This window comes from Comamonas sp. lk (assembly GCF_900564145.1).
GTDB lineage: Bacteria > Pseudomonadota > Gammaproteobacteria > Burkholderiales > Burkholderiaceae_C > Comamonas.
The window spans coordinates 2,224,985-2,337,372 of the sequence record NZ_UOOB01000001.1 but is presented as its reverse complement, the minus strand read 5'-3'; the positions used below and the strand labels follow the sequence as shown (position 1 = coordinate 2,337,372).

Sequence of the window (112,388 nt, the reverse complement as noted above, 5' to 3'; positions counted from 1 at the left end):
GGGCGCTTCATCTGGCAGCTGGTCGGGGTGCTGGCCACATAGGGCTCGTAGTACTTCACCGGCGCGAAGGTATAGCCGGTGTTCTCGGCGTCATACGGGAATTTGCCGCCCGCCTTCTGCCACTTGTTGATGTACAGGCCCTGCTGCAGCTGATGGTCGGACTTGCGCATTTCCACCTCGCCGTTGAAGCTCTTGAGCTTCATGCCTTCCAGCGCGGCCGCCACCTTGACGGGATCGGTGGAGCCGGTCTTCACAAAAGCCGCATCGAGCAAGGCAAACACGTGGTAGATGGAGCTTTGCGTCAGGTCGTCGTTGAACTTTTTCTTGAATTCATTCATGGAGGCCTGAATCGGCGCACCCATGTTGTAGTGGCCGTAACCCACCACGTAGACCTTGCCATCGGACGCTGCCCCCATGGCCGTGGGAGCACCGGCACCAAAAGCGTAATAGGTATAGAACTTGACGTTGTTCAGGCCCGCATCGTTGGCGGCCTTGAGCAGCAGGGACAGATCCGAGCCCCAGTTGCCGGTGATCACCGTGTCGGCGCCGGATTGCTTGATCTTGGCGATATAGGGTGCGAAGTCGCGCACCTGGGCCAGCGGCGAGAAGTCATCGCCCACGATTTGTACATCGGGGCGTTTTTTCTTGAGCAGGTCCTTGGCGTACTTGGAGACCTGCTGGCCGTGACCGTAGTTCTGGTTGATCAGATAGACCTTTTTGACATCGGCCTCGTCCTTCATGAAGGTGGTCAGTGCTTCCATCTTCATGGAGGTATCGGCATCCAAGCGGAAGTGCCAGTAGCTGCACTTGCTGTTGGTCAGGTCCGGATCCACCGCCGCGTAATTCATGAAAAGCATTTCCTTGCCCTTGTTGCGGTTGTTGTGCTTTTCCAGCGCATCCATGATGGCTAGCGCCGGGCCCGAGCCGTTACCCTGCGCCACATAGCGCGCGCCCTGATCCATGGCCGAGCGCAGCGCGGCCGTGGTTTCCTGCGGGCTGAGCTTGTTGTCGAGTGCAATGATTTCAAACTTCACGCCAGAGCTGTTCTTGCGATTGAAATCCTCGGCCAGCAATTGAAAGGTCTTGAGCTGATTCGTACCTACCGCGGCCATCAGACCCGAGAGCGGGTCAATCCAGCCGATCTTCACCACCTCGCCTTTCTGAGCCCAGGCGCTGCCGGCACAGACGGTCATGGTGGCTACGGCGAGCGTACGCATCATCAAATTCATCACTTGTCCCCTTTCAAAGGCTTTGGTCTTGGCACTGACTTCAATCTAACGTCAAGCCGACAATTCGCCGCTGGGGTATGCCTTAGAAACTATCGCGCAAGTGACTAGAAAGCAGTCACCGGACACTTAGGCGACACAAGCACACAACTTCATCGCACTTGCCGGCAAAAGTTCCAGGTTTAAACACAAATACGCAAAGCACCGGGCACAAAAAAGGGGGCCTGCGCCCCCAAAGAGAAAACGATGCCGTCCGCCCTCAGGAGGGGCGCTTCATCTGGCAGCTGGTGGGCGTGCTGGCCACATAGGGCTCGAAGTACTTCACAGGGACAAAGGTATAGCCCGTGTTCTCCGAATCCGTGGGGTATTTGCCGCCGGCTTTCTCCCAGCGGGAGATGTACAGGCCTTGCTGCAGCTGGTGGTCGCTCTTGCGCATTTCCACGTCGCCGTTGTAGTTCTGGAACTTCATGCCTTCCATGGTTGCGGCCACCTTCACCGGATCGGTGCTCTTGGCCTTGGCGAAAGCCTGATCGAGCATGTTCAGCCCGGTATAGACGGTGCCGGTATACATGTCCTCGTTGACCTTGGCCTTGAAGCCCTTGACGATCTTGTCCATCACTCCGGGCATGTTCAGGTGGCCGTAGCCGACCATATAGACCTTGCCCGCTGCCGCCGCGCCCATGGCCGTGGGCGCGCCCGTGGCAATGGCGTAGTAGGTGTAGAACTTGACGTTGTTCAGGCCTGCATCGTTGGCGGCCTTGATGAGCAGGGCCAGGTCCGAGCCCCAGTTGCCGGTGATCACCGTGTCGGCCCCCGACTGCTTGATCTTGGCGACATAGGGTGCAAAGTCACGTACCTGGGCCAGGGGCGAGAAGTCATCGCCCACGATTTCCACATCGGGGCGCTTTTTCTTGAGCATGTCCTTGGCGTACTTGGACACCTGCTGACCGTGCGCGTAGTTCTGGTTGATCAGGTAGACCTTTTTGATCTCGGGCATGTCCTTCATGTACGTGGTCAGCGCTTCCATCTTCATGGAGGTGTCGGCATCCAGGCGGAAATGCCAGTAGCTGCACTTGCTGTTGGTGAGGTCGGGGTCCACCGCCGCGTAATTTAGGTAGACCACTTCCTTGCCCTTGTTGCGGGCGTTGTGCTTTTCCAGCGCATCCATGATGGCCAGCGCCGGGCCGGAGCCATTGCCCTGGAACACATAGCGGGCGCCCTGGTCCATGGCCGAGCGCAGAGCCGCCGTGGTTTCCTGGGGGCTGAGCTTGTTGTCTATGCCGATGATCTCGAACTTCACGCCCGAAGCACTGTTTTTGTTGATTTCCTCAGCGGCGTACTGCAAGCTTTTGAGCTGGTTGGAACCCAGCGCGGCCATCAGACCGGACAGCGGGTCCAGCCAGGCCACTTTGATGGTCTCACCCTTTTGGGCCATGGCCGATCCGGCACACGCCAGGATCACCGATGCCGCCACAGCCTTGATTGCAAACTTCATGAAGCGCCTCCGTTGGTGGTTTTCGAGCGAGGCCCAGACTAAAGGCCAATCCCGGATTCACCGATCGGTGAATGCCCTAGCGGCAATCACCTTGGCGACTTCACAAACAGAAAATGCAAAGCTATCAAAAAAGAAGCTGCATGTGCTTATTGGATATTCATTTCAGCCCTGTTTCATTTAAAAACAAACGCATTGCCATGCACTGAGCCCACGCAACGACAACGAGCGATCAGGGCAGTTCAACGCGAGCCAAACATCTGCGCGCAGCGCAAAAAACAAACGGCCACCACCGCAAGGTGATGGCCGCATCGTCAAGCCGCTCTGGATCAGGCCGTGGGCAGCTTGTAATCCTTGAGCTGTTCGCGCAACTTGGTCTTGAGCATCTTGCCCGTGGCTCCTAAGGGAATCGCATCCACAAACACCACATCGTCGGGGATCTGCCATTTGGCCGTCTTGCCCTCGAAGAATTTGAGCAGTTCTTCGCGGCTCACTTCAGCCCCCGGCTTTTTGGCCACGGCCACAATCGGGCGCTCGTCCCACTTGGGGTGGGGCACGCCTATGCAGGCCGCCATGGCCACCGCCGGATGGGCCATGGCAATATTCTCTATGTCGATGGAGCTGATCCACTCGCCACCGGACTTGACCACATCCTTGCTGCGGTCCGTGATCTGCATGAAGCCATCGGCATCAATCGTGGCCACATCGCCCGTGGGAAACCAGCCATCGACCAGGGGATTGCCTTCGCCCTTGTAGTAGCTGTCGATGATCCAGGGCCCTCGCACCAGCAAATCGCCATAGGCCTTGCCGTCCCAGGGCTGCTCCTTGCCTTCGTCGTTGACGATCTTCATCTCCACGCCATAGATCGCACGCCCCTGCTTTTGCAAAATCTTCATCTGCTCATCCTTGGGCAGGCTCAGATGCTTGTTCTTCAAGGTGCACAGCGTGCCCAGCGGGCTCATTTCCGTCATGCCCCAGGCATGCAGCACGCTGACGCCATAGTCATCCTGAAATGCCGAAATCATGGCCGGAGGGCAGGCCGAACCCCCAATCACCGTGCGGTTGAGCTTGGAAAAACGCAGGCCGCCCGGCTTCATATGGCTCAGCAGCATCTGCCATACCGTGGGCACGCCGGCGGCAAAAGTCACGCCTTCGGCTTCTATCAGCTCGTACACCGATTTGCCGTCGAGCGCCAGGCCAGGAAACACCAGCTTGCAGCCCGTAAGCGCGGCCGAATAGGGAATGCCCCAGGCGTTGACGTGGAACATGGGCACCACGGGCAGCACGGAATCGCGGGCCGAGAGATTCATCACATCGGGCAGCGCCGCCGCATAGGCATGCAAGGTACTGGAGCGGTGGCTGTACAGCGCAGCCTTGGGATTGCCCGTGGTGCCGCTGGTGTAGCACATGCTGCAAGCCGTGTTCTCGTCAAGCAACGGCCAGTTGTATTGATCGCTTTGGCCGCCAATCCATGCCTCGTAGCTGATCAGACCCGGAATGCCGCTATCGGCCGGCAGCTTGTCGGCATCGCACAGCGCCACCCATTGCCTGACCTGAGGGCACTTGGCATGCACGGCCTGAATCAGGGGCAGAAAGCTCAGGTCAAAGCACAGGGCCTTGTCTTCGGCATGGTTGACGATCCAGGCAATCTGCTCGGGGTGCAGACGCGGGTTGATGGTGTGCAGCACCCGGCCCGAACCGCTGACGCCAAAATACATCTCCATATGGCGGTAGCCGTTCCAGGCCAGGCTGGCCACGCGTTCGCCCTGGGCCAGGCCCATGCCGTCCAGCGTATTGGCCAGCTGGCGGGCACGCCCGGCCAGATCCTTGTAGGTATAGCGATGAATATCGCCCTCCACACGCCGGGAGACGATTTCGCCGTCTCCATGGTTGCGCGCGGCAAACTCGATCAGGGACGAAATCAGCAGCGGCTGGCTTTGCATCAGACCCAACATTGGCATGTCTCCAAGAAATCGTTGAATTATTGGCAGCGGCACATCCTACCGTGGGCGCTGCCAGCTGCATCTGCGGACTGTCACCAATGTGCGCCCCGGGCGACCTTGCAAGAGACGACTCCCTCTGAAATTCCTCAGCCCGTACAACGGGACCCCCGTGGAAACACCAGGACAGCTCAAGCACCTCACGGCATGCCATTGCAGACCATGAGGCTGAGCCCGGCGCGCGACAATCCAGCCATGAGCATGCAGCCCCGTTCCACCCCGTCCTTCGCTCCGCAATGGTCGCAGCCAGATTCTCTGTCCGGCCGTTTTGAAGCGCTTGGCAGCGCATTTTTCACCTATCTGCAACCCACCCCTCTGCCCAGCCCGCACTGGATAGCCACCAGCGCCAGCACGGCCGAGTGGATGCAGCTGTCGCCCCAATGGCTGACCAGCGACGAAGCGCTGCAGGTGCTGGCGGGCAACGCCGTGGCACAAGGCAGCCGCCCCCTGGCCAGCGTGTACAGCGGCCACCAGTTTGGCGTGTGGGCCGGGCAGTTGGGCGACGGTCGCGCCATCTTGCTGGGCGAAACCGAAGCCGGCGTTGAAGTCCAGCTCAAGGGCGCAGGCCGCACGCCTTACTCGCGCATGGGTGACGGCCGGGCCGTGCTGCGTTCCTCGATTCGGGAATTTCTCTGCAGCGAAGCCATGGCTGCCCTGGGCATTCCCACCACGCGTGCGCTGGCGCTGATAGGTTCGCCCCAGCCGATTGCCCGCGAGACCATGGAGAGCGCCGCCGTCGTCACCCGCGTGGCCGCGAGCTTTGTGCGCTTTGGCCACTTCGAGCACTTTGCCGCCCGCGACATGCAGGCCGAACTCAAGGCCTTGGCCGATCTGGTGATCGACCGTCATTACCCCGAATGCCGCACAGCCACCACGCTGGCGGGCAATGCCTATGCCAATTTTCTGCAGGCCGTGAGCGAGCGCACCGCGCGCCTGCTGGCCCAGTGGCAGGCCGTGGGCTTTTGCCATGGGGTGATGAACACCGACAATATGAGTGTTCTGGGCCTGACGATTGACTATGGCCCCTTCCAATTCCTCGATGCCTTTGACCCCGGCCATATCTGCAACCACAGCGATAACCAGGGCCGCTACGCCTTCAATCGCCAGCCGCAGGTGGCTTACTGGAATCTGTACTGCCTGGGCCAGGCCTTGCTGCCGCTGATCGGCGATGAAGAGCTGACGATTGCAGCGCTGGAGTCGTACAAAAGCGTCTTTCCCGCCGCCTACGCCACGCAAATGCTGCGCAAGCTGGGCCTACCCGAAGATGAAGCGGGCACGCCGGCGGCCGAAGGCAGGTTTGCCCTGCTGGTCAACCCCCTGCTGCAGCTGCTGGCCGACAACCGGGTGGACTACACCATCTTTTTTAGCCGCCTGACCGAGGCCGTGCAGCAGGCTGCTTCTGGCAGTGCTTTGGACTTCGAACCGAACTTCGAACCTTTGCGCGACATCATTCTGGATCGCGCCGGCTTCGACGCCTGGTCGCTCTTGTATTCAGAGCACCTGACGAAGACAGATAAAGCGCAAGCGGCCGATTTGATGCAAAAATCCAATCCACGCTTTGTGCTGCGCAACCACCTGGGCGAGACCGTGATCCGCGCCGCCCAAGGCGGTGATTTTTCCCCTGTGCAGCAAATGCTGGTCGTGCTCCAATCGCCTTATGCGCCCCATCCCGATCATGCAGACTGGGCTGGCTTCCCGCCCGACTGGGCTTCCTCCATTGAAATCAGCTGTTCCTCATGAGCTTTCCTGTACAGAAATCCGATCAAGAGTGGCAAGACCTGTTGCGGGACAAGGGGGCCGAGCCTGCGGCCTTCCAGGTCACCCGCCACGCGGCCACCGAGCGCCCCTTCACCGGCAAGTACGAGCAGTTCTGGGCTGACGGCAGCTACCACTGCGTTTGCTGCGGTGCCAAGCTGTTTGACTCGCACACCAAGTTTGACGCGGGCTGCGGCTGGCCCAGCTTTGACCAGGCGCTGCCCGGCGCCATCACCAACATCGTGGACCGTACCCACGGCATGGTGCGTACCGAGACCGTGTGCAGCGGCTGCGGCGCACACCTGGGCCATGTCTTTCCCGACGGCCCTACCGACACCGGCCTGCGCTACTGCATGAACTCCGCCTCGCTGGATTTTCAGAACCCCGAGACTAAAAAAAATGGAGCTGAAAGCGCTTGATCCATCAGCGCTTTCAGCGGACTCTCTTCTGAGCCGACACCTTGACAGCTGCATCAGCTTTGATAGCAGTTCCCGTCCGTTGCACAAGGCTTTGAAGCCGTACGGATCGCTGCCTTGGTGCATGATGCAAGATTGAAGCGATACCTCCGGTGCCCTAGCGGCCCGCTCGCCCCGCAGAACTACTTAAACTTTCGCGCATGAAGCTGCTGCTCGACTTTTTCCCCATCATCCTGTTTTTCGTGGCTTTCAAGGTCTGGGGCATTTACACCGCCACAGCCGTTGCCATCGTCGCCACCGTGGCGCAGATTGCCTATCTGCGCTTCAAGAACGGCAAGGTCGAACCCATGCAATGGGTGAGCCTGGGCGTCATCGTGCTGTTTGGCGGTGCCACCTTGCTGGCCCACGACGACAACTTCATCAAATGGAAGCCCACGGTGCTGTACTGGCTCATGGGCGGCGCACTGCTGATCGGCCAACTGGTGTTCAGGAAGAACCTGCTGCGCTCCGTCATGGGTGCGCAGCTCCAACTGCCCGATGCCATCTGGCTCAAGCTCAACTGGGCCTGGTCGGCGTTTTTTGCCGCCATGGGCACGCTCAATATCTGGATTGCCTACAACTTCGATACCGATACCTGGGTCAACTTCAAGCTGTTTGGCGGCATGGGACTGATGCTGGTGTTTGTGATTGCCCAGGCCATTTACATGAGCCGCTACCTGCCCCAGGAATCGGCCGACACCAAGGACAAGCAACCATGAGCGCACCACCCCTGCCCGACATCACCGCCCAGAACATGGCCGCCGCACTGCAGCAGCGTCTGTCGCCCACGCAACTGGAAGTGATCGATGAAAGCTACCAGCACGCAGGCCATGCCGGCGCCAACGACAGCGGCGTGGGCACGCATTTTCGCGTGCGCATTGCAGCGGCTGCGTTTGATGGCAAAAGCCGCGTTGCACGCCATCGCCTTGTGTATGATGCACTGCAAGACTTCATTGACCAGGGTGTTCATGCCATCGCCATTGAAGTTCTCTGAGAACGTACTACCGTTATGACCGCAGGCTCCGTTTCACGGAGCCTGTTGCGTATTGGAAGAAACTTTATTCACTTTTCTCAATCAAGATTCGAATGAGCATGAATCAAAAGAAATTGGCCCGCATCGTGGCCGCCGCTGTTCTGGGCGCTGCCGCCCTGTCCGCTTCGGCCCAGAACGTGGCCATCGTCAACGGCAAGGCGGTGCCCGTGGCCCGCGTGAGCGCCTTGAAGGCCCAGATCGAAGCCAGCGGCCAGCCCGTGACGCCCGAAATGGACAAGATGATCAAGGACGAAGTCATCGCCCGCGAAATCTTCATGCAGGAAGCCAACCGCCGCGGTCTGGCGGCTTCGGATGCCTACAAGCAGCAAATGGAAATGGCCCGCCAGACGATACTGATCCGCGCCCTGTTTGAAGACTTCCAGAAAAACAATGCCGTGACCGACGCCGAAGCCAAGGCCGAGTACGACAAGTTCGTGGCTGCCAACAGCGGCAAGGAACTCAAGGCCAGCCACATCCTGGTGGAGTCCGAAGACCGCGCCAAGGCCATCATTGCCGAAGTCAAGGCCGGCAAGAAGTTTGAAGACATCGCCAAGAAAGAATCCAAGGACCCCGGATCGGGTGCTCGCGGCGGCGATCTGGACTGGGCCAACCCCAACAACTACGTGCCCGAGTTCACCGAAGCCCTGGTCAAGCTGAAAAAGGGTGAAATGACTCCAGCGCCCGTCAAGAGCCAATTTGGCTGGCACATCATCCGCCTCGATGACGAACGTCAGGCCGAGCTGCCCAAGTTTGAAGACGTCAAGCCACAGATCAGCCAGCAGCTGCAACAGCAAAAGCTGCAGCAATTCCAGGACGATCTGCGCAAAAAGGCAAAAATCCAGTAACATGGATTCACATCAGCGCTGAAAAGCACTGGTCAGACCATCACCACAGCCCGCCTCGCGCGGGCTTTTTTTTGCCTGCCTGCACCCTGTTTCACCCCTGATTTTGTGAACAAATGCAAACAGGGCTTGCGTTGGATGCTCCTGCTTTTATCAGCGCTGTCGCCGCCTCAAGGCCCTGACTCGGGCTCGTCCGCTTCAGCCTCGTTTGATTTCCCTGGCTCCCTGGTCGGGGTTTTGACCGCCGGCAGACGCGGCCGGCATGCAGGGGCGGAGGATTCTGACCCGGAATTGCCCTTGGAAACTGCGGGTGTTTGAGCAGGTACTTTGGCCGCCATATCTGCCAAGGCAGCGGCGGCCGATGGCGTCACTTTCTCAGCCTGTACAGCGGCAGGCGGTGCTTGCTCTTCAGGGCACAAAGGCAGTTGCGCCTCTTGCCGCGACTGCTTAGCGCTCCTGGTTTCTTTAGCCTCGGGTCGCACCACGCTGGTTGCGGATTGGTCGGCGAGCTGACCGGCCGACTGGGCCAGCGGCGGTGCCGAAGAAGGCTCCGGCGATGCAGGCATGGGAGCGGTCATGCGGCTACGCGCGGCATCTGCTCGGGGCGCTGCTGCCGGTGGAGCATTTTCCGCACTCAAAGCCGCTCCGGCCGCCGGATTGGTGGACTCTTCAGTTGCTGCCCTGGCCGGCTCATGCACAGCCGTACCCGAGCCAAATCCGTCAGCTTCCCGCTTGCCTCCGTCATCCCAGCCCGCCATATGCTGCAACACCAGCCAGCCGACCAGGCCTATGGCGGCCACGCTCGCCACCGCCTGGCGCAGCCAGAACCTATCGTTGGCGGCAGCTTTGACCGAGGTTTGAGAGGCGGTACTGGCGCCTTGCTCGCCACGGCTGCCGGCCCGCCCTGCCCCAGCCCTGGCATGGGCCAGAATGCGCTCGCTGCTTTGTGCACTGGGGCCGACATCGCCCTGCACGGCATCCAGATAGATATCGCGCAGCGCATCGTGCCGGGGGCCGGTTGACGAATTCTCGGTTTTCGGGCTCATGCCAGTTCCTCCAGCGCCTTGCGCAATTTGGCGCGCGCATAGCGCAAGCGGCTCTTGGCCGTTTCTTCGCTCACGCCCGTGGCGCTGGCGATCTCGGCCAGCGACATATCGGCCTCCACCTGCAGCAAGAAGCACTCGCGCTGCTCGGCTGGCAGGCTTGCCAGCGCATCGAGCAAGGCCTGGGCCATGAGCTGGCGACTCAGACGGTGATCCGGCTCAAAGCCCGAAGCGGCAAACAGGCTCTCGGCCAAGCGCTGGGACTCCTCGCTATCGGCCGACAGACTCAGACCCGGCTTTTTCCGGCGCCAATGGTCCACCAGCTTGTGATGGGCCATGGTGAAGAGCCAGGTGGTGAATTTGCTACGAACTTCATAGCTTCCAGCGCAATCCACAAGCGCGAACCACAAGTCCTGACTCAAATCCTCGGCCAGCGCCGCATCGCCGGTGTTGCGATAAAAATAGCGCCATAGCCGCAGACTGTGTCTGCGGTACAGGGGCACAAATGCCGCTGCCTCGCCAGCGGCATAGGCGCGCATCAGTTCCTCGTCGGCAATCGTTGATTGGGGGGGCGGCAATTCGGCCATGCCGCGATTATGCAAATACCGCCGCCCCCAACCCCACCCTCATGCCGGGCAGGCTCCGTCAATAGCGGGGAGGATCGGGCACATAAGCGTCATCGCCGGGAAAAGCGCGCGGCGTGCGGGGCAACACGGGCTGAGGCCGAGGCTGGGGAATCACGCCCTTGGCCACCAGATTGGCATAGCTGTCGTAGCGTATGCGCACCAGCTGTTCGGGCCGGCTGTAGGCACTTTCAAACTCGGTGCTGCCCGCATAAGAGTTCTCCACCGCTCCATGACCCGTGCCCAGCGAAGGAGCGGGAGCTGCAGCACGGGGAGCACGTTTTTCGGCCGCTGAGCTGCGGGCCGAGCCGCTGGCCGAGGCTTCGGGAGCAGCGGCATCAGCGGCCATAGGCGCTTCTGCCGCCGCAGAGGATTGCTGGCTGTCCTCGGCCTGACGCGAGCTGCGGCGAGGATTTTCATAAACGATTTCGGGTGGTTTCTCGCTGAACAGTGCCACGCCTATCACTCCCACGTCGCCGGGGCGACCTGTGCGGCTGGCGTAAGACATATCGCTTTGCGAAAAATAAAATGCGGCGACCTGATCCTGGCTCTTGCGCCAGCCCAGGATGTCGGCCTGCTCGCCAGCGTCGAACACATAGCCGTCCTGAGCGCGGGAGACTGCCGTCTTGCCGGTGAGCACATTGACGCCATCGACGCTGATCACGCCCAGCACGCGACCGCCCGTGCGGTTGCGCACGCGCACGGCGTAGTTGGCACCCGGGCGACCCGCAACCCATAGCTCGCCACCTTGGCGATACACGGGCAGCACACGGCCGCTGGCGCGTTCCACAATGCTGATGTCGGCCAGCGAGCGGGTCTGGGCATGGCTTGTGCCTGCGGTCCCGAACGCCGCCATGGCCGCAGCGGCGCAGGCGGCGCGCAACAAGCTGGCGCGCGAGAGTGGCAAAGGCGAAAGACTGAAGCGCATCGAAGAGGTCTGCATGGTGGTTGGCTCCTGGGTTGATGTCCATGACATCTGCTCAAACGCACCAGCCGCCGCAACGGGGTTAAATCCAGACCTCTGCAATTGCAAGCATTTGCAACTGCAGCGTTTGCCGACATGGCCGCCCTTCTCGCTTCTTCTCGCCCCACCCCAACTCACCACCAACCTCATTGCCACTCTTTATGCACGGCAGTCTCGCCCTGGCAGCCCATGGCAGGACACAGAGCCTGCGCAGCAACTCTGGCAAAATTGCCTGCGTTGCTGCAGATCCACGGGTCTGCAGCACACACGCTAGGGGTGTCCCGGTGGCATCAGCGCCGGGGCTGAGAGAGTCCCTTTGAACCTGACTGCGCAGGCAGGGTCTTCAAGACCCAAGCCTGCCCGAGATCATCCTCGCGCAGGGAAGCTGTTCACGGTATCCAAGGCCAGGCACTTGCCATGCAAGAGCGCCACGCGCCTGCACCGGCCACGGCCCCTGCTTCGTTTTACTGGCGGAGCATTCATGAATTCATCTACTTCCACCCCTGGCAACGAGGCCCTGGCGCCCGTGGCCGAACACCAGCGCGTGTTCCTGTGGCGCGACCACGCCTCGCTGTGGTTCAGTCTGGGCGTAGGCCTTTTGGTCATGCAGATGGGCGCCTATCTGCTGCCCGCACTCAGCCCCGCACAAGCGCTGGGTGCCATCGTCCTGGGCTCCTGCGTGGGCGCGGGCCTGCTGGGCTGGGTGGCCAAACTGGGCTGCGACAGCGGTCTGGCCAGTGCCGGGCTGATGCACAGCGTCTACGGCCGCCGCTTTGCGCAGTTGCCCATTGTGCTGAACATCGTGCAGCTGCTGGGCTGGGGCACGTTCGAGCTGGTGATAATGCGCGATGCCACGCTGGCCCTGGGCCGCCAGAGCGGGGGCATGGCGGCCAGCTACTGGCCTTGGGTGGTCACGCTGCTATGGGGCGGTGTGATCTTGCTGCTCATGAGCGGCTCCATGGTGCAACTGGTGCGCCGCATCATCTCGCGCGTGGCCCTGCCGCTGGTGATTTTGTCTCTGCTGTGGCTGAGCTGGCAGTTTGTGGGCATGGCACAGACCCAAGGCTTTGCCCCGCTGTGGAACCGCGCTGGCGACGGCAGCATGGGCATGCTCTCGGCCGTGGATCTGGTGATTGCCATGCCCATCAGCTGGCTGCCGCTGGTGGCCGACTATGCACGCCATGGCAAGAACGGAAAATCCGCGCTGACCGGCACCTGGACGGGCTTTGCCCTGGCCAATATCTGGTGCTATTCGCTGGGCGTGTTGGTGGCGCTGACCTTGCCCAGCCAGGATCTGGTGACCGCCCTGCTGCTGGCACAAGGCGGGCTGATTGCCCTGTCGCTGGTGCTGATCGACGAGGTGGACAACGCTTATGGCGATGCTTATTCGGCCTCCATGTCGGCCCATAGCGTGCTGCCCCGCTGGAGCATTCGCCGCTGGGGCCTGCTGATTGCCACGGTCTGCACGCTGCTGGCCCTGGTGCTGCCCATGCACAGCCTGGAGCCTTTTCTGCTGATCCTGAGTTCCTGCTTTGTGCCGCTGTTTGGCGTGGTGCTGGGCCGCCTGTCCTTTGGCGCCAACGCCCAGGAGCTGATGCACAAGGCTCCGCCTGTGCGCTGGGACGCCGTCACCCTCTGGCTGCTGGGTATTGCCTGCTACCACCTGATGCCCTATCTGAGCCAGGCCATGGGCTCGGCCCTACCCACACTGATCATCACCTTTGTGCTGGCGGCGCTCACCCGCCAGCGGCAGACGGCTCAGGTGCAAGCCGCTCGCGCATAGGTTTCACTATCAATTAAAGAGCTTTCAGCGCTTACGCATCAAGCGCTGCAAGCTTGTTTCACCTCAAAATCACTTCGCACCTGCCGCCTGCAGCAGTTGCACCACCTCGCGCTGGCCGCGCTGGCGCGCGTGGGCCAAGGCCGTCACGCCCTCCTTGTCCGGCAGATTCAGATCGGCCCCGGCGGCAATCAGCGAGCTGATGATGGCCTGATGGGCGGGCCCGCCATCGGCCAGCACCACGGCTTCCATCAGGCAGGTCCAGCCCAGACGGTTGACGTGATCCACGTTCACACCGGCTGCGATCAAGGCCTGGGCGGTTTCCACATGGCCGCGTTCGCAGGCTGGAATCAGCGCCGTGCCGCCATAGCGGTTCAGGCTTTTGAGATCAGCCCCGTAGGAGAGAGCCATGCGCACAATCTCCAGCCGCCCCTGGGCACCGGCCAGCATATAGGCGCTGTCTTGCTGCTGGTTCTTGAGATTGACATCGGCCCCGTGCAGCAGCAGCGAGCGTGCCACTGCTATATGGTTGCCCGCCGTGGCCCGCAGCAGCGGCGTGCTTCCCTGCGCATCTTGCGCATTCACGGGCGCACCACGCGCCAGCAGATCCCGCACCGCAGCTGCATCCCCTTTGTCGGCCGCGGCCAGCAGCGCTGGACCCAAGGCCTGGTTGCTGCCGTTTTGCCCATCGCCAGCCAAGACCGGTGGCGCCATGGCTTTGGATGCCGTAGCGCTTTGACTGGCCGCCAGCCCCGTAGCCAGCAGTACCGACAGGCCCAGCACAGCAGTGAGGGTGGAACGCATATAAGGCAATGGCATGAAGATTCCTTTCAAGCTGTCAGCTTTCTGCAGGAACTATAGCAACACCCACTGATCTGACGCCAGGTACAACGCATTTTGATACTTTCTTGAAAGGAAACACTGCTCCGTGCTTTGCAATCACCACCGTGCCCCTCGCTGGATAGCCGCTGGCGCCATGGCTTTGGCCGCCCTCACCACCACCTTGGCGCCGGCCGCGGCCCAGGCTCAGGAATTCGTGAGCATCAAAGGCAGTACTGCCAATGTACGTGCCACCCCCAGTACGCGCGCTCCCGTGCGCTGGGAGCTGAGCAAAGGCTATCCGCTGCAGGTCATCAAGCACCAGGGCTCATGGCTGCGGGTCAAGGACAACGAAGCCACGCTGGGCTGGGTCCATCAAGGCATCACCGGCAAAGCCGCACATATGGTGGTCACGGCCCCTACGGCCAATCTGCGGGCCGGCCCAGGCCAGAACCACCGCCGCGTGGCCAGGCTGGAGCAAGGCGATGTGCTGCGCACCCTCAAAAAGCAGGGTGGCTGGGTGCAGGTGCAGCGCAGCAACGGCGCCAGCGGCTGGGTGGCCGGCAATCTGGTCTGGGGCTGGTAACGCCCTCGAGCTAAAAAACCAAGGCCTGCATCTGCAGGCCTTTGGCTTGCTAAGGCCGTTGAGGCTCAAACAATCAGCTGCGCGCGTGGTGCATAGCCATGGTTGAGCGGACCATGGCCGTGGCCGGTGTAGACATCGGCGCCGGCAGCAATCGCGCCCAGAATATAGCGGCGCGCTTCGGTCACGGCCTGCTCCAGAGCCAGGCCCTGGGCCAGGAAGGAGGCAATCGCCGAAGACAGCGTGCAGCCCGTGCCATGGCCGTTATGGGTCGCGATGCGCTGCGATTGCAGGCGCAGATAGTCGCTGGCGGCCTGACCCTGACGGCCCAGCACATCCATGACCAGATCGCCGGGCAGATGGCCGCCCTTGAGCAGCACGGCCGGTGCCCCCATGGCCAGCAGATCGGCCACCGCCGCATCCAGATCGTCGATACCGCCAATGCCCCGGCCCAGCAGCATGGCGGCCTCGTCCAGATTGGGTGTGATGACGCTGGCCAGCGGGAAAATCTCCCTGACCAGCACCTGGGCAGTCTCGGGCGCGATCAGGCGGTCGCCGCTGGTGGCCACCATCACCGGGTCCAGCACCACGTTCTTGATCTGGTGGCGGCGAATGGCATCGGCCACCACGCTCACCACCTCGGGCGTGGCCAGCATGCCGATCTTGACGGCATCCACGCCAATGTCCTGAACCACGGCATCGATCTGGTCACGTACGGTAGCGAGCGGAATGCCGTGAATACCAGTCACGCCCAGCGTGTTTTGCACGGTGATGGCGGTAATTGCCGTCATGCCGTAGCAGCCCAGGGCGCTGCAAGTTTTCAGATCGGCCTGGATGCCGGCACCGCCACCACTGTCCGAACCGGCAATGGAGAGCACGCGCGCATAGCGCTTGCGGCCTGTGGAGGCTTGAGGAGCCGCAGTGGATGGGAAGGTGGATACGGTAGGTTCAGTGTTTGGCGCGGTCATGGGGAAAAATTATCGCCCATGCGCGTGCTCCATGCCCGATGTCGCCGGTTGTGCTTTAATCTGCTCACACGGACGAAACAGGGGTGTCCCACGCGGTCTGCAAACCATTCAAAGTGTTTGCAAACTTGGTGCGGACTGAGAAACACCCTGGGGCCTACACCGGCCCCCTGCACCCGATCCAGGTCATGCTGGCGTGGGGAGTTTCAGAGTCAGCGCGTTCCACATCCGCGTTTTGTCCTGCACATGGTTGCCATGCAGGACTGCCTCATTCCCACCTGCCCCCGCTCCATGTGCGTATCGATTGAAAGAATACGAACCGCACATGTCATTGCTTCAAGCTTCTTCACACGTCGCCATTGTGGGCGGCGGCCTCATGGGCCGGCTGCTGTCCCTGGCGCTGGCTCTGCGCGGCCACCGCATCGATCTGTACGACGCCCACGGCCCCGAAGGCGATGGTGCTGCCGCCCGCGTTGCGGCCGCCATGCTGGCGCCGCTGGCCGAGTCGGCCATTACCGAACCCGGCGTGGTGCGCATGGGCCAACATGCCTTGAAGCGCTGGCCCGAGCTGCTGGCCCGGCTGCAGCAACCGGTGTTCTTTCAGCAAAACGGCACGCTCATCCTCTGGCACCGCCAGGATCAGGCCGATGCAGCCCGCTTTTTTGGCCTGCTGGAGAAAAATCGCCGCATCAACCCCAGCCTGCCGGCCATGGAAGAAAAGACCGGCGCTGCGCTGCAAGACTGCGAACCTGCGCTGCAAAACCGTTTCAGCCAGGCCGTGTACCTGCCCGGCGAAGGACAGCTGGACAATCGCCAGTTGATGGCCGCTCTGCTGCCAACCCTGACCGAGCTGGATGTGAAGCTGCACTGGCATGCGCCGCGCGAGCTGTCGGACTTTGCGCCCGGCACGGCCGGTCAGCCCGATTTTGTCTTTGACTGCCGTGGCCTGGGTGCCCGCTCGCAGTGGAAAGACCTGCGCGGCATACGCGGCGAGGTGGTGCGCATCCACGCGCCAGAGGTGACGCTGCAGCGCCCCACGCGCTTGATTCACCCGCGCTACCCCATCTATATCGCCCCCAAAGAGGACCATCTGTTCGTGATCGGTGCGACCGAGATCGAGTCGGACGATATGTCGCCCGCCAGCGTGCGCTCGACGTTAGAGCTGCTCTCTGCCGCCTACACCGTGCACCCCGGCTTTGCCGAGGGCCGGATTGTGGAGATTGCCACCCAGTGCCGCCCCACCCTGCCCGATAATCTGCCCGCCGTGCGCCTGCTGGCCCCGCGTGTCATGGAAGTCAACGGTCTGTACCGCCACGGCTTCATGATCTCGCCCGCCATGCTGGATGTGGTGCTTGAACTGGTGGACCACAACGATTCACCGCTGGCCCGCGAATTTGAGGTCGCCGTACACCGCAGCTGAACGCCTGTCACACCAGCCCTGACTTTGGTGCACAGCACAAACAACCTGGGCATACACAAGAATTTGAGCCACAAGGCGTAACTTTGCGCCCTGCCTTAGAAAAGAATGCATTGACTCCGATGACCGCCATGAAAATCACCATCAACCAGCATCCCCATGAACTGCCCGCAGCGGCCACCGTGGCCTATGCGCTGGAAAAACTGCAGGCCACACCGCCGTTTGCCGTGGCCGTCAACACCCTTTTTGTGCCCAAGGCCCGCTACGAGGCGCTGGCACTTCATGATGGCGACAAGATGGAAGTCATCTCCCCAGTCACTGGCGGTTGAAAAAAGTTCGCCAGAGTCGCTGCGCTGCAGCGCTTGCCCAGGGCCTCTCACTCAGGCCATGCCTGTGCAGTGGCTTGCAGATCCAAGATAAAGACAAATCATGAATACAAAAACCAACGACGACGCCCTGGTTCTGTACGGCCAGCGTTTTGAAAGCCGATTACTGCTGGGCACTTCGCGTTACCCCTCGCCGGCGATTCTGGAAGCGGCCGTGGCCCGTTCCAAGCCGGCCATGGTCACCGCCTCGCTGCGCCGCCAGGGCAGCAACGCAGCCGAAACCGGTGCCAGCTTCTGGGAGCTGCTGCGCAAACTCAACGTGCCCGTGCTGCCCAACACAGCCGGCTGCATGACGATCCAGGAAGCCGTGACCACGGCCCAGATGGCGCGCGAGGTGTTCGACACCCCCTGGATCAAGCTGGAGCTGATCGGCGACGACTACACGCTGCAGCCCGATACGCTCAATCTGGTCGAAGCAGCCTCCATCCTGATCAAGGACGGTTTCCAGGTTCTGCCCTACACCACCTACGATCTGGTGCTGTGCCAGAAGCTGGTGGACGTGGGCTGCCAGGCCGTCATGCCCTGGGCCGCGCCCATTGGCACGGGCCGTGGCCCTGTCAATCCCTATGCCATGCAGATGCTGCGCGAGCGCCTCAAGGTGCCACTGATTGTGGATGCCGGCCTGGGCCGTCCCTCCCACGCCTGCTCGGTGATGGAATGGGGCTATGACGCCGTGCTGCTCAACACCGCCGTTGCCTTGTCTGAAGACCCCGTGGCCATGGCCGGCGCGTTCTCGGATGCCGTCAATGCCGGTCACGCCGCCTACCGCGCCGGCGCCATGGCCGAGCAGACCGCCGCTCAACCCAGCACGCCGGTGCTGGGCACGCCCTTCTGGCATCAGGAATAAGCATGAACGCCTCCGAAATCAAGGCCATGGCGCAAGGCATCATGGCCCGGCATAGCGAGAGCTTTGGCGCGCGACTGCACCACGATGCCAACTCGGTCGAGCTGACGCCTCAACCCATGCCGGCCGCCCTGCGCCAGGAACCCGCCTACCTGGCGGCTCTGCAAGCCTGCAGCGCGCTGGGCTTTATTGCCGTGGATGCTGAGACATTGGCCCAGGCCTGGCAGCGCCAGGGCGAGCGCAGCGGCCAGTTCGACGCCACGCACTGGCCCGATGATTCGCGCGACTTCGGTCTGTCCGGCGCCGATCCGACCCTGGCCTATGCCAGCTGCCCCCGCGCGCTAGGCCTGTATGGCGTGCTGCCGACTGCCGAATGGGTGGGCCGCATGGCCCGCGCCGGAGTGCCTACGGTACAGCTGCGTTTCAAGTCTGACGACCAGGCCGCCGTGCTGCGCGAAGTGAAAGCCGCCGTTGCAGCCGTGCAGGGCACGGGCGCCTTGCTGTTCATCAACGACCACTGGCAGGCCGCGCTAGAGGCAGGTGCCTACGGCATTCATGTGGGCCAGGAAGACCTGGACATCATTGCCAAGGCCGACCTCGAAACCATTCGCCGCTCGGGCACACGCTTTGGTGTCTCCACCCACGGCTACGCCGAAATGGTGCGTGCCCACGCCGTGCAACCCAGCTATATCGCCCTGGGTGCGGTGTTTCCCACCACACTCAAGAAAATGGCCACGGCTCCGCAAGGCCTGTCGCGCCTGGCCGCCTATGTGCGCCTGATGCAGCAATACCCGCTGGTGGCCATTGGCGGCATTTCGGCCGATCTGTTCCCTGCCGTGCGCGCCACAGGCGTGGGTTCGATCGCCGTGGTGCGGGCGCTGGTCAATGCCCCCGACCCGGAAGCCACGGCACAGCATCTGATGGAGCGCATGCAAGCCACGACCTGAGGCTTCCAACTCCCAAATCAATAGCTGCCGGCGCATATTCCATAAGCGCTAGCAGCTATTTTTTTGTGTAAACCACAAACCATGGCTCGCAAGCCATGCGGATGCCATAAGCTGCACCGCCGTGGCGCTCTCGGCCTGAGCCTGCGGTATCAGACACGCTAGCTCATGAATCGCTCATGAATGCACGCGATATCTGCGGGCTTTTTTCTGGCTTGGAGCACGCATACTGCAGGGCTTACGCATTTTCCGAAGCGACGCAAGCCCTGCTTGCAGCAGGTATGGACGCACAGGTGACAACCCTGAGGCGGACGACCCCATCACAGCCGGTCCCACACGCGACAATGGGCCGGTATTCAGTCACACATAAGACAGGCCATGGACGACCCGATTCTTACTATCGAAGAACGTGAAGCGATCAACTCAGGTCGCTGGTTTTCTTCCCTCTCACCTTCGCTGCGTCACGACATTCTTCGATGCGCCTACGTCAAACGATACAAAGATGGCTCGCTCATCTGCGCACGCGGCGAACCGCCGGAGGAATGGATCGCCTGCGCCAAGGGCGCGGTGCGGGTCAGCTCCACCTCCATCACGGGCAAGCAGATCACGCTGACCTATGTGGAGCCGGGTATCTGGTTTGGCGATGTGGCAATTCTGGATGGCGACAAGCGCACGCACGATGCATATGCACATGGCGAGACCACGCTGCTGTGCGTCTCCAAGCCCGACTTCAAGCGCATTCTGGCGCTGCATGTGGAGTTCTCCGAAGCCATTTTGCGCCTCAATGCTCGCCGCGTACGCCAGCTCTACGGCCTGGTGGAAGATCTCAACACCTTGCCGCTGCGTGCACGCCTGGCCAAGCAATTGCTGCACCTGACTCGCAGCTATGGCGTGACCAGTCTCTCGGACAGCAGCGAGGTGCGCATCGGTCTGCATCTGGCACAGGAAGAGCTGGCACAGCTGCTGGGCGCCTCACGCCAGCGCGTGAACCAGGAACTCAAATCCATGGAACGCGAGGAAGTGATTCGCATCGAGCCGGGCGGTCTGGTGGTGCGCGATCGCGATACCTTGCTGCGCATTGCCGACACGGACAACTGAAATCTTCACCACACCTGCCGTCCGGCAGGCAGCGCCGCAGTCTCACAGCACCGATCTGTGGCGCATCCCTCTTTTCTCTCTCTGACTTGAGCAGCCGGCACCGCCGCTGCACCAAGTCTGTCACCGGCCAGGCGCAGCTGCTCTTTATCGCAGCTCCGCGCCGTCCTCTTTTTCCAAGCAGCCTTCCCGGCGCCCGCTTTGCCAGCGGCCGCGGCTGCCGCATGGCCGAACCACTTCAAAAAACACAGGACTGAATGCCCATGAGCACTTTTGATCATTTTGTCGGCACCCGCCCAGTCACCGAGCAACATACTTTCGATACGGCGGCACTGAGCACCTGGCTGAGCCAGCATGTGGAGGGCTTTGAAGGGCCGCTGCAGGTGGAGATGTTCAATGGCGGGCAATCCAACCCCACCTACAAGCTGATCACGCCCGGCAAGAACTATGTGATGCGCGCCAAGCCGGGCCCCGTCGCCAAGCTGCTGCCCTCGGCCCATGCCATAGAGCGCGAGTACCGGGTAATGAAAGGCCTGGCGGACAGCGATGTGCCCGTGCCCCATATGTATGCGCTGTGCGAGGACGAAGCCATCATCGGCCGCGCCTTCTACATCATGGAGTTCATGCAGGGCCGCGTGCTCTGGGATCAGTCTCTGCCCGGCATGACGCCTGCCGAACGCGCTGCGATCTATGACGAAATGAACCGCGTGATTGCGGCACTGCACAGCGTGAAATTTGCCGAACGCGGCCTAGCCGACTACGGCAAGAGCGGCAATTACTTCGAGCGCCAGATCGGGCGCTGGAGCAAGCAGTATGTGGCCTCCGTCACCCAGCCCATCCCCGAGATGGACAAACTCATGCAATGGCTGCCGGCCCACATGCCTGCCAGCGCCAAGGACGAGAGCCAAGTCTCCATCGTTCACGGCGACTACCGCCTGGACAACCTGATGTTCCACCCTACCGAGCCACGCGTGATTGCCGTACTCGACTGGGAGCTGTCGACCTTGGGCCACCCGCTGGCCGATTTCAGCTACCACTGCATGAGCTGGCACATCCCCACCGCCCTGGGTCGGGGCATTGCCGGCCTGGATATCGCCGCGCTGGGCATTCCCAGCGAGAAGGAATACATACAGCGCTACTGCCAGCGCGCTGGCGTGGCCGATGTGGCGGCGCTGCACCAGGACTGGAATTTCTACCTGGCCTACAACATGTTCCGCATTGCCGCCATCTTGCAAGGCATTGCCAAGCGCGTCGAAGCTGGCACGGCCTCCAGCGCCCAGGCCAAGGCTTCGGGCGACACGGCCCGCCCCATGGCCGAGCTGGCCTGGTCATTTGCACAGCGAAGCTGATTTTTTCCACCACCACGCCACTTCAACCTCCAACAACAAAAGGAGCATTCATGGATTTCGACTACTCACCCAAGACCAAGGATTTGCAGCAACGTCTGCTCAAGTTCATGGATGAGCATATCTATACCTCCGAAAAAGACTACTCGGAGGAGCTGGCGGCCAACACGGCGGCGGGCAAGCGCTGGACTGCGCTGCAGACCATTGAAAAGCTCAAACCTAAAGCCCAGGCTGCCGGTTTGTGGAATCTGTTTTTGCCCGTGGACAGTGCCGAAGCCTCGGGCTATCACGGCGCAGGCCTGACCAATCAGGAATACGCACCGCTGGCAGAAATCATGGGCCGTGTGCCATGGGCCTCAGAGGTTTTCAATTGCTCGGCTCCCGACACCGGGAATATGGAAACCATCGCCCGCTACGGCGATGAAGCCAATAAAGAGCGCTGGCTCAAGCCCTTGCTGGAAGGCAAGATCCGCTCGGCCTTCGCCATGACGGAACCCGACGTCGCCTCCAGCGATGCCACCAACATCGGCACACGCATCGAGCGCCAGGGCGACGAATACGTCATCAACGGCCACAAGTGGTGGATTTCCGGCGCCGCCGATCCACGCTGCTCTGTGTTTGTCACCATGGGCAAGACCGACCCTGAAGCGGCCAAGCACTCGCAGCAAAGCATGGTGCTGGTACCGGCAGACGCCAAGGGCATACGCATCGTGCGCCCCTTGAATGTGTTCGGCTACGACGATGCCCCCCATGGCCACGTAGAGATGTATTTCGACAATGTGCGCGTGCCCGTGTCCAACATCCTGCTGGGCGAGGGACGCGGCTTTGAAATTGCCCAAGGTCGCCTCGGCCCAGGTCGCATCCACCACTGCATGCGCCTGATCGGCTTGGCCGAGCGAGCACTGGAGTTGATGTGCAAGCGCGCCTCCTCGCGCACTGCTTTTGGCAAGACCGTGGCCCAGCAGACGGTGACGCAGGAACGCATTGCCGAAGCCCGCTGCAAGATCGACATGGCCCGCCTGCTGACGCTGAAAGCCGCATGGCTGATGGATGTGGCCGGCAACAAGGTCGCCCGTACCGAAATCGCCATGATCAAGGTGGTCGCCCCCAGCATGGCCTGTCAGGTCATCGACTGGGCCATGCAAGTACATGGCGGCGGCGGCATGTGTGACGACTTCCCTCTGGCCTACGCCTATGCGAACGCCCGTACCTTGCGCTTTGCCGACGGCCCCGATGAAGTGCACCGCAACGCCATCGCCAAGTGGGAGCTGGGCAAGTACGGCAGCTACGGCCAGGACGCCCAAGTACCCGTCACGCGCGGCGGCTGACCCCAGCCGCAGGCGGCAGCATCCTGCTGTCCGTCCAGCATACGTAAAAAGCCTGCTACTTTTTCAGTAGCAGGCTTTTTTGTCCGACGCTGCGGCCAAAGCCACATTCATCAAAACCCGGTCTGGTCAAATTCTGCTGGCTTCTTCGCGTGCTCCTATCATGGGCAGGATAGAAACTTCAATTGCGCCGTCCGCCCATGCTCGCAGCCACACTCACTTGCCTCGTCATCGCCATCTCGGACGGCCGCACTCTGACTGCCCGCTGCGGGGACGCAGGGCAGTATGAGGAGATACAGGTAAGACTGCAGGGCCTTGATACGCCTGAGCGCAATCAGCGGTTCGCCAACCGCGCCCGTGAAGCACTCAGCCAACTCGCCTACATGAAGCAAGCCGAGCTGCGCTGCAACGGCAATCAGCATGAAAATCACCGAATCTGCTCCGTCTGGATCAAGCCGGACGAAGCTCCAGGACCCCAGAAGACGCTGGATATAGGGCTGGCATTGCTCACACAGGGTATGGCCAAGTGGAACCAGGCCGATTCTGACGCGCAAAGCCCTCAGGAGCGTGGTCAGTACGCATTTGCCCAAACTGAAGCCAGGGCGCGCAAAGCCGGGCTATGGCGTGAGCATTGCCAGTAGCGCCTGGTTTCCTTGTACGAACATGACACCGCTACCGCAGCACAGCAATGCCCTGAATTCAAGGCTGCCATTTCAGCCCCATCACAGATGGGTATTGACCCTGCAGCCACCGCAGCTAGAGTGATCCTCCCCTAGCGATGAGGAGTTTCTATGCGGAAAATTTTCATGGTTCCGTTTTTGGCTGCAAGCGCCTTGCTTGCCGGATGCGCCTCGCAGCCGCCAGGCCCCTCAGCGATGCGCACGGAAACCTGCAAAGCGACCAACGAGCAGGAAATCGCGGCACTTTTTGACCGTTGGAATCAATCCCTGCAGACGGGCGATGTGCACAAGGTCGTTGCCAACTACGCACCCAAATCGGTCTTGCTGCCCACTATTTCCAATACGCCGCGCCTTGATGCGGCTCAAAAGGAAGACTATTTCAAGCTGTTTCTGCAGAACCAACCCTTCGGGCGCATTGACTCCAGAACCATACAGATAGGCTGCAACACTGCGGTGGATGTGGGGCTGTATACATTTACCTTCGCCAAGACCGGTGCCGTCGTGAAGGCGCGCTACACCTATACCTATCAGTGGGATGGCAAACAGTGGCTCATCACCAGCCACCATTCTTCGGCCATGCCGGAGAAATAAGCGAGCCGCGACAGCTTTGCATTCACAAAAAAATCATGCCTCGGCAAGAGGTCTGGCCCAGCCATACCTCTGCTTCTGCGTCAGAACGATTTGCTCAAAGCCAGCAAGGTCCGGTACTTGCGCAGACTGAATCGACCAACTTTTTGTAGATAGTTCACAGCCTCCTATTTCCGTTCAAATAGGAGTCCATATGAACGCACAACGCTACCCAGAAGAATTCAGGATTGAGGCCGTCAAGCAAATCTTGGAACACGGCCACAGCGCAGCCGACGTCTCACGCCGTTTAGGCGTGAGCACGCATAGTCTGTATAAGTGGATTCGACTGCAGCAAATCCCCGCAGCTCAGCGGCAGGAGCAAGTCAGTCAAAGCGAAGAATTACGCCGTATCAAAGCAGAACTCAAAAGGGTCACCGAGGAGCGTGACATCCTAAAAAAAGCGGCGGCGTACTTCGCTCGCCAGTGCGACTGAAGTACGCCTTCATTGCCAAGCACCAGTTGATTTACAGCGTTGTGCGCATGTGCCGGGTGCTGCAATTGCACCCCAGTGGTTACTACGCTTGGAGGGTTCGGCCGCTCAGTCAACGTGCGGCCGATGACCAGCGTCTATTGGGCCTTCTAAAGCAGGCATGGCTAGAAAGCGGTGGCGTATATGGCTACCGCAAGTTGACATTGGACATGCGTGACTTAGGCGAGACCTGCAGCAGGCACCGGGTAGCAAGACTGCTGCGCTGTGAGGGATTAAAGGCTCAGCGAGGCTACGGACGACGCCCTCGTGTGCGAGGAGGTGCTCCAGCAGTCGTGGCTCCCAACTTACTATCGCAGCAGTTCACCGTGCATGCTCCGAACAAAGTCTGGGTGACTGATATCACCTATATCAGCACTCATGAGGGGTGGCTGTACCTGGCAACGGTAATTGACCTGTTCTCACGCCAAGTTGTTGGCTGGGCAACAGGTAGCCGCATTGATACCCAGCTGCCCTTGGATGCATTGCATATGGCGCTCTGGCGTAGAAGACCATGCAATACCGTGACCGTGCACTCTGACCAAGGCTGCCAATTTACAAGCCATGAATGGCAGCGCTTCCTTGCTAGCCACAACCTGCAATCGAGTATGAGCAGGCGAGGAAACTGTCACGACAACGCAGTTGCTGAAAGTTTTTTTCAGTTGCTTAAGCGGGAGCGCATCCGCAGAAAAACCTATCCTACGAGGCAAGAGGCGCACAGCGATGTCTTCAGCTACATCGAAATGTTCTACAACCCCATTCGCAGACATTCGTCTGCTGATGGTCTGTCTCCAATAGAGTTTGAGAGACGTAATTCCGTGAGGCTGGCAGCTATCTAAAAAAATCTGGTCGATTCAAGGTGAAACGCGCCGAGCAATTCGTCAGCGGAGCCTGGAACCTAACTGTGGTCAGTGGAGACATGGGTTTTGACGTTCGAGTGGATGCCCATATCGCCCCGCATGGTGGCTTCAATCCGGGTGACTGCCTCCGCCTGGAATACAAAAAAGGCGACCACCCGTTATTTGGCCCCTTCATCAAAGCGCACCTGCTGGATGAATAGGCTCCACCTCATTACCAACGGAATTTCAAAGCAATGGAAGCTGCCAACTCCTCCCAGAAGCCAGCCAGCCCCAACAGCCCAAACGGATGCTGGGATCGCCACGGCTACCGTGTTGAACGCATCGGCCAAGCCATGGGCGCGCCGACACGAAACATCTACGGACCTGACGGCGCCCTGGTGTTGGCCGATACCGACTACGACGAGGAAATGGCCTACTGCCGCGAGCATGACCTGCTTCTGCCATCCCAAGACTGACGGAGATTCTGAAATGTGAGCGAGTAGCCAGCATGCGGCATGCATGTGCCTTCCCCCGCAGGGCTAAGCGGGGCCATCAAGAAAGAGCGCGGCACTGAAAAACTGCAACCGGGCGTGGAGTTTGGTAATCCGAGATACCGCCACCGACAGACCGCAAACCGGGTGATCCGCTCTTTTTCTTGATGGTTTGTGACAGGCAGTCGCCCGCCTGCAAACAGTGAAAGTCTGCCTCGCAACGTAGGTCATCTGTCCTCTTGTTGAGTTGTTGGGAAGCTGGGGGGTACACAGCGATAACCATCACGACTTGCCGGCGTAAGCGGCAGCCATCCGGCGTGACCACTTGAGCGAGTAAGTCTGCACAGGAATAGGCCTTAGCAGACGGTGATTGGGGTCTTCGGCGCGGCTTCCGCGCTGATGGCGAAAGTTGTCACACCAGATGGTGCGCCAGCAATGCTGTCGGCAGGAACCTAACGCCCAGCAAACGCTTTGCTATCGCCAAAAACTGGACTCACACTTTGGAGCAATTCAACGGTCAGGTACTCCAAAGTTACCCCAATTAATTCATCCCCATGTAGCCGGGCCGAGCAGGTGTCTAGACGCGCTCTTGTGAAGGTAGTTTGGATCGTCTTGTGATCGACACCCTTGGTTTTCCAAACCTGGTTGACGTCTCCGGTTTTGGCAAACAGCGTCTCCCCGTTAAGAAACCCACAGGGAGTTTCATAGGTTGAATCCGAGAACTTGCCTTCACCAAACTTAGAGAGCACCTGGGCAGCCAAGGTCGTAATCACTGAGCTCTGCCGTCTTGCAAACACAGTAATGGTGGTAAGCGCGCCATTCTTGAAGACAAGGCTGAGATCAATTGGAGAGGATGAGAACGACGTTCCCAACTTGCTTACGTATCGCTCTACACCCGGAACTTGCTCCGAATTTTTGTTGAACGACCGGAGCAATCGAGATGCCAAATACATCTCTCCAAAATTCTGGGCCTCAACGTCAGCTTTGCTCATCCCAAGTTTTAAAGGGCCAACACCGACGGGACCGGTTTCTTTTTCAACCACATTAGCTCTAGGAATTGCCACCTTTTCGGTAGCACCTGCTAGTGCTTGCCCAGGAGAAACAAGAATTGCGGCTACTGCGACCGCAGATAGCAATGTTTTCATCGCCCCCTCCCAAGGTCACAAAAACAAGCAATCGTCTCAACAAATCTCGTGGTGATTATTTCAGTCTCTTGATCCCAGCATAAATGAGACACAGACACCTGAACTCCAGTGTTTCCTCTTTGCCCATACCGCCACACGTGGTCCCGAAAGGGCACCGGATCTTTATTCACCCCTCTCAGCCCGCACTCACGCGGGCTTTTTTGTTTCTCGGGAGTCTCCAATCCAGCGCCTGGCTCATCGGAGCCCTGATCACCATCGCCGTGGGTGCCATCGCGGCCAAAACAGATGCCAAGCCACATCACGCACCGGCGCCCATGCTTGCCAAGGCCGTTCCCGCAGGCGTCTGCCCTCCAGGCCACTCGGCCATCTGGATCAACGCTTCTACCCACGAATGCCTGCGAGAACTCCCATGAGCACCCTATTCAATCTGCTGGTTGCCTCTGGCATCGCGGCCCTCTCCCTCGCGTGCGCCCTGATCATCAGCGGCGCGCCGCTTTGAACCTCGACCAGCCATGAGCCGCACAAAACTCTCCGAGCTGTCCGAGGACGAATTCAAGGCCCATATCGCAAGCGGCCAAACCATGAAATTGGGCGAAATCAACGCCACCCTGGCCATGCTGCATGTCAATGGCGGCAATCTGATTGATCTTGGCATCGAGTCCCGCAAGGAGCGCGGTGCCATTTACATCGACGCTGCCGACTTCCCGCTGCTCTGCAGCGCCCTGGTCCTGCACCTCCATGCGCTATCAGCTCTCCGCAAAAACGAGCAGCCCCTCAGCAAGCACTGAGCCGCGCTCTTTCCCCACTCACCCGCCCGCTGACAAGCGGGTTTCGCATTTCTGGAGCTCCAATGTTCAAGAGCATGATCATTTACCGCATTGCCGAGAGCTGGCAAGGCGACCTTCAGACGCTGGAAGATGCGCTGCAAAAGACGGTGTTTGCCGAATGTGGCGCCACACAGGAGCGCAGCGTGGGCTGGACATCACCACGCAGCGAGGCCCATGGCCTGCTGGCCGAGTCAGTCGCCGGTCAATGGGTGATGCGCTTCATGAGCGAATCCAAAATGCTGCCGGCCAGCGTGCTCAATCGCAAGGTCAATGAAAAGGCCGCGCACATCGAGGCCACCGAGGGCCGTAAGCCCGGGAAGAAAGAAAAGCGCGAACTCAAGGATGAAGCCAAGCTGGATCTGCTGCCCATGGCCTTCACCAAGCAGAGCAGTATGTGGGTCTGGATCGATCCGCAGGCGCGCACCCTGGTGCTCGATACCAGCGCCCAGGGCCGCGCCGATGAGGTTGTCACGCTGCTGGTGGAAGGCCTGACTGGCTTTAGCCTGGCACTACTGGACACGCAGACCAGCCCACAGGCGGCCATGGCGCACTGGCTGATGACGCAGGAGCCGCCAGCGGGCTTCACCGCAGACCGCGAAACAGAGCTGAAAGCAACCGACGAATCCAAGGCCGTGGTGCGCTACGCCCGACACCCGCTGGATATTGATGAAGTGCGCCAGCACATCGAGCACGGCAAGCTGCCGACCAAGCTGGCAATGACCTGGGACGACCGCGTGAGCTTTGTGCTGACCGAAGGCCTGCAGATCAAGAACATCGCGCTGCTGGATGCGGTCATGGACGGCAACGGCCAGGACGATGGCGGCTTTGATACCGATGTGACCATTGCCACGGGTGAGTTGTCGCGCCTGATTCCTGACCTGATCGAAGCCCTGGGCGGCGAAGGCCGCACCGGCCTGGGCGACCTACCCGCCTCACTAGCTGCCAACGCCAGCACCACCGGATCGAAGGTTGCACCTACCGATACCGTCCCAGGCGAAGACCCGTTTTAAGGCCGCCACCACAACCCCAAGCCCGCAACGCCGCGGGCTTTTTCTTTGGAGTCTCCCATGAGCCTGTCTTACGTGAATGTCCATGGCAAAGCCATTTCACCCAGCCGGATGGCTGCCATGCGCGCCGAAGCCCTGGAGCAGGAGCGCCAAAAGCGCGTGGCCGCAAAGGCTGACCAGGTGTCTGCGCATAAAGGCTGGCGCGTCACTGGAATCCCACCCGAAGCCCTGTCCAAAGCAAAGGAAGAGCATGCGCGATTGCAAGTCATGGCACGCAAAGCAGGCGGCAAACCGGTAGAAGACTTTGACGAGCAGGCCTGGCTGCGCAAAGCAAAGCGCTCAGCCGTGCGCAGTAAGCCTTATAGCCTGCAAGAAGCTGCCCAGCAGTGCAAGGAGCTGGCCATGAAGGCTGGATGGATAGACGTCCAGATCCAAGAAATTAAAAAAGTGGTCTCTTGAATGCCTTGCGTAACGAGCAAATGGGTCGGCACCATCGAAAAGGAATAGCACACTGAAACTGCTTATCACCCCATGCCCATAACAAGGGTCAACCCTTGAATTGCTGAAAATTTACTGTCGACAAGTGGCAAACACCAATGCTCCAAGGGAATATCACGTATTTAATTTTCATACACTTGCATTTAGTTTCTATTGTTAACAACAGTTGAAAGAGGAGCCACAAGCACCGCAAGCCTAGCACTTTAGATTATGAATTACGGCATCCGCTTACAGTTAATGGTAAATATTTCCTACACAAAAATTCATGTCCGAAGTAAAAGACCAAATCTTTGTGTTCGCCCCGTCAATGACCATTTTGCTTTTGGCTGGTCTACTTGCTATCTGTTGGATTTTCCTTCGTCAGCATAAATTTTTACTTTGGCAAAGCTGCTCTTATGCATTTTCTATAATTCCAGTCAGTTTTCAAAGCTACGCGTCGTTTGAGAAACTCAATCGCTACGCGCTACTCACTGGGACGCTGTATCTGCTAGGCGCTTGGTTTCTAACAATGAGTTGGGCTGAGCGATGGAGGGTTTCTACACAACCCAAATCTGCATTGTTAATTTACCTAGTAACAATGGCGGCACTGTTCCACTACAGCCAATCTGAACCAAGCCTCCAAGCACGTTTGCATGTACTCAGCGCAGCAACGGGACTCGTTATGCTGCTACCAATCCTTTCTGCGTTCAGGACTGGGAGTGCCAGAGATTGGCTTGATCGCATATTGCTCGGGCTTGCGGTAATTTTCACATCCTTTACTTTCACAAGACCTTTTCTCATAACCCTCAATCGGAACACAGGAATGGCTGAATACACTCAGTCAGCATATTGGCTGATCTCCTCAATGAGCATTCTGGTTTTCGCAATGATTTTTACTGTTCTGACAGTGGCGATTGCCATGAAGGAAACGGTCAATCAACTGCGCGATGAGCGTGACCATGATGCACTGACGAAAGTCTTGAACCGGCGTGCCTTTCATGAAGTTGCTCAGCGACGTCTTGCGAATAGGCGGCTTTATCCCATGGCTGTTTTGACTGCGGATATCGATCACTTCAAACGCATCAATGACACCTGGGGGCACGACCGCGGCGATGAAGTACTCAAACTAGTCTCCGCGACTTTGCAGCGTAATGTTCGCAACCAAGACTTGGTAGCTCGGTTCGGTGGGGAAGAGTTTGTGCTGCTATTGACAGGAATCAGTCCGCAGAGTGCTACAAACGTAGCTCAGAGAATCCAGCTTGAGCTTCGCTCTGACAACGCGCTTTTGCCCACAGGCCACCCTTTGACCCTTAGCTTTGGCATCGCCTCGATCACAGATTCATCGGAGTTGGAACACTCCTTAAAGAGAGCCGACGAACTTCTCTATAGCGCAAAAAATGCCGGCCGCGATTGCGTACATGTGTCAGGCATAACCTATCCGGATATCCACTTTGAGGACACGCTGCCTATAGGCGAAGCTCTGGCACCACTCACTAGTTAGCGTTCTTCTTCAGGGGCGCCCAGCTCACGCTGCGCAGTCCTATTCAATAACTCGAGCCCGCCACTGAGCGGGCTTTTTGCTTTCTGGAGCCCTATGCTTACCTGGCAAGAACTGAAAAAGTTGCGTGAGGACTTTGAAACTGCCTATGCGCGCCACGCCAAACGCTACGTTGGCTTAGACGGGACCGTCGATGAAATCGCAGAGCTGGTGAGGAAGGACCGCAACGGCCCCCACTATCGCAATGAGAAGTGCGACTACGCCTGGATCGGCTATCAGCTAGCCCCTGTCCTCAAAAAGCCATCCACCCCGGATTTCTTGGTCGACATGGACCGGGGTCAGTTGCGCTGCTGTGTGGAGCTGGCAAACGAGCGCCTGCACAAGTTAGCGCAGGTTGAAAAGGTGCCCGTGTGGCTGCTGATCGTTGACGGCGTTCGCCGCTACACGGCCACCAGCTCAGCCGATGCCATGGATTGGATGGGCCGCTTTGTGGCCGCGTATCAGGCCGCGCCCGACCCCGATCTGCTGGACTCCGAAGACTATCCCGTCGCCATCGAGGCAAAAAGCGTGCATGCCGACGAGCTGTCGGGGATGCTGTCGGTCAACGACAAGCCCGAAGCCTTCGGCAAGTGGTAGCCGAACCCGAATTCAAGCAATCACTCCAGCCCGCCGCCGCGGGCTTTTCTCATTCTGGGAGCCACCCTTATGAAGCAACCTATCAAGATGACCCCTGGCGACGATATTCACCTGTCGCTGCTCATGGCGCCGTTCAGCCTGAACCTTGTCACCGGCCAGGACCGACAGCACCTGCTGAGCTACGGCCGCACGGCATTTAAGGCCGGCCATGCCCTATTGCGCGCATCTACACCTGAAGCAATTGAGGAGCTGATTGAAGAGATCATCGAGCGCATCGGCGATCACGCAGTCAAGGTCATCTCGCATCACGAAGCGCGTAAACAAGGCGACCCCGAGCAGATTGAGTCAGCTCGGCAGGCTGTGTTCCAAGCAGATGACTGGATCAAGCGCGACCTGCGCATCCTCGCTGTCCGAGCCGCACCAAGTAGCCAGTACTTGCACCAGATTCAGGAGCCTACGGAATACCCGTATCTGCCATCATCCACCGCTGAAGTTGTGGACTTCATGAATGGCCGCCTCGAGGTAGATTTTGGCGATCCCGCACCCGCAGGCGGAACAAGCCTTTATTCCGCAGACCAGATGCGCGCCTACGTTGACGCCGACCGCGCCCAGCGCACAGCCCCTGTGCAGGCAGCGCCAGCAGCCGCGCCAGTGCTGCCTGAGCCTGACGCCATGGAGTTTCAAGGCAATGACGGCGAATGGCATGGCTTTGTTGATGCTCGGCACAAGCAAGCAACCGTCGAATCTGGCAAGTGGCCTATTCGCAATCTCTACTCAGAAGGCTCAGTGCGCGCCCTGCTGGCTACTGCTACCGGACTCCCCGCGCAGGCAGCAGAGCAAGCGCCTGTTCTGTATGTCAGCAAAGAGCAGCTCGACCACCACCGTGACCCAGACGGCCCTGACTCTCTCAACGCCGGCCGATACCTGCCCTCCCGAATCACGCCTGCTGGAAAGTTCACCACGCCATTGTTTGCCGTACCCCAGGCGCAGGCAGGCGCGCTGGATGCGGAGCTGCTGGCCTTTCTCCAAGACCAGTGCATTGACCTGCGCTGCTTCACTACCAGCGACGGGGAGGATGTGGGCTGGCGAACAGTGCAGCACCACATGAGCGAGCCGCGTGAGCGCGTGGTTTCGGAGATCTACGGCGATCAACCACGACGGGCGATTCGTGCAGCCATGGCGCGCATCGAGCGCGACCCGTACTGCACGGGGCCGCTGCATTTGGAAGATGACGCCGCTATCGCGGCAGCAAAGGGGGAGTGATGAACAAGACGCACACACCCAAGGTCAACGACATACTGCACCGCGTAGAAGGTCAATACATCGATGACGGCTCGGAAACCTATCAGGGTATGGAGTTGGAATGGCAGCAATGGAAAGTCGTGAAGGCAACACCACGCGGCGCATGGCTGCAGTCCGTCGAGCGGCCTTACCAGAAGCTGCGGTTCGCATTGATCCCCGGTGCGCGTTGGGTAAGCAGCACCAAGGCCGAGGCTCTTGCAGGGCTGATTGCGCGCAAACGTAGGCAGCTTGAAATCATCAGGCAGCAGAACATCACTGCGACCGCGACTCTCAGCCTTGCTCAGGCTGCGTTGGCTGAAATTGCAGAGCGCGCCCAGGCGCAGAAAGGCACCTTGTGTTGCTGAATAAGCTCACTTAACAATATCATCAAATCTATTGTTTAAGCCGTAATCAAGCAATCAAGACTATTGCATCAGCGAAAGATACATGTTTCACTAGTCTGACCACTTGGAGGAATACTGATGCTTTACGACTCGGATGCAGAGGAGTTTTTGGAAATTCTTGAGGAGTTGATTGACGAAGGACTTCTAGTACGTGACTCACCTGCCCATGGGGCAGCCAAGCAGTGTGCAGACAGAGGATTTGAATCCTTGAGTCGTGCTCAAAAGTTCAACTATGAAACAGTCATCACCCCCCTGCTGCGCAAGAAAGCATGCTCTGTGCCGAACTGCGATGAGCGGGTACACCAAGGGTTCAGGCTTTGCTCTTACCACCAGTCTCAACTGGATAAGAACTGATCCCTCACAAAAAACCACCAAACCACGAACCCCGCCACTGAGCGGGGTTCTGCTTTTTTGGAGACCTCATAGCAACCAGCGCCAGCACCGTGGACCTGCCCGAAGACCGGGCCTACCTGCTCCACCACTTCAACTCTCCTAACTGCTGCGCTGCCGGTCTATCCGGGGCATGCAAGCGCGCTGCGCCTGTGGGATCAGTAGCAGCTGGCTACGGCAGCCGCTCGACCCCGCGAGGGGCATTTAATTTGATTGGATGGATATGACAACCTTCCTTACACCAGACGAAATCAAGGAGCTGACCGGCGTTAACACGGGAAAAAATGGAAAAAAGCGCGAAGAACTCCAGGTGTCGGCACTCCGCACAATGAAAATCCCGTTCTATATCAACGCCGTAGGCCGCCCAATCGTTACTCGCTCAACGATTGAAGGCTCTACAAGGAAAAAAGAACAGGCCCCTTCCTGGGAGCCTGCGCTGAGTCATGGTTAATTCAATGCCCTATTTCCGGGCGCGCAAACAAAAGTCCGGGAATGTTCACTATTACTTCGACACGGGTTCTCGACCGCGCAAAGAGATACCACTGGGAAGCGACTACCGAGAGGCAGTAAAGAAATGGATTGAGCTCTCTGCGATGCCCATTGCGACTGCGTCTGAAACTTTCGCTGACCTGGCTGACAGGTACGAGGCTGAGGTAATGCCACTAAAGGCACCAACGACCCAGGCCACCCAACGCGGTGACATGAAAAAGCTGCGCGAATTCTTCTGTCAGCCATCCCCTGCACCGCTGAACTCCATCAAACCCAAGCACATCTATCAAATGCTGCAATGGGCTAAGGGCACGCCGACAACAGCAAACCGACTTAAGCGCCTGTTCTCCCATATGTTCAATACTGCACGTGCATGGGGATGGACTGAATGCGAGAACCCATGTGCAGGCATCGAGGGCCACTCGCTTGGCAAGCGAGAAGTCTACATATCTGATGCCGTTTACAGCGCGGTCTATGAGCACAGCGACGAGCCACTTCAGCACGCCATGGATCTGGCCTATTTGACTGGGCAACGGCCTGGGGATGTCCTATCACTCACGCATGCAGACATTGTCGATGGACTCCTGATCATCAAACAAAGCAAGACTTCAGCACCGCTACGTTTTGAGATTGAGGGACAACTTCAGGCCTTGTTAGCGAAGATCGCCGAGCGAAAAAGTAGCTTTAGGTCAGAGGCTGCCAGTCTTCTGCTCAACCAGCGGGGTCAAGCCATGTCCAAACATATGCTGAAAAACGCATTTACGTCCGCGCGTGAAGCTGCGGCATTAACGGCAACGAAGACTGGCGATGCTGACTTGGCTGCTCAGATTCGCGCATTCTGGTTCTATGACCTCCGGGCCAAGGCCGCTGATGACGTTGCGGATGATCGAGGTGAGCTGGCCGCATCAAGGCAGCTGGGCCACACCTCGGTACAGACCACAAAACGGCATTACTTGCGGCGAGGGGCCCGAGTAAAGGCCACAAAATAGAGAATTCCCGCTCCGCAATGGGCTCAGCGTTTACGTGTTTACGCGCTCAAAAAACTGGTTAAACATCCAGTTTTGCGGAGCGGAGATTTTTCAAGAGCCTCACGTAAGCCCTTGATTTAATTGGCCTGCCCGACAGGGATCGAACCTGTGACCCACAGCTTAGAAGGCTGTTGCTCTATCCAACTGAGCTACGGGCAGATATTTGATTCATTCGGCTGGTGCGATTGCTCGAACACCTGAATCAGGCTCCAGATGCGGAGCGCTCCGCACGAGCCCAAAAACGCACTTTTATGGCGCCCCGACATTATGCACGGCAATACTCGGTACTTTACCGAACAGAGCCTGATTGTGGATGATCTCTCCGAAAAAGCGTCCATTCTTCGATCTGCGTGCCATCAGGCAGATGACAGATTCCCACCTGCCCAGCCGCGTGTGACTCCATCACCGATGTACCGCCCAGCTTTACGCAATACACCGATGCAGGGTTGGCCATGCCAAGTGCAGGCACAGCTGGCTCGGGAGCTGCGCAGGCAGATAGTCCGGCTGCTGCAGCGAGGGTAACGATGGGCTTGATGTGCTTCATGCCGCCATGGTACAGGGGCTGGAAATGTCGCGCCGTGCGCTTGGATGGCCTGTGTTTTTCCTTGCCGAAAGCCTTCATATAAGTGAAGCTGAGCGGCTCGCTCATCCCCTTGGTACTCATACATATTCCCCTGAAAAATAGGAGAACAACCCACCAAGGTCTATGCTGTTCAGTTGCACACTTAGCAACATAAACGGGGGTTGATATGGACCACAATTCTCCACCGACACCGGTCGTCAGCGTCATCTGGTTTCGCGAGACAGAATTCGAAGCCATGAAGCGTTTGATGGTCGACGGCAAGACCGCTTTTGGCTCGTATGAGGAGTGGCTGCAATCGGCCCGACTTGGAGAGCAGCATCAGCGCCGAGCCGGGCACAAGCTGATACGCGCAACCATCCACCCCAAAGAGTTCAAAAGCTGGTGCCAATCTCGCAACCTGAGCTTTGATGCAAACTCGCGAAAATTATTCGCTGACTGGTATGCACAGGAAGAACTCTTGAGTACGAGGACATAGCGCGTTCACATTGAACACCGTCCGAAAGACACGCAGCGTCAGATCAAACCTGACACTGCTTCTCTATCCATGGACTTATATTGGCACGACTTTCACAACTGCCCGCGCAGCACAAGGTACACCAGCAGCCACCATTCTCAGTCGGTCGTTTTACATCCAGCCTTGAACGAGGAGTTAGTACGATGAGCAAGCCAACGGTCATATTGGTACATGGATTTTGGGGTGGTGCCGCCCATTGGGGCAAAGTCATTCTTGAACTCAAACGTCTGGGCTATGAAGACATACGCGCGGTAGAAAACCCATTGACCTCGCTGGCTGACGATGCCGAACGAACCCGCAAGATGATTGCGCAGGTCAGCGGCCCGGTGGTCTTGGTCGGGCACTCGTATGGTGGAGCCGTCATCAGCGAAGCGGGCAATCTGCCCAATGTGGCAGCACTGGTCTTCATTGCCGCTTTTGCACCTGATGCAGGTGAGAGCCCTGGCGCTATCACGCAGCAGCACCTGCCCATTGCCGCGCCCAATTTAGTTCCGGACAGCGATGGTTACCTGTGGCTGAAAGTAGATAAATTTCACGAGAGTTTTTGCCAGGATCTGACGACGGACGAGGCCTTCGTCATGGCGGCATGCCAGAAAGCGCCATTGGCAAGCACCTTCGGCGATACGGTCAGCGATCCTGCATGGAAACACAAGCCGTCCTGGTATCAGATCTCCAGTCAGGACCGCATGATTTCACCGGAAAATCAGACTCGCATGTCCTCACGCCTGAACGCGCGCAAGGTTGTCACACTGGACGCAAGCCACGCATCTCTTGCATCGCACCCGGCCGAGGTAGCCAAGGTGATTCATGAGGCAGCCACCACAAGTGCGGCCTGAAAAACCACAAACTGACTTTCTGCCGAAAAAGAGCCCGCCGAGCAGGCTCTTTTTATTGGGGAGCAGGTAATAACTCGCTACTCTGCGCGAGCCCCTGCCATAAATAGGTCTGCAATCGTGCCCCTCAAAGCAGCACCCGCGATGCGCCCGCGCCGCTCGCAATCCGTCAATCCAATGATGAGCCAGACAAGCGTGTCGTTCAGCGCTGAGGCACTGATGTCGATACGAAACACCCCGGCACGCTGGCCACGCAAAAAGAAAGCATCAATGGCTTCTTCATTGCGCTTCCAGTCTGCCGCCATTTCAGGATCCAGCTCTGAGTCGGCCTGCCAGTACTGGGTGATGAAGCTGACCAACTCCTTGTGCTTGAGGTGAGACTCAATCAGACGATCAAGCCCTTGCTTGGGCTCTCCTGCCTCAAGCTGTGCGTCTTCCAAGCCATCCGTCAAACGCCTTGAGCTATGCCGAAGCAGACGCAGTATGAGCTCTTCGCGCGTACGACAAAACCTGTAGAGCGTGGCGCGACTCACGCCTACAGCCGCGGCCAGATCCTGGTAGGTACCGCGAGGGTTTTGAACCATGGCAACAGCCAATGCCGCCAAGGCCTTGTCATCTTCGAGAGTCATCTGAGGAGTTATGAATTTCTTATGGGCTCCATTGTGCCTGCAAGACATAGCTGGAGACCACAAAGCACCAAATGACATTTTAAAATATCAAATGAGACTAAAATGTATCATTGACACGCTTTTTTGTGAATACCAAAGGGATGCGGCTTAGCGCCCAGCCTTTGCGCACGAAACTGTGCGGGCGCTATGGTGCGGCCGCACCACCTCTGTTCCAGTCCGTACCAATGTCGCGCTTCTTCATCAGTCGACCCAAGTTTGCCTGGGTCATTGCCATCTTTATCTGCCTCGCAGGCTTGCTGGCCATACCCAATCTCTCGGTTTCGCAGTTCCCCAATGTGGCCCCGCCTCAGATCTCCATCATGGCGTCGTACCCGGGAGCCTCGGCCCAGACCATTGCCGAGACGGTCACCAGCGTTATCGAGGAAGAACTGTCCGGTGCCAAGAACCTTCTGTACTTTGGTTCTTCAAGCTCCAGTGGCACGGCAGAGCTGACCGTTACCTTCAAGCCCGGTACCGATCCCAACCTCGCACAGGTCGATGTGCAAAACCGCCTGAAGAACGCCGAAGTCAGAATGCCTGCTGCCGTTCGGCAACTGGGTCTGCAAGTCGAGCAAGCCAACGCAGGCTTTCTGCTGATCTATGCGCTCACGTTCAAAGACAAAGACTCCACCAAGGACGTTGTTGAACTCGCCGACTACGCGACCCGCTATGTGAACAAGGAAATCCGTCGCCTGCCAGGCGTTGGCAAGGTGCAGTTCTTCAGCGCGGAACCTTCGATGCGAGTATGGGTCGATTCAACCAAATTGCTCGGATACGGCCTGTCCATCGCCGATGTGAGCGCCGCCATTCAGGCCCAAAACATCCAAGTGCCTGCTGGCAGCTTCGGCAGCCGCCCCAGTGCGACCGATCAGATGTTGACGGCAACGCTGACCATGCAAGGCACCAAGCGCAGCCCCGAGGAGTTTGGACACATTATTCTGCGCGCCAACGCCGACGGCTCCTCTGTTCGCCTGGCCGATGTTGCGCGCATGGAAAGCAATCTTCAGGATTTCAGCTTTGAGTCACGCCTGGATGGCAAACGCGCCGTAGCCGGTGCCGTGTTGCTGGCCCCGGGCGCCAATGCGATCGCCACAGCGTCGGCAGTGAAGCAAAAGCTGCAGGAATTGAGTGCCAATTTTCCGCAGGACGTCACTTTCGCGATTCCTTACGATACCTCGCTGTTCGTGGAAGTAGCGATCAAGAAAGTAGTTGCCACCTTGCTGGAAGCAATTGTTCTGGTGTTCCTGGTGATGTGGCTGTTTTTGCAAAATATTCGCTACACGCTCATACCGACGATTGTGGTGCCCGTGTGCTTGATGGGCACCTTTGCCGTGATGTATGGCTTGGGCTTCTCGGTCAACATGATGACCATGTTTGGCATGGTGCTGGCCATCGGCATTCTGGTGGATGACGCCATCGTGGTCGTCGAGAACGTGGAGCGCCTGATGGTTGAGGAAGGGCTCTCGCCGCGCGATGCGACGGTCAAGGCCATGCAGCAGGTGTCTGGCGCCATCGTGGGCATCACGCTGGTGCTTATCGCCGTATTCCTTCCCCTGGGCTTTATGTCCGGGTCGGTGGGGATCATTTATCAACAGTTCGCCCTGGCTTTGGCGGTATCCATTCTTTTTTCCGGATTCCTGGCACTGACACTCACCCCCGCCTTGTGCGCGACCTTGCTCAAGCCCATTCCCAAAGGCCACCACGAAGAAAAGCGTGGATTTTTCGGATGGTTCAATCGCTTCTTTGCTCGTCTGACCCAGCGATTTGATGCTTTGAACCAGAAAATGGTGCGCAAAACTGGACGCTATATGGCGGTATATGCCGCACTCGTTGCCATTCTGGCGGCCTCCTATCTGCAACTGCCTGAAGCCTTTGTACCCAACGAGGACCAGGGCTATGCCATTGTCGACGTGCAACTCCCTTCTAACGCGACGTACAGCCGTACCGAAGCTGTGGTGTCGGAGCTAGAGAGCTACCTGGCATCGCGAGATGCCGTGGAGCAGACCATCACCATCGTGGGATGGAGTTTTGCGGGCAGCGGAGAAAATGCGGCGATATCGTTTCCAACGCTCAAGGACTGGTCTCAACGCGGGCCGGATCAAGCCGTTGATGTCGAAACAGCTTTGCTGAACGAAACCCTGGGCTCACACAATGGCGCGCAGGTCATGGCAATCAACCCACCGCCCATCGAAGGCCTTGGCAACGCCGGAGGCTTTGCTCTGCGACTGCAAGACCGTGGCGGAGTGGGCCTTGCCACCTTGAGCGAGGCACGCGACAAGCTTCTGGCCCAGCTGAAAGAATCCCCATCCATTGCTTACGCCATGGTGGAAGGGCTGCCCAACTCGTCACAGCTCAACATCCAGATAGACCGCGACAAGGCCGAGGCGCAAGGCGTGCGCTTTGATGCCATCAGCAATGCGATCTCGACCTCCTACGGGTCGGCCATCGTCGGCGACTACGTCAACAAAGGCCGCTTGGAGCGCGTCGTGGTGCAATCGCAGCCCATGGACCGATCCAACCCTGATGACCTGCTTGCCATGCGTGTGCCCAATGCTTCAGGAGAACAAGTGCCGTTGAGTGCATTTGCCACGGTGCGCTGGGTAGATGGGCCATCCCAGATTTCTCGCTACAACGGTTATCTGTCCTTCAGCATCAGCGGCGACGTCAACCCTGGATACAGCAGCGGCCAAGCGATGGAAACCATAGAGGCAATCATCAAGGAGTTGCCGCGCGGCGTGGGATACGAATGGACCGGACTGTCCTACCAGCAACGCCAGGCAGGCGCACAGGCTCCCCTGCTGTTTGCGCTGGCCATTCTGACCGTGTTTCTGGTGCTGGTTGCGCTCTATGAAAGCTGGACTGTTCCAATTTCCGTGATGCTCATCGTGCCAATCGGTGCCCTGGGCTCTGTGGCGGCCATGCTGGCAGTCAACTTGCTGCCCTTGAGCTCCTCGATGGCGAACGATGTCTACTTCAAGGTGGGGTTGATTGCCATTGTCGGTCTGGCGGCGAAAAATGCCATTTTGATTGTGGAGTTTGCCAAAAACCTCAGAGAGTCAGGCGCAAGCTTGATAGAGGCCGCGACCGAAGCTGCAAAGCTTCGCTTCCGCCCGATTGTGATGACCTCTCTGGCCTTTATTCTGGGTGTTGTTCCACTGGTTCTGGCCTCAGGTGCTGGCGCTGCCAGCCAGCGCTCGCTAGGCACCGGCGTCATCGGGGGCATGCTGGCGGCCACGGTGGTCGGCGTGATCTTTGTGCCGGTTTTCTACGTCGCAGTCATTTCTCTTTGGGAGCGCAAAGTGCGCATAGCCAAGCCCAACAATGGGCAGGCCGATCAATAAGAAAGCCAATTAGGTACAGCAAGCCTGCCACTGCGCAGGCTTGCTCTTTTGGTAATGCCAGCTACTTCAGCGGGCCCGGACTTGGCACCGGATTGGCAGGCGCTGGTTCCGCACTCGGCACTTGCGACCCGGGCACCGGATGCTGCATCTCAACACCACTGCTCGCTGGCGCTGAGGACTGCATCTTGGGCTTTGGCGTCCTGTCATCGCACGCGCCCAAAGCTACGGCGACGGTGAGCAGTACAAGGATGGACAACGATTTCATGATGTTCTCCTTCGTGAAAACACTTCATGTTAGAGCGGGCAGACCCACAATTTCACCGGGCTGCTGCGGTATTCCTATCTGGTTTCGTTTTCATACACAGGCATGAGACCGCTGCCAGGGAAGGTGCAATTTCTCTATCGAGTTCCAGAACTCAATTGCATGAGTTGAAAATACCGTGACTCTTTGTGAGGGATACCAAAAGTTCCATATCAAGCGTAATCAAACTGCTACGTCGTGAGCAGTTGCATCACAAAATTCAGTCTTGCACCTCCCTCTCCTACACAGAGGACTTTCAGAACTGGGGGACTATGGATTCACAGCAAGTCATCCAGGCTTGCTGTTCACCCAACTGAAGGAGTAGTAGCTATGCAGCAACAAAACAACCCACAGAACCAAGTGAACCAGCAAGGCCAGAACCCTGCAAAACAGCCAGGTCAGCAGCACCAGCAGCAAAACCCAAACACCCAACAGCCCGGCCAGAAGCCGCAACCGGGCCAACAACCACAGCAGCAAAAGTAAGCGACCACCCAGTGTTTGATGCGGCTCACCCAACTGAACATCCGCTGTCACAGCGACAGTACCGCAGCTTGCATTGGCCACTCCAGATGGGGCAAGCCATCAAGAGTCCCAACTTTGAACAACAGCAGTGCAAGTGCAATAAGCGGCAATTAGGGGAAGAGATGAAGCCCCTGCCAAGCGCTCAAATGCATTGACTGATTGAGTCCCAGGAATTCGTTGATACGTCTCATATATGGCCCGCCTTGTGCGGGCCCTTTTTTGTGAAACGGTCACATTCAGCCATCTATTCAAAAAACTAAGGCATCTCGCGGAAAACTCAAACCATAGCCCTTCTACTCATTCATCAGACATCAGCCTGCAAGCAACCGTCGAATAGACAGCGAAGATATCCAGCTGAAACCAGAATGAGTTCTCCCGCTGATTACTTGGCAGGCGGAGCATTACGATCCGATACCCACTCCTGGAAAGCCGAGCCATCCCGCAAGACGCAGGTACGAAATTCGCCGCCCTGCCCCTTCTCGGTACGCAATTTTCCGCCTTGCTTGCTGCAATGATTCTCAGCCGGATTGCCCATGCTGAACGTGACGGACTGAGAACAGCCGTTGAGACTCAGCGCAGCAATCGCGACCCCTGCGGCTCCTAGTGCTTTTTTCATGCACTCAATGTATCAAAGCCACGCTCGCCACGGAGCAGGCTTTTTCTTTCTGGCGTACTTAGCTAGCACCTGAACTGAAGATCGCTTCAAGGCTTGGTCGCCAATGCCACCAGGTTTCTACCCCGACCTTTTGCCGCATACAAAGCCATGTCGACACGACGCAGCAGATCGACCGGTGTCTCGCCAAGATTCCAGGCACCTACACCCGATGACATGGTGACGCTCCCCACGCCAGGAAAGACTTGCGTGGCAATTGCGCTGCGGATGCGCTCTGCCAGTTGCTGCGCCGACGCTAGGCCAGCTCCGGGCAGAATAAGCAGGAATTCCTCACCGCCCCAGCGGACGACATGATCGGTTGCACGAACACTGAGGCGCAAAGCCTGTGCGACTTGTTGCAGTACATGGTCGCCTACTTCATGGCCATGTTGATCGTTCACCTGCTTAAACAAGTCAATGTCGCACATGATCACAGCATAGGAAGCGCCATGGCGCTCGGCGCTGGTCTGGCAGCCATCCAGCTCGTACTTTCCAGCACTGCGATTGAGCAGCCCGGTCAAACCGTCGCGATAAGCCTGCTCACGCAACTCTTGCTCGCGTTGTACCAAGTCGCTGATGTCCTTGGATATGCTCACGTAATGCGTGATTCGGTGCGTGGGATCCCGAAGGGCCGAGATGCTTTGAGCTGCATGGTAGAGGCCGCCGTCCTTGCGCCGATTAACAAAGGTTCGGCTGAAATTTTCTCCTTGCACCAGCGCGTCACGCAACTCGGCATAAAACTGAGGCGTATGCACACCTGAACGCAGTATCGCCGGCGTGTGACCCAAGACCTCGGATGCCGCATATCCGGTTTGGTGTTCGAAAGCACGATTCACAAACACCATCCGCCCGCTGCGGTCGGTAATCAGCACTGGAGCATTGGCAATGTTGAGCGCCTGGGCCATCAAATCCCGCTCTCTCTCAGCCATCACCTGATGGGTGACATCCTGCTGTACAGAAACAAAATGCGTGATCTCGTCGCCTTCATCACGTACCGCAGAAATATTCCACGAGACATGATAGGGAGTCCCACCTTTTCGGTAATTGACCGCACTGCCCTGAAAAAAGCGGCCATCAATGAGGCATTGCCTCAGACGCTCTATCACCTTGGCATCGGTATCCGGCCCTTGAAGGACTCGCGGTGAAAGCCCTAGCAGCTCCTCACGGCTGTAACCGGTCATGGAGCAAAACGCTGGGTTGCAATAGGTGATCACTGGGCCACCGCCCTGCATCTCTGCATTGGTAATCACTACGGCATTAAACGACTGTGCAACGGCAGCCTCCAGCAACTGCGCACTGGTGTCATCACGAACGGCTGAGCAATTAGGGAGACTCATCAGCGTATCTTCTCCATGTCCGGCGCGCACGTTGATCGAATGCCAAGGCGCAATGACACATTTTGATACCAACAGGTACATCTTCGGAAATAAATACAAAAATTTCCCCTGAACCCAATGAGCCACGCTTTTGCTTAGAGCAAGCTGTCTGTCACCAAGCCCGCCTCGGTGTGCTTTCTGATTGGCACAGCTGTGCTGTACACATATCGAATATGATGTGCCGACACATGTCTAGGATGTGTTCGCAAGCTTTTTCTGCTCCGAAGCCCTGCCAATCAAGAAAATCAATTGGATCGACCTGGGACAAGTTATGAGATGCCAACGTCAACAAGCATCGACTCGCACTACAGGCGAATTCCGGCGCCAAAGCCAAGGGCGTGGCTAAATCCAAGATCGCAAACTGGAGATCACTCAAGTGCTGAATATCTGCAAGCGCGAGAATAATAATGAAAAAGCACTACAGCAGTTATAGCTGTAGCGCTTGAATTCTTGGGCGGCGCTGTTGCATAAATCAGTATCAGGCCAGACACTTGCGATCCTCGCCATCTTTGCTTGGTTGGCGCAGGTGTAGCGATGGCAAGCGCCCCTGAAGCAGGGGTGTATTAAATTTAGCGTTTGCCGTGACTATGTCCACCATCTGGCCTATTTGATCCATGTGACCGATGACCGCCTTGATGCGGACGGTGCCCACCGTGTGCCCCATGCCCATGTGGCGGGCGATGAGCATGTGGGCGCTGAACATGGTGGGGTCGATGGACACGATAAGAAGGTGCGTAGTACACGTTGCCATACGACTGATAGATGTAAGGATCACTATAGCCGTAACCGGGGGTGGTCGCGTAACAGCCTGACAAAAGCAAAACGAGTGCAGAGACTCCTAGTAGTTTTTTCATGCTTGGAGTCTATGAGAGTCGGTGACTTACGGGTATTCAATATGTAAACCCGCTCAGGCCTGCTGCAGCGCCGTCCAACTGCTAGCAATAACGACCAGGAGCACAATCGCGGGAATCCCATCGACCATCACGATCCGGGCGTCGATCTGAGCCAGACCTGTCAGGTCTCGGGCCGCGATCGTTGTCATATCGATCACCACGGTCATGCTCATATCGGCCACCGTGATCGTGACCTCTGTATCCATCAGGCGGCGGCAAAATACAGCCCCCTAAAGTCATTGCAATTTCTGCAAGTGCAACTATCTTTTTTATAGCAAATCTTTCTAAGTGGTCGCTCTCAGTCTAGTCCTTATGTAGCAATTCCAGCTGTAAACCAACGTCCCTTTGACTCGCAAAAACAGGCTCTTTTTGTTTCCGGGGTTCCATAACTAGAACAATCGGCTTGCTGCTGCCCCTGGCCTATTGCTAGCTGCACAGCACAGACCCAAACAGAATAATTTGTTGTCCTAGCGCCTACCAAGCTCTCAACGCGCGATGCCATGGCCTGCCCTCTCGTCCATTCACCGGCACTCTGACCGCGTGTGTCAGACACCACCATGTGCTTTTAGATGCGCAATAGTTTTAGCCCTGAGATAAGCGAGAAATGATCCGAGCGGCTTGAGTGAAAAAAATCACTCTTCTCATGCGGCAAACAGTTGATTCACAACGACTTGGTCGCGCCCTGATTGCTTGGCTTTATACAGTTGCTTGTCGGCTGTGTTTACGACTTCACGGACATCTGCACCATACGCAAGTGCCGCAATGCCAACGCTCATGGTGATACGCTGCCCCTGCGGCAAAACATATCCCCCCTCGCTGACCTTTGCACGGATTCGTTGAGCTACTCGTTCGGCATCTTCAAGATTCGAATTAGTCAGCAGCAGAACAAACTCCTCGCCACCAAAGCGCGTTACCAGATCAGTGTTGCGCACACACTCCAGCATCGTGGCGGAAACGGCCTTAAGCACTAGGTCGCCATAAGCATGCCCCCACGTATCATTCACGCGCTTGAAATGATCAATATCGCCCACCAAAATCGAGACAGGTTGCAATCTACGATCGATAGCATGCTTTTCTGCAAGCTCCCAAAAAGCGCGTCTATTTAATAGGCCTGTGAGCACATCATGGTTACGTTCCTCCCTCAAAACAGCTATGCCATCTCGCATGGCGACGACGAGCAAAAGACCAGACAGAATCAAACTGAAAAGTAGTGAACCCAGCATCGTTGCCACCCAGTAGATGGAGGCGGTCATATCCTTGATCTCTGTGAAGCCCAGTATCAGCAACATAACCGGGCGCAGCATGGTGTAGATAGCAAATACGGCATATGACCAGTACAGCAGAGTCTCCAACCGATCTTTGTTTGAGTTCTTGAAAAAGATCGCTGGAAATGGCAAAAAATGGATGATGCCCAGCCCAATGTTCAGCCAGAGCGCTCTGACGGCAATGTTGTCCTGAACAACGCTATTTTGGTAAAGAATGGCCAGCACCACTAGCCCGACAGCAGCTGCATTTTTTGGGTAAGAGGGGACAAAAAATTTTTGCGCGATGCCCAAAGTGCAAAGCCAAGCCCCTATCAAGTAAAGAGGGCCAGTGAAAATGGCCCACTTGGACAGATCCGTCTTTGGAAGCACGCTCTGCCAGCCCATTGCAAATCCAGTCAGCACCAATCCGCATGCTGTCGATAGCAGAAAAAGCGAGCGACGCTGAAAAATCCAGCACAACCCTAGCAAGCAACCTATAGCAGCTATGCAAACAGGTGCTATCAACAAATAGAGCTGACTACTGCTAGGCATTCGGATTTTTTATCAGTGATGGCCTGCTGACGCCGATGGCAAAACACTCCAAGCGAATGCTTTTCGTGACAAAAAATGGAGACTGCTGGAAACGAACAGAAATTTCGTGAATATGTTAACCACCGTTGCAATGGAAAATTCATTTCCCTGAGATTTCTTCTGCCATTTGAAACATATGCTCTATCAGAAACACCAGAGATATAGGCACACAGCGCACGCCCCGATTTCATATTTCAGCTTTGCTGGTCGGCCAGAAACAGCACGGATGCTGTCTGCAGCGAACCAGGCCAACTCCTAGAACCGCCTGATCGCCAACACCCCCGCACCGCACCGCACCGCAGCTTTACTCATGCTGGAAGAGAGGCTGCAAGACCAGATTGATGGCTAGGCAACATCCGGCGCAACGCCCCAGACGACCGAATTCGGGTTCACAGAAGCACACACTGGACCACCGTCTCCCATTGTCCCGTGAACGCGGGCCTCAATCATCCCCCCAGAGTGCAGCACTGTCTCAACGACTTCCGGGGGAATAAACGCGAGCTTCAGCTTGGCACGACGCGTCCAGGGTGAGCCAGACTGACCAGCAAGGGTGCCAGAGTTGATGTAAACAAATCGCTCTGAGGGTGAGCCCTGCGCGAATTCGCCCAGGAAGTTGACTGAGCCCGTCGAAAGCGGCAGCCCTAGACGAAGTGAGAACTCGAATCGAAGTGGCTCATGCTGACCATTCAAAGGCTCGAGCAGATCCGATCTGCCCCGCTGTACTGCGAACCGAACTCCAGGCGGAGCATCTACTACCAGGATTCGAATTCGGACGGATTGTGCGGAGTTTGCTTGGCTCATGTGAACAACCAGTTGTCTAATGTCGAACTTCAGTGGCCGCCGAAGGCCCTTCGATGAAAAGAATGGAAGAAAGCGCCTCTCCGGGCAACGACACAAAGCGCCAAGAGTGGTGGTCGTCAAAGTCATCAATCTACAGCCATGCAGAAAAAGGATATCTTTAAACCAGAATCATGAGCTCGCTCTTCTTTCAAACTTGATGAATATTGCCATCGAACATGCTGGCATCCATGCCAATTCATGCAGACTCATCAAGTAAAACTCCGAGCGCCCCCGGACAGAAGTGCCGGACCCACACGAACTCAGTGCATTTCTGGACTGGCTTTTCAGGTTAGGGCTGTAAAGCAGAACTCTGGCACTCATGGCCGAATTTGTCGCTCTTGTTGGCTCCAGACGGGTCGAATTCTTGGATCTGCAGATGCCACTGATCGGCATGGAGGCCAAGGTCACGCTCGATAGGCGTTGTTGCATAAACACCGAGCCTGTGCTCTGTAGGCTCGGTGTATGAGCCAGCCCACACCCAAGAAACGTTATCGCACCACCAATTGGAAGCAGTACAACTCGTCCCTAAAGGCTCGTGGCTCCCTGACGATTTGGTTGGATAAGAAGATGTCTTGGTTTGCCGCAGCAAGCGGCAAACGCGGGCGTAGCCCGAAGTTCTCGGATGCTGCCATCCAGTTTTGCTTGACGCTCAAGAATCTGTTTGGCTTGGCCCTACGGCAGAGCACGGGACTGGTGCAGTCCGTGCTGCAATTGTCGGGGCTTGCTTGGCCTGCCCCTGACTTCAGTACTTTGTGCAGACGCCAATTAGGGCTGAACGTTCAGGTGCCGTACACACGCAGCCAAGGCGGGTTGCACCTGCTGGTGGATTCGACAGGAATCAAGTTCCTGGGCGAAGGCGAGTGGAAGTGCAAAAAGCATGGGCCTGAGCGTCGCCGCCAGTGGCGCAAGCTGCACATTGGCATTGATGCCCAGACATTGCAGATCAGGGCCATCTGCGTGACGTCCAACAATGTCAGCGATGCTGCGGTGTTGCCTGACTTGCTGCAGCAGTTACCGGAGGATGAAGCGCTTGAGAGCCTGACGGGCGATGGAGCGTATGACACACAGCCCGTGTATGAGGCGGTGATTCAGCGGGGTGCCGTCCCCATCATTCCTCCGAGAAAGAACGCCCGGATACGCAAAGGCGATGCGTTCGCGTGTCGCAATGCGGCGCTCGTTGCATGCAGACGTTTGGGTCGAAGGATATGGAGAGTGTGGAGTGGTTATCACCGGCAAAGCCTGGTGGAAACCAAGATGAACTGTATTAAACGACTGGGCGAAAGGGTCATGTCCAGAACCTTTGAACGCCAAGTGAATGAGCTGCATATCCGTGCAGCGATATTGGATCGATTTACAGAACTGGGCCGTCCTCAGACGGCAGCCGTGGCATAGCCACGGCTGGGGTTTGGGGTGGTTCGCCTCAAGTTGGAGTTATGCAACAGCGCCGCAAACGACCAAAGGCCGGCATTTGCCAGCAGGTGGCCCAGACGATCCCTGCCAGTACGCACCAATCGACCAGATTCCAGATGACGGGCTTCATGTGCTTTCCTTCCTAGAAATGAAAAAACCCACTCAGCGGTTGCTAGTGGGCTTGGGTTGAAAAGAAGTGAGGCCTGCCGGCATTCCATGAGGCATCATGGGTAGCTCAACTTATCGAAATGAAGCCTTATGCGCACTTCTGTCACTTTGATTGCAATCGCTTTTTCAGCGTTGGCCGCCCACTCTGCACTGGCGCAACCCGTGCATGCCACTTGTGAAAGCAAGCGAGCAGAGATCTCGCGCGACTTAGAGCATGCCAAGGCCAAGGGCCAGGTGAGCCGTGTACGTGGACTGGAGAAGGCTCTGCGCGAAAACGAGGCTCATTGCAGTGACGCAAAACTCGAGCAAGAGCATGCAGCACGAATTGCCGAGCAAGAGAAGAAAGTGGAGAGGCGGCAGCGTGATCTCGACGATGCGCGAGCCACAGGCAAGGCTAGCAAGATCGCAGACCGTGAAGCCAAGCTAGCCAAGGAAAAGACTGAGTTGGAAAAACTGCGTAGTTGAGCGCTCTGAGCTTGAGGCAAGCCGCCGGCATCTGCCGTTCTTGAGATATCGCCGCGGATGTCGGTTTTTGGCCGAAAGCATCGATAGGACGAGATCCAAAGTTGTTATTCAGCACGTGTTGTTGCTCAAACCTAGAGCCAGCGCCGCACCTGATGACGATAGGTCTCAAACGAAGCTCCAAATCGCGCCCGCAAGGCATCTTCCTCTGGTCGTATCTGGAAGCGCTGCAAATACGCCATGAATAGCGGCACGAGGAGCATTGCTGACATCTTTCCCAGCCACACTGCGAAGGCCAAGAGTAAAAATGCGAAGCCCAAATACATGGGGTTGCGTGTCAGACGATAAACCCCATGCACGACCAGCGCTGTCGAGGTCTCAGGATTGACTGGGTTGACCGTGGTTTTTGCGTGCCGAAATGCCAGAACGCCAGCAATGCAGAAGGCCCCGCCCACCGTAGCCAGCATGGTTGCCACCACCCATTCGCCTGGAATCTGGACTGTTAAGACACTGGGCAGAAACCACATTGCGGCGGCAAATAACGCGGAAAGCGCCACTGGGGGCACTCGCAAAAACAGCCAAGGAAAACTATTCCGCGATGGTGGTTGGGTAGGCATGTGAGGGCAAATACAGAATGTTGTGCCACACACCTTAAAGCTTGAAGTAACTTTAGTGTCAACGGGCCCAATGGCATGACTATTGCAGCCGCTCAATCAGCGCCCTCTGTACAACAACCGGCCCTTTCAATGCGCTTACCTAGGCGTCTCGCTTTTTTAGTTGAATCGACCAACTTTTTGTAGATAGTTCACAGCCTCCTATTTCCGTTCAAATAGGAGTCCATATGAACGCACAACGCTACCCAGAAGAATTCAGGATTGAGGCCGTCAAGCAAATCTTGGAACACGGCCACAGCGCAGCCGACGTCTCACGCCGTTTAGGCGTGAGCACGCATAGTCTGTATAAGTGGATTCGACTGCAGCAAATCCCCGCAGCTCAGCGGCAGGAGCAAGTCAGTCAAAGCGAAGAATTACGCCGTATCAAAGCAGAACTCAAAAGGGTCACCGAGGAGCGTGACATCCTAAAAAAAGCGGCGGCGTACTTCGCTCGCCAGTGCGACTGAAGTACGCCTTCATTGCCAAGCACCAGTTGATTTACAGCGTTGTGCGCATGTGCCGGGTGCTGCAATTGCACCCCAGTGGTTACTACGCTTGGAGGGTTCGGCCGCTCAGTCAACGTGCGGCCGATGACCAGCGTCTATTGGGCCTTCTAAAGCAGGCATGGCTAGAAAGCGGTGGCGTATATGGCTACCGCAAGTTGACATTGGACATGCGTGACTTAGGCGAGACCTGCAGCAGGCACCGGGTAGCAAGACTGCTGCACTGTGAGGGATTAAAGGCTCAGCGAGGCTACGGACGACGCCCTCGTGTGCGAGGAGGTGCTCCAGCAGTCGTGGCTCCCAACTTACTATCGCAGCAGTTCACCGTGCATGCTCCGAACAAAGTCTGGGTGACTGATATCACCTATATCAGCACTCATGAGGGGTGGCTGTACCTGGCAACGGTAATTGACCTGTTCTCACGCCAAGTTGTTGGCTGGGCAACAGGTAGCCGCATTGATACCCAGCTGCCCTTGGATGCATTGCATATGGCGCTCTGGCGTAGAAGACCATGCAATACCGTGACCGTGCACTCTGACCAAGGCTGCCAATTTACAAGCCATGAATGGCAGCGCTTCCTTGCTAGCCACAACCTGCAATCGAGTATGAGCAGGCGAGGAAACTGTCACGACAACGCAGTTGCTGAAAGTTTTTTTCAGTTGCTTAAGCGGGAGCGCATCCGCAGAAAAACCTATCCTACGAGGCAAGAGGCGCACAGCGATGTCTTCAGCTACATCGAAATGTTCTACAACCCCATTCGCAGACATTCGTCTGCTGATGGTCTGTCTCCAATAGAGTTTGAGAGACGTAATTCCGTGAGGCTGGCAGCTATCTAAAAAAATCTGGTCGATTCAATTTCTTCGCAGGTGTCGGCGTCTGGTCCTATGCACTTCGCCGCGCCGGCTGGCCAGATGATCGACCTGTTTGGACCGGTTCCTGCCCTTGCCAACCTTTCAGCCAGGCAGGCGAAGGAGCTGGGTTTGATGACAAGCGGCACCTATGGCCGCACTTCTTCCACCTTATTAGCCAGCTCCGCCCTCCAACTATCTTTGGAGAGCAGGTTGCGAGCCGCGACGCAGATCCTTGGATCGACCTTGTACAAGATGACCTGGAAGGCGTGGAATACCGGGTCGGGGCGGTCCCGTTTCCGTCTGCGAGCGTCGGTGCACCGCACATCCGTGACCGGCTCTACTGGATGGCCTACACCCACGGCGGCCTTGGCAGACAAGGGCGTGCGAACCTTCGAGGGCGGACTGCTGGAAGCAATGCGGAATCATGGGCCGGACTTGGCGGCGGCAGCATGCTTGACCGGCTGGGGCACACCGACCGCCAGCACTCCGGGAGGCTCACCGGAGCAAGCGATAAGGCGCAAGGAGAAGCATGCTTGCGGAGCGGTTGCGACCTGCCTAGCGCATCAGGTGCAGATGGCCACATGGGCGACTCCCAGCGCGCGGGACTGGCATTCAGCCAGCGCATCGCCAGAATTCCTTGCGGAGCGAGCGGAGCAGACGCGGGGCAAGCCATTGAGCGAGCAGGCATTCACCCTCCTGCCGGGCCCGGCCCGGTTAACGGCCACTGGTCAGCTGCTGACTGGCTCCTGTGCCGGGATCGAAAGTGGCGGCCAGTTGAACCCGGCACATTCCCGCTGGCTCATGGGGCTCCCGCCAGAGTGGGACGACTGCGCGCCTATGGCAATGCCATCAACGCGGAAGCCGCGCGCGTCTTCATCGAAGCAGCAATGAGCTGCATGCCCTGACCACAAACACCCCAGCCCGCCGCCGCGGGCTTTTCTCATTCTGGGAGCCCTCAATATGAACACTACGCCCTGCGTCCTCGATGCCTGCTGCGGCAGCCGAATGATGTGGTTCAACAAGCAAGACTCGCGTGCGGTGTTCGTGGATCAGCGCCGCGAAACACTGACCGTCACAGATCGAACCCACCGCGAAGACGGGACCCGCACTCTTGTTATTGAGCCAGACTTCCTGATGGATTTCCGCGCGCTGCCATTCCCGAATGAGTCTTTCTGGCATGTCGCATTCGACCCACCACACCTTGAACGAGCCGGCCCCAAAAGCTGGCTGGCAGCCAAGTACGGAAAGCTGGGTCAGGACTGGCGCGAAGACCTACGTGCTGGCTTCTCGGAATGCTTTCGGGTTTTGCGGCCACATGGAACGCTGGTATTTAAGTGGAATGAAACCCAGGTGAAAGTCAAAGAGGTTCTGGCGCTGACGCCGGAGAAGCCTCTCTATGGACAAGTCAGTGGTCGCTCTGGAATGACCCACTGGCTTGTGTTCATGAAAGCAGCTGCCAAGGAAGGAGCGCATCAGGAATGACTGAAGCAATAGAAGTGACAGTACGCGACAGGACTGAAAAAGGCTGGTGGGTTGATCAGTCCCATTGGTATCAGCAGAAGCTGTTTTCAAAGACTGGCGTTGCTGAGATCGTCAAACTCAAGGACGGCACCGTGACTCGTGGTCTTTTGCTGTACGGATACGACGGCTGGTTTGACTGCGGATACCGCCCCATTGAAGTCACCCAATGGCTGAAGCCTGTGCGTTGGTTTGAATCTCCGGATGACATGGCCGGCAAGGAAAAAGAGTACGCGACTTACCGATATGAGCGCCTGTACAGCAGGCCATCTGTCTTTCGGGGTGACCAGGCGCAGAAAGGCCAAACATGAGTCGCCGAGCCCGAGACCGAGGCGACAAGCGCGACAGATGGCGCGAACCAATCAACCACCCCGAGCCCCGCTGATGCGGGGTTCTTCTTTTGGAGACCTAGATGCTTGATGCAAAAGCTGTTGCCGGGATGCTCGGACTCAGCGAGCGGACCGTCTATGAACTCGCAAAATCCGGGCGTCTGAACTGCTACCGATTTGGTAGCTCAGTTCGCTTTGAAGAATCCGACATAGAGGAATACAAAAAATCATGCCGATCCGTTTCGACTCCCGCAACCAGCGTTGGCGCTTTGAGTTCGACCAGGTTATTGCGGGCCAGCGGCAGCGGGCTAGCCGCCTTCTTCCAAAAGGCTACACCAAAGCCGAAGCCCAAAAGTTCGACCTCGAAGAGACCAAGCGACTCCACTCAATTGCGACTGGTGTCAGCAAGCCCGAGCCACTGATTGAAGATGCGGTTCTGCTCTACCTGAAATACCACGCACCGGCGCTCAAGAGCTATGAGAACATCGTGCGCGAACTCAAGGCCTGCCACAGCGCCTATGCCGGCAAGCCATTCTCAGCTCTGCCGGCCATTGCCATCAGCTACCGGCCAGTCGGTGACGACAAGAAAATGATGTCTGCCGCGACGGTTCGCAATCGACTCTCCTACCTTCGGGCGGCGTGCCGGTATGCGTGGAAGCACCATGGCCTAGGAGACCGGAACCCCGCCGAGCGCATCAGCATGCCGAAGGTGCGCAACGAGCGCCATGTCTACCTTGGCCGGGCGGAGTTCCTGAAAATCTGCTCGAAGATCAGGCCGGGCAAGGAGAGGGCTGCCATCCGCATTGCGTTCTATAGCGGAATGCGGGCGGCCGAAGTTGGCCTGGCACAGGTGACATATGGGGGTGATGTTTTTGAGCTGAGCGGCCAGTACACCAAGAACGGGCAACCCCGTGCCGTACCGATTCACCCTCGCGTCACCCACATCGTGCGCAATCCGACTTTGTGGCCAGTTAAGCCAACGAAGTGGACGGTCAGGCTGGTGCCCGGGCTGCTGGATTTGGCCATGCCAGGCAGCACGACTTACGTCACAGTACGGCCAGCGAGATGATCAATGCAGGAGTTGACCTCTACACGGTCGGAGGAGTTCTTGGGCACAAGTCGGCAGTGAGCACGAAGCGCTACAGTCACTTAGCCACTAAGACTCTGCAAAGTGCTGTTGCGTTGGTTGGCAAAAAAGTCCGCACAACGGCCAAGAAAAAAGCAGCTTGAATTTCATTTTTGCTGCTTCTTTGATAGCAAAGAAAAAAGCCACTGTATTGCTACAGTGGCTTGTATTCTTTGGTGGGTCCTGCGAGATTCGAACTCGCGACCAACGGATTAAAAGTCCGCTGCTCTACCGACTGAGCTAAAGACCCTACCTTTGCCGAAAAGCAGTTGTTGCTTATTCTGCGGTATGACGTTATTGTAATAGGTTTTTCAGGCCTTCAAAGAAAGTTTTCGACTAATTTCGTCGATCACCCAACCTGCAGCACATTGACCGAAGGTTGCAGTGACCGCAACCACCGAGCCATAGCCATGGCAATTGAGGCTTCCATCGCCTTCGATGGCACATGAGGCGTCGGGCGAAGCCACTGCCTCGCGACTGAAAACACAGGTCACGCCCATGCGCTTGCCGTCCTTGGGAGCGCCGAACTGCTTGCGCAGACGATAACGCAGCTGCGCCAGCAAGGGGTCATGCGTGGTGGCGCTCAAATCGGCGATATCCACCAGATGCGCCAGACGTTTTCCGCCCGCAGCCCCTACCGAAATAAAGCACTGCTTGGTTTTGCGCGCATGCGCGGCCATGGCGGTCTTGGCTTTGACCTGATCACAGGCGTCCACCACGGCATCCGCATCCGCAGGCAGCAGCTGCAGCCAGTTGTCGGGGTCCACAAACTCGTCAATGCAATGCACCTGGCACGCCGGGTTGATCTGGGCGATGCGGTCACGCATGGCTTCGATCTTGGCCTGCCCCACCGTCTCGGTCAGTGCATGAATCTGGCGATTGATGTTGGACTCGGCCACATGATCCATATCAATGAGCGTAAGCCGGGCCACACCGCTGCGCGCCAATGCTTCGGCCGTCCAGGAACCCACGCCACCAATACCGACCACGACCACATGTGCTGCTCGGATGCGGGCTGCACCCTGCACGCCATACAGCCGCTCAAGCCCGCCAAAGCGGCGCTGCATATCCGCATCGTTAGGAGAAAAAACAGCGCCTGTTTCGGGCGCTGTTGCTGTGCTTTGAGACAGAATTTCCGACATCACTTCAGCGTAGCCAGCTTTGATTTGGCATTGGCCGCCGCCTCGGTGTTGGGATAGGACTTGATCAGACTCTCCAGCGTGGCGCGAGCTGCCTTGGTGTCCTTGAGTTCCACCTGACAGTTGGCAATGGACAGCGCAGCTTCCGGTGCACGGGCATGCAGGGGTGCATTGGTCAGCACGGAGCGGAAGTTCGCAATGGCGTTCTTGTAGTCACGCGTGGCGTACTGAGAGTTGCCCAGCCAGAAACGCACGGACGGCGTGTAACCGCTCTTGGGCCATTGGCGCAAGAAGGCTGCAAACGCCTGACCGGACTCAGGGAACTTGCCGGCACGGAACAGGCCCAGTGCATCGTCAAATTCCTTTTTTTCATTGGGGTCCGCAGCAAACTCCTGTCCGTCCACATTCACCATGGTCGGCTCGAACTGGCGCAGGCGGTCATCCATGCCCTTGGCCAAATCCTTTTGACCACGCTGTAGCTCCACCACGTCACGAAGCAGCTGCTCGTTTTGTCCACGCAGCTTTGCCTGGTCGGCCTTGAGCGCTTCGATCTGGGATTGCAACTCCAGCAGACTGCGGCGCGTTTGCGAGTTGTCCTCGCCCATGCGCTGCGAAGATTGCTGCAGGCTGTCAACGCGCTGGCGCAGTTCGATGATGGCGCGGCGCGCCTCGTCATCACCAAACAAGGCTGCTTGCGAGCTGACGGCATAGCCAGCCAAAAGGCTGGCTACCAGCAGCGGGCGCAGCGATACGGAACGGAGAGTCAACTGAGCCTGCATCATCATTAACGGTAGGAGATTTCAACGCGGCGGTTTTGGGCGTAAGCGTCTTCGCTATGGCCTTCTGAGGCAGGCTTTTCCTTGCCGTAGCTCACGGCTTCCATCTGGGAGTCATTGACACCCATCAGGCCCAGCGAACGGCGCACGGCTTCGGCGCGCTTTTGGCCCAGAGCCAGGTTGTATTCACGGCCACCGCGCTCGTCGGTATGGCCTTCCAGCTGTACCTTGGCATTGGGATTGCCCTTGATGAACTTGGCATGTGCTTCGATCTGAGGCTGTGCTTCGGCCTTGACGCTGTAGCTGTCAAAGTCAAAGTACACGATGCGGCTGACGCCTTGAGGGCCGGCCTTGGCAGCGGCGGAACCGGTCAGGTCCACGCCGGACACGCCGCTTTGGCTGCTGCCCGAAGTATTACCGCCGCCCTGGCTGGTCAGGGAGCCGTCGGTGACGGGCTTGTCATCGAGCTTCACGCCGGAGCTGCAACCGGCAACCAGAGCGGTCACGGCCAGAGCCAGGGAAAGACGTTTAATGGTAATCATGGAATTTCTCCGATAGGTCCTCACGGACTTTTTTACTGTTAGAGGAAAAAACAAACTGGCAATCACTGTTTCTGGAACGGGCCCCAATCGGGTTCCCGTATGTCCCCGCCCTTGCCTGCCAGACGCGCCTTGATCTTCCCATCGAGCGTGGTGGTCATGAGTGCTTCACGACCACCTTGAATGGTCGCATAGACGAGCAGGCGGCTGTTAGGCGCAAAACTCGGACTCTCGTCAGCCGTGGTCTCGGTGACAGAGTTGACCGTGCCGGTGGACAGGTCCATGACCTGCAGCTTGAAGCCGCCACCGATACGGGAGATATAAGCCAGCCATTTGCCATCGGGGCTGATGGCGGGCGAGATGTTGTAGTTGCCGTTGAAGGTCACGCGCTCGGCACCGCCGCCCGTGGCGGCCACTTTGTAGATCTGCGGCGCACCGCCACGATCGCTGACAAAGTAGATGGTGCGGCCGTCGCTGGAGAAGCAGGGCTCGGTGTCGATGCCGCTGCTTTGCATCAAACGACGCGGCTCGCCGCCTTGGGCGCTGATCAAGTACAGCTGCGAGCCGCCATCGCGGCTCAAGGTCACGGCCAAGCGACTGCCATCGGGCGACCAGGCCGGTGCGCTGTTGGAGCCGCGGAAATTGGCCACCAGACGGCGCTGGCCGCTGGCCACATCGTGCACATAGACCACGGGCTTGCGCGACTCGAACGACACATAGGCCAGCTGCGTGCCGTTGGGAGCCCAGGCCGGGGAGATGATGGGTTCGGGGCTGGACAGCGCCGACTGGGCGTTCTCACCATCCGCATCGGCAATCCACAGCCGGTAGTTGGCGCCGGCCTTGGTCACATAGGCGATGCGCGTAGAGAACACGCCTTTTTCGCCGGTGAGCTTTTCGTAGATGTAGTCGGCAATGCGGTGAGCCACCAGGCGCAGATCGCCGGTGGTCACGGCAAAGCCCTGGCCTCCCAGATCCTGGCCGCGCACCACGTCCCACAAGCGGAAACGCACGTCATAGCGGCCATCGGCCAAACGGGTCACGCTGCCCGAGGCCAGAGAATCCGCGCCTTTGGAGCGCCACAGAGTCACGTCGGGGCGCGAGGATTCATCCAGCGCCACGCCCGAAGCATCCACCGCGCGGAACAAGCCGCTGCGCTCAAGATCGGCCTGAATAATGGCCGAGATTTTCTGGGGCGACGCACCCTCTCCCTTGAACGGTGCAATGGCAATCGGCAACTGCGTCAGGCCAACGCCTGTCACTTCCACCCGAAACTGGGCCAGAGCGGGAATTGCTGAAGAAGAAGCTAAAGCGGCGAGCACGGTGCGGCGCGAAGCACCAAAACCTGCAGAAAAAGAGGAAAGGGATGGTAGTCGGTCAATAGTCATTGGCAGCCATCAAAATTTCCGGGCCATGCCCGGCACGAACACAAGCGCGAATGTTACACACACTGCATGCGTCATGATGTAAGAACGTGCTTAGTAGGGTGATCAAACGCAAGCCCGACGCACAAGGAAAAATGAGAGCATGCCAGAGTCTGATTACATACGCTAGCCACAGGTATGCATGGCAGAACTCATGGCCCGGGCCTGAAATCTGGCCTTTCATAGCCTCTAAAATCACGCGCTTATGCAAGCCACACCGCCCACACCGCCAAACGAGGCAGACACCGCACCGGCATCTGCCGGCACGCCTGCCGCAGCACCTGCGTCGGAGTCTGTTTCTGCCCTTCCCGTCGATGCACAGGCCGCAGCGGCGGCCGAGTTGCCACTGATGCAGCGCTTGAAGCGCCTGACGCCCTATTTTTCGGGCCAGCGCTGGGCCTGGGGGCTGGCAATCCTGGCCACCTTGATTGGCGCGGCCACTGAAGCGGCCCTGCCCGCCCTGCTAAAACCCTTGCTGGACAGCGGCTTCACCCAGGGCACGCTGGCCCTGTGGACGGTGCCGGTCTTTCTGATCGGCATCTTCGTCGTGCGCGGTCTGGCCCAGTTTGCCGGCCAGTATGCGCTGGCGCGCATCACCAACGACGGCATGCTGGGGCTGCGCAAAAGCCTATTCGAGCGGCTGCTGGCAGCGGACATGAGCCTGTTTTCGCGCCAGTCTGCCTCCTCGCTGTCCAACACCGTGGTGTATGAGGTGCAAACCGGCGCCCAGCAGCTGGTGCAGGCCATGATGAGCATCTCGCGCGACGGCTTCACCCTGATTGCCCTGCTGGGTTATCTGATCTATCTGAACTGGCAGCTCACGCTGATCGTGGCGTTCATGGTGCCTGGCGTGGCCTGGATCATGAAGGTGCTGTCCAAGCGTCTGTACCGCATCACCAAGTCCAGCCAGCAGTCGACAGATCAACTGGCCTATGTGGTGGAAGAGAATGTGCTGGCCCATCGCATGGTGCGCCTGCATGGCGCCCAAGCCGCCCAGCAGTCGCGCTTCAATGCCCTGAGCCGCCAGTTGCGCAACCTCAACACCAAGGCCACGATTGCCTCGGCCGCCATGACGCCGCTCACGCAGGTACTGGCTTCGGTGGCGCTGTCGGTCATTTTGTGCATTGCGCTGTGGCAAAGCCGCGATGCAGCGGCCGCCGCATCCAGCGTGCAGGATGTGACCGTGGGCAGTTTTGCTGCCTTCATCTCGGCCATGCTGATGCTGATTGCGCCGATTCGCCGCATGGCCGACGTTGCCAACCCGATTACCCGCGGCGTGGCGGCTCTGGAGCGCGGCCTGCATCTGCTGGAAGGCTCGGTCAACGAGCAAGGCGGCAGCTACCGGCCCAGCGCTCCCGTCACCGGCGCCATAGAGTACAAGGGCGTGAATGTGCAGTTCGGCGAGGACAAGGCCGCAGCGCTTTCCCACCTCAACCTCAAGGTCGGTGCCGGCGAAGTCGTGGCCCTGGTCGGGCCCTCGGGTGCGGGCAAGACCACGTTGGTCAATCTGCTGCCCCGCTTTCTATCGCCCACCAGCGGTCAGATCACGCTGGACGGCGTAAAGCTGCCCGACTGGGATCTGAACGCGCTGCGCCATCAGTTCGCCATGGTCAGCCAGGACGTGGTCATGCTCAACGACAGCGTGGCCGTGAACGTGGCACTGGGCGGCGATATTGAAGAGGCCCGCATCTGGTCGGCGCTGGAAGCGGCCAATCTGGGCGACTTTGTGCGCCGTTTGCCCCAGGGAATCCATACCAGCGTGGGCCATAACGCCAGCCAGCTTTCGGGCGGCCAACGCCAGCGCCTGGCCATTGCGCGGGCCCTGTACAAGAACGCGCCGATTCTGATTCTGGACGAAGCCACCTCGGCGCTGGACAACGAATCCGAGCGCCTGGTGCAGCAAGCCTTGACCCGCCTGATGCAGGGCCGCACCACGCTGGTGATTGCCCACCGCCTGTCCACCATCGAGCATGCCGACCGCGTGGTGGTGATGGAGCGCGGCCAGATTGCCGAGCAAGGCACGCATGCCGAGCTGATGGAGCTGGACGGCCTCTACGCCCGCCTGCATTCGCAGGTGCGCAGCACAACAGCCAAAGCTGCGCCTGCGCAAAAATAAGAGCATCTAGCGCACCAATCAAAAGGACTTCAGGACTGATAGGCCTTGAAGTCCTTTTTTCATCAGCGCCACCCGCTATCAAATCAACAGTCTGAAGCGCTTACCAGCTGCCTCTAGAGGGCTGGCTTTTGCGCTCGGTCCTCAGCGCCTGGCTCAGGTGATCGGCCATGTACTGGCGATCCACCAGCTTGGCAAAGTCCACGGCGGTAAAGCCGCGCTGGTTGCGCAAGCTTAAGTCTGCCCCCTCCTTGAGCAGCAGACTGACCACCACCTCGCTGCTGTACTGGGCAGCCAGCATCAGCGGCGTCGTGCCATTGGGCGAGGCGGCATCGATGTAAGCGCTTTCCTCGAGCAGCAGCTTGATGATATCCAGCGTCTGCGGCGTATCGGCCGAAGCCGCGTAGTGCAGCGGCGTCCAGCCTTCGCGATTCACATCGGCACCGCGCTGTATGAGCTGCCTGGCCAGGTCCAGATGACCTTTGATGCAAGCCATCATCAGCGCCGTCTCGTTTTGCCGGGAAGCCAGATTGACCTTGACGCCCGGCGATTTGAGCAGCACGTCGAACACCTTGAGCGCATCCTGGTGCAAGGCCGAAACCAGTCCGGGTCGGCCGCGCGAGTCCAGCGTATTCGGATCGAACCCCTTGAAGATCAGATTGATCATGACACTGGCGTTGTCGCTGACCAGCGCCCGCGAATAGTCATCGAAATCACCGGCCTGGACCCGAACCGCCACCAGGCCTGCCAGGGCAGCGCCCATCTGCCCCAGTCGCAACAGGGATTGGCGACGGCTCACACGGGTGGGGACAAACAGGCTCATGGGTTCTTCTCCAGGACTTACTGCGTCACGCCCTTGAACAGGCGATCGAAATTGGCGCTGGTGGCCTCGGCCACCTCTTCCACCGAAATACCGCGCACCTCGGCAATTTGCTTGGCCACAAACGGCACGTAAGACGGATTATTGATCTTGCCGCGATAAGGCACGGGCGCAAGATAAGGGCTGTCGGTCTCGATCAGCAGCCGGTCCAGCGGCACAAAGGCCGCCACATCGCGCAGATGCTGGGCGCTTTTGAAGGTGACTATGCCCGACAGAGAGATGTAGTAGCCCATGTCCAGCCCGGCACGCGCCACTTCGGCCGTCTCGGTAAAACAGTGAAAGACGCCGCCGGCCTGGGTGGCGCTATCGGCCTCGCCGCACTCGCGCAGTATGGCCAGGGTGTCGTCCGAGCTGCTGCGGGTGTGAATCACCAGCGGCTTCTGGGCAATCTGCCCGGCGCGGATATGGGTGCGAAAACGCTGGCGCTGCCATTCCAGATCGGCAATCGTGCGCCCGCCCTTGCGGTCTTCCATGCCGTAGTAATCCAGCCCCGTCTCGCCCACCGCCACCACGCGCGGCAAGGCGGCGCGCTGCACCAGATCGTCAACCGTGGGCTCGGTCATGTCTTCGGTATCGGGGTGCACGCCCACCGTGGCCCAGAAGTTGTCATAGTCCAGCGCCAGCTGGTGCACATCGCCAAACTCTTCCATGGTGGTGCAGATGCACAGGGCGCGCGTGACGCGGGCCTGCTCCATGGCGGCGCGGATCTGGGCCAGATTGCCGTGCAGCTCGGGAAAGTTCAGATGGCAGTGCGAATCGGTAAACATGAAAAAAACCTGTCAAAAACAACCATGCCGACCCTCCGATCTAACGCCCTGGCAAGAGCGAAATCAGCAGGTCGGCATGCAAGGCGAAAACTCGGCCAACAAGCCTGGCTCAAATGGTTTGCGTGGGCTTTTCCGAACTCAGTGCCGTGCCCAGAATGCCTTCGATCTTGGCCCTGAGCTCGGCAGACTTGGCATCCTTGGGAAATTGCAGCCCCACGCCCTGCGTGCGGTTGCCGGGCGCGCGCTCCGGCGTCACCCAGGCCACGCGGCCCGCAATCGGGTAGCGCTGAGGATCTTCGGGCAGCGTCAGCAGCACATAGACATCATCGCCCAAACGGTAATCACGCTGAGTGGGCACGAAAATCCCCCCCTCGGCGAACAACGGAATATAGGCGGCGTACAGCGCAGCCTTTTCCTTGATCGCCAGTTGCATCACGCTGGGCCGGGGAGTGGAAGGAGCATTCATAGGTGCTGAAATTTCATCCGACAGGGCGGCCCAAGGCTCGCCCTCTCAACATTTTTTCAAAGCCTGTAGGTTAACAGCCTACAAGGCTCATGGTCAAAATCCCGGCAAATCACCTGTCGCCGGGGCCTCGCCCGGACCCAGTACCGCGCACCCTGCCGGCATTGCCTGACAGCAGCACACTGCGCGCCCTGGCAGCCAGCGACTCCATCATCAGCCCGCTGTTGAAGGGATGATCGGCCGTGCGGGCCGCCGCCACCAGCTCACGCGACCAGTCCGACAGCAAGGCCATGGACAGGGGCTTGGACGGCAGATCCGCCGGCGAGAAGTAGCGCGGCGCACCGCCACCGGTCAAGGCCATCAGGTCATGGCAAATCTTTTGCAGGGCGCTGACCGCATCGACCGGGGAGAACACCGACAGCGCGGCCACATCGCCCTTGGCCAGCTGGCGCGGCAGCTGCGACCAGGCCGCAGCGCCCTTGCCCTCCTTGGCCAGTGCCAGCGCATCGCCGGGGCGGCCGCCGGCGGCCTGCAAGGCAGCGTCTGCCTCGGCTGCATCCACCCCCTGGCCTAGCAGCCAGGTGCTGGCCGATTGCGCATCCGGCCAGGTCATGGTGTGACCCAGACAGCGGCTGCGTATGGTGGGCAGCAGCTGATGGGCCGCCTCGCTGGCCAGCACAAAGCGTGCATCGCCAGGCGGCTCTTCCAGCGTCTTGAGCAAGGCATTGGCCGTGATGGCATTCATCTGCTCGGCCGGATAGATCAACAGCGCCTTGCCACGGCCGCGTGCGCTGGTGCGCTGGCAGAACTCCACGGCATCGCGCATGGCTTCCACGCGGATTTCCTTGCTGGGCTTGCGTTTCTTGTCGTCGATATCGGCCTGGGCCTTCTCGGGCAAAGGCCAGCCCAGCGCCAGCATCTGCACCTCGGGCATGAGCACGCACAGGTCGGCATGGGCGCGCACATCGATGGCGTGGCAACTCGCGCATTGGCCGCAAGCACCCTCGGCGCCAGGCCGCTCGCACAGCCAGGCCCGCACCAGGGACAGACCCAGGGCGTACTGCCCCAGACCGGACGGCCCTTGCAGCAGCCAGGCATGGCCGCGCTGGGCCAGCAGTTGCCGACGCTGGGCGGTAATCCAGGGTGCAGATGTTTCTACCGGCTGCACGCTTTGCACCTCGCTCATGCCGCACCTTCGGACAAAGGCTTGTTGGCCACCATGATGGCCAGCCAGCCCCGGCGCACCACGGCCTGGGTGACCTGCTGCCAGACCGCATGGCGGCTGGTATTGGCATCGATGCGGGCAAAACGCTGAGGAGCGGCCTTGGCGCGGTCCGCATAGCCCTGGGCCACGCGGGCAAAAAATTCGCCGGGCTGGGCTTCGAAACGATCGGGTACGCGGGCCGTGACCAGACGCTCGGCAGCCACTTCGGCCGGCAGGTCAAACCAGATGGTCATATCGGGTTCGCGCAGAAAATTCTCAGCCAAATCGGCCTGTAGCGAAGTACCGGTCTGCGCCATACGCTCCAAAATCAATAGCTTATTCCAGTCAAAGCCCCGGCCTGCACCCTGGTAGGCAAAGGTGGCGTCGGTAAAGCGGTCACTGATCACTACCTCGCCGCGCGCCAGAGCGGGCTCGATCACCTGCACCAGATGATCGCGTCTGGCGGCAAAGGCAATCAGCGCCTCGGTCAAAGGGTCCATGGCGTCGTGCAGCATCAGGGTGCGCAGCTTCTCGGCCAGGGGCGTGCCGCCGGGCTCGCGCGTCAGCGTCACCACCCGGCCCTGGTCTCTGAAGGCCTGGGCCAGGCCTTCGATATGCGAAGACTTGCCGGCACCGTCAATGCCTTCAAAACTGATAAACAAGCCTTTGGGGGAAGCGGTAGTCACGGGGGGATCTTTCCTTCAAAAGCACCGACAGCGCTGTGAGGCCGTGGTGCTTTTTCTGATTCTTCAAAACGGGTGAGGCAGCAAGGCCGCTCACCACAATGCTTACTGGCCGCGCTGATAGCGGTTGACGGCTCTATTGTGCTCGTCCAGCGAGGCACTGAAATGGCTGGTGCCGTCGCCCTTGGCCACGAAATACAGGGCCCGGGTCTGCTCGGGCTGCACCGCCGCCATCAGCGCGGCCTTGCCGGGCATGGAGATGGGGGTGATGGGCAGGCCGGGACGGGTATAGGTATTCCAGGGCGTGTCGGTCTGCAGATCGCGCTTGCGCAGATTGCCGTCAAACGCGGCGCCCAGACCATAGATCACGGTAGGGTCGGTCTGCAGCAGCATGCCTATGCGCAAACGATTGCTGAAGACGCCGGCAATCTGGGCCCGGTCCGAGGCACGGCCGGTTTCCTTTTCCACAATGCTGGCCAGGATCAAAGCCTCGTCTGGCGATTTGAGCGGAGTGTTGGCCGCACGCAGGGCCCAGGCATCGGCCAGACGCCGATCCATGGCATGCAGGGCACGACGCAGCACGGCGATATCGGAGCTGCCCTTGGAGAAGGTATAGGTATCCGGGAAGAAGCGACCCTCGGGTGCCACGCCTTCACGGCCCAGCAATTTCATCAGCTCCTCATCCGAGAGCTGGCTGCTGTCCTGCTTCAAGGTGGCTTCACGCTGCAGCGCCTGGCGCACCTGGCGCCAGTTCCAGCCTTCCACCAGCGTCACCGCACTCTGGCTGGCCTCGCCGCGCGCCAGCTTTTGCAGCAGCACATAAGGTGTCAGCCCCTGCTCGAGTTCATAGTTGCCGGCCTTGATGGCCCGGTCCTGGCCCGAGAGGCGAAACCAGAGATACAGCAGCTGCGGGTTGACCTGCACGCCGGCATCGGCCACCCGCTGCGCCACGGCGCGCGGACGCGTGCCGGGCTCGATCTCCAGCTCCAGCGTCTTGGCCGTCATGGTCATGGGCTGATACAGCCACCACCATGCGGCACCGCCGGCCAACACGGCCAGCAGCAGCAAAACCATCAGTGCACGAAAAACAGCACGCACAACCTTGATCCATTCATGAGTTAGGAGCGCCGATCATAATTCAGCCATGACCCTGCCATCGACGCCGTCCCTGAACGGCATTACCGCCATTTCCCATCTGGGTGTCATCCGCGCCGTAGGCGAAGACGCAGCCAGTTTCCTGCACGGCCAGCTGACCAACGACTTTGCCCTGCTGGATATGCAGCACGCGCGCCTGGCCGCTTTTTGCACCGCCAAGGGCCGCATGCTGGCCAGTTTTGTGGGCTTCAAGCGCAGCCAGGAAGAAATCCTGCTGGTTTGCGACCGCAGCCTGCTGGCGCCCACGCTCAAGCGCCTGTCCATGTTTGTGCTGCGCGCCAAATGCAAGCTCAGCGATGCCACGGGCGAATTCTCGCTCTACGGCCTCTCGGGCACGGCCGCCGAGGCCCTCCTGCCCAGCGCCCGCCCCTGGGATCGCAAGGACGCAGGCCCGGCCTCGGTGATCGCTTTGTACCCCGCAGCCGGCCAGGCCCGCGCACTGTGGCTGGCCCCTGCAGGCACGCCAGCCCCCGAAGGCGAGACGCTGGCCGAGGGCCTGTGGCTGTGGGGCACGGTGCAAAGCGCCGTGGCCACGCTCTCGGCCCCGGTGGTCGACGCCTTTGTGCCCCAGATGCTCAATTACGAGTCGGTAGGCGGCGTGAACTTCAAGAAAGGCTGCTACCCCGGCCAGGAAATCGTGGCCCGCAGCCAGTTTCGCGGCACGCTCAAGCGCCGCGCCTACCTGGTCCATGCCGATACCGCACTGAGCGTGGGCCAGGAGGTTTTCTCGCCCGAAGATCTGGAGCAAGCCACGGGCACCGTGGTCCAGGCAGCAGCCTCCCCTCTGGGCGGCTGGGATGCGATTGTCTCCATGCAGATTGCCTCGGCCTCGCGCCAGGACCTGTTTGCCCACGCGGCCCTCAACGAAGGCCATGCGGCCGATGCCACGGCTGGCGCTGCGCTGCAAGTTCTGCCTCTGCCCTACGAGCTGCTGGCGGATATCTAAAACCGCCCTCTCATCCGCCCCGGTTTGGCATGGCGCTCCTTAGGGAGCGTTTTGCTTTGCAGAGGACGGCTTTGGGCTTTGTACACTGCGGCCATGCCAGTCCCCCGGATTTTTGTTAGCTCCTCCAAGCCTTGGCTGCTGCTGGCCTGGCTGCTGATATTTTTGCTGGCCTCCGGCTTTCAGTGGTGGCAGGAGCGTACGGAGCAGCAACGCCAGCAGTTGCAGCTGACCGAAGCCGTGCAGCGCCAGATGCTGGAAAAAATCGCTCAGCACAAGGCTCACCTGACGGCGCTCGCCACGCTTGCAGCGCTCAAGGACGCCAGTGGCCAGCCGGCGGCCATGCGGCAGGTGGCACGCTCCATAGCGCTGATGTACCCGCGCATAGAGCAGATTGAGCTGGTGACTCCCCCCCATACGGCAAGCGGTGATGCGCTGGATCAATCTTCGGGCGATTGCCGCAGCCCGGCAGCGGCCCGCACCGTGGCGCCGCTGCGTCCCGGAGAAAGCGACAGCCTGCCGGACAGTGCGCATCGCGGGCGCTATCTGCTACTCAAAAAGATAGCAGAACCCGCAGGCTGGTTGTGCATGCGCATTGATTCCGCCCATTTGCTAGAGGCCGACACCCTGCCGCCCCATACCGGCTTGCGCATCGACCTCGACGGACAGCCTTTGCTGCAACCCCAAGGTCAGACCGCCGACCCCAACACTTACCAGCCCATAGGCCGATTTACCTTGCAAGGCTATGGCCAGCCCCTGCAGGTGCAGCTGCTGACCCAGGCCCAGCCTCTGCTGGGCTGGCCGCGCCTGCTGCTAAGCGCCGCACTCAGCCTACTGCTGGTATGGCTAGCCGCCCTGGTCTGGAAAAGCCGCCAGCAGGCGCGCCGTCACCAGCAGCGCGCCCAGTTGCTGGCCAATGAGGCACAGCTGGCCCACGCCTCCCGCGTCAACGGCATGGGCGAGATGGCTTCAGGCATTGCCCATGAGCTGGCCCAGCCCGTGACCGCTCTGCTCAGCCAGAGCCAGGCCGCGCTGCGCGCCCAGGAGCTGGGCAAGAGCGAGCTGCTGACCAGCGCCCTGCAGGCCAATGTGCGCGAGGCCCGCCGCGCCGGAGCCATTCTGGACCGCATGCGCAGCTACATCAGCAACACGCCCAGTCAGGCCCAGCGCCTGGATCTGGCCCAGGCTGTGGCCCAGACTCTTTTGCTGCTGGAAGGCCCGGCCAAAGAGGCCGGTGTCCAGCTGCTATGGGAGCCGGCGCCGGCAGATTGCAGCGTTTGGGCCGACCCCGTGGCACTGGAGCAGGTGCTGCACAATCTGGTGCGCAATGCGCTGGAAGCGCTGTCGCAGAGCTCGGTGGCTGAGCCGGCCATACAGATAGCGCAGCAAGCCGACGGCCGACAAGCCAGTCTCACGGTGCGGGACAACGGCCCCGGCATAGACGCCGCCACGGCCCAGCGCATTTTCGACCCTTTCTTCACCACCAAGAGCGGCGGCATGGGCCTGGGCCTGCCGCTGTGCGCCACGCTGATGGAACGCATGGGCGGCCAGCTGCAATATCTGCCGCCCGCCAGCGCCAGCCCAAGCACCGCCTGGCCAGGTGCCTGCTTTGTGCTGACCCTGCCCCTGGCGACCACGGGCGCCGCCCCGGAAAACCCCATCCCATGATTTACCTGATAGACGACGACGCCTCGGTGCGCGAGGCCTTGCATCTGCTGCTACAGACCTATGACCTGAGCGTGAGCTGCTTTGCCTCTCCTGCCGAATGCCTGGCCCATCTGGACCGCAGCCAGCCCGGCGTGCTGATCATGGATTTGCGCATGCCGCTGATGTCCGGCCTGCAGCTGTATGAGCAGCTGCGTGCGCAAGGCGTGGACTGGCCGGCCATCGTCATCACCGGCCATGGCGATCTGCACTCCTGCCGCCGGGCCTTCAAGGCCGGCGTCACCGACTTTCTGACCAAACCCATAGAGGAGCAGACCCTGCTGGAGGCCATCAGGACTGCCCAGGCCACGCTAGCCCGGCAGGCCGAGCGCAACGAGGCCCGCCACCATCTGCAGGTGCTGACCGAGCGCGAACGCGAGGTGCTGGAGCTGATCACCAAGGGCCTGGGCAGCAAGGAGATCGCGGCCGCGCTGGATATCTCCGTGCGCACCGTGGACACCCACCGTGCCAAGCTGGCCGAAAAGCTGGGCACGGGCTCCGTGGCCGAGCAGACCCGGCTGCTGCTGTCTGCCGCTGCCCGCAGCTGAGGCCCACCCTCGGTAAAACTACCGAGAGCCGTCCGTTGGCTTGCGAATAGGCGCCAAGCGCCCGTGTTCCTACAGTTCAGTCATTGCTTTCACCCCCTGGAGCCCTGACATGAATCGCCTGAGCACTTTTGCCCTCCTCGCCCTGAGCACCCTGGCCTGCGGCGCCGCCTCTGCCGCTACGGTCAGCACCCGCTCGATTGCCTCGGCAACCGCCGCCCAACTGGCCCAGCAAACCGTTGCCGCCTGCAGCGCCGACGGCCATAACGTGACCGCTGCCGTGGTGGACCGCGCCGGCGTGCTGCTGGCACTGTCCCGCGCCGATGGCGCCGGCGCCCACACGCCCAAAGCCGCCACCGCCAAGGCTTTCACCTCGGCATCGTCGCGCAACCCGACCAGCGGCATGGCCAAGACGATTCAATCCAACCCCGATGCCGCCGGTCTGGCGCAAATCCCCGGCTTTCTGGTGCTGGCCGGCGGCGTGCCCATCAAGGCGGGCAATGAGGTCATTGGCGCCATCGGCGTGGCCGGTGCGCCCGGCGGCCACCTGGACGAGGCCTGCGCACAAAAAGCCCTGGCGGCCTTGAAAGATCAGCTGCAATAAGCCGCTGCGGCCCGTCTGCCCCATAAGCCAAGGCTCCAGGCCTTGGCTTTTTTGCGTGAAGTCCCCCTTCCAACTGGCTAGAATCACGGCTTTCCTGCGGGAGAGCGAGGCAGGCGCCAAACATGGCCCCATGCCTCCGCCGAAGGCGCAAACTCCCATAATCGCTCAGGCACCCCGTACCGCAGGACAGGACAGTGCAGCCGATAGATCGGCCGCACGAATTCGCCAACTGGAGAGCAGCCCGCAGCCCTTTGCTGCAGGCTCACCGAAGGGGCAAGTGCACGGCCAGGCTGGCGCACGCAACTCTCAGGTACAAAGGACAGCGGGAGAGGCACGCCTGACATTTCGCTATGGCGAATGACTGGCTTAACCCAATCAGGGCTGTCATGCTTCCCTCCGTTTCCTTGCTGGACTCCTTCCAGGCCAGCAATATCACCGTCATGCTGGTGATCTATCTGGTGGCCATCGCGGCCGAAGCCATGTCCGGCGCACTGGCTGCGGGCCGGCGCAATATGGACATTTTTGGCGTGGTCGTCATCGCCTTTGTCACCGCCCTGGGTGGCGGCACCATACGCGACATGGTGCTGGGCCACTACCCCATAGGCTGGACGCAACACCCCGAATATGTGTATCTGGTCATCAGCTTCGGCCTGCTGACCACGCTCATCGCCCGACATATGCACCGCTTGAAGCAGGTGTTTTTGCTGCTGGACGCCATGGGTTTGATCGCTTTCTCGCTGATTGGCTCCAACACCGCGCTGGAGTTGGGCTACCCCACCATCGTCGTCATCATGGCCGGCATGATCACCGGTATCAGCGGCGGCATTTTGCGCGACGTGCTCTGCAACCAGGTGCCCGTGGTCTTCCGCCGCGAGCTGTATGCCAGCGTCTCCCTGGCCGTGTGCCTGATGTTCCTGGGTCTGCGCGCTCTGGATGTCAGCCCCAATATCAGCACCATCGTGTGCTTTGCCGGTGGCCTGGCGTTTCGCCTGGCCGCCATACGCTTCAAATGGCGTCTGCCGGTGTTCTCCTATCAGCAGCGCTGGGAATAAGAGAGTCAAGACCCTGCAATGTCTGTCGAGAGCCTACCCCTGCCCCCATCTGAAAAACCCGGTGAGAGTCTGGAGCCGCCCCTCAATGGGGAATCCATCACATGGCTTGCCGATGGCACGCCCTATAGCCCCCGCTTCGGTGACCGGTACCGCAGCGAACTGGGCGGTCTGGATCAGGCTCGTCAGGGTTTCCTGGGCGGCTGCGGTCTTCCCGAGGCCTGGGCCCACGCCTCGCAATGGCGAATCCTGGAGATTGGCTTTGGCTTTGGACTGAATTTTCTCGTCACCTGGGCTGCCTGGAAGGCAGACCCCCTGCGCCCGCGCGTGCTGCACTTTGCCTCGATCGAGGCCTATCCCGTGTCTGCCGACGATCTGTTGCGCGGCCTGCCTGATGACCCGCAGCTGCAGCTCTTGGCCGAGCAGTTGCAGGCCCAGTGGTGGGGCTTGCTGCCCGGCGTGCACCGGCTGTCTTTTGACAACGGACAGGTGCTGCTCACCCTTTATGTGGGAGATGCCCAGACCGTGTTGCGCAAGCAGCAGCTGACGGTGGACAGCGTCTACCTTGATGGTTTTTCTCCCAAACTCAATCCCGAGCTGTGGAGCCCCGAAGCCATGAAGAACGTGGCACGCCACTGCCGGCGTGGCACCGCTGTGGCAAGCTGGTGCATTGCAGGCAGCGTGCGCGAAGGTCTCGCCCAGCAGGGGTTTGAGGTACGCAAGGTTCCCGGCATTCCGCCCAAGCGCCACAACCTGCGCGCGGTTTACAACCCGCGCTGGGAGCCTCGCCATAAAGACGATGGGCTGCCGCCGCCGGTGACAGCGCCCGAACGCTGCCTGGTCATAGGTGCCGGTCTGGCCGGTGCTGCTGCCGCCGCCAGTCTCGCAAGACGCGGCTGGCAGGTCAGCGTGCTGGATGCCGCCGATGCGCCCGCCGCCGGCGCCTCGGGCCTGCCCTCAGGCCTGTTTTGCCCTCATGTATCGCCAGATGACAGTGTTTTATCGCGCTTATCCAGAAGCGGCGTGCGCACCACGCTACAGATATTGCAGCAGCTAAGCATCGCACAGCTGCTCGATCAAGGCAAAGACTGGGAGCATAGCGGCGTGCTGGAGCACGATCTGCATGAGCCCGTGAACCTGCCCCCACAGTGGCTGGATGCCGCGACGCCGCAGTCGCATGCCGGTCTGCAATGGAGCTGCCCGGCCACGCCCGAGCAACTGGCGGCCGCCCATCTGCCCGCCGCCAGCCATGCCCTATGGCATGAGCAGGCGGGCTGGGTCAGACCCGCGCAACTGGTCAAGGCCTTGCTGGGAACAGCGGGCATTCGCTGGCAAGGCAATGCGCCGGTCGCCAGGCTCGCACAGACCGACGATGCACTCTGGACGGCCATGGACGCCGAGGGCAAGACGCTGGCCCAGGCCGAGATGGTGGTGGTGGCCCTGGGGCCCGCCAGCACGGCCTTGCTGCAAGCCAGCGGTCTGCAGGCCGGGGCCTGGGAGATAGCGCCGATTCGCGGCCAGGTCAGCATGGCCGCTCACACGGCGCAAACGCGGGCAGCCATGCCGCCCTTCCCGGTCAACGGCCACGGCAATCTCGTGCCGGATTTTCCGAACGCCCAGGGCCAGCGGCAATGGATCATGGGCTCCACCTTCGAGCGCGACGTCACCGCGTTGCCGCCCACCCAGGCCGAGCAGCGGGACGCCCATGCCAGCAACGGCGAAAAGCTGGCCGCCTTGCTGCCCGAATGCCGCCAGGCGTTGGATGACTTCTTTGCTGCCAAGACCCAGCCTCCCACCTGGGCCCGCGTACGCTGCGCCGCCTACGACCGTATTCCCGTGGTCGGACCCGTAGAACTTAAGAGCAACGGGCTGTGGCTGCTGACGGGCATGGGCTCGCGCGGGCTTACGCTGTCCATGCTCGCAGGCGAGCTGCTGGCCGCCCGCGTACACGGGGAGCCGCTGCCACTGGACGCCAAGCTGGCGCTGGCCCTGCATTCGCAGCGCATGTCGGCGCGGGCGACGAAAACATAAAACAGATAGCAAAAAGCGCTTGACTGGCAAGCGCTTTTTGCTGTTTTTACTGAGATTACTCGCTGCGCGGAAGCTCGGTGCCGATCAGGGTCTGATCGGGCGCAATGCGCGTGGCTAGCACCTTGTCCAGTGCCTTGCCATCCATGTCCATGACTTCAAAGCGCCAGTTCTCCCACTCCACGCTGTCGGCCTCGCTAGGCAGACGGCCCAGCAGCAGCATGAACATACCGCTCAGGGTGTGATAGCGACCGCGCTCTTCCTCGGGCACGGCCACAAGGTTCAGATGGTCCTTGAGTTCGGGCACGGGAATATGGCCGTCCAGCAGCCAGCTGCCGTCGTCGCGCTGCACCGCCCAGCTTGAGGCCAGATCGCGCGGCTGGAACTCGCCGGTAATGGCTTCGATCAAGTCTTGCAAGGTCACAATACCTTGAACCTCGCCGTACTCGTCGATGACAAAAGCCATTTGCACATCCGAGGTGCGGAAGTTGTCCAGCAACTCCATGCCGGTAATGGTTTCGGGCACATACAGAGCGGCTTGCAAAGGCTGGTCGCGCAGTTCACGCTGGCCTTTTTCACGCACCGTCTGCGCCAGCCATTGGCGGGCATTGAGCACACCCAGAACATTGTTCATGTCGCCACGGATGACGGGGTAGCGCGCATGGTCGGCCTCTTCCACCCGGGCCAGGCTGGCTTCGAAGCTGTCGTCAATATCCAGGCAAATCACATCACCGCGCGGCACCATCAGCGAGCCGATCTGGCGGTCATCGAGACGGAACACATTGCGCACCATGGTGTGCTCGTGCGATTCGATCACACCGGCCGTGCGGCCTTCCACCAGCATGGCGTGGATTTCTTCTTCGGTCACGGCGCTGCCGTTGTTTTCCTTGACACCCAGCAGCTTGAGCAGGCCGCGCGTGGAGGCCGACAGCAGCCAGACAAAGGGTTTGGTCGCCAGCGCCAGAAAGTTGATGGGGCGCGACATCAGACGCGCCAGCGCCTCGGGATGGGTCTGACCCAGGCGTTTGGGCACCAGCTCGCCCACCACGATGGAGAAGTAGGTGATCATCACCACCACCAGACCGGTAGATAGGTAGTCGGCGTATTTCTGGGCCATGCCCGTGGTGATCAGCCAGTTCTCCAGCGGCCCGGCCAGCGCGGCCTCGCCGACGATACCGTTGAGCACACCGATCGAGGTGATGCCGATCTGGATGGTGGACAGAAAGCGGGTGGGATCCTCTCCCAATTTGATAGCAGCTGCTGCGCCGCTGTCGCCCTCATCCACCATTTTTTGCATGCGGGCCTTGCGCGCGGTCACCAGCGCAATTTCCGACATGGCAAACAAGCCATTAAGGCAGATCAGGGCGAAAAGTATGGCTATTTCCATGGTCAGGCACCCGCGGTATCCAAGCGGTTGTCCGGGCGCCTCAATTGTTGTACAGACCTCTATTGTAGAAAAACAGCCAGGGGGTCTGCTCCGAAAATGCAAGCGCAGTTGAAGGAAATAGCAAGGTTTGCGGCCGAATACCGGCTTTTTCTGCTCCGGACCGTAGGGCTTGCCAGTCGCAAGACAAGCGGTCTGGCGACGTTTTTAATAACCAATCAGATATATATGAAGGACGAAACAATCGTTTGTTTCCATATAGAGCTTGTCTACAGTTCTGCCTAACGATCAAAGCCAAGCGCTTGTCCCAAGAGGGGCAGGCAGTACCAGCTCCACGGAAGAACCGCAGACATGTACCAATACACCGATTTCGACAAAGCGTTCGTCAAGCAACGCGCCGATCAGTTCCGCGACCAGCTCAACCGCTGGCAGTCGGGCAAGCTGGCAGAAGATGACTTCCGCCCCCTGCGCCTACAAAACGGCTGGTATGTTCAGCGCTACGCTCCCATGCTGCGTGTGGCTGTGCCCTACGGCGAGATCAACACCGCCCAGATCCGTGTGCTGGCCCGCATTGCCCGTGAATACGACGCACCCGAGGCCGAAGTCTTCAAGGCTGCCATGGAAGGCCAGGGCAAGCTGGGCACCACCTTCCTGCCCACGCACTGCGCCCACTTCACCACCCGCACCAATGTGCAGTTCAACTGGATTCCGCTGTCCAAATCCGCCGATGTGATGGATTTGCTGGCTTCCGTGAACCTGCACGGCATCCAGACCAGCGGCAATTGCATCCGCAACACCACCACCGATGCGCTGGCCGGCATTGCGCCCGACGAAATCGTCGATCCCCGCCCTTACGCCGAAATCCTGCGCCAGTGGACCACGCTGCACCCAGAATTCGCTTTTCTGCCGCGCAAGTTCAAGATCGCCATCACCGGCGCCACCGAAGACCGCGCCGCTACCGGCTGGCATGACGTGGGCCTGCATGTGCTCAAGAACGCCGCAGGCGAGATCGGCTTCAAGGTCTTTGTGGGCGGCGGCATGGGCCGCACGCCCGTCATCGGCACGGTGATTCGTGAGTTCCTGCCCTGGAACCAGATCATGAATTACATCGAGGCCATCGTGCGTGTCTACAACGAGCTGGGCCGCCGCGACAACAAGTACAAGGCTCGCATCAAGATTCTGGTCAAGGCCGAAGGCCAGGCCTATATCGATGCCGTGGAAGAGGAATTCCGCCAGATCGTCGAAGTCGACGGCGGCCCTCACACCGTGCCCCAGGCCGAATTCGACCGCGTGGCAGCCATGTTCACCACCCCGGTACTGCCTGCCGTGGCCGATGCGGCTGCCGACGAGAAAGCCCTGGTCGAGCAAGCCGCCAAGGAACCCGCATTTGCCCGCTGGTTGTCGCGCAATGTCCATGCCCACAAAGTGCCAGGCCTGCGTGCCGTGACTCTGTCCTTCAAGCGCGTGGGCCAAGCTCCTGGCGACGCCACCGGCGAGCAGCTGGATGCCCTGGCCGAGCTGGTGGACGGTTTCTCCGCCAGCGAAGCCCGCGTGACCCACGACCAGAACGTGATGCTGCCCTGGGTGCAGGTCAGCCAGTTGCATGCCCTGTGGCAGCGCGCCAAGGCCCTGGGCCTGGCCAGCACCAATGTGGCCTTGCTCACCGACATGATTGCCTGCCCCGGCGGCGACTTCTGCGCCCTGGCCAATGCCCGCAGCCTGCCGATTGCCGAAGCCATTACCCAGCGCTACCAGGATCTGGATGAGCTGGACGATATCGGCGAGATCGATCTGCACATCAGCGGCTGCATCAACTCTTGCGGCCACCACCACAGCGGTCACATCGGCATTCTGGGCGTGGACAAGGACGGCAAGGAGTGGTACCAGGTCACGCTGGGCGGCTCCGATGGCGCAACCCTGTCGGGCGACGCGGTCGCCGGCAAGGTGATTGGCCCCTCGTTCTCGGCCGCCGAAGTGCCCGATGTGCTGGAAGCCGTGCTCACCACCTACCGCGATCTGCGCCTGAGCGGCGAGCACTTCATCGACGCCGTGCGCCGCATCGGCCTCGACCCCTTCAAGGAAGCCGGCAAGGCCGCACGCCACCCCGCTGCTGCCGAAGCCGAGGCAGAGGCGCTGGCCTGAACAACAAGAACAAGGAATCGATCATGAAAATTCTGGCAAACCAAGACTATCCCGGCGCTGCGGAAAACGACAGCAGCGTGCTGGTGCTGGCCAATGACGTGAATGCGCTGGAAGTCAGCCTGGACGGCATTCAGCAGGTGGACCTGTACTTTCCCAACTTCACCGACGGCCGCGCTTTCAGCCAGGCCTACTGGCTGCGCCGCCGCCGCGGCTTCAAGGGCGATATTCGCGCCACCGGCGATGTGCTGATCGACCAGCTGGTGCAGATGGAGCGCACGGGCTTCAGCTCCGCCGTGCTGCGTGCAGGCGTGGACGCCGCCGATGCCCAGCGCCAGTTCGAGCGCTTTGGCGGCTACTACCAGGCCGATGCCGTGAATGCCAAGCCCCATTTCGCCGAGGAGCAAGCATGAGCCGACTCGCCCCTGCCGTGGACCTGGCGCGTATCAATGAGGAACTAGGTCACGATGCCGCCGGTCTGGTGCGTTGGGCCGTGGGCCTGGGCCTGTCCAACATCGTCACCACCAACTTCCGTCCTTTCGAGGCCGTGATCCTGCACCTGCTCACCCAGGCTCAGCCCGATGTGCCCGTGATCTGGATGGACAACGGCTACAACACCGAAGCCACCTACCGCTTTGCCGACGAAGTGACCGAGCAGTTGGGCCTGAACCTGAAGATCTACCTGCCACGCCGCTCGCGAGCCCACCGCGAAGCCGTGGAAGGCCTCACGCCTGCACTCGATGATCCGCGCCATGCGGCTTTCACCGAAGAGGTAAAGCTGGAGCCTTTTGCCCGTGCGCTGCGCGAGACCGCCCCCAAGGTCTGGTTTACCGCCCTGCGCGCCACCGACAGCGCCGTGCGCGCCCAGATGGAGCCCGTGAGCATCAACCCCGATGGACTGATCAAGGTGGCACCGCTGCTGCACTGGTCGTCCAAGGACTTGCACGAGTACTGCAAACAGCACGGCCTACCCAACAACTTCGACTATGTGGACCCCACCAAGGGTGAAGACCAGCGCGAATGCGGCCTGCACCTAGCCCACTAAAGCCATAGCTGCCAGCGCTTGATACATAAGGGCCAGAGCCCTGTTTGATTGGAAGAAACCAAATGAATGCCCGAGTGGATACCTCTGTGCTGAACCACCTCAGCAACCGCCACCTGGATGCGCTGGAAGAAGAGACCATCTTCATCCTGCGCGAAGTAGCCGCCGCCTTTGAGCGCCCCGCCCTGCTGTTTTCGGGTGGCAAGGATTCGCTGGTCATGCTGCGCTGCGCCGAAAAAGCCTTTGGCGCCGGCCGCATTCCCTTCCCCTTGCTGATGATAGATACCGGCCACAACTTCCATGAAGTGACCGATTTCCGCGATTTCCGCGCCCAGGAACTGGGTGCCGAGCTGATCGTGCGCAGCGTGGAAGACTCCATGGCCCGCGGCACGGTACGTCTGGCCCATGAGGGCGAGAGCCGCAATGCCCACCAGTCGGTCACGCTGCTGGAAGCGATTGACGAGTTCCGCTTCGACGCCCTGATTGGCGGTGCCCGTCGCGACGAGGAAAAAGCCCGCGCCAAGGAGCGTATCTTTTCCCACCGCGACAGCTTCGGACAGTGGCAGCCCAAAGCCCAGCGCCCCGAGCTGTGGACGCTGTTCAACACCCGCATTGCCCCCGGCGAGCATTTCCGCGTCTTCCCCATCAGCAACTGGACGGAGCTGGACGTGTGGCAGTACATCGCCCGTGAAAACATTGCCCTGCCCTCGCTGTACTACACCCACCAGCGCGAAGTGGTGGAGCGCAAGGGCCTGCTGGTGCCCGTCACGCCGCTGACCCAGCCCCGCGATGGCGAACAAGTCGTGCTGCGCGATGTGCGCTTTCGCACCGTAGGCGATATCACCTGCACCTGCCCCGTGGAAAGCACGGCGGCATCGGCCGAGGACATCGTGATCGAAACCCTGGCCGCCGATGTGAGCGAGCGCGGCGCCACCCGCATGGATGACAAGACCAGCGATGCGTCGATGGAAAAACGCAAGAAGGACGGTTACTTCTGACGACATCCCCCTGAGGCGCTAACGCGCCCTCCCCCTTCTCTCGCGGCGCTGCGCTTGCGGGAAGGGGGACGACACCAGCGCGGCGGGGCGGCCCTTGCACGGTGTCTCTGAGTTGGGACGTGTCTGATCAAAGAAAGAATGCGATGACTGAAACTATTAATTCCATAGCTGCTGGCGCAAACACATCAAGCGCTGCAGGCCAACTAGGCGCAGATACCAGCGGCGCGCTGCGCTTTATCACCTGCGGCTCGGTCGATGACGGCAAGAGCACGCTGATCGGCCGTCTGCTGGTCGATACCCGCGCCGTGCTGCAGGATCAGCTGGCCGGCGTCACCAAGTCCGGCGAGACCGATCTGGCCCTGCTGACCGACGGCCTGGCCGCCGAGCGAGAGCAAGGCATCACCATCGACGTGGCCTACCGCTATTTCGCCACCGAAGCACGCAAGTTCATCATTGGCGATGCACCCGGCCATGAGCAGTACACCCGCAACATGGTCACGGCCGCCTCCAGCGCCGATGCCGCCGTGGTGCTGGTGGACGCCACCAAGCTCGATTGGCAAGACCCCACGCTGGAACTGCTGCCTCAGACCCGCCGCCACAGCCTGCTGGCGCATTTGCTGCGCGTGCACTCGCTGGTGTTTGCCGTCAACAAGCTCGATGCCGTGGAAGATCCGGCCCTGGCTTTTGAGCACATCAGCGCGGCGCTGCAGAAATTTGCGCAATCGGCCGGCATCCAGGTCGCGGCCACCATTCCGGTGTCGGCGCTCAAGGGCTACAACGTGGTCAATGCCAGCGAAGGCTGGGCCGGCTACGACGGCCCCAGCCTGCTGCAGCTGCTGGAGCAACTGCCCAACACCCCCAGCGATGGGAATCTGGCACTGGCCTTTCCCGTGCAATGGGTGGAGAAATTCTCTTCCTCGGCCGACACCTCGCAAGGCCGCCGTGTCTTCTGGGGCCGCGTAGCCGCCGGTGTGGCCCAGGTTGGCGCCCAGGTGCAGATCCTGCCCAGCGGCCAGCTGGCGACCGTGGCCCAGGTCATCGATCATGCCCGCGTGCCCCACAGCGTGAACGCAGGCCTGTCGGCCGGTATCACGCTGGACCGCGAGGTCGATGTCTCGCGTGGCGACTGGATTGTGGCCGCACCGGTGCAGATCGAAGCCGCCGAAGACGACTTTGATGCACCCCCAGCCCAAAGCCCCTGGCCTGCCAGCCGCGAGCTGACCGCCACCGTGGCCTGGATGGATAACGAGCCCCTGGTCAGTGGCCGCGTGTACTGGGCACTGCACGGCCACCGCTGGGTCAAGGCCAAGGTGCGCCGCGTGGCCCATCGCCTGAACATCAACACGCTGGAGCAGGAAGCGGCCGAGCAGCTGGAAGCCAATGCCATAGGCCAGGTGGAGCTGCTGCTGCAGGAAGCCATTCCCGCCGCTGCCTTTACCAAGGCCCGCCAGCTGGGCTCCATCATTTTGGTGGACACCGCCAGCCATGCCACCGCAGGCGCCGTGCTGATCCAGTAGTCCTGAAACCGTCACAATCGGGCCGCAGACACCGATCTGGAACACAAACCAGATCGCTCTGCGGCCTTATCCGTGCCAAGTTCTGGCACGACGCAGGAAAAAACCTAAAATCACGGGGTTTTACCCATCCCCATCCATAAGAAGAATCTCCATGACTCACGTCGTCACCGAAAACTGCATCAAGTGCAAATACACCGATTGCGTAGATGTTTGCCCCGTGGACTGCTTCCGCGAAGGCCCTAACTTCCTGGTCATCGATCCCGATGAGTGCATCGACTGCGCCGTCTGCATCCCAGAATGCCCTGCCAACGCCATCTTTGCCGAAGAAGATGTGCCTGCCGATCAGCTGGCTTTCATCAAGATCAACGTCGACCTGTCCCAGCTCAAGACCTGGAAGAGCATCACCAAGCGCAAGACCGCCTTGCCCGATGCCGACGACTGGAATGGCAAGCCAAACAAAGTGGACTTGCTCGAGCGCTGATCGGCGAGCCCCCGGGTCTGCGCTAGGCTTGGCAATATGAGCGAATCACAAGCCACAGCCATCCAGCCCGACTCTCCGCCCTCCAACGCTATCGACACCGATGCCCTGATCATCGGTGCCGGCCCCATAGGCCTGTTTCAGGCCTTTCAACTGGGCCTGCAAGGCATCAAGGCCCATCTGGTCGATGCCCTGCCCCATGTGGGCGGGCAATGCGCACAGCTCTACGGCCACAAGCCCATCTACGACATTCCGGGCATTCCCGTGTGCACCGGCAAGGAGTTGGTGCAACTGCTCGACCAGCAGATAGCGCCCATGAACCTGCCCCGCCATCTGAACCAACAGGTGCAAAGCCTTAGCCGCCTGGCCGATGGCCGCTGGCAGGCCGTCACTACGGCGGGCACGGAGTTTCACACCCGCAGCGTGTTTGTGGCTGCCGGCGTGGGCGCCTTCGTGCCCAAGGCGCTCAAGGTGGCGGGGGTGGATCAGCTCGCTGCCGACCAACTGCTCTACCACCCCAGCGAAACCAGCTCGGCACTAGGCCGCAGCGTGCTGGTCTATGGCGGCGACGAAGAAGCCGTGCAGGCCGCCATTGACTGCGCCAGCCTGGCCGCTAAAACCCGGCTCATGCACCGCCGCGATGCTTTTGACGCTGCGCCCGATCAACTGGCCCGCCTGCAAGCGCTGCGCGACAGCGGTGCGATCGAGGTCGTCATCGGCCAGATCACCGAGGTACAACAGAACGCAGGCCAGTTGCAAGCTCTGCAGTGGATGGATGGCGAAGGCCGTGAACAAACCCTGAGCGTGGATCGGCTGCTGGTGTACCTGGGCATCTCCCCGCGCCTGGGGCCGATTGCCGACTGGGGCATGGCCATTGAGAAAAAGCAGCTGGTGATCGACCCGGCCACCATGGCCACCAGCGCGCAAGGCATTTACGCCGTGGGCGATATCGTGAGCTACCCGGGCAAGAAAAAACTCATTCTTTGCGGCTTTCACGAAGCCACCATGGCCGCTTTTGCGGCGGCCGAGTATCTGCAGGGCGAAAAACCGCTGCTGCAATACACCACCACCAGCGCCAAGCTGCATGCCATTTTGGGCGTGCATCACCCGCAGCATTGATAGCGCTACGCGCTCAGCAAATGATGGCTTTAGCCATATAGCGGCCTGAACTCCATTCAGATCATGCGCTTAAAGCTCTTGATTCAATAGCAGCAACCACTGAAATTTGCGCTTTAGTTGGCCGCCAATCTGCCGATAAGAGGCATATCACCACGATTGGAAGCCTATGCTGCTTGCGTCCCAAGAAGCCCCCCCGCCGGCCACCGTGCCGGCTCCTATGCGCAGCGGCTTTTTTCAGATGCCGCTGTTTCGCCCCGGTACCGAGGTCACGGCCAATGGCAGACGCGAAGTCGTCAGCCACGTGATCCTGCGCCGCCGCGAACTGATGGTCTATCTGCAAGGCCATGAAGATCCGTTCAGGCCCGACCGCCTGGACCTGGCTCCCAGCCTGTTCACCACCGAGCGCCGCCCCGAGCCGCTGACCGCCTTTTTGTAATTGCGGCGTCTCAACCAGACTTTTTACGAAACGGTAGACGGCAACAGGCTGTTGAACCGTCGCTTGCCGTGCTTGTACCGCGGCTAGGCAGCCTCTTTTGCGTGAATAAATTCGCAATTTTGAAAAAATCGGCTGTCTTCCAAGTTATATTAGTGGCTTCGGAGCGTAGCGCAGCCTGGTAGCGCATCTGCTTTGGGAGCAGAGGGTCGCGAGTTCGAATCCCGCCGCTCCGACCAAACGACAAGGCCTTGGATTGAAAAATCCAAGGCCTTTTGTCTTAGCGGACCATGAACCGCTCTCTGGCTTGCCGCCGTACTCGCCTCGGCAATCTCTCTTCTAGCTTTTACCTATTCGCGCAGCTGCGATGCAGCAGATTCTTCGCTGCTTGTGCTTTTAAGCACGGACTTGCTTAGCAAGCCCCGAAAGGCACAAGCTCTGGATGCCGCGCATCAATCAACAGACCACAAGGCAGCCTCAACACCAGCCATGAGCGCCGCCTTCGGCAGGCAGATGACTTGGGGCATCATGTCACCGCAGCTCAGACGGGCAAGCTGCTGGCTCGCTCGCTTTCCAAGGCATTGCGGCCTGCTTGATCTGACCAGTGCAGAGATGCATGGCCATGCCCTCGCGTTGGCCTGGCAACCGGACTGGCCATTCCCCGGTTCACGCTCCGTGTGTCGTCCTCTGGCAGCTTGAAGACCGATACGGCCCGCACCAGCTCCGCCGCCTGGTTGTTCAGTCCATCGGCCGCCATGGCAGATTCCTCGACCAGGGCAGCGTTCTGCTGAGTCACATGGTCGATCTGCGTTACCGCCTCTCCCACCTGACTCACACCCTGGCTTTGCTCCGCGCTGGCCTCGCTGATTTCGCCCACGATATCCGCCACGCGCTGGATGGACTGCACCACTTCCTGCATGGTTTCTCCGGCCTTGTTCACCAGGCTGGTGCCTTGCTCCACTCGCTGCACACTGGCCGATATCAGGCCCTTGATTTCCTTGGCCGCCTCGGCGCTGCGCCCTGCCAGGCCGCGCACCTCGCTGGCAACCACGGCAAAGCCTCGACCATGCTCACCCGCGCGTGCAGCCTCAACCGCAGCATTCAAGGCCAGGATATTGGTCTGAAATGCAATGCTGTCGATCACGCCGATGATGTCGGAGATTTTGCGCGACGAATCGTTGATGCCCTTCATGGTGTCAACCACCTCCGCCACCACTTCGCCGCCCTGCTTTGCCACGGTGGAAGCGCTCACAGAGAGCTGGTTGGCCTGGCGTGCGTTCTCTGCGTTATGTTGCACCGTGGTGCTGAGCTGCTCCATGGATGCAGCAGTCTCCTCGAGTGCGCTGGCTTGCTCTTCCGTGCGGATGCTCAATTCATTGTTGCCTTGGGCAATCTGCGCGCTGGCGGTCGCCAGGCCATCTGCATTGAGTCGAACACCCGCGACGATGTTCACCAGGCTCTCGCGCATGGCACGCATGGCAAACAGCACACTGCTCTTATCGTCAGCTGCCGTGTGGACTTCCTGACTGAGGTCCCCTGTCGCAATCTTGTGCGCCAGATCCGCCACCTGATGCGGCTCACCGCCCAGCTGCCGGGTGACCTGGCGGGTGATGATGAAGGCGAACAACAGTCCCACTGCCAGCGCTATGGTACCCAAGGCGATCATTGCGAACTTGGCGTTGTCGTAGGAGTCCTTGGCGGCACTGGCAGCCTTGTCATTCAGATCTGCTTCAATCTGGACCATGTCGGCAATGGACGCAGCCCATTTTTCCTGAGCAGGATGCGTCTCGTTCATCAGCAAACGCGTGCCCTCTTCAGCATCGTTGGCAAATCCCAGTGCAGCGACCTTTTGCAACAGCGGCAATGCAATGGCTTCCATTTGCTTGATCTTGGCCATGCCCGCACGTTCCTCTGGAATAGTGCTGGGCAGCGTGGCAAACATCTGATTCAGCTTGGCCTCGGCGTCGCTGTACTTTTTTTCCTGCACCAGAATTCGATCCACCTCTGGCTGCATCTGCGCCACGTCGGTCAGCAAGATCAGGTTGCGAACGGCAATCCTTCGGTCCTGCAAGGAAAGCTGCATCGTGGTGAGTAAGTCGGCTTCAACGTTGTTGACATCGATGATTTCGACCATGCGCTGGTTGATGTCGACCATGCGGTTGAGTGCAAACACCGTGCTGACCAGCAGGAATGCAAGCGTCAAAAGAAATCCACCATACAGGCGGGTGCTAATTTTCATCTGCGCAAAATTCATTCGAGTTTTCTCCTTAGCATGGCCTGCAGCCGTGAAGACATCACTAGGCAGCAAAGACTTTGTTTCTAAATGTTAACTCATTACGCAAAAATAAGCCAAAACGGCAAAGCATCCTCAGAAAATTCGTTAAGGCGACAATTCAGATGAAGCAGCAATCCTGAAAACGCTATGGTGTCGTCGCAATAGCAAACACACAATCGGCCCTAGCCATCACCTCACCCGGACTGGCAATCTCAGCTTTCGCCCACTCGCACATGGTCGGCATGCGTCAATGCCGAACCCTCATCCATTGGCGAAGCGCCCCCCTGCACTTCGGCTCGCCGAGCCAACAGCGCCTCAGGAAGCGGCGCCAGGCTGCGATGGATCATCCTCTGACGAGATCGTATACGCGGGCGCCCCATAAGCATCCTCGCGCAAGCGTTGCCTGAATTGAAGCGAAGGTAGAGCCGGCGAGCACAGATAACCTTGGAAGTAGCCTCCTTGCATCTGCTCGATGGCTGCGCATTGCTCCGGTGTCTCAACGCCTTCAGCCACGATCTCCACCCCCAATGCCTGGCCCATGCTGATGATGGCACCCACAATGGCTTTGTCTTCCTCATCATGCGGCAGGCCACGCACAAAGCTCTGGTCGATCTTGATCTTGGAAATCGGCAGCTTCTTGAGATAGGAGAGATTGGAGTAGCCGGTGCCAAAGTCATCAATGACCAGGCCCACGCCCAATTCGGCAATGCGATGCACACGCAAGGCCATCTCCTGGGCATCTTGCAGCAAGATGCTCTCCGTCAGCTCCAGCTCCAGCCACTGTGCAGGCAACGTGCTGTCATGCAGCACCTGTGTGAGTCGCTCGACAAAATCAGGCTGCCTGAACTCCAGCGCTGAAACGTTGACCGAGACCTTGATGAACATGCCCTGAGCGTGCCAGCGCGCCGCTTCCTGCACCGACTGCTCCAGCACCCAGGCACCCAGCGTGACCACATAACCCGACTCCTCCGCCAGAGGAATGAAGGCTGCCGGTGAGACCACACCGAACTCTGGATCGGTCCAGCGCAGCAAGGCCTCTGCAGCCACAATGCGGCCGGAGCCTATATGCACCTGCGGCTGAAAGTACACGCTCATATGGCCCTTGTCCAGAGCCTGTCGCATGGCATGCTCAAGTCTCATGCGCGAGAGCAGACCCGCACTCATCTGCGGCTGATAAAAACTGAAATTGCCGCGACCGCGCTCCTTGACGCGGTACATGGCAATATCGGCCTGGCGTATCAGCTCGCTCAAGGTGAGGCCGTCACGAGGGAACTGGGCTACGCCAATGCTGCACTGGACCGAAAAGCCCAGGCCATCAAGCAGAAAAGGCCGTCGCATCTCGGTCAAGATTCTCTCTGCGACAGAAGCGGCGCCTTCTGCATTGCAGGCATGCAGATACAGCACAAACTCATCCCCGCCATGCCGGCACAAGATATCTGCAGGGCGCAGCAAGCTGTTCAGACGCTCCGCCACCAGCTTGAGCACGCGGTCGCCAAAATGATGCCCCAGGGAATCATTGATGATTTTGAAACGGTCCAGATCCACAAACAGAATGCTGAACATGTCGTTGTGGACATGGGCGGTGGCAATCGCCGCATCCACCCGCTCGATCAAGCTCATGCGGTTGGGCAAGCCAGTCAGGGCATCGGTGTAAGCCAGCTGTTCTATACGTTGCTGGGCAAAGCGTTGCTGCGTCATATCCCGCATAAAGCCTATGCTTTGCACCACGTTGCCGTAACCATCACGCAAGGCAACCCAGGATAGCCATACGGCACAACGTTGGTCATGGGCCTGAGTGAGCCACAGATTGCCTTCCCAGAAAGCACCTTGCTCCCACTGCTCCTGCGCCAGCTGCGACAGTTCCGGCACGGCACCCTCGTCCGTAGCGAACAGCGTGCCGGCATCCCGGCCGACCACTTCCAGGCCTTCCAGCAGCTTGCGCCCTGCAGGGTTGACCTGTACCAGCTTGCAGGCAGCATCGGCAATGAAAATGCCGTCAAGACTGGATTCAAACACCCGCGCTGCCAAGCGCAGATCGGCAGCCGCCTGGGATTGGGCGGTGATGTCTCGATAGGAAAATATGCGCCCGGTCGGAACACCACGGCTGACCTGCGGCACCGAGCGACGCTCGATCACACGTCCGTCACACAAATCCAGGACTTCGGAAGTCTCGGGAGCCGACAGATCGGGCAAGCCTAGGCCAGGCGTGTCCTGCAGCAGCGTGAACTGGCTTGCGCTGCGCAGAATCTGCGCATCCAGATGCGCAAAAACAGCGGCATCGTCGCGGGATGACAGGATTGCTTGCGGCAGCGTCCATAGTTGCGAAAAACGATGATTGAAGGCCCGTATGTCGCCATCCGGCCCGCAGACCAGGATGCCATCGGCCGCAGACTCCAGCGTGGCCCGCATTTCGGCCAGCAACTCTCCAAGCACCGTCTCATGGCGTTCATGAGCGCTTTTGTCCACCATGGAAAGCAAAAGATAGCAGGGCTGGGAATCCAGCGCCGTCACCCGCATCTCAACCGGCACCAGCATCCCGTCGGCGCGGCATATCTCCGACACAAACTGGGCACCCTCGCTCCAGTTCAGAGGGTCGCTCCAGAAAGCATGTTGCAACGGCGTGGCCGCCAGCAGCAGCACCGAACGACCCAGGACTTCCTGCGAACCATAGCCCGTCAAGGTCTGGCTTGCAGCATTGGCATAGACCACGGTCAATTGCTGCGCATCCAGCAACCAGGCCCCTTCCTGCAATCCATCCAGCAGCTGGCTCATGAGCTTGGCTGGCGTATGGATTTCCTGGGAAATCTCGGCGCGGGCTGCGTTCACGATAAAACCTTCTCGGGCTGAACGCCCACGGCACTGTCAAAGTAATAGCTCACGCGACGATGTGGCAGCAGCGCGCACACCGCCTCTCGCGTCAGTTGATGCACACCAAGCCCGCGGCGTATGCCAAGTTGGGGACTTGCTTGCAGATCCGCCAGAGTCAGCGTCGCCGCTTCCTTGATGTCATGTATCAATACCCGGGGCTTGAGCGGATAGGCGGTGTTGACCGAAGTCACCAGGCCTTGTCGACCATCCGTCATCTCCACCAACGAGCCCGGAGGGTAGACGCCCATCAGACGCACAAAAGCCGCCAGCACTGCTGGAACGAATTTTCTTTGATGGGTAGTGAACATGGAAGCCAACGCCTCATGCGGCGTGGGCGAGACGTGATTGTCGGGCGGATTGCACAAACGGTCATAGGCATTGACCAGACACAGAATCTGGCCTGCCAGCTCCATGTCGCTACCCAGCAAATGCAGCGGAAAACCCGAACCATCGGCCCACTCATGGTGCTGGGCAATTGCAGATGTCACGGCGGGCGACAGCCCCATGCTCTGCGCCAGGGCGACAGACTCGCCCACATGCTTGGCATAGTGGGCATGTTGTGTTTTGGAGGTATCCAGCGCGCCAATATTCATGCCGCACACAAAGGGCTGGGTCGGCAAAGCCAGTTTGCCTACGTCATGCAGCAAGGCCGCCAGTCCCAGCTCATGCAGTGCAAGCTCCTTGAGACCCATGGCCCGACCCAACAACAAGCTGAGCACGGTCACATTCACACCATGGGCGCTCGAGGCATTTGCTGAAGAGTCAGAAAGCACATGCAAGACTACATCCTGCTCGGGCAGCAGGGTGGCAAGACAATTGGCGATCAGCTGCTCACCGGCAGCGCGCGCCAGTTGCGGTTGCTGCAGCGCAGCCTGCTCAAGCTGCTCATAGCCGCGCGCCGCCTGCAAGAATTGCAGATCCATGTGCTTGACCTTGGCATGCCACTGCTCGACCGCGTCCGAATGCAGTGACTGCGGGTTCAATGGGGTCGACGATGACAAAGACTCGGGATCTGGCAAGAAACCCGCAGGCAGATCCTCATCCCCGTTTAAAGCGGACGCCATTTCGCTTTTATCGGGGTCGTACTGAATCGTGCTCAGACCCAGCTCCTTCAAGGTCTGGATCTGCGCTTGAGAAATAATTTTGAAGTTATTGACCGGAAAGGGGTGATGAAGCCATCCCAAATCAAGATGGACATACATGCCTATCCGCACTTGCCCAATATCAATAACAGCGAGTCGATTCACTTTTTGCAACAGATGTGAGAGCTTGCATTATCTCCACTTCAGCAGGCTCTCTGAAGAAAATAAAGCGTCATACGCTCGCGACAAACCCGGATTGTCAGTTTTTTGGTAATGCAACGTCAATTTCAGCCCAGTGTTCAGCGGCACCAAAGACTGGGTTTGTAGATCAAGTCCATCCACAGGGCCCAGGCCGATATGGCGACCAGCATCAGCCCCGCGATGCGGGTACCCCATTGCGCACGCACCGCATTGATTCGGGATTGACTCAGGCGCCACAGCCAGGGGCCTCCTAGCAGCCAGAGCCCGCTGCCTATGGCAAACGCAGCCATGGCCAAACCGCCTTGCCATGCGCCGCCGCTGAGTGCGGCTACCAGCACGGCCGAGTAAAGCAAGCCGCAAGGCATCAATGCCCAGAAAAAGCCGGCCGCCAGACGGCCACCGGGCGCGCTGACCCAGGGCTGCACACGCTGCCAGGCAAAACGCCCTGCACTCTCGAGCCATGCCGGCTGCCTGGCCTGCACCATCAAAGCCAGACCCCAGGCCATGACAGCCACATGGGACAGAGCCCACAAGGGCTGCAGCGCCGTGCTTTGATTGGTCAGCCAGGAAAGACTCTCCATGGCCACGGCCGCCGCAGCGCCCAGGGCCGAGTAGCCTGCAATACGCCCTAGATGAAACGACAGAAGCGCCAACCATGGACGGCTTGGCTTGCCGTGAAAGTGCAGCACTTGCGACGGGCCGCCGTCAGTACGGCGGTCGGCCTTGCTGCCAGTGACCGCACTGCAAGGCGCAGCACACATGACAAGACAATGGGACCCACCCACGAGTCCCATGATCAAAGCAGTCCAGAGCAGCGAAATCAACATGCCCTAGATGATCCTGGAAAAACGCGCACGGTTTCGGTCTGCCTGCAAATACCGATCAAACAGCATGGCAACTCCGCGCACAAAGAACCAGCCCAGCGGCGTGACCTTGAAGCCTTCGTCGCTGAGCACCAGCAGCCCGTTGGCCTGCATTTCCTTCAAAGCCTGCAGCTCTGGCGCGAAATACTCCTGAAAGTTCAGCAGCCAGGCCTGCTCCATGGGCTCAAACAGCACCTCGCCCTGGCACATGATGGACATGATGACGGCCCGGCGCAGCATGTCATCACGCGAAAGCGCCAGTCCACGAACCACAGGCAACGTACCTGCATCCAGCGCATCGTAATACTCCTCCAGGGTTTTGGCGTTCTGGCTGTAGCTCGCCCCCACCTTGCCGATGGCCGACACACCCAGCGCAATCAGATCGCAATCGGGTTGCGTGCTATAGCCTTGGAAGTTGCGGTGCAAGCGCCCCTGGCGCTTGGCAATCGCCAGGGAATCATCGGGCAGGGCAAAGTGATCCATGCCCACATAGACATAACCCCCGTCCATAAAGGCATCAATGGCTCCCGAGAGCATATTGAGCTTGTCCTGGCCCATGGGTAAATCCGCAGACTCGATGCGCCGCTGGGGCTTGAACCGCTCGGGCAGGTGGGCATAGGCATACAGGGCGATGCGATCCGGGCGCAGTTCGTTGACCTGGGCCAGCGTGCGCGCAAACGACTGCGGGGTTTGCTTGGGCAGACCGTAAATCAGGTCCACATTGATGGAGGCAAAGCCCAGTTCGCGCGCCTTTTGCACCAGGGCAAAAACCTGCTCGGCAGGTTGTTCACGGTGCACGGCTTTCTGTACCGCGGGGTCGAAATCCTGAACCCCGAAGCTCAGGCGATTGAAGCCCAGCTCCTTGAGCACGGCCAGGCGCTCATTCGTCACGGTGCGCGGATCTACTTCTATCGAGTACTCCCCACCCGCTTCGAGCTTGAAATGCTCACGCATCAAGTCCATAAGCCGGGCCAGTTCGGCATCGGAAAAAAACGTGGGCGTGCCGCCGCCCAGATGCAGCTGGCTGACCGCCTGTCCCTTGCCGCAGTGCTCGGTATGCAAGGCCACTTCACGCGCCAGATAGTCAAGATACTGGGCCGCTTTCTCGTGGTGCTTGGTCACGATCTTGTTGCAGGCACAGTAGTAGCACAGCGACTCGCAAAATGGCACATGCACATACAGCGAAAGCGGCAGCGCCCTCGCTGCGCAGTGGGTCTTGCGTTGCTGGAGCGCCAGGATGTAGTCCTCGGTGCCGAAAGCCTCTACAAAACGGTCGGCTGTTGGAAATGATGTGTAGCGTGGTCCAGGAACATCAAATCGACTCAGTAGCTCGGGCGTAACAGCGGTCATAACGTGAATGTCAGGATGCGCTCACATTGGCGGATGACAGCTTGTTTCCTGATGGGCAGGATTTCTGGCAACTGCAACCGCAATGAACTCGCACACATTGATTGAAGGAATGATTGCAATGTGCCCCAAGCCAAACACATCAGCCTTGATGGATATCAAGAAATGCCAAGGCAACAGCTGCGACAATTTGATCCATCTCATCACTCACCAAGAGGTCACAGATAGTCCAGGCCCACCGGCTTGCACCATCCCTGCTTACCCATGAATCTTCAGACCATCAAAGCAAGCTGCTCCAACTGCAATCTGCGCGAACTGTGCATGCCCATGGGCCTGGACGATGAACAGATGGAGCGTATTGATGAGATCGTGGCGACACGCCGCAAAGTCAAACGCGGTGGTCTGCTGTTTCGCAATGGCGAAGGTTTCACTTCGCTGTATGCCATTCGCACCGGCTTTTTCAAGACCTGCGTCGCCACCGAGGACGGCCGCGATCAGGTGACCGGCTTTCAGATGGCGGGCGAGATCATAGGCCTTGACGGCATCGTCAACGACCACCACACCTGCGACGCGGTGGCACTGGAAGATGCCGAGGTCTGCGTGATGCCGTTTGACAAGCTCGAGCAGCTCTCGCGCGAAGTCACCGCCTTGCAAAATCATGTGCACAAAGTCATGAGCCGCGAGATTGTGCGCGAGCACGGTGTGATGCTGCTGCTGGGCAGCATGCGCGCCGAAGAGCGGTTGGCCGCCTTTGTGCTCAATCTGGTGCAGCGCCTGTCTGCCCGCGGTTTTTCCAAGTCGGAGCTGGTGTTACGAATGACCCGCGAGGAAATCGGCAGCTATCTGGGCCTCAAGCTGGAAACCGTGAGCCGCACCTTCTCCAAGTTTGCCGAAGAAGGCATTGTGGAAGTCAAGCAACGCCATCTGCGCATTCTGGATACGGAGGCGCTCAAGCGCATCGTCAACAGCCAGCAGTGCCACGACTAAGGCACGCCCCACTTCACAATCAAAAAGCCCGCGTCGATGGACGCGGGCTTTCTTCATGGGGCGGCTTACTCAACCAGCGGCTCGGAAGCCATGCCGTGATTGAGCTCCTGCGCGGAGCGCGAAAGCAAGCAGGTGATGTAGCTTGACAACAGGGTCACGCCCCAGAACACAAAGAACGCCAGCGTGCAGACAGCGTTGCGCGACCAGCCCACAGGGCCGATATCGCCGGGATCGACAAAGGCAAAAACTACCATCTCCAGGATTGCCGCCGCCAGAAAAGCCGGCCAGGCAATCCACTTCCAGCGTTGAGCGAGCATGCTGCGTCTCCTTGGGCTGTGTCATCGGTGCAAAACATTTTGCACAAACAGCCATGGAATGCGCCCCCGCAAACCCTTGGATTGCCGCAAACAGCGGGCAAGCCTAGGCAGGTGAAACCCGAATTACTATTTATTTAATAGCTATCAACGCTTCATACATATGGGCTACAGATCGAAAATGCTTTGAATTCACCGAAAAACAAGCATTTAGCGGTCCGTGGGGTGGTCCTTGGCCGGAGTAGCGGCGTGATTGCGGCCCGTCACGGCAGGCGCCAGACTTTTTTGCGACTCTTCCAGGCGCTTGTTGATCTCGATACCGTGCTGGTAGTAATCCGGGTCAATGACGGGATCGGGCGCACTGATGGCGATATAGGCCGTCACAAAGCCGGCCACCACCACGATGGCCGGTCCGGCAACAACCAGCCAGACATGAGGAAACTTCCACCAGGGCTTGCCGTCTTCGGCGTGAACCGGCTTGGCAGCGCGCCCGGCAGGGGCAGAAACAGGACTAGAAGACATGGCAAAACCTCTTTGATCAATCTGCCGCAAGCGCCTGCGAGGCGGCTGCGGCATTCATATTGTTAACGCGGCACCAGAAACACGGCTTTTTCAGACGTGCGCCCTGCACCAGCGGTCACGGCATCCACATTGAAGTACACGGTATGCGAGCCCGGCGCTGCCGATCCATAGGGAATCTGCAGACCCACGGGCACGCCGCGTGTCTCCGCCGGCCCGACCACAACCTCATCTTCAAGCACCACCTCCAGGCCATCCAGTCCCGTGGCCGTGATGCGATAGCGCTGCTCCTGCTCGGTGGCATTCATGATCTGCAAGCGGTAGACATTCTCCAGCTTGCCGCCGGCCACAATGCGCGACAGCGAGGCACGGTCGCGAATCACATTGAGCTTGAGCGGCTCGCGCATGATCAGGCTGCCTATCATGGCCGCGCTCAGACCCAGCAACACCACCGTGTAGATCAGCACCCGCGGCCGGAATACTCTGCGGATGATCTGCGCCTGCTTCCAGGCCCTGGCGATGGCATTTTGCGTGCTCATGCGTATCAGTCCGCGCGCATAGCCCATCTTGTCCATCACGGAGTTGCAGGCATCGATGCACAGCCCGCAACCAATGCACTCGTATTGCAGACCGTTACGGATATCGATACCCACGGGGCAGACCTGTACGCACAGCTTGCAGTCAATGCAGTCGCCCAAGCCCTGGGCCTTGGCGTCCACCTGCTTGGTGCGGGGCGCGCGCGGCTCGCCGCGCTGACCGTCGTAGCTGACGATCATGGTGTCCTTATCGAACATGGCGCTCTGAAAGCGGGCGTAGGGGCACATGTATTTGCAGACCTGCTCGCGCATATAGCCCGCATTGCCATAGGTAGCAAAACCGTAGAACAGCACCCAGAAGATCTGCCAGTTGCCTTGCAGCTCAAGCAGCTGCGAACCCAGCTCACGAATGGGCACGAAAAAGCCCACAAAGGTAAAGCCGGTCCACAGGGAAACGGCAATCCACAGAAACTGCTTGAGTGACTTCTTCCAGATTTTCTCGAAAGTCCAGCCGCTCTTGTCTATGCGCATGCGGGCGCTGCGGTCGCCTTCGACCTTGCGCTCTATCCACATGAAGATTTCGGTGTATACCGTTTGCGGACAGGAAAAGCCGCACCACAGACGCCCGGCCACCGCCGTGAAGAGAAACAGCGCCAGCGCACTGATGATGAGCAAGCCCGTCAGATAAATGAAGTCCTGCGGATACAGCACCAGTCCGAAGAGATAAAAACGGCGCGCCTCCAGATCGAACAGCACCATCTGGCGCTGGCCCCACTGCAACCAGGGCATGCCGTAGAAGAACAGCTGGGTCAGGAACACCATGGCCCAGCGCCAGCGGGAGAAAAAACCGCTGATGGAGCGCGAGTACACCTTTTGCTCGGAGGCGAACATCGCCACCATCTTGTCCCCGTCCTCGGGCTCTACAGGCGTGATCGGGATGATCTTGCGGGGCTTGCCGTTATCGGGCTGCATGGCAGCTCCTTAATTTTTTGTAATGACTGAAAATTCAAACGCGAAAAAAGGCGACGCATGAGCGCCGCCTTTCCAGCATGCTTACTTCTGAGCCGGGCTGCCCTTGTTGGACAAGCCCCAAACATAGGAAGCCAGCACGGCAATCTGCGCCTCGGTCAACTTGTCCTTCTGGGCGGGCATCTCGTTGTGCTTGCCGTTGTTGACGATGTTGACGATGGCCGCTTCACCCCAGCCGTGCAGCCAGATGTCGTCGGTCAGATTGGGGGCACCCAGAGCCTGGTTGCCCTTGCCGTCCACACCGTGGCAGGCGGCGCAGGCCACAAACTTGGACTTGCCTTGCGAGGCACGAACCGTGTCATGCGGGCTGCCGGAGAGGCTGAGCACATAGTTGGCCAGGTTGCGCACATCCTCGCTGGAGCCCACGGCCGCGGCCATGGGGGGCATGACGCCGGTGCGGCCGTTGGTGATGGTTTCCCTGATCTTCTCCGGTGTGCCGCCATAAAGCCAGTCACCGTCGGCCAGATTGGGGAAGCTCTTGCTGCCATGCGCATCCGAAGCGTGGCACTGGGCGCAGTTGTTCATGAACAAACGCTCACCAATGGCCATGGCCTGGGAGTCCTTGGCCATTTCTTCGGTGGGCATGCTGACGAACTTGGCATACATGGGTTCCAGATCGGCCCGGGCCTTGGCCACTTCCTTGTCGTAGGCGCCAGTCTGCGTCCAGTCCAGCTTGCCGGTGAAAGCACCCAGGCCGGGGTATGCAGCCAGATAGCCGAGACTGAAGATGATGGTGATCAGAAACAGTCCCATCCACCATTTGGGCATGGGGTTGTTGAGTTCGCGCAGGTCTCCGTCCCAGACGTGGCCCGTGGTGTTGTCGGCCGAGGAGACCACTTTCTTGCGCGCCACTACCAACAGCAGCAGCAAGCAGCCAATGATGCCCAGCAGCGTAATCGCAGCCACATACACCGACCAGAAGTTGTTTATAAAGTCGCTCATGGGTTGTTCTCGTTGTGGTGTGCGGCCTCAGTCTTCCAGAAACGGAAGCTGAGCTGCCTCGTCAAAACGGGCCTGGTTGCGGCGGGCATAAGCCCACCACCAGATGCCGATGAAACACGCCAGCGATGCCAGCGTGGCCACGATGCGCATGGTGGTGATATCCATATCCAGTCCCTTCTCTGTTACTTGACGGCACGGCCCAGGACCTGCAGATAGGAGATCACGGCCTCCATCTCGGTCTTGTCCTTGACCTGGGCTTGCGCACCGGCGACTTCCTCGTCGGTATAAGGCACGCCCACCTTGCGCAGAGCATTCATGCGCTGGGCCACGGCGCTGTCATCGACCTTGCTGGTTTCAAGCCAGGGGTAGGCAGGCATATTGGACTCGGGCACCACATCACGCGGGTTGTTCAGGTGGATGCGATGCCATTCATCGCTGTACTTGCCGCCCACGCGATGCAGGTCGGGGCCCGTGCGCTTGGAACCCCACTGGAAGGGATGGTCGTACACGAACTCACCAGCCACCGAGTAGTGGCCGTAGCGCATGGTCTCGGCGCGGAAGGGACGGATCATCTGCGAGTGGCAGTTGTAGCAGCCTTCGCGCAGATAGACGTCGCGGCCCATCAGCTGCAGCGGTGTGTAAGGCTTGAGACCGGCCACGGCTTCCGTGGTGGATTTCTGAAAGAACAGCGGAACGATTTCCACCAACCCGCCGATGGCCAACACACACAGTGTCAGTGCGATCAGCAGGAAGTTGCTGGTCTCTATCTTCTCGTGGGAAAAGCTCTTGGGAGCTGCGTTGTTGTTGTCAGACATTGCTTTGACTCCTCAATGCTCAGGCGTATGCCGCAGCAGCCACGGGGACACGCACGGGACGACCGGCCATGGCGGTCTTCCAGGTGTTCCATGCCATCACCAGCATGCCGCCCAGATACAGCAGACCACCGGTGACGCGGATCACGTAGAAGGGATAGGTCGCCTTCACGCTTTCCACAAAGGTGTAGGTCAGCGTTCCATCCGGATTGACGGCGCGCCACATCAGGCCTTGCATCACGCCGGCAATCCACATGGCCGCGATGTAGAGCACGATGCCGATGGTCGCCATCCAAAAGTGCAGCTCGATGGCTTGCATCGAATGCATTTTTTCGCGACCGAACAGACGGGGAATCAGGTAGTAGAGCGAACCCATGGTGATCAGACCCACCCAGCCCAGAGCGCCGGAGTGCACGTGACCCACGGTCCAGTCGGTGTAGTGGCTCAGGGCGTTCACCGTCTTGATGGCCATCATCGGACCTTCGAAGGTGGACATGCCGTAGAAGGACAGGGACACGATCAAGAAGCGCAGGATGGGGTCATCGCGCAGCTTGTGCCAGGCACCCGACAGCGTCATCACGCCGTTGATCATGCCGCCCCAGCTGGGAGCCAGCAGGATCAGCGAGAACACCATGCCCACGGACTGTGTCCAGTCAGGCAGCGCGGTGTAGTGCAGGTGGTGCGGACCCGCCCACATATAGGTGAAGATCAGGGCCCAGAAGTGCACGATCGACAGGCGATACGAGTACACAGGGCGGCCGGCCTGCTTGGGGATGAAGTAATACATCATGCCCAGAAAGCCGGCGGTCAGGAAAAAGCCCACGGCGTTATGGCCGTACCACCACTGCACCATGGCGTCTTGTACGCCGGCATAGGCGGAATAGCTCTTCATCCAGCCCGCAGGGATGGAGATGTTGTTAACCACGTGCAGCAGAGCCACGGCCAGAATGAAAGCTCCGAAGAACCAGTTGGCCACATAGATGTGCTTGACCTTGCGTATGCCTATGGTGCCGAAGAACACGATGGCATACGAGACCCAGGTCACGGTGATCAGCAGGTCAATCGGCCATTCCAGCTCGGCGTACTCCTTGCCCTGGGTGTAGCCCAGAGGCAGGCTGATGGCCGCGCCCACGATCACCAACTGCCAGGCCCAAAAGGTCAGGCTGGCCAGCTTGGGCATGAACAGCTTGGTGTGGCAGGTGCGCTGCACCACGTAGTAGCTGGTGGCGAACAGCGCGCAGCCGCCAAAGGCAAAGATCACGGCATTGGTGTGCAGCGGGCGCAGACGGCCATAGCTGAGCCAGGGAATGCCGAAGTTCAGTTCGGGCCAAGCCAGCTGCGAGGCGATCAACACGCCTACAGCCATACCAACCACCCCCCACACCACGGCCATGATAGAGAACTGCCTTACGACTTTGTCGTCGTAATAGACAGCATTGTTATTTGTTGCTTCCATCGGGCACCTCTTAGATTTCTTGCAAAGTGTTCATTGGTTTCTCATCTGGCTCGTTGAGCCACATCAATCGTCGCGAAGAATGCGCTCGCCTTCTTGTTCCACGCTCTCGAACTGTCCCCGGTAAACTGCCCACCAAAGGGCCGCAAGAATGGCCAGCACCAGCACGACCGAAAGCGGTATCAACACATAGAGAATGTCCATCAGCGGCCTCCTTGAGTCAGTGGCATGACGGTGCCCGGCGCAAGATGCGCGGGGTCAGACGCGTTGCTATTTGCAACCTGCAGCGGCAACGCACGTGCTAGACGGGCTGCGTTAGCGACGACCAGCAAAGAGCTCAGCGCCATGCCAAGCCCTGCCAGCCAGGCAGGCATCCAGCCCATCAGGGCCAGAGGAATAGAGATCGCGTTATAGGCTGCTGCCCAGCCCAGGTTCTGGCGCACCACGGACAAGGTCCGTCGGGCCAGCAACAGGCTTTGCAGCGCTAACTCCAGGCTGTCTCCCAGTACCACGAAGTCTGATCGTGATTGTGCCAGCGGTACTGCTCTACCAAACGCAAAAGAGATATGCGCTCCAGCTAAAACTGGGCCGTCGTTCAGGCCGTCGCCCACCATGGCCACTTGATGACCGGCCGCCTGCATGGCCTGCATGCGCTCGAGCTTGTCCTGCGGTTGGCAGTCGCCCTGCGCCTGGGTAATGCCAAGCTTTTGCGCCACGGCCTGCACGGCCGCATTGCGATCTCCAGAGAGCAAACACACGCTTACGCCATGCGCTTTGAGCGCCTTGATGACTTGCGGTGCCTCATCGCGCAGGTCCTCGCTCAGATGAAATTGCGCCAGCGCCTGCCAGCCCTGCGGCGTCTTTTGTGCCAAGAGCACGCTTTGCCCGGATGCCTGCGGCGCCAGTTCGGCCACACCGCAATGCGCAGCCGACCCCAAACGCAGATGCAGCTTGCGGGATGCGCTATTGATTTCATGAACACTGGCCTGCAGACCAGCCCCGGCCAGTTCTTGCACCGACTCCAGCACCCAGGCGGATGCCGATCCTCCGGCCTTGGCCGCTGCCTGCGCCACGCTGCGCGACGCAGGGTGCATGGATTGGCTGGCCAGCAAGCCGGCCAGCGCCAGCAGCTCGTCCGGCTTCTGCCCGGCAGCAGGAGTGAGCGCACGCAACACCAGGCCGTCGCGGGTCAAGGTCCCAGTCTTGTCAAACACCAGGGTATCGATGGCGGCCAGCGCTTCCAGCCCATTGAGATTACGCACCAGCACGCCATGGCGTGCCAGCGTGCCGGCGGCGGTGAGCATGGCCACCGGCGTGGCCAGGGACAGTGCGCAGGGGCAGGTCACGATGAGCACAGCCACCGCCACCATCAGCGCCTTGCCCGGGTCCTCGGGCCACCACCAAACGGCCGCCGCCAACGCCGCCAGCAGCACCACGACGAGAAAAGGACGCGCCACCTTGTCGGCCATCTGGGCCAATTGCGGCTTTTGCAGCGATGCGCTTTCCATCAGATCCACAATTTGCGCAAAACGGGTGTTGGCGCCAACGCCGTCCACACGCACATCCACCACCGCATCAAGGTTGTAGCTGCCTGCGGTCACACTATCGCCCTGGGCGCGCAGCACGGGCGTGGATTCTCCCGTCAGCAAGGCCTCATCGGCATGGGTGGTGCCGCGCACAATCGTGCCGTCTGCGGGAAAGGCTTCGCCGGCGAGCACGCGCACCACATCGCCCACGCGCAGGCGGCGTGTGGCAATGCGCTCGAAGGTACCTGCGTCTGGCGCCTTGCGTAGCACCGAGTCCGGCAGGCGATTCATGACCGCTTCCAGCGCGCCAGCCGTGCTATCGCGCAAACGCAGCTCCAGCCAGCGACCGGTGAGCAGGAAGAAGACAAACATGGTCAGCGAGTCGAAAAAGACTTCATGACCAAAGGGGCCGGAGGGATCAAAGGTTCCCAGCGTGCTGATGATGAAGGTGATGGCCATGCCCAGCGCCACCGGCAAGTCCATGCTCACGCGGCGCTGACTGATGTCTTTGAGTGCGCTCTTGAAGAACGGGCCGCAGCAAAACAGCACGACAGGCAGAGAAATCACCCACGAAGCCCAGCGCAGCAAGGTCTCGAACTCCTGTGTCAGATCGCCGGGCTTGGAGACATAGGCCGGCCACGCGTACATCATGACCTGCATCATGCAAAAACCGGCTACCAGCCAGCGCCACAGCGCGCGACGGGTCTCGGCCTGGCGCAGCTCGCGCAGAAAAGCGTCGCGTGCCGGCAGCGCGCGGTAACCCGCACGCGCAATGGCCTCCATCCACTGGGATGGAAGCACCTGGGCGGGACGCCAGACGACACGGGCACGGCGCGTGGCAGCACTGACTTCAACCCCTTGCACGCCGGGTACGGCGCGCATCGCCTCTTCAATGGTGAGCGCACAGGCCGCACAGTGCATGCCCTCCAATACCAGATGCGATTCCCAGACCGGAAATGCCGTGGGTTCGTCCAAGGAGGCAGCAGAGGCCGCCTTGGCATCTGCGGGCCGGCCGAACGAACTCCACTCCTGTGGGTCGTCCAGCAGCAGATTGCCAGCCGGCGGCGGGACTTGGGGATCTGATCCGGCAGCCACCTGCGTGGCCTGATCAGGCGTGACAGGATGGTTGTGATACATGTTTGAAGCTTAACGCGAGGGGATCATAATGAGCTTGACCTTGATCAACTGACATCACCCCGCACCGTCCTATGCTTTAAAGCATCAATCCGCCCACCAAAAGGAGCTCGCTATGTACAACCGCATCCTCATCGCAACGGATGGAACAGAACTTTCCGACAAAGCCGTACGCGCCGGCATTGAGCTGGCTGCGCTCTCAGGCGCCAGCGTCGTCGCACTCAAGGTGGTCTCGCACTACCCGCGCAGCTACATGGAAGGCACGGATCTGCAGGACATCAAGGAAGCCAAGCGCATAGAAGAGCAGTGGACGGAGCAGGCCCAGGTGCTGCTAGGCGGCATCAAAAACCTGGGTCAGGAGCACAAAGTGAGCGTGACCCCCGAGGTGGTGCACTCCGACCTGGTGGCAGAAAGCATTGTGGAAACCGCCAAAAAACGCGATTGCGACCTGATCGTGATGGCCTCTCACGGCCGCAAGGGCCTGCAGCGCCTGCTGCTGGGCAGCGAGACCCAGCACGTGCTCACCCATTCGCATATACCGGTGCTGGTGCTGCGCTAACGCCATCTCACAACCTCAGCTACGCTTCGCTTGATTGAAAGCAGGCGCTCACACAAAAACAAAAGCAGCTTGCACTCAGGCTGCTTTTGTTCGTTTTGGCTTCCAGCCCATAAGAAATATGCGCTAGTAGCTATCAATTCGTGAGTCAAGGTAAAAGTCAAAGGACCTGGCTGCATATAAAAAACAGGCTCTCACAAGGGCGTTCTGAGCCCCAGAGCAGCGCCCATCGCGCCCTGATGCCCAAGAACCCGGGCTTGTTTTCCGACGACCAGACACTGATCGAGCTATTCCATCAGGCTCTGCACCACCCCGGCCAGAAACAGTGCATGCAGCGACACCGCCCGCTCTCGCCGAGCGAGTTCGTCCCAGATCGCCAAAGCCTGTCAGCAGGTTCTCCCATGCCTATGGTTTGCCCGAAGAAAGCCTACGCGTGTTTTGAATAATGAAACTGAGGTTTGAAAGCAGGAACGGTTCACCTACATTGAATCGATGATCCGCCAGCTTCTGCACCAATCCGACGTGGACGTCGTCCGCGAAAGCAATCCCAATTTTGCGGGAACGCTGGCCAAAGGCCTGATGATTCTGCAAGCCTTTCTGCGCGAGCCACGGCCTTATGCAAACAGTGAACTGGCCGACCTGCTGGGACTGCCGCGCCCCACGGTTTCCAGGCTGTGCCACACCTTGATGGAGCTAGGCTATCTGGACCACGATGAGCGCATTGATCGCTATTTCATCGGACCGGCTGCCGTGGCCTTGGGCTACCCCTATCTCAGCTCCATCCCTCTGCGCACCCAGGCCAAGCCTGACATACAGGCGCTGGCCAACCAGATTCGCGGGGCAGTTTCGATTGGTGTGCCCATGGGGCTGGACGTGCTCTATGTCGAGACCTGCTCCTATCGCCACGGAATACTGGCGCGGCCAGACGTCGGTGCCGTACGCAGTGTGGCAAGCACGGCCATGGGCCGTGCTTGGCTGTACTCGATTGACAAAAACGCACGCACCGAGGTGTTGAAACAGCTGAAGGCCTTGCGCCCTGAAGAACTGGCCAGGTGTGAAAGCGGCATCGACGAGTCTCTGTCTATGCAGGGGCGGCGTGGCTTTGCAGTGAACGTTGGCGATGCCGGCTTTGGCGTCAACGGCGTTGCCCTGTGTTCCCGCATTCGCCATGGGTCCAGACATCTGCTTTTCAACTGCGCCGTGCCCGGCACTCAGATGAGCCCGGAGGAAATGATCTCTCACGTCGGACCCCAGCTGGTGAGTCTGGTACGAAGGTGCGAGCTGGCAGCCGGCGTAGAGCAAACATAAAGCTTTAACTAGGAGACATCAGGATGGACTTGAAACCACTGTTCGCCCCGGACAGCATCGCTGTCATTGGAGCTTCTCAAAACCCGCAGAAGGTAGGCGGCATGCCGGTCAACCTGCTCAAGCAGCTGGGTTTCGCGGGGCGTATCTATCCGGTCAACCCTGCCGCAGCACAGGTGCAGGGTCTCAAGTCCTACCCAGCCATTGCGGATTTACCGGAGCCCGCCGATCTGGCCATTGTGGCAGTGCCCGCCGCCGGCGTTGACTCAGCAATTGAGCAGCTGATTGCGCAAGGCACACGCTCTGCCGTCGTGCTCAGTTCAGGCTTTGCGGAGATGGGGCTTCAAGGAGCTCAGGTCCAAGCTCGCATGGCAAAGCGCGCCCGGGAGGGCGGCATGGCACTGCTGGGCCCCAATTGCCTGGGCATCATGAGTCTCCGGCGAAATCTGTTTGCAACGTTTTCTCCGGCGCCGTTAGCGGGCGTACCGAACACCGGCTCGGTGGCCATCGTGAGCCAGAGCGGCGCTTTCGGCGCCTATGCATACTCCTTGGCGCGTAAAGCGGGGCTGGGGCTCAGCCATTGGATTACCACCGGAAATGAAGCCTCGGTTTCTGTCGCAGACATGATTTCCTGGCTGGCCGACGACGCCGAGACTCAGGTCATTCTGGCGTACATAGAAGGCACGCGCGATGGACTTGCATTGCAGCGTGCGCTTGCGAAAGCCCGCGCCGCTGGCAAGCCGGTGATCGTGACCAAGGTGGGGCGCACGGAGGCCGGGGCGCGTGCCGCCATGTCGCACACGGCCAGCCTATCGGGCGAAGATGCGGTGTACCAGGCCGTATTCGACTCGACCGGAACCATCCGGGCTCGCACGGTGGATGAAATGTTTCGCCTGGGTCAGGCCTTCTCCACCGGGCCACTGCCACGCGGAAATCGGCTGGCCATCGTTACGGTATCTGGGGGCGTAGGAACCTTGATGGCAGACACGGCATCGGATGAGGGCCTGGCTTTGCCTGCGCTGCCAGCTTCCACGGGCGATGCCTTGCGTACACGCATCCCGTTTTGCGCAACCGACAACCCCATCGACATCACAGGCCAGTTCACGGCCGACTTGCCCGTGTTTGGCATGGCCGCACACGGGGCTGCCACTTGCGGTGAATACGATGCAGTGACGATCTTCGTGGCTGCGGCACTCGCCTCCAAGTTTCTGTCGCCAGCCATCATTCAAATGATTCGCGAGACCATGGCTGCGGCTCCCCAGATGTCCATCACCCTCAGCGGCATCGCCGACGAGGCCACACGCCGCGAGCTGCTGGAAGCGGGCTGCCTGGTCTATGAGGAGCCCACCCACGCCGTGGAGACAATGGCCGCCAAAGCGCGTTGGGCCACCTATCGCGCGGAAACTCTGCCTCAACCTCGAACGCTAGCACCTGCGCCTGAGGTGCTCAATGAAGCGGACGCTCTGGCTTTTCTGGCCGAACATGGGGTTGCCCCGGCTCCGCATCAGGTGGCCCATTCGGCCGATGAGGCGGTTGCGGCCTGGCGTGCATTGGGCGGACAGGCCGTGCTCAAGATCGTTTCCGCAGACCTGCTACACAAGAGCGATGTGGGCGGTGTTCGCGTGGGCCTGCGCAGTGAGACCGAGGTGCGAGAGGCCTATGACGCCATTCTGGAATCTGTCTCCCGTCTGGCGCCTCAGGCGCGACGCCAGGGAGTGCTCGTTGCCCGCAAGCTGGACCCCCTGGCAGAGGTGATGCTGGGTGCTCGTTTCGATCCGGTTTTCGGCACGGTGATGGTGCTGGGCCAAGGCGGAGTGGCGGTTGAGTTGCATGCCCGCACAGCCGTTTTAATGGCCCCCACCTCGGAAGCACGAGTACGAACTTGCCTGGAGGAATTCGGCATTCTCAAGTTGCTGGGGGGCTGGCGCGGCCGCCCTATCGTGGATGCCCAGCCTCTGGTGGACACGGTTGTGCGCTTTGGCGAACTGGCTGCCGCATTGGGGCCACGCCTGGCCATGCTTGAAATCAACCCGCTGATGGTGACGGCCGAAGGCGTGGCCGCAGCGGATGCCGTCGTGAGTTTCAAAGACCTCTGAGTGATCAGCCAAGGAGACAGCACCTATGCAAAACAACCAGCATCCGAAACGTCGCAGCCTGCTTGCAGCCGCAGCCCTGCTGGCCGCAGCGCCATGGCAAAGCATCTTTGCTGCTGAGCAAGCGATTCGACTCATCGTTCCTTTTCCGGCAGGTGGCGGAACCGACGTCGTGGGTCGTTTGATGGCCGAGAGCCTAGGCAAGGAATTAAATACCACGGTGATAGTGGAAAACATTGGCGGCGCGACCGGGACCATCGGTGCAGCACAGGCCGCAAGAGCCACACCGGATGGCCGGACATTGCTGCTCGGTATTACAGGCACCATGGCGATTGCGCCCTCGCTACTCAAGGGCTTGCGTTACGACACCGCCAAGGATTTCACCGCCTTGGCCCGCATTGCCCAGACCGGAAACATCCTGGTGGCCCACCCGGGCTACCCGGCAAATACCGTTACAGAGCTGGTGGCTCTGGCGAAACGCACAAAAACACCGGTGCTGTATGGCTCATGGGGTAACGGCTCGGGCGGGCACCTGGCGGCGGAGAGCCTTCGTTCGCTGGCCGGTATTCCTATGGAGCATGTGCCCTACAAAGGCGTGGCTCCGCTGCTTCAGGATTTGATTGGCGGGCAAATTCAGGTCGGCATGCTGGACGTTGCCGCTGCACTGCCGCACATCCGCGGTGGGAAGATCAAGGTTCTGGCGGTGGCAGGCTCCAGGCGAACCTCTGCCCTGCCCCAGGCTCCCACCTTCAAGGAAAGCGGCATCGCCTTCGATACCGATAGCTGGTTCGGTCTGTTTGGGCCGGCACGCATGCCAGAGGCCGAAGCGCAAAAAATAGCTCTGGCAGCAGAGCGCGTCATGCGCCAACCCGAGCTGAAAGCTCGCCTCCATGATCTGGGCCTGGATGCGGTGCCCAACTCGCGCGCGGAATTCAACGAGCAATGGCGGGCAGACATGGTGACCTGGGCGCGCCTTGTTCAGCAAAGTGGTGCAAAGGTCGACTAATGATGGGCACGAATTTTCTTACCCAGGAGTTCAGCAGCCCGCAAGCGGCCTGGACGGCGCATGCGGTGATACCGGCCATTGTTGCCGGCTACCCGCTGCTTGAAGCTTTGCGTACATGCCATGTGCAGACCTCGCCAGGGCAGCCTGCCTACGGGCGGGCACCATTCAACCAATTCGGTCACAGTCGCGAGCGCTGGACGGACCGCGATCGTGACATTGTCACGCCTGCCAATGACCTGCTCTACAGCAATGCATGGCTGGATTTGCGCCAGGGGCCGATCGTCATCACGGTGCGCCCCCAGACCGGGCGTTACTTTGTGCTGGAGTTGATGGATGTCTACACCAACAACTTTCACAACATCGGCACACGCAACACGGCTCTGGATGGCGAGCGCTTCGCAATCATAGGCCCCAGTGGCAGCGACGCCGACGCGCCAGCAGGCACAACGCCTATCCACAGTCCCACCGACCTGGTCTGGGTGCTGGGCCGTGTCCTGGTGGATGGCGACAAGGACGAGCAAGCTGCACGTGATTTTCAGGCCGGCCTGCAGATTGCGGGACAGCCCACCGCCTCTGCGCCACCCAGCGTGGCCCTTTGGCAGTCTGGTGGCGAACCGGTACTCGACTTTCTCTGCAATCTTGCGCGTGCGCTCGATGATTTTGCGCCTCCAGCTTCTCAACGCGGAGTGTTCGAGCTGCTACGCAACGCGAACCTGAGGCTTTCTCCTGACGGAGCTTTGGGTGAGCTAAGGCCTGCAACCATGGAAGGGCTGCGCGCCGCGTATCGGGCAGCGATGCAGATGATCGATGGTGCCGGTCGTGCAGCCTCAAAAGCACCATGGCGCTACTCCACGCGCTTGGGGCGCTACGGAGACGATTTGATGCTTCGAGCCTCCACCGCATGGAAAGGGCTGGGAGCGCTGGCGGCAGATGAAGCCATCTACGCTGTGACCGATTACGACGACCGGGGAGAACTCTTGACCGGAGAGCATGTGTACCGCTTGCATTTCGATGATGGCGGCCGAATTCCCGCAGATGCATTCTGGTCCATCACCCTCTATGGCGAAGACCGTTATCTCGCACCCAACGCCCTGCGCCGCCATGCCTTGGGCAACCGCAGCCCCTTGGTACGTAACGATGACGGCAGCCTGACCCTGCATATAGCGCACCAGCAGCCATCCGGCCCCGCGGAAAACTGGCTGCCTGCGCCAAGCGGCGGCTTCTATCTCATCCTGCGGCTGTATCACCCACAGCCGGCTTTCCTGAGCGGCAGCTACTGTTTACCTCCACTGGAGCGCATCTCGTGAACCTCTCTAACCGCAACCTCCATCAAGCGGTCACCCGTACGCTTCCCTTGTTCGAGATGATGCGCATGCGTGCGGCCACCGCACCGCGAAAGCATCCGGTGCATGGTTTCGCCGGCGGTGATCCAGACTCCGGGCTGCGTTGGGCCAACACCTTCACGCATTCCAAGCGCTTGCTCACACCCAGCGATCGCGAAGTCGTTACGCCCAACAATGACACGCTGTACACCAATACCTGGCTTGACTTGTCCGAGGGACCTTTGGTCATTCACGTGCCCGCCATGGGAGAGCGTTACTGGACGCTGGGTTTCCTTGACATGTGGACCAACCCATTCGCCTATGCGGGCCGCCGGACCACTGGAAATCATGCTCAGCGCTTGTTCGTCCATGGCCCTCAATGGCAGGGAATCGTTCCTGAAGGCATGATTGAAATTACCGCCCCAGGGACAGACGTTTGGATCATTGGTCGCATTCTGGTGTCGCCAGACGAGACCGATCTGGCCGAAGTCGCATGCTTACAGAAACAGTTTTCCATTGTGCGGGCAAGCGACGGACAGCCTGCGGCACGGACTTTCGTCGCCGGCATGAACGGCCGAAAGACTGATACGCCTGAGACAGCACAATACAAAGCCGTTGTGGACTCCGCCTGGACACGCAACCATTCACCTAGAGACGACACCATAGCCTTGCCGCTGTGGAGCAAGGCTTGCCAGGCGCGCCTGGCCGATTTTCAACAGGCCTTGGTCGATGTTTGTCAGGAGCTGCGCGACGACACACAGTCCTCCGATCAAGGAGGCGGGTGGAGCTTGCCAGTTACGATTTGCACGGACTGGGAAGAGCAGTTCGACTTACGCGCTCGCGTGGCACGCAACATGATTGGCGCGCTTGGCATTGAAGAGGCCATGTATCTGGTCGCAGAAGTGGACGCGCAAGGCAATGCATTGGACGGCCAGTTTTGCTATGAGCTGTACTTCCCCCCCGGCAAGGCACCTCAGGTTGACGCTTTCTGGTCGCTAACCATGTACCGCAAGACCGATTGCCTGCTTGTAGACAATCCTATCGATCGCTACTCCATCGGTGACCGTACCCCAGGATTGCGCTGGGACTCCGAAGGCGGCCTGCGCCTGACAATGCGGCACTCCAAGCCTGCTGATGATGCGGTCAATTGGCTACCGGCGCCGCGCGAGAGCTTTTACCTGACGCTGCGCTTGTATCAACCTCGCCAGACTCACCTGGAGTGCAGCTTCAACTACCCCGCATTGACTCGGCTGGAGCCCCAAGCGATTAACGGCATATAGCCCTGGCCTCGCCACGCAATTCCAGCGCCGTCTGCACCGGCCTAACCCAGCCAGCCGGCCGGGCTCGGCTCGGCGCCGAGGAGTTTGTCAGTGCATTCTCAGACAAACTCCTTCTGGTACTGGTCGCGCAGCAGCTTCTTCTGCACCTTGCCCATGGTGTTGCGCGGCAGGGCATCGACCACATAGCAGCGCTTGGGCACTTTGAAGTTGGCCAGCTTGACCTTCAGGGCGTCGATGATTTTCTGTCCATCGACCTGCGCACCCTTGCGCGGCACGATGACGGCCACGCCCACTTCACCAAAGTCAGGGTGAGAGACGCCGACCACCGCGCTTTCGTCCACTCCGGCCAGCTCGTTGATAAAGCCTTCCACCTCGGCCGGATAGACGTTGTAGCCGCCCGAGATGATCAAGTCCTTGCTGCGGCCCACGATGGAGAAATAGCCGCGTGCGTCCTGCATGCCCACATCGCCGGTCTTGAACCAGCCGTCCTTGGTGAACTCCTCGGCCGTCTTCTCGGGCATGCGCCAGTAGCCGGCAAACACATTGGGGCCTTGCACCTCGATATTGCCAATCTCGCCCACGGGCAGCGGCCGGCCATCTTCGCTGTGAATGCGCACACCCACGCCTGGCAGCGGAAAGCCCACCGTGCCGCCACGGCGCTCGTCCTCATTACCGTAGCGCGGATCTGCCGTGTAGGGGTTGGAGGTGAGCATGGTGGTCTCGCTCATTCCATAGCGCTCCAGAATGGCCTGACCGGTACGCGTCTTCCAGGCGCGGAAGGTCTCGATCAGCATGGGCGCCGAGCCCGAGATGAACAAACGCATGTTCGCGGTCTTGTCGCGGTCCAGGCGCGCATCGGCCAACATGCGCACATACAGCGTAGGCACGCCCATGAAGACGGTGGCGTCCTTGAAGCGGTCGATCACCGCCGAAGGCTCGAACTTGGAAAACCAGATCATGGGGCTGCCGTTGAGCAAAGCGCCATGAATCGCCACGAACAGGCCGTGCACGTGAAAAATGGGCAGGGCGTGAATCAGCACATCGCCGCCCTGCTCAGGCGTACGCCAGCCCCAATAAACCTTGAGCATGGCCGCATTGGTGGCTAGGTTGCCGTGGGTGAGCATGGCGCCCTTGCTGCGCCCGGTGGTACCGCTGGTGTAGAGAATCGCTGCCAGATCATCGGTCTTGCGCATGGCAGGCTGCTGCTCGTCGCCATGGTGGGCGGCGCGGTCCAGCAGGCTGCCGCTGCGATCCGTGCCCAGGGTGTAGACATGGCCTACGCCGCTGTTGAAGGCAATTTTGGAGACCCAGCCAAAATTTTCGGGCGCGCAAACCACGACGGCGGGCTCGGCATTGCCGATGAAATATTCAATTTCTGCGCTTTGATACGCGGTGTTGAGCGGCAGGAACACATGGCCGGAGCGCAAAGTGGCCAGATACAGCATCATGGCTTCGACCGATTTTTCCACCTGCACCGCTACGCGGCTGCCCTCAGGCAGTTGCAGCGAATCGAGCAGATTGGCCATGCGCGCACTGCCATGATCCAGATCGGCCCAGGTGTAGTACAGGCTCTGGCCATCAGGCTCCACGGCCTCCACCGCCACTTGGTCCATCTGAGCAGGAAATGCGGCGCGCAAGGCGCTGTAGAGATTCGCTTGGTGCATGTCGGTCATCGGTGATCAAAGAAAGAGGAACTGGGATGCGAGAGACATCATAGTTCCTCGATACGAGGGCCAAGAGCTGGCCCCTCACGGCGCTTAATCGAGCTTCACTCCCGAAGCTTTGACCACCTGGGCCCAGCGCTGGATCTCGCTGTGAATCATGGCCGCAAACTGCTGCTGGTTGAGCTTGCCGTACTCTGCACCATTGCGTGCCCAGGCGGTCTTGACCTCCTCGGCCGCACCGATTTTTTGCACCTCCTGCAGCATGTGCTGCTGCATCGCGGCCGGTGTGTTCTTGGGAGCCCACAACCCGTACCAGGTGGTCACGGTGTAGTCGGGCAGACCCACTTCGGCGGCGCAAGGCACATCGGGGAAGGCGGGGTTGCGCTCCTTGCCGGCTACCATCAAGGCCTTGATGCGCCCGCTCTTGATGTGCTGGGCCGAGGAACCCAGGCCGTCAAACACCATGTCCAGATTGCCTGCTATCAAATCCTGTAGCGCCGGGCCCGCGCCCTTGTATGGGATGTGCAGTATGGAGGTCTTGGTCTGCAGCTTGAACAGTTCGCCGGCCAGATGGTGAGAGCTGCCCGAGCCTGCCGAGCCGTAGTTGTATTTTCCCGGCTTGCTGCGCATATCGGCCAGCAACTCCTGCACCGTGTTGAACGGCACATTCTTGGGATTGACCACCAGCACCTGGGGCACGCTGGCCAGCAGTGCCAGCGGCACGAAATCGCGCTCCAGGTCGTATTCAAGTCGGGGGTATACCGATGGCGCGATCACATGGTGGGCACCGCCCATGAAGAAGTTGTAGCCGTCGGCCGGCGCCTTGGCGGCAATGGCCGCGCCCAGCGTACCGCCAGCCCCGCCCCGGTTGTCCACCACCAGAGTCTTGCCGGTGATCTTGGAAAACTGGCTGGAAAACGGCCGGGCAAATGCATCGGTGCCGCCGCCGGCAGGAAAGGGCACGATCAGATTCACCGGTTTGGCAGGCCATTCGCCAGCGGCCGAGCTCTGTGCCTGGGCCAGGCCCGCCCAGCCGGACAGACCGCCCGCAGCCAGCGCGCCCATGGAATGGATCAGCGCGCGTCGCTGCCTAGAAAACTCCTGCATTGCATCTCTCCTGAATGCCCGGCATGGCCGGGCTGAGTGGTCAGAAGACGCAGAGACAGCTTGCTTGCAAGGCTTGACGCAGCACGCTCACGCCATGCGCATCAGCTCTTGCACAGCGATTCAATCTCGGAGGAGACGGGAATCTTGCCCTGCGCCAGCAGGCTGCGGTGCTTGTCCAGACGCTTGAGGTCATACAGATAGTTGACCATCAGCCCCATGGATTGCTTGTGCCCCTTGGGCGACAGGTCTGCCGCCCAGTTCAGGCGCTCCACGCGCGCACCGTTGCCGAGGTGAAAGCGTGCCACGGCATCGAGCGGACGACCCTTGGCAGTTTCCCGCCCCAGATAGCGTGCGGCGCAGAACATGGCCGCCTGGCGCACGGCAGATTTTTCCTTGAGCGAGGCCGGATCGTCCAGCGCGGCCAGCAAATGCGCCATGTCCACGCCACCGGCAGCGGCTTGCAGCGCCGCTTTCTGCTTGTCGTCCAGCTCGGCCAGCACGGCATCGCCATGCTTGGAGAGCCAGGAGCGCAGACCCGGAATCGGCGACAGCGTCGCGAACTGCTTGAGTTTGGGAAATTCCTGCGTGAGCGTCTCCACCACATGCTTGATCAACGAATCGCCGAAGCTCACGCCCTTGAGGCCCGATTGCGTATTGCTGATGGAATAGAAGATGGCGGTATTGGCCTTGGCAATATCGGCGGCGGCGGCCGATTCGTCGAGCAGCGGCCCAATGCTGTCGGACATCTTGTCTACCAGGGCCACTTCCACAAAGATCAGCGGCACCTTGGGCATGCGCGGGTGAAAGAAGCCGTAGCAGCGGCGATCGCTGTCCAGCCGGTTCTTGAGGTCCGACCAGCTGCGGATATCGTGCACGGCCTCGTACTTGATGAGCTTTTCCAGCAATGATGCAGGCGAATCCCAGTTCAGGCTCTTGAGCTCCAGTAGCGCCACATCAAACCAGTTGGAAAACAGATGCTCCAACTCGGCATCCAAGGCCACATAGCGCTGCTCAGCCTTGGGCAAGGCCAGCAGCTCGGCCCGCATATCGACCAGAAAACCCATGCCGCCCTGCGGCTGGGCAAAGCGCTGCAGCATCCGGGTACGCGAAGACATCAAGGCACGGCGCAAACCCATCTCGGCTTCGCTGCGCTCCACATCGCTGCCGGCCTTGTCATAACGTTCGCGCGCAGCCTGCAGCGCCGTGGCATCGGGGCCAAACTGCTCGATGATCAACGCCCAGAAATCCTTGTGGGCCGGCAATGCCGCTTTGGCATACCAGTCCATCAGCAACTGGGCATGGCGACCGCCCTCTACATCGCTCAGCGAAGCATCGGCCACCTGCTGCAGATCTTCCAGCAGGCGACGCAGCTCGCGCGGAGACAATGCCTCCTGCCCGCGCTTGAGGGTTGCCTCCAGGCGCTTTGCCAGCGGACGCTGCTCCACGCCATCTTTGCCAGGCTTGTCGCCTTCTACGCCACGCACCCACAGCGTGGTCTGCTCGATCCAGTCTGCTGCCCAACCCATTCACATCTCCTTGCGTGCTGTTGATGATGCTCTCAATCGAGAAGCAAGTACCGCATATGCAGTCATGTCTGCAAGCATTATGGGCAGATTTTGTGACCCCAGGCATGGGCCGTCCCGCCCGGAAACAAAAAACGCAGGCCTGGGCCTGCGTCGTGAGGAGGTGAGGGCTAGGCCGCGCAACAAAGCTGCGTTATGCCGCCGAGCGATTGACGCTATACGGCGCATTCTTGCCGCACCACAACCACATGAGCGCACCGCCCGCAATCATGGGAATGCACAGCCACTGGCCCATGCTCATGCCCAGGGACAGAATGCCCAGGAAGTCGTCGGGCTCGCGGAAATACTCGGCAATGAAGCGGAACACGCCATAGCCGAACAGGAAGACCGCGGCCACCTGGCCGGGCTTGTGCTCCTTGCGTGCATAAATCCACAGCAAAATGAACAGCAGCAAACCTTCCATCAGCATCTGGTAGATCTGCGAAGGGTGGCGCGCAATCATGGAGCCGCTTTGCGGAAACACCATGGCCCAGGGCAGGTCGGCGCTGGCGGCACGCCCCCAGAGTTCGCCGTTGATGAAGTTGCCAACTCGGCCCGCAGCCAGCCCGGTAGGTACGCAGGGTGCGACAAAATCTGCCACTTGCAGCCAGCTGCGCTTGCGCGAATGTGCAAACCAGACCATGGAACCGATGACGCCCAGCAGGCCGCCATGAAAGCTCATGCCGCCTTGCCAGACGGCAAAAATCTCCAGCGGATGCGTGAGGTAGTAGTCTGGCTTGTAGAACAGGCAGTAGCCAAGGCGCCCACCGATGATTACGCCCAGCACGCCGAGAAACAGAATGTCCTCCACATCCTTGCGCGACCAGGCTTGATCGCCCCGCATGTATTTGAAGGGCGGGTGATGCAGGCGGCGTGTCCCCA

Annotated in this window: 109 protein-coding genes, 3 tRNA genes, 1 pseudogene and 3 riboswitches (2 of these 116 running past the window's edge); of the genes and pseudogenes, 63 read left to right on the top strand and 50 right to left on the bottom strand. The window is 59.7% G+C overall.

The genetic code is table 11. The features are described from left to right. From EAO39_RS10800 to EAO39_RS10790, 3 genes are all read right to left on the bottom strand, one after another. Positions 1-1,229, bottom strand: the 5' portion of a protein-coding gene (locus EAO39_RS10800; protein ID WP_120967388.1) for a branched-chain amino acid ABC transporter substrate-binding protein. The gene continues 7 nt to the left of window position 1, outside the view; the window shows 1,229 of its 1,236 coding nt (coding positions 1-1,229); its start codon is at positions 1,227-1,229; the stop codon falls past the left edge of the window. 256 nt (positions 1,230-1,485) lie between these two features. Next, positions 1,486-2,721, bottom strand: coding sequence for a branched-chain amino acid ABC transporter substrate-binding protein (locus EAO39_RS10795; protein WP_120967387.1), 1,236 nt, complete (start codon positions 2,719-2,721; stop codon positions 1,486-1,488). A 326-nt stretch (positions 2,722-3,047) separates the two neighbouring features. Further along, the gene (locus tag EAO39_RS10790; RefSeq protein ID WP_120967386.1) at positions 3,048-4,673 is read right to left on the bottom strand and encodes a 3-(methylthio)propionyl-CoA ligase; all 1,626 of its coding nucleotides are present in this window, start codon (positions 4,671-4,673) and stop codon (positions 3,048-3,050) included. Between the two features lie 246 nt (positions 4,674-4,919). Between EAO39_RS10790 and EAO39_RS10785 the strand changes: the two genes are divergently transcribed. The 5 genes from EAO39_RS10785 to EAO39_RS10765 all read left to right on the top strand — a co-directional run bounded on the left by EAO39_RS10785 (position 4,920) and on the right by EAO39_RS10765 (position 8,806). Next, positions 4,920-6,458 (top strand): protein adenylyltransferase SelO, encoded by a 1,539-nt coding sequence (locus EAO39_RS10785; RefSeq protein ID WP_120970934.1) that lies wholly within the window; start codon positions 4,920-4,922, stop codon positions 6,456-6,458. Beyond that, positions 6,455-6,892 (top strand): peptide-methionine (R)-S-oxide reductase MsrB, encoded by a 438-nt coding sequence (gene msrB / locus EAO39_RS10780; RefSeq protein ID WP_120967385.1) that lies wholly within the window; start codon positions 6,455-6,457, stop codon positions 6,890-6,892. The genes EAO39_RS10785 and msrB overlap by 4 nt, the downstream gene beginning before the upstream one ends. A 197-nt stretch (positions 6,893-7,089) precedes the next feature. After that, positions 7,090-7,647 (top strand): septation protein A, encoded by a 558-nt coding sequence (locus EAO39_RS10775; protein WP_120967384.1) that lies wholly within the window; start codon positions 7,090-7,092, stop codon positions 7,645-7,647. Beyond that, on the top strand, positions 7,644-7,922 hold the full coding sequence (locus EAO39_RS10770) for a BolA family protein (RefSeq protein ID WP_120967383.1): 279 nt from the start codon (positions 7,644-7,646) through the stop codon (positions 7,920-7,922). Before EAO39_RS10775 ends, EAO39_RS10770 begins: the two co-directional genes overlap by 4 nt. Before the next feature lie 98 nt (positions 7,923-8,020). Beyond that, positions 8,021-8,806, top strand: coding sequence for a peptidylprolyl isomerase (locus EAO39_RS10765; protein WP_120970932.1), 786 nt, complete (start codon positions 8,021-8,023; stop codon positions 8,804-8,806). 167 nt (positions 8,807-8,973) lie between these two features. Here the strand turns inward: EAO39_RS10765 and EAO39_RS10760 are convergent, their stop codons facing one another. From EAO39_RS10760 to EAO39_RS10750, 3 genes are read right to left on the bottom strand one after another with little or no spacing between them, the layout of a single operon-like run. Then, on the bottom strand, positions 8,974-9,849 hold the full coding sequence (locus tag EAO39_RS10760) for a hypothetical protein (protein WP_120967382.1): 876 nt from the start codon (positions 9,847-9,849) through the stop codon (positions 8,974-8,976). Then, the gene (locus tag EAO39_RS10755; protein WP_120967381.1) at positions 9,846-10,433 is read right to left on the bottom strand and encodes a sigma-70 family RNA polymerase sigma factor; all 588 of its coding nucleotides are present in this window, start codon (positions 10,431-10,433) and stop codon (positions 9,846-9,848) included. Before EAO39_RS10755 ends, EAO39_RS10760 begins: the two co-directional genes overlap by 4 nt. 58 nt (positions 10,434-10,491) lie before the next feature. Continuing rightward, entirely contained in the window at positions 10,492-11,412 is a 921-nt protein-coding gene (locus EAO39_RS10750; RefSeq protein WP_240466956.1) for a hypothetical protein, read from the bottom strand. A 502-nt stretch (positions 11,413-11,914) separates the two neighbouring features. On the opposite strand from EAO39_RS10750, the gene EAO39_RS10745 reads away from it, so the two are divergent. Next, positions 11,915-13,216 (top strand): cytosine permease, encoded by a 1,302-nt coding sequence (locus EAO39_RS10745; protein WP_120967380.1) that lies wholly within the window; start codon positions 11,915-11,917, stop codon positions 13,214-13,216. A gap of 69 nt (positions 13,217-13,285) precedes the next feature. Here the strand turns inward: EAO39_RS10745 and EAO39_RS10740 are convergent, their stop codons facing one another. Continuing rightward, the gene (locus EAO39_RS10740) at positions 13,286-13,927 is read right to left on the bottom strand and encodes an ankyrin repeat domain-containing protein (RefSeq protein ID WP_240467095.1); all 642 of its coding nucleotides are present in this window, start codon (positions 13,925-13,927) and stop codon (positions 13,286-13,288) included. Positions 13,928-14,189: 262 nt separating this feature from the next. On the opposite strand from EAO39_RS10740, the gene EAO39_RS10735 reads away from it, so the two are divergent. Beyond that, the gene (locus EAO39_RS10735) at positions 14,190-14,618 is read left to right on the top strand and encodes an SH3 domain-containing protein (RefSeq protein WP_120967378.1); all 429 of its coding nucleotides are present in this window, start codon (positions 14,190-14,192) and stop codon (positions 14,616-14,618) included. A gap of 65 nt (positions 14,619-14,683) precedes the next feature. Here the strand turns inward: EAO39_RS10735 and thiD are convergent, their stop codons facing one another. Continuing rightward, positions 14,684-15,583: a bifunctional hydroxymethylpyrimidine kinase/phosphomethylpyrimidine kinase gene (thiD, locus tag EAO39_RS10730; RefSeq protein ID WP_120967377.1), complete on the bottom strand. Its 900-nt coding sequence runs from the start codon at positions 15,581-15,583 to the stop codon at positions 14,684-14,686. A gap of 69 nt (positions 15,584-15,652) precedes the next feature. Then, positions 15,653-15,800, top strand: a riboswitch (TPP riboswitch). Between the two features lie 105 nt (positions 15,801-15,905). On the opposite strand from thiD, the gene EAO39_RS10725 reads away from it, so the two are divergent. The 12 genes from EAO39_RS10725 (at position 15,906) to EAO39_RS10675 (ending at position 26,025) form a co-directional block, all read left to right on the top strand. Then, positions 15,906-17,000, top strand: coding sequence for an FAD-dependent oxidoreductase (locus EAO39_RS10725; protein WP_120967376.1), 1,095 nt, complete (start codon positions 15,906-15,908; stop codon positions 16,998-17,000). A 128-nt stretch (positions 17,001-17,128) separates the two neighbouring features. Then, positions 17,129-17,326 carry a sulfur carrier protein ThiS gene (thiS, locus tag EAO39_RS10720; protein ID WP_120970928.1) on the top strand — a complete coding sequence of 66 codons (198 nt, stop codon included), beginning with the start codon at positions 17,129-17,131 and terminating at the stop codon, positions 17,324-17,326. Between the two features lie 100 nt (positions 17,327-17,426). Then, positions 17,427-18,230: a thiazole synthase gene (locus EAO39_RS10715; RefSeq protein ID WP_120967375.1), complete on the top strand. Its 804-nt coding sequence runs from the start codon at positions 17,427-17,429 to the stop codon at positions 18,228-18,230. Between the two features lie 2 nt (positions 18,231-18,232). Continuing rightward, positions 18,233-19,174 (top strand): thiamine phosphate synthase, encoded by a 942-nt coding sequence (locus EAO39_RS10710; protein WP_120967374.1) that lies wholly within the window; start codon positions 18,233-18,235, stop codon positions 19,172-19,174. Between the two features lie 375 nt (positions 19,175-19,549). Beyond that, the gene (locus EAO39_RS10705) at positions 19,550-20,269 is read left to right on the top strand and encodes a Crp/Fnr family transcriptional regulator (RefSeq protein ID WP_120967373.1); all 720 of its coding nucleotides are present in this window, start codon (positions 19,550-19,552) and stop codon (positions 20,267-20,269) included. 260 nt (positions 20,270-20,529) lie between these two features. Next, positions 20,530-21,615: a phosphotransferase gene (locus EAO39_RS10700; protein WP_120970926.1), complete on the top strand. Its 1,086-nt coding sequence runs from the start codon at positions 20,530-20,532 to the stop codon at positions 21,613-21,615. Positions 21,616-21,665: 50 nt separating this feature from the next. Next, on the top strand, positions 21,666-22,940 hold the full coding sequence (locus EAO39_RS10695) for an acyl-CoA dehydrogenase family protein (RefSeq protein WP_120967372.1): 1,275 nt from the start codon (positions 21,666-21,668) through the stop codon (positions 22,938-22,940). 197 nt (positions 22,941-23,137) lie between these two features. Further along, positions 23,138-23,578: a thermonuclease family protein gene (locus tag EAO39_RS10690; protein ID WP_120967371.1), complete on the top strand. Its 441-nt coding sequence runs from the start codon at positions 23,138-23,140 to the stop codon at positions 23,576-23,578. A gap of 165 nt (positions 23,579-23,743) precedes the next feature. Continuing rightward, on the top strand, positions 23,744-24,208 hold the full coding sequence (locus EAO39_RS10685) for a DUF4440 domain-containing protein (protein ID WP_205589370.1): 465 nt from the start codon (positions 23,744-23,746) through the stop codon (positions 24,206-24,208). Between the two features lie 190 nt (positions 24,209-24,398). Beyond that, positions 24,399-25,549 (top strand): IS3 family transposase gene (locus EAO39_RS10680; RefSeq protein ID WP_120967072.1). Its coding sequence is split into 2 segments (ribosomal slippage): positions 24,399-24,648 and positions 24,648-25,549, totalling 1,152 coding nucleotides; the frame shifts between segments, so codons are not numbered across the junction. An 80-nt stretch (positions 25,550-25,629) separates the two neighbouring features. Beyond that, positions 25,630-25,770: a hypothetical protein gene (locus tag EAO39_RS22530; protein ID WP_162989526.1), complete on the top strand. Its 141-nt coding sequence runs from the start codon at positions 25,630-25,632 to the stop codon at positions 25,768-25,770. 33 nt (positions 25,771-25,803) lie between these two features. Then, positions 25,804-26,025, top strand: a complete 222-nt coding sequence (locus EAO39_RS10675; RefSeq protein ID WP_120967369.1) for a hypothetical protein — start codon at positions 25,804-25,806, stop codon at positions 26,023-26,025. Positions 26,026-26,492: 467 nt separating this feature from the next. On the opposite strand, the gene EAO39_RS10670 is transcribed toward EAO39_RS10675, so the two are convergent. After that, complete coding sequence (locus EAO39_RS10670; protein ID WP_162989525.1) at positions 26,493-27,185, bottom strand: hypothetical protein; 693 nt, start codon at positions 27,183-27,185, stop codon at positions 26,493-26,495. 512 nt (positions 27,186-27,697) lie between these two features. On the opposite strand from EAO39_RS10670, the gene EAO39_RS10665 reads away from it, so the two are divergent. From EAO39_RS10665 to EAO39_RS10620, 10 genes are all read left to right on the top strand, one after another. Next, a complete protein-coding gene (locus EAO39_RS10665) occupies positions 27,698-27,973 on the top strand; it encodes a hypothetical protein (RefSeq protein WP_120967367.1) in 276 nt (91 codons plus the stop codon). Between the two features lie 62 nt (positions 27,974-28,035). Next, positions 28,036-29,022 (top strand): recombination-associated protein RdgC, encoded by a 987-nt coding sequence (locus tag EAO39_RS10660; RefSeq protein ID WP_120967366.1) that lies wholly within the window; start codon positions 28,036-28,038, stop codon positions 29,020-29,022. Between the two features lie 57 nt (positions 29,023-29,079). Further along, positions 29,080-29,478: a hypothetical protein gene (locus EAO39_RS10655; protein ID WP_120967365.1), complete on the top strand. Its 399-nt coding sequence runs from the start codon at positions 29,080-29,082 to the stop codon at positions 29,476-29,478. A gap of 304 nt (positions 29,479-29,782) precedes the next feature. Further along, positions 29,783-30,997 carry a GGDEF domain-containing protein gene (locus tag EAO39_RS10650; protein ID WP_120967364.1) on the top strand — a complete coding sequence of 405 codons (1,215 nt, stop codon included), beginning with the start codon at positions 29,783-29,785 and terminating at the stop codon, positions 30,995-30,997. A gap of 93 nt (positions 30,998-31,090) precedes the next feature. Further along, positions 31,091-31,630: a hypothetical protein gene (locus EAO39_RS10645; RefSeq protein WP_120967363.1), complete on the top strand. Its 540-nt coding sequence runs from the start codon at positions 31,091-31,093 to the stop codon at positions 31,628-31,630. Between the two features lie 69 nt (positions 31,631-31,699). Beyond that, complete coding sequence (locus tag EAO39_RS10640; RefSeq protein ID WP_120967362.1) at positions 31,700-32,893, top strand: hypothetical protein; 1,194 nt, start codon at positions 31,700-31,702, stop codon at positions 32,891-32,893. Beyond that, complete coding sequence (locus tag EAO39_RS10635; protein ID WP_120967361.1) at positions 32,893-33,276, top strand: hypothetical protein; 384 nt, start codon at positions 32,893-32,895, stop codon at positions 33,274-33,276. The genes EAO39_RS10640 and EAO39_RS10635 overlap by 1 nt, the downstream gene beginning before the upstream one ends. A 117-nt stretch (positions 33,277-33,393) precedes the next feature. Next, entirely contained in the window at positions 33,394-33,669 is a 276-nt protein-coding gene (locus tag EAO39_RS10630; protein ID WP_120967360.1) for a hypothetical protein, read from the top strand. A gap of 259 nt (positions 33,670-33,928) precedes the next feature. After that, positions 33,929-34,156, top strand: coding sequence for a DUF4224 domain-containing protein (locus tag EAO39_RS10625; protein ID WP_120967359.1), 228 nt, complete (start codon positions 33,929-33,931; stop codon positions 34,154-34,156). Then, positions 34,149-35,183 carry a tyrosine-type recombinase/integrase gene (locus EAO39_RS10620; protein ID WP_240466955.1) on the top strand — a complete coding sequence of 345 codons (1,035 nt, stop codon included), beginning with the start codon at positions 34,149-34,151 and terminating at the stop codon, positions 35,181-35,183. Before EAO39_RS10625 ends, EAO39_RS10620 begins: the two co-directional genes overlap by 8 nt. A 121-nt stretch (positions 35,184-35,304) precedes the next feature. Here the strand turns inward: EAO39_RS10620 and EAO39_RS10615 are convergent. Both EAO39_RS10615 and EAO39_RS10610 read right to left on the bottom strand, forming a co-directional pair. Next, positions 35,305-35,381: transfer RNA gene (locus EAO39_RS10615), tRNA-Arg, on the bottom strand. A 130-nt stretch (positions 35,382-35,511) separates the two neighbouring features. Continuing rightward, a complete protein-coding gene (locus EAO39_RS10610; RefSeq protein WP_240466954.1) occupies positions 35,512-35,886 on the bottom strand; it encodes a DUF333 domain-containing protein in 375 nt (124 codons plus the stop codon). A gap of 85 nt (positions 35,887-35,971) precedes the next feature. On the opposite strand from EAO39_RS10610, the gene EAO39_RS10605 reads away from it, so the two are divergent. Then, the gene (locus tag EAO39_RS10605) at positions 35,972-36,280 is read left to right on the top strand and encodes a hypothetical protein (RefSeq protein ID WP_120967357.1); all 309 of its coding nucleotides are present in this window, start codon (positions 35,972-35,974) and stop codon (positions 36,278-36,280) included. A 182-nt stretch (positions 36,281-36,462) separates the two neighbouring features. Further along, positions 36,463-37,155, top strand: a complete 693-nt coding sequence (locus EAO39_RS10600) for an alpha/beta hydrolase (protein WP_120967356.1) — start codon at positions 36,463-36,465, stop codon at positions 37,153-37,155. A gap of 77 nt (positions 37,156-37,232) precedes the next feature. Here EAO39_RS10600 and EAO39_RS10595 read toward each other — a convergent pair whose 3' ends face one another. Further along, positions 37,233-37,781 carry a TetR/AcrR family transcriptional regulator gene (locus EAO39_RS10595; protein ID WP_120967355.1) on the bottom strand — a complete coding sequence of 183 codons (549 nt, stop codon included), beginning with the start codon at positions 37,779-37,781 and terminating at the stop codon, positions 37,233-37,235. Between the two features lie 224 nt (positions 37,782-38,005). On the opposite strand from EAO39_RS10595, the gene EAO39_RS10590 reads away from it, so the two are divergent. Beyond that, positions 38,006-41,161 carry an efflux RND transporter permease subunit gene (locus EAO39_RS10590; protein ID WP_120967354.1) on the top strand — a complete coding sequence of 1,052 codons (3,156 nt, stop codon included), beginning with the start codon at positions 38,006-38,008 and terminating at the stop codon, positions 41,159-41,161. A 589-nt stretch (positions 41,162-41,750) separates the two neighbouring features. Here the strand turns inward: EAO39_RS10590 and EAO39_RS22830 are convergent. The 7 genes from EAO39_RS22830 to EAO39_RS22970 form a co-directional block, all read right to left on the bottom strand. Next, positions 41,751-42,026 carry a hypothetical protein gene (locus tag EAO39_RS22830; protein ID WP_205589369.1) on the bottom strand — a complete coding sequence of 92 codons (276 nt, stop codon included), beginning with the start codon at positions 42,024-42,026 and terminating at the stop codon, positions 41,751-41,753. Between the two features lie 340 nt (positions 42,027-42,366). Next, positions 42,367-42,600, bottom strand: coding sequence for a DUF333 domain-containing protein (locus tag EAO39_RS10580; RefSeq protein ID WP_120967352.1), 234 nt, complete (start codon positions 42,598-42,600; stop codon positions 42,367-42,369). Positions 42,601-42,686: 86 nt separating this feature from the next. Further along, the gene (locus tag EAO39_RS10575; RefSeq protein ID WP_240466953.1) at positions 42,687-44,099 is read right to left on the bottom strand and encodes a sensor domain-containing diguanylate cyclase; all 1,413 of its coding nucleotides are present in this window, start codon (positions 44,097-44,099) and stop codon (positions 42,687-42,689) included. A 391-nt stretch (positions 44,100-44,490) separates the two neighbouring features. After that, positions 44,491-44,733: a hypothetical protein gene (locus tag EAO39_RS22525; RefSeq protein ID WP_162989524.1), complete on the bottom strand. Its 243-nt coding sequence runs from the start codon at positions 44,731-44,733 to the stop codon at positions 44,491-44,493. A 186-nt stretch (positions 44,734-44,919) separates the two neighbouring features. Continuing rightward, on the bottom strand, positions 44,920-45,111 hold the full coding sequence (locus EAO39_RS10565) for a hypothetical protein (protein ID WP_162989523.1): 192 nt from the start codon (positions 45,109-45,111) through the stop codon (positions 44,920-44,922). Positions 45,112-45,546: 435 nt separating this feature from the next. Beyond that, on the bottom strand, positions 45,547-46,554 hold the full coding sequence (locus tag EAO39_RS10560) for a GGDEF domain-containing protein (protein WP_240466952.1): 1,008 nt from the start codon (positions 46,552-46,554) through the stop codon (positions 45,547-45,549). A gap of 531 nt (positions 46,555-47,085) precedes the next feature. Continuing rightward, positions 47,086-47,541 (bottom strand): DUF5990 family protein, encoded by a 456-nt coding sequence (locus tag EAO39_RS22970; protein WP_120967347.1) that lies wholly within the window; start codon positions 47,539-47,541, stop codon positions 47,086-47,088. 501 nt (positions 47,542-48,042) lie between these two features. Here EAO39_RS22970 and EAO39_RS10550 point away from each other — a divergent pair. Together EAO39_RS10550 and EAO39_RS10545 are read left to right on the top strand one after the other, a co-directional pair. Beyond that, positions 48,043-48,972, top strand: coding sequence for an IS5 family transposase (locus EAO39_RS10550; protein WP_120967346.1), 930 nt, complete (start codon positions 48,043-48,045; stop codon positions 48,970-48,972). Positions 48,973-49,248: 276 nt separating this feature from the next. Beyond that, positions 49,249-49,623, top strand: a complete 375-nt coding sequence (locus EAO39_RS10545; protein WP_120967345.1) for a DUF1090 domain-containing protein — start codon at positions 49,249-49,251, stop codon at positions 49,621-49,623. A 131-nt stretch (positions 49,624-49,754) separates the two neighbouring features. Here EAO39_RS10545 and EAO39_RS10540 read toward each other — a convergent pair whose 3' ends face one another. After that, positions 49,755-50,087 (bottom strand): isoprenylcysteine carboxylmethyltransferase family protein, encoded by a 333-nt coding sequence (locus EAO39_RS10540; RefSeq protein WP_240467093.1) that lies wholly within the window; start codon positions 50,085-50,087, stop codon positions 49,755-49,757. Positions 50,088-50,461: 374 nt separating this feature from the next. On the opposite strand from EAO39_RS10540, the gene EAO39_RS10535 reads away from it, so the two are divergent. From EAO39_RS10535 to EAO39_RS10510, 6 genes and pseudogenes are all read left to right on the top strand, one after another. Continuing rightward, positions 50,462-51,612, top strand: a protein-coding gene (locus EAO39_RS10535; RefSeq protein WP_120967343.1) for an IS3 family transposase whose coding sequence is annotated in 2 segments (ribosomal slippage) — positions 50,462-50,711 and positions 50,711-51,612 — 1,152 coding nt in all. Because the reading frame shifts where the segments join, the coding sequence is not laid out codon by codon here. A 152-nt stretch (positions 51,613-51,764) separates the two neighbouring features. After that, positions 51,765-52,532 (top strand): annotated as a pseudogene (locus EAO39_RS10530) (DNA cytosine methyltransferase); the annotation flags it as partial. Positions 52,533-52,587: 55 nt separating this feature from the next. Beyond that, a complete protein-coding gene (locus tag EAO39_RS10525) occupies positions 52,588-53,109 on the top strand; it encodes a class I SAM-dependent methyltransferase (RefSeq protein ID WP_120967342.1) in 522 nt (173 codons plus the stop codon). Further along, a complete protein-coding gene (locus EAO39_RS10520) occupies positions 53,106-53,456 on the top strand; it encodes a hypothetical protein (protein WP_120967341.1) in 351 nt (116 codons plus the stop codon). The genes EAO39_RS10525 and EAO39_RS10520 overlap by 4 nt, the downstream gene beginning before the upstream one ends. A 247-nt stretch (positions 53,457-53,703) precedes the next feature. Continuing rightward, positions 53,704-54,543, top strand: coding sequence for a site-specific integrase (locus tag EAO39_RS22965; protein WP_240466951.1), 840 nt, complete (start codon positions 53,704-53,706; stop codon positions 54,541-54,543). Beyond that, positions 54,540-54,704 (top strand): hypothetical protein, encoded by a 165-nt coding sequence (locus tag EAO39_RS10510; RefSeq protein ID WP_240466950.1) that lies wholly within the window; start codon positions 54,540-54,542, stop codon positions 54,702-54,704. The genes EAO39_RS22965 and EAO39_RS10510 overlap by 4 nt, the downstream gene beginning before the upstream one ends. 70 nt (positions 54,705-54,774) lie before the next feature. On the opposite strand, the gene EAO39_RS10505 is transcribed toward EAO39_RS10510, so the two are convergent. The 5 genes from EAO39_RS10505 to tolB form a co-directional block, all read right to left on the bottom strand. Beyond that, a tRNA-Lys gene (locus EAO39_RS10505) sits at positions 54,775-54,850 on the bottom strand. Between the two features lie 61 nt (positions 54,851-54,911). Further along, entirely contained in the window at positions 54,912-55,742 is an 831-nt protein-coding gene (locus tag EAO39_RS10500; RefSeq protein ID WP_120967338.1) for a tRNA threonylcarbamoyladenosine dehydratase, read from the bottom strand. After that, positions 55,742-56,524, bottom strand: coding sequence for a tol-pal system protein YbgF (gene ybgF, locus EAO39_RS10495; protein WP_120967337.1), 783 nt, complete (start codon positions 56,522-56,524; stop codon positions 55,742-55,744). Before ybgF ends, EAO39_RS10500 begins: the two co-directional genes overlap by 1 nt. Then, on the bottom strand, positions 56,524-57,057 hold the full coding sequence (gene pal, locus EAO39_RS10490; RefSeq protein WP_120967336.1) for a peptidoglycan-associated lipoprotein Pal: 534 nt from the start codon (positions 57,055-57,057) through the stop codon (positions 56,524-56,526). The genes ybgF and pal overlap by 1 nt, the downstream gene beginning before the upstream one ends. A 62-nt stretch (positions 57,058-57,119) precedes the next feature. Beyond that, entirely contained in the window at positions 57,120-58,439 is a 1,320-nt protein-coding gene (gene tolB, locus EAO39_RS10485; RefSeq protein WP_120967335.1) for a Tol-Pal system beta propeller repeat protein TolB, read from the bottom strand. Positions 58,440-58,824: 385 nt separating this feature from the next. Here tolB and msbA point away from each other — a divergent pair, with 385 nt between their 5' ends. Beyond that, a complete protein-coding gene (gene msbA, locus EAO39_RS10480) occupies positions 58,825-60,591 on the top strand; it encodes a lipid A export permease/ATP-binding protein MsbA (RefSeq protein ID WP_240467092.1) in 1,767 nt (588 codons plus the stop codon). 100 nt (positions 60,592-60,691) lie between these two features. Here the strand turns inward: msbA and EAO39_RS10475 are convergent, their stop codons facing one another. The 6 genes from EAO39_RS10475 to mltG all read right to left on the bottom strand — a co-directional run bounded on the left by EAO39_RS10475 (position 60,692) and on the right by mltG (position 65,683). Beyond that, complete coding sequence (locus EAO39_RS10475) at positions 60,692-61,411, bottom strand: ankyrin repeat domain-containing protein (protein ID WP_120967333.1); 720 nt, start codon at positions 61,409-61,411, stop codon at positions 60,692-60,694. A 17-nt stretch (positions 61,412-61,428) separates the two neighbouring features. Further along, the gene (locus tag EAO39_RS10470) at positions 61,429-62,235 is read right to left on the bottom strand and encodes a TatD family hydrolase (protein WP_120967332.1); all 807 of its coding nucleotides are present in this window, start codon (positions 62,233-62,235) and stop codon (positions 61,429-61,431) included. A gap of 109 nt (positions 62,236-62,344) precedes the next feature. After that, positions 62,345-62,701 carry a PilZ domain-containing protein gene (locus EAO39_RS10465; RefSeq protein WP_120967331.1) on the bottom strand — a complete coding sequence of 119 codons (357 nt, stop codon included), beginning with the start codon at positions 62,699-62,701 and terminating at the stop codon, positions 62,345-62,347. 109 nt (positions 62,702-62,810) lie between these two features. Beyond that, a complete protein-coding gene (locus EAO39_RS10460; RefSeq protein WP_120967330.1) occupies positions 62,811-63,884 on the bottom strand; it encodes a DNA polymerase III subunit delta' in 1,074 nt (357 codons plus the stop codon). Beyond that, positions 63,881-64,588, bottom strand: coding sequence for a dTMP kinase (tmk, locus tag EAO39_RS10455; RefSeq protein ID WP_120967329.1), 708 nt, complete (start codon positions 64,586-64,588; stop codon positions 63,881-63,883). The genes EAO39_RS10460 and tmk overlap by 4 nt, the downstream gene beginning before the upstream one ends. A gap of 102 nt (positions 64,589-64,690) precedes the next feature. Beyond that, positions 64,691-65,683, bottom strand: a complete 993-nt coding sequence (gene mltG / locus EAO39_RS10450) for an endolytic transglycosylase MltG (RefSeq protein ID WP_120967328.1) — start codon at positions 65,681-65,683, stop codon at positions 64,691-64,693. A 46-nt stretch (positions 65,684-65,729) separates the two neighbouring features. Between mltG and EAO39_RS10445 the strand changes: the two genes are divergently transcribed. From EAO39_RS10445 to mnmC, 6 genes are all read left to right on the top strand, one after another. Beyond that, positions 65,730-66,686: a folate-binding protein YgfZ gene (locus EAO39_RS10445; protein WP_120967327.1), complete on the top strand. Its 957-nt coding sequence runs from the start codon at positions 65,730-65,732 to the stop codon at positions 66,684-66,686. A 93-nt stretch (positions 66,687-66,779) separates the two neighbouring features. Next, positions 66,780-68,351 carry an ATP-binding protein gene (locus tag EAO39_RS10440; RefSeq protein WP_120967326.1) on the top strand — a complete coding sequence of 524 codons (1,572 nt, stop codon included), beginning with the start codon at positions 66,780-66,782 and terminating at the stop codon, positions 68,349-68,351. Then, on the top strand, positions 68,348-68,935 hold the full coding sequence (locus EAO39_RS10435) for a response regulator (protein ID WP_120967325.1): 588 nt from the start codon (positions 68,348-68,350) through the stop codon (positions 68,933-68,935). Before EAO39_RS10440 ends, EAO39_RS10435 begins: the two co-directional genes overlap by 4 nt. Before the next feature lie 109 nt (positions 68,936-69,044). After that, on the top strand, positions 69,045-69,536 hold the full coding sequence (locus EAO39_RS10430; protein ID WP_120967324.1) for a heme-binding protein: 492 nt from the start codon (positions 69,045-69,047) through the stop codon (positions 69,534-69,536). Positions 69,537-69,623: 87 nt separating this feature from the next. After that, a riboswitch (glycine riboswitch) is annotated at positions 69,624-69,728 on the top strand. Positions 69,729-69,755: 27 nt separating this feature from the next. Next, positions 69,756-69,869, top strand: a riboswitch (glycine riboswitch). 53 nt (positions 69,870-69,922) lie between these two features. Beyond that, the gene (locus EAO39_RS10425) at positions 69,923-70,588 is read left to right on the top strand and encodes a trimeric intracellular cation channel family protein (RefSeq protein WP_120967323.1); all 666 of its coding nucleotides are present in this window, start codon (positions 69,923-69,925) and stop codon (positions 70,586-70,588) included. Between the two features lie 18 nt (positions 70,589-70,606). Beyond that, positions 70,607-72,616, top strand: a complete 2,010-nt coding sequence (gene mnmC, locus EAO39_RS10420) for an FAD-dependent 5-carboxymethylaminomethyl-2-thiouridine(34) oxidoreductase MnmC (RefSeq protein ID WP_120967322.1) — start codon at positions 70,607-70,609, stop codon at positions 72,614-72,616. A 55-nt stretch (positions 72,617-72,671) separates the two neighbouring features. Here the strand turns inward: mnmC and EAO39_RS10415 are convergent, their stop codons facing one another. Beyond that, entirely contained in the window at positions 72,672-74,000 is a 1,329-nt protein-coding gene (locus EAO39_RS10415; protein ID WP_120967321.1) for a hemolysin family protein, read from the bottom strand. Positions 74,001-74,348: 348 nt separating this feature from the next. Between EAO39_RS10415 and EAO39_RS10405 the strand changes: the two genes are divergently transcribed. The 9 genes from EAO39_RS10405 to EAO39_RS10365 all read left to right on the top strand — a co-directional run bounded on the left by EAO39_RS10405 (position 74,349) and on the right by EAO39_RS10365 (position 81,962). Beyond that, positions 74,349-76,139, top strand: a complete 1,791-nt coding sequence (locus EAO39_RS10405) for a nitrite/sulfite reductase (RefSeq protein WP_120967319.1) — start codon at positions 74,349-74,351, stop codon at positions 76,137-76,139. 23 nt (positions 76,140-76,162) lie between these two features. Then, a complete protein-coding gene (locus EAO39_RS10400; protein WP_120967318.1) occupies positions 76,163-76,549 on the top strand; it encodes a DUF934 domain-containing protein in 387 nt (128 codons plus the stop codon). Beyond that, on the top strand, positions 76,546-77,181 hold the full coding sequence (locus EAO39_RS10395; protein WP_120967317.1) for a phosphoadenosine phosphosulfate reductase family protein: 636 nt from the start codon (positions 76,546-76,548) through the stop codon (positions 77,179-77,181). Before EAO39_RS10400 ends, EAO39_RS10395 begins: the two co-directional genes overlap by 4 nt. Before the next feature lie 62 nt (positions 77,182-77,243). Then, positions 77,244-78,176: a sulfate adenylyltransferase subunit CysD gene (gene cysD, locus EAO39_RS10390; RefSeq protein ID WP_120967316.1), complete on the top strand. Its 933-nt coding sequence runs from the start codon at positions 77,244-77,246 to the stop codon at positions 78,174-78,176. 143 nt (positions 78,177-78,319) lie between these two features. After that, entirely contained in the window at positions 78,320-79,693 is a 1,374-nt protein-coding gene (locus EAO39_RS10385; RefSeq protein WP_120967315.1) for a GTP-binding protein, read from the top strand. A 151-nt stretch (positions 79,694-79,844) separates the two neighbouring features. Then, entirely contained in the window at positions 79,845-80,174 is a 330-nt protein-coding gene (fdxA, locus tag EAO39_RS10380; protein ID WP_120967314.1) for a ferredoxin FdxA, read from the top strand. A 36-nt stretch (positions 80,175-80,210) separates the two neighbouring features. Continuing rightward, the gene (locus EAO39_RS10375) at positions 80,211-81,290 is read left to right on the top strand and encodes an NAD(P)/FAD-dependent oxidoreductase (RefSeq protein ID WP_120967313.1); all 1,080 of its coding nucleotides are present in this window, start codon (positions 80,211-80,213) and stop codon (positions 81,288-81,290) included. Positions 81,291-81,456: 166 nt separating this feature from the next. Further along, positions 81,457-81,726, top strand: coding sequence for a hypothetical protein (locus tag EAO39_RS10370; protein ID WP_120967312.1), 270 nt, complete (start codon positions 81,457-81,459; stop codon positions 81,724-81,726). Positions 81,727-81,885: 159 nt separating this feature from the next. Next, positions 81,886-81,962 (top strand) — tRNA-Pro (locus EAO39_RS10365). Between the two features lie 302 nt (positions 81,963-82,264). Here EAO39_RS10365 and EAO39_RS23070 read toward each other — a convergent pair. The 5 genes from EAO39_RS23070 to hemN form a co-directional block, all read right to left on the bottom strand. Beyond that, positions 82,265-83,962 (bottom strand): methyl-accepting chemotaxis protein, encoded by a 1,698-nt coding sequence (locus EAO39_RS23070; RefSeq protein ID WP_162989522.1) that lies wholly within the window; start codon positions 83,960-83,962, stop codon positions 82,265-82,267. 351 nt (positions 83,963-84,313) lie between these two features. After that, the gene (locus tag EAO39_RS10355) at positions 84,314-86,824 is read right to left on the bottom strand and encodes an EAL domain-containing protein (protein WP_240466949.1); all 2,511 of its coding nucleotides are present in this window, start codon (positions 86,822-86,824) and stop codon (positions 84,314-84,316) included. Continuing rightward, positions 86,821-88,068 (bottom strand): HD-GYP domain-containing protein, encoded by a 1,248-nt coding sequence (locus tag EAO39_RS10350; RefSeq protein WP_120967310.1) that lies wholly within the window; start codon positions 88,066-88,068, stop codon positions 86,821-86,823. Before EAO39_RS10350 ends, EAO39_RS10355 begins: the two co-directional genes overlap by 4 nt. Positions 88,069-88,247: 179 nt before the next feature. Then, positions 88,248-88,976 (bottom strand): sulfite exporter TauE/SafE family protein, encoded by a 729-nt coding sequence (locus EAO39_RS10345; protein WP_120967309.1) that lies wholly within the window; start codon positions 88,974-88,976, stop codon positions 88,248-88,250. A gap of 3 nt (positions 88,977-88,979) precedes the next feature. After that, positions 88,980-90,362 (bottom strand): oxygen-independent coproporphyrinogen III oxidase, encoded by a 1,383-nt coding sequence (gene hemN / locus EAO39_RS10340; RefSeq protein ID WP_120967308.1) that lies wholly within the window; start codon positions 90,360-90,362, stop codon positions 88,980-88,982. Between the two features lie 261 nt (positions 90,363-90,623). On the opposite strand from hemN, the gene fnr reads away from it, so the two are divergent. Beyond that, positions 90,624-91,346, top strand: coding sequence for a fumarate/nitrate reduction transcriptional regulator Fnr (gene fnr / locus EAO39_RS10335; RefSeq protein WP_120967307.1), 723 nt, complete (start codon positions 90,624-90,626; stop codon positions 91,344-91,346). A 65-nt stretch (positions 91,347-91,411) separates the two neighbouring features. Here the strand turns inward: fnr and EAO39_RS10330 are convergent, their stop codons facing one another. The 9 genes from EAO39_RS10330 to EAO39_RS10290 form a co-directional block, all read right to left on the bottom strand. Continuing rightward, positions 91,412-91,663, bottom strand: a complete 252-nt coding sequence (locus EAO39_RS10330; protein WP_120967306.1) for a hypothetical protein — start codon at positions 91,661-91,663, stop codon at positions 91,412-91,414. Between the two features lie 207 nt (positions 91,664-91,870). Next, positions 91,871-92,182, bottom strand: coding sequence for a FixH family protein (locus EAO39_RS10325; RefSeq protein ID WP_120967305.1), 312 nt, complete (start codon positions 92,180-92,182; stop codon positions 91,871-91,873). Positions 92,183-92,244: 62 nt separating this feature from the next. Beyond that, the gene (gene ccoG / locus EAO39_RS10320) at positions 92,245-93,687 is read right to left on the bottom strand and encodes a cytochrome c oxidase accessory protein CcoG (protein ID WP_120967304.1); all 1,443 of its coding nucleotides are present in this window, start codon (positions 93,685-93,687) and stop codon (positions 92,245-92,247) included. A gap of 81 nt (positions 93,688-93,768) precedes the next feature. Next, the gene (ccoP, locus tag EAO39_RS10315; protein WP_120967303.1) at positions 93,769-94,686 is read right to left on the bottom strand and encodes a cytochrome-c oxidase, cbb3-type subunit III; all 918 of its coding nucleotides are present in this window, start codon (positions 94,684-94,686) and stop codon (positions 93,769-93,771) included. Positions 94,687-94,713: 27 nt separating this feature from the next. Beyond that, positions 94,714-94,851 carry a CcoQ/FixQ family Cbb3-type cytochrome c oxidase assembly chaperone gene (locus EAO39_RS10310; RefSeq protein WP_120967302.1) on the bottom strand — a complete coding sequence of 46 codons (138 nt, stop codon included), beginning with the start codon at positions 94,849-94,851 and terminating at the stop codon, positions 94,714-94,716. Positions 94,852-94,868: 17 nt separating this feature from the next. Beyond that, positions 94,869-95,501, bottom strand: coding sequence for a cytochrome-c oxidase, cbb3-type subunit II (gene ccoO, locus EAO39_RS10305; RefSeq protein ID WP_120967301.1), 633 nt, complete (start codon positions 95,499-95,501; stop codon positions 94,869-94,871). 19 nt (positions 95,502-95,520) lie between these two features. Then, on the bottom strand, positions 95,521-96,954 hold the full coding sequence (gene ccoN / locus EAO39_RS10300) for a cytochrome-c oxidase, cbb3-type subunit I (protein ID WP_120967300.1): 1,434 nt from the start codon (positions 96,952-96,954) through the stop codon (positions 95,521-95,523). A gap of 63 nt (positions 96,955-97,017) precedes the next feature. Beyond that, positions 97,018-97,155 (bottom strand): cbb3-type cytochrome oxidase assembly protein CcoS, encoded by a 138-nt coding sequence (gene ccoS, locus EAO39_RS10295; RefSeq protein ID WP_120967299.1) that lies wholly within the window; start codon positions 97,153-97,155, stop codon positions 97,018-97,020. Further along, positions 97,155-99,614: a cation-translocating P-type ATPase gene (locus EAO39_RS10290; RefSeq protein WP_120967298.1), complete on the bottom strand. Its 2,460-nt coding sequence runs from the start codon at positions 99,612-99,614 to the stop codon at positions 97,155-97,157. Before EAO39_RS10290 ends, ccoS begins: the two co-directional genes overlap by 1 nt. A gap of 112 nt (positions 99,615-99,726) precedes the next feature. Here EAO39_RS10290 and EAO39_RS10285 point away from each other — a divergent pair, with 112 nt between their 5' ends. The 6 genes from EAO39_RS10285 to EAO39_RS10260 all read left to right on the top strand — a co-directional run bounded on the left by EAO39_RS10285 (position 99,727) and on the right by EAO39_RS10260 (position 107,173). Then, entirely contained in the window at positions 99,727-100,170 is a 444-nt protein-coding gene (locus EAO39_RS10285) for a universal stress protein (RefSeq protein ID WP_120967297.1), read from the top strand. A 489-nt stretch (positions 100,171-100,659) separates the two neighbouring features. Continuing rightward, the gene (locus tag EAO39_RS10280; RefSeq protein WP_120967296.1) at positions 100,660-101,475 is read left to right on the top strand and encodes an IclR family transcriptional regulator; all 816 of its coding nucleotides are present in this window, start codon (positions 100,660-100,662) and stop codon (positions 101,473-101,475) included. A 23-nt stretch (positions 101,476-101,498) separates the two neighbouring features. Further along, complete coding sequence (locus EAO39_RS10275; RefSeq protein WP_120967295.1) at positions 101,499-103,568, top strand: acetate--CoA ligase family protein; 2,070 nt, start codon at positions 101,499-101,501, stop codon at positions 103,566-103,568. Positions 103,569-103,593: 25 nt separating this feature from the next. Next, entirely contained in the window at positions 103,594-104,571 is a 978-nt protein-coding gene (locus EAO39_RS10270; RefSeq protein WP_120967294.1) for a tripartite tricarboxylate transporter substrate binding protein, read from the top strand. Beyond that, complete coding sequence (locus EAO39_RS10265; RefSeq protein ID WP_120967293.1) at positions 104,571-105,878, top strand: DUF1254 domain-containing protein; 1,308 nt, start codon at positions 104,571-104,573, stop codon at positions 105,876-105,878. The genes EAO39_RS10270 and EAO39_RS10265 overlap by 1 nt, the downstream gene beginning before the upstream one ends. Further along, on the top strand, positions 105,875-107,173 hold the full coding sequence (locus EAO39_RS10260; protein WP_240466948.1) for a DUF1254 domain-containing protein: 1,299 nt from the start codon (positions 105,875-105,877) through the stop codon (positions 107,171-107,173). The genes EAO39_RS10265 and EAO39_RS10260 overlap by 4 nt, the downstream gene beginning before the upstream one ends. Before the next feature lie 98 nt (positions 107,174-107,271). Here the strand turns inward: EAO39_RS10260 and EAO39_RS10255 are convergent, their stop codons facing one another. The 4 genes from EAO39_RS10255 to lgt all read right to left on the bottom strand — a co-directional run. Then, positions 107,272-108,837 carry a malonyl-CoA synthase gene (locus tag EAO39_RS10255; RefSeq protein WP_120970920.1) on the bottom strand — a complete coding sequence of 522 codons (1,566 nt, stop codon included), beginning with the start codon at positions 108,835-108,837 and terminating at the stop codon, positions 107,272-107,274. A 93-nt stretch (positions 108,838-108,930) separates the two neighbouring features. Continuing rightward, a complete protein-coding gene (locus tag EAO39_RS10250) occupies positions 108,931-109,902 on the bottom strand; it encodes a tripartite tricarboxylate transporter substrate binding protein (RefSeq protein ID WP_240467091.1) in 972 nt (323 codons plus the stop codon). A gap of 143 nt (positions 109,903-110,045) precedes the next feature. After that, a complete protein-coding gene (locus EAO39_RS10245) occupies positions 110,046-111,470 on the bottom strand; it encodes a malonyl-CoA decarboxylase (RefSeq protein WP_120967290.1) in 1,425 nt (474 codons plus the stop codon). Positions 111,471-111,660: 190 nt separating this feature from the next. After that, on the bottom strand, positions 111,661-112,388 hold the 3' portion of the coding sequence (lgt, locus tag EAO39_RS10240; RefSeq protein ID WP_120967289.1) for a prolipoprotein diacylglyceryl transferase. It continues 115 nt past the right edge of the window; the window shows 728 of its 843 coding nt (coding positions 116-843); its start codon lies beyond the right edge, outside the window; its stop codon occupies positions 111,661-111,663.

Excerpts from the sequence above, each read along its gene's own strand:
- EAO39_RS10795 (WP_120967387.1), bottom strand. The coding sequence starts at position 2,721 with ATGAAGTTTGCAATCAAGGCTGTGGCGGCATCGGTGATCCTGGCGTGT.
- EAO39_RS10790 (WP_120967386.1), bottom strand. The coding sequence starts at position 4,673 with ATGTTGGGTCTGATGCAAAGCCAGCCGCTGCTGATTTCGTCCCTGATC.
- EAO39_RS10785 (WP_120970934.1), top strand. The coding sequence starts at position 4,920 with ATGCAGCCCCGTTCCACCCCGTCCTTCGCTCCGCAATGGTCGCAGCCA.
- msrB (WP_120967385.1), top strand. The coding sequence starts at position 6,455 with ATGAGCTTTCCTGTACAGAAATCCGATCAAGAGTGGCAAGACCTGTTG.
- EAO39_RS10775 (WP_120967384.1), top strand. The coding sequence starts at position 7,090 with ATGAAGCTGCTGCTCGACTTTTTCCCCATCATCCTGTTTTTCGTGGCT.
- EAO39_RS10770 (WP_120967383.1), top strand. The coding sequence starts at position 7,644 with ATGAGCGCACCACCCCTGCCCGACATCACCGCCCAGAACATGGCCGCC.
- EAO39_RS10765 (WP_120970932.1), top strand. The coding sequence starts at position 8,021 with ATGAATCAAAAGAAATTGGCCCGCATCGTGGCCGCCGCTGTTCTGGGC.
- EAO39_RS10760 (WP_120967382.1), bottom strand. The coding sequence starts at position 9,849 with ATGAGCCCGAAAACCGAGAATTCGTCAACCGGCCCCCGGCACGATGCG.
- EAO39_RS10755 (WP_120967381.1), bottom strand. The coding sequence starts at position 10,433 with ATGGCCGAATTGCCGCCCCCCCAATCAACGATTGCCGACGAGGAACTG.
- EAO39_RS10750 (WP_240466956.1), bottom strand. The coding sequence starts at position 11,412 with ATGCAGACCTCTTCGATGCGCTTCAGTCTTTCGCCTTTGCCACTCTCG.
- EAO39_RS10745 (WP_120967380.1), top strand. The coding sequence starts at position 11,915 with ATGAATTCATCTACTTCCACCCCTGGCAACGAGGCCCTGGCGCCCGTG.
- EAO39_RS10740 (WP_240467095.1), bottom strand. The coding sequence starts at position 13,927 with ATGGCGCCACCGGTCTTGGCTGGCGATGGGCAAAACGGCAGCAACCAG.
- EAO39_RS10735 (WP_120967378.1), top strand. The coding sequence starts at position 14,190 with ATGGCTTTGGCCGCCCTCACCACCACCTTGGCGCCGGCCGCGGCCCAG.
- thiD (WP_120967377.1), bottom strand. The coding sequence starts at position 15,583 with ATGACCGCGCCAAACACTGAACCTACCGTATCCACCTTCCCATCCACT.
- EAO39_RS10725 (WP_120967376.1), top strand. The coding sequence starts at position 15,906 with ATGTCATTGCTTCAAGCTTCTTCACACGTCGCCATTGTGGGCGGCGGC.
- thiS (WP_120970928.1), top strand. The coding sequence starts at position 17,129 with ATGAAAATCACCATCAACCAGCATCCCCATGAACTGCCCGCAGCGGCC.
- EAO39_RS10715 (WP_120967375.1), top strand. The coding sequence starts at position 17,427 with ATGAATACAAAAACCAACGACGACGCCCTGGTTCTGTACGGCCAGCGT.
- EAO39_RS10710 (WP_120967374.1), top strand. The coding sequence starts at position 18,233 with ATGAACGCCTCCGAAATCAAGGCCATGGCGCAAGGCATCATGGCCCGG.
- EAO39_RS10705 (WP_120967373.1), top strand. The coding sequence starts at position 19,550 with ATGGACGACCCGATTCTTACTATCGAAGAACGTGAAGCGATCAACTCA.
- EAO39_RS10700 (WP_120970926.1), top strand. The coding sequence starts at position 20,530 with ATGAGCACTTTTGATCATTTTGTCGGCACCCGCCCAGTCACCGAGCAA.
- EAO39_RS10695 (WP_120967372.1), top strand. The coding sequence starts at position 21,666 with ATGGATTTCGACTACTCACCCAAGACCAAGGATTTGCAGCAACGTCTG.
- EAO39_RS10690 (WP_120967371.1), top strand. The coding sequence starts at position 23,138 with ATGCTCGCAGCCACACTCACTTGCCTCGTCATCGCCATCTCGGACGGC.
- EAO39_RS10685 (WP_205589370.1), top strand. The coding sequence starts at position 23,744 with ATGGTTCCGTTTTTGGCTGCAAGCGCCTTGCTTGCCGGATGCGCCTCG.
- EAO39_RS22530 (WP_162989526.1), top strand. The coding sequence starts at position 25,630 with ATGGGTTTTGACGTTCGAGTGGATGCCCATATCGCCCCGCATGGTGGC.
- EAO39_RS10675 (WP_120967369.1), top strand. The coding sequence starts at position 25,804 with ATGGAAGCTGCCAACTCCTCCCAGAAGCCAGCCAGCCCCAACAGCCCA.
- EAO39_RS10670 (WP_162989525.1), bottom strand. The coding sequence starts at position 27,185 with ATGAAAACATTGCTATCTGCGGTCGCAGTAGCCGCAATTCTTGTTTCT.
- EAO39_RS10665 (WP_120967367.1), top strand. The coding sequence starts at position 27,698 with ATGAGCCGCACAAAACTCTCCGAGCTGTCCGAGGACGAATTCAAGGCC.
- EAO39_RS10660 (WP_120967366.1), top strand. The coding sequence starts at position 28,036 with ATGTTCAAGAGCATGATCATTTACCGCATTGCCGAGAGCTGGCAAGGC.
- EAO39_RS10655 (WP_120967365.1), top strand. The coding sequence starts at position 29,080 with ATGAGCCTGTCTTACGTGAATGTCCATGGCAAAGCCATTTCACCCAGC.
- EAO39_RS10650 (WP_120967364.1), top strand. The coding sequence starts at position 29,783 with ATGTCCGAAGTAAAAGACCAAATCTTTGTGTTCGCCCCGTCAATGACC.
- EAO39_RS10645 (WP_120967363.1), top strand. The coding sequence starts at position 31,091 with ATGCTTACCTGGCAAGAACTGAAAAAGTTGCGTGAGGACTTTGAAACT.
- EAO39_RS10640 (WP_120967362.1), top strand. The coding sequence starts at position 31,700 with ATGAAGCAACCTATCAAGATGACCCCTGGCGACGATATTCACCTGTCG.
- EAO39_RS10635 (WP_120967361.1), top strand. The coding sequence starts at position 32,893 with ATGAACAAGACGCACACACCCAAGGTCAACGACATACTGCACCGCGTA.
- EAO39_RS10630 (WP_120967360.1), top strand. The coding sequence starts at position 33,394 with ATGCTTTACGACTCGGATGCAGAGGAGTTTTTGGAAATTCTTGAGGAG.
- EAO39_RS10625 (WP_120967359.1), top strand. The coding sequence starts at position 33,929 with ATGACAACCTTCCTTACACCAGACGAAATCAAGGAGCTGACCGGCGTT.
- EAO39_RS10620 (WP_240466955.1), top strand. The coding sequence starts at position 34,149 with ATGGTTAATTCAATGCCCTATTTCCGGGCGCGCAAACAAAAGTCCGGG.
- EAO39_RS10610 (WP_240466954.1), bottom strand. The coding sequence starts at position 35,886 with ATGAGTACCAAGGGGATGAGCGAGCCGCTCAGCTTCACTTATATGAAG.
- EAO39_RS10605 (WP_120967357.1), top strand. The coding sequence starts at position 35,972 with ATGGACCACAATTCTCCACCGACACCGGTCGTCAGCGTCATCTGGTTT.
- EAO39_RS10600 (WP_120967356.1), top strand. The coding sequence starts at position 36,463 with ATGAGCAAGCCAACGGTCATATTGGTACATGGATTTTGGGGTGGTGCC.
- EAO39_RS10595 (WP_120967355.1), bottom strand. The coding sequence starts at position 37,781 with ATGACTCTCGAAGATGACAAGGCCTTGGCGGCATTGGCTGTTGCCATG.
- EAO39_RS10590 (WP_120967354.1), top strand. The coding sequence starts at position 38,006 with ATGTCGCGCTTCTTCATCAGTCGACCCAAGTTTGCCTGGGTCATTGCC.
- EAO39_RS10580 (WP_120967352.1), bottom strand. The coding sequence starts at position 42,600 with ATGAAAAAAGCACTAGGAGCCGCAGGGGTCGCGATTGCTGCGCTGAGT.
- EAO39_RS10565 (WP_162989523.1), bottom strand. The coding sequence starts at position 45,111 with ATGGATACAGAGGTCACGATCACGGTGGCCGATATGAGCATGACCGTG.
- EAO39_RS10560 (WP_240466952.1), bottom strand. The coding sequence starts at position 46,554 with ATGGGCTGGCAGAGCGTGCTTCCAAAGACGGATCTGTCCAAGTGGGCC.
- EAO39_RS22970 (WP_120967347.1), bottom strand. The coding sequence starts at position 47,541 with ATGAGCCAAGCAAACTCCGCACAATCCGTCCGAATTCGAATCCTGGTA.
- EAO39_RS10550 (WP_120967346.1), top strand. The coding sequence starts at position 48,043 with ATGAGCCAGCCCACACCCAAGAAACGTTATCGCACCACCAATTGGAAG.
- EAO39_RS10545 (WP_120967345.1), top strand. The coding sequence starts at position 49,249 with ATGCGCACTTCTGTCACTTTGATTGCAATCGCTTTTTCAGCGTTGGCC.
- EAO39_RS10540 (WP_240467093.1), bottom strand. The coding sequence starts at position 50,087 with ATGCTGGCTACGGTGGGCGGGGCCTTCTGCATTGCTGGCGTTCTGGCA.
- EAO39_RS10525 (WP_120967342.1), top strand. The coding sequence starts at position 52,588 with ATGAACACTACGCCCTGCGTCCTCGATGCCTGCTGCGGCAGCCGAATG.
- EAO39_RS10520 (WP_120967341.1), top strand. The coding sequence starts at position 53,106 with ATGACTGAAGCAATAGAAGTGACAGTACGCGACAGGACTGAAAAAGGC.
- EAO39_RS22965 (WP_240466951.1), top strand. The coding sequence starts at position 53,704 with ATGCCGATCCGTTTCGACTCCCGCAACCAGCGTTGGCGCTTTGAGTTC.
- EAO39_RS10510 (WP_240466950.1), top strand. The coding sequence starts at position 54,540 with ATGATCAATGCAGGAGTTGACCTCTACACGGTCGGAGGAGTTCTTGGG.
- EAO39_RS10500 (WP_120967338.1), bottom strand. The coding sequence starts at position 55,742 with ATGTCGGAAATTCTGTCTCAAAGCACAGCAACAGCGCCCGAAACAGGC.
- ybgF (WP_120967337.1), bottom strand. The coding sequence starts at position 56,524 with ATGATGATGCAGGCTCAGTTGACTCTCCGTTCCGTATCGCTGCGCCCG.
- pal (WP_120967336.1), bottom strand. The coding sequence starts at position 57,057 with ATGATTACCATTAAACGTCTTTCCCTGGCTCTGGCCGTGACCGCTCTG.
- tolB (WP_120967335.1), bottom strand. The coding sequence starts at position 58,439 with ATGACTATTGACCGACTACCATCCCTTTCCTCTTTTTCTGCAGGTTTT.
- msbA (WP_240467092.1), top strand. The coding sequence starts at position 58,825 with ATGCAGCGCTTGAAGCGCCTGACGCCCTATTTTTCGGGCCAGCGCTGG.
- EAO39_RS10475 (WP_120967333.1), bottom strand. The coding sequence starts at position 61,411 with ATGAGCCTGTTTGTCCCCACCCGTGTGAGCCGTCGCCAATCCCTGTTG.
- EAO39_RS10470 (WP_120967332.1), bottom strand. The coding sequence starts at position 62,235 with ATGTTTACCGATTCGCACTGCCATCTGAACTTTCCCGAGCTGCACGGC.
- EAO39_RS10465 (WP_120967331.1), bottom strand. The coding sequence starts at position 62,701 with ATGAATGCTCCTTCCACTCCCCGGCCCAGCGTGATGCAACTGGCGATC.
- EAO39_RS10460 (WP_120967330.1), bottom strand. The coding sequence starts at position 63,884 with ATGAGCGAGGTGCAAAGCGTGCAGCCGGTAGAAACATCTGCACCCTGG.
- EAO39_RS10445 (WP_120967327.1), top strand. The coding sequence starts at position 65,730 with ATGACCCTGCCATCGACGCCGTCCCTGAACGGCATTACCGCCATTTCC.
- EAO39_RS10440 (WP_120967326.1), top strand. The coding sequence starts at position 66,780 with ATGCCAGTCCCCCGGATTTTTGTTAGCTCCTCCAAGCCTTGGCTGCTG.
- EAO39_RS10435 (WP_120967325.1), top strand. The coding sequence starts at position 68,348 with ATGATTTACCTGATAGACGACGACGCCTCGGTGCGCGAGGCCTTGCAT.
- EAO39_RS10430 (WP_120967324.1), top strand. The coding sequence starts at position 69,045 with ATGAATCGCCTGAGCACTTTTGCCCTCCTCGCCCTGAGCACCCTGGCC.
- EAO39_RS10425 (WP_120967323.1), top strand. The coding sequence starts at position 69,923 with ATGCTTCCCTCCGTTTCCTTGCTGGACTCCTTCCAGGCCAGCAATATC.
- mnmC (WP_120967322.1), top strand. The coding sequence starts at position 70,607 with ATGTCTGTCGAGAGCCTACCCCTGCCCCCATCTGAAAAACCCGGTGAG.
- EAO39_RS10415 (WP_120967321.1), bottom strand. The coding sequence starts at position 74,000 with ATGGAAATAGCCATACTTTTCGCCCTGATCTGCCTTAATGGCTTGTTT.
- EAO39_RS10405 (WP_120967319.1), top strand. The coding sequence starts at position 74,349 with ATGTACCAATACACCGATTTCGACAAAGCGTTCGTCAAGCAACGCGCC.
- EAO39_RS10400 (WP_120967318.1), top strand. The coding sequence starts at position 76,163 with ATGAAAATTCTGGCAAACCAAGACTATCCCGGCGCTGCGGAAAACGAC.
- EAO39_RS10395 (WP_120967317.1), top strand. The coding sequence starts at position 76,546 with ATGAGCCGACTCGCCCCTGCCGTGGACCTGGCGCGTATCAATGAGGAA.
- cysD (WP_120967316.1), top strand. The coding sequence starts at position 77,244 with ATGAATGCCCGAGTGGATACCTCTGTGCTGAACCACCTCAGCAACCGC.
- EAO39_RS10385 (WP_120967315.1), top strand. The coding sequence starts at position 78,320 with ATGACTGAAACTATTAATTCCATAGCTGCTGGCGCAAACACATCAAGC.
- fdxA (WP_120967314.1), top strand. The coding sequence starts at position 79,845 with ATGACTCACGTCGTCACCGAAAACTGCATCAAGTGCAAATACACCGAT.
- EAO39_RS10375 (WP_120967313.1), top strand. The coding sequence starts at position 80,211 with ATGAGCGAATCACAAGCCACAGCCATCCAGCCCGACTCTCCGCCCTCC.
- EAO39_RS10370 (WP_120967312.1), top strand. The coding sequence starts at position 81,457 with ATGCTGCTTGCGTCCCAAGAAGCCCCCCCGCCGGCCACCGTGCCGGCT.
- EAO39_RS23070 (WP_162989522.1), bottom strand. The coding sequence starts at position 83,962 with ATGAAAATTAGCACCCGCCTGTATGGTGGATTTCTTTTGACGCTTGCA.
- EAO39_RS10350 (WP_120967310.1), bottom strand. The coding sequence starts at position 88,068 with ATGTATGTCCATCTTGATTTGGGATGGCTTCATCACCCCTTTCCGGTC.
- EAO39_RS10345 (WP_120967309.1), bottom strand. The coding sequence starts at position 88,976 with ATGTTGATTTCGCTGCTCTGGACTGCTTTGATCATGGGACTCGTGGGT.
- hemN (WP_120967308.1), bottom strand. The coding sequence starts at position 90,362 with ATGACCGCTGTTACGCCCGAGCTACTGAGTCGATTTGATGTTCCTGGA.
- fnr (WP_120967307.1), top strand. The coding sequence starts at position 90,624 with ATGAATCTTCAGACCATCAAAGCAAGCTGCTCCAACTGCAATCTGCGC.
- EAO39_RS10330 (WP_120967306.1), bottom strand. The coding sequence starts at position 91,663 with ATGCTCGCTCAACGCTGGAAGTGGATTGCCTGGCCGGCTTTTCTGGCG.
- EAO39_RS10325 (WP_120967305.1), bottom strand. The coding sequence starts at position 92,182 with ATGTCTTCTAGTCCTGTTTCTGCCCCTGCCGGGCGCGCTGCCAAGCCG.
- ccoG (WP_120967304.1), bottom strand. The coding sequence starts at position 93,687 with ATGCAGCCCGATAACGGCAAGCCCCGCAAGATCATCCCGATCACGCCT.
- ccoP (WP_120967303.1), bottom strand. The coding sequence starts at position 94,686 with ATGAGCGACTTTATAAACAACTTCTGGTCGGTGTATGTGGCTGCGATT.
- EAO39_RS10310 (WP_120967302.1), bottom strand. The coding sequence starts at position 94,851 with ATGGATATCACCACCATGCGCATCGTGGCCACGCTGGCATCGCTGGCG.
- ccoO (WP_120967301.1), bottom strand. The coding sequence starts at position 95,501 with ATGTCTGACAACAACAACGCAGCTCCCAAGAGCTTTTCCCACGAGAAG.
- ccoN (WP_120967300.1), bottom strand. The coding sequence starts at position 96,954 with ATGGAAGCAACAAATAACAATGCTGTCTATTACGACGACAAAGTCGTA.
- ccoS (WP_120967299.1), bottom strand. The coding sequence starts at position 97,155 with ATGGACATTCTCTATGTGTTGATACCGCTTTCGGTCGTGCTGGTGCTG.
- EAO39_RS10290 (WP_120967298.1), bottom strand. The coding sequence starts at position 99,614 with ATGTATCACAACCATCCTGTCACGCCTGATCAGGCCACGCAGGTGGCT.
- EAO39_RS10285 (WP_120967297.1), top strand. The coding sequence starts at position 99,727 with ATGTACAACCGCATCCTCATCGCAACGGATGGAACAGAACTTTCCGAC.
- EAO39_RS10280 (WP_120967296.1), top strand. The coding sequence starts at position 100,660 with ATGATCCGCCAGCTTCTGCACCAATCCGACGTGGACGTCGTCCGCGAA.
- EAO39_RS10275 (WP_120967295.1), top strand. The coding sequence starts at position 101,499 with ATGGACTTGAAACCACTGTTCGCCCCGGACAGCATCGCTGTCATTGGA.
- EAO39_RS10270 (WP_120967294.1), top strand. The coding sequence starts at position 103,594 with ATGCAAAACAACCAGCATCCGAAACGTCGCAGCCTGCTTGCAGCCGCA.
- EAO39_RS10265 (WP_120967293.1), top strand. The coding sequence starts at position 104,571 with ATGATGGGCACGAATTTTCTTACCCAGGAGTTCAGCAGCCCGCAAGCG.
- EAO39_RS10255 (WP_120970920.1), bottom strand. The coding sequence starts at position 108,837 with ATGCACCAAGCGAATCTCTACAGCGCCTTGCGCGCCGCATTTCCTGCT.
- EAO39_RS10250 (WP_240467091.1), bottom strand. The coding sequence starts at position 109,902 with ATGGGCGCGCTGGCTGCGGGCGGTCTGTCCGGCTGGGCGGGCCTGGCC.
- EAO39_RS10245 (WP_120967290.1), bottom strand. The coding sequence starts at position 111,470 with ATGGGTTGGGCAGCAGACTGGATCGAGCAGACCACGCTGTGGGTGCGT.